The sequence below is a fragment of the Isoptericola variabilis genome, assembly GCF_050311655.1.
GTDB classification, from domain to species: domain Bacteria; phylum Actinomycetota; class Actinomycetes; order Actinomycetales; family Cellulomonadaceae; genus Isoptericola; species Isoptericola variabilis.
The window spans coordinates 1-114,607 of sequence record NZ_JBNOZM010000011.1 but is presented as its reverse complement, the minus strand read 5'-3'; the positions used below and the strand labels follow the sequence as shown (position 1 = coordinate 114,607).

At 74.0% G+C, this 114,607-nt stretch carries 98 protein-coding genes and 1 tRNA gene (1 of these 99 cut by a window edge); 61 read left to right on the top strand and 38 right to left on the bottom strand.

Translation table 11 applies throughout. The features are described from left to right. Positions 1 to 533 carry the 3' portion of an Rv3654c family TadE-like protein gene (locus ACQP60_RS20430; RefSeq protein ID WP_429736396.1) on the top strand. It extends 76 nt beyond the left edge of the window, so 533 of the gene's 609 nt are visible here — the last part of the coding sequence; its start codon lies off the left edge, out of view; its stop codon occupies positions 531 to 533. 26 nt (positions 534 to 559) lie between these two features. Here the strand turns inward: ACQP60_RS20430 and ACQP60_RS20425 are convergent, their stop codons facing one another. Beyond that, on the bottom strand, positions 560 to 1,429 hold the full coding sequence (locus ACQP60_RS20425; RefSeq protein ID WP_429736395.1) for an HpcH/HpaI aldolase/citrate lyase family protein: 870 nt from the start codon (positions 1,427 to 1,429) through the stop codon (positions 560 to 562). After that, entirely contained in the window at positions 1,426 to 4,020 is a 2,595-nt protein-coding gene (locus ACQP60_RS20420; RefSeq protein WP_429736393.1) for a DEAD/DEAH box helicase, read from the bottom strand. Before ACQP60_RS20420 ends, ACQP60_RS20425 begins: the two co-directional genes overlap by 4 nt. 220 nt (positions 4,021 to 4,240) lie before the next feature. On the opposite strand from ACQP60_RS20420, the gene ACQP60_RS20415 reads away from it, so the two are divergent. Beyond that, positions 4,241 to 5,089: an LPXTG cell wall anchor domain-containing protein gene (locus ACQP60_RS20415; RefSeq protein WP_429736391.1), complete on the top strand. Its 849-nt coding sequence runs from the start codon at positions 4,241 to 4,243 to the stop codon at positions 5,087 to 5,089. Positions 5,090 to 5,153: 64 nt separating this feature from the next. Here ACQP60_RS20415 and ACQP60_RS20410 read toward each other — a convergent pair whose 3' ends face one another. The 3 genes from ACQP60_RS20410 to ACQP60_RS20400 are packed head-to-tail and all read right to left on the bottom strand — an operon-like array spanning position 5,154 to position 8,461. Then, complete coding sequence (locus ACQP60_RS20410) at positions 5,154 to 6,458, bottom strand: M18 family aminopeptidase (protein ID WP_429736389.1); 1,305 nt, start codon at positions 6,456 to 6,458, stop codon at positions 5,154 to 5,156. A gap of 27 nt (positions 6,459 to 6,485) precedes the next feature. Continuing rightward, the gene (locus ACQP60_RS20405) at positions 6,486 to 7,886 is read right to left on the bottom strand and encodes a hypothetical protein (protein WP_429736387.1); all 1,401 of its coding nucleotides are present in this window, start codon (positions 7,884 to 7,886) and stop codon (positions 6,486 to 6,488) included. Beyond that, positions 7,883 to 8,461: a sigma-70 family RNA polymerase sigma factor gene (locus ACQP60_RS20400; protein ID WP_429736385.1), complete on the bottom strand. Its 579-nt coding sequence runs from the start codon at positions 8,459 to 8,461 to the stop codon at positions 7,883 to 7,885. Before ACQP60_RS20400 ends, ACQP60_RS20405 begins: the two co-directional genes overlap by 4 nt. A 211-nt stretch (positions 8,462 to 8,672) precedes the next feature. Here ACQP60_RS20400 and ACQP60_RS20395 point away from each other — a divergent pair, with 211 nt between their 5' ends. Then, on the top strand, positions 8,673 to 10,961 hold the full coding sequence (locus ACQP60_RS20395; protein ID WP_429736383.1) for a sodium-translocating pyrophosphatase: 2,289 nt from the start codon (positions 8,673 to 8,675) through the stop codon (positions 10,959 to 10,961). 117 nt (positions 10,962 to 11,078) lie between these two features. Here the strand turns inward: ACQP60_RS20395 and ACQP60_RS20390 are convergent, their stop codons facing one another. From ACQP60_RS20390 to ACQP60_RS20380, 3 genes are read right to left on the bottom strand one after another with little or no spacing between them, the layout of a single operon-like run. Continuing rightward, a complete protein-coding gene (locus ACQP60_RS20390) occupies positions 11,079 to 11,654 on the bottom strand; it encodes a DinB family protein (protein WP_429736381.1) in 576 nt (191 codons plus the stop codon). Next, on the bottom strand, positions 11,651 to 12,553 hold the full coding sequence (locus ACQP60_RS20385) for a hypothetical protein (RefSeq protein ID WP_429736379.1): 903 nt from the start codon (positions 12,551 to 12,553) through the stop codon (positions 11,651 to 11,653). Before ACQP60_RS20385 ends, ACQP60_RS20390 begins: the two co-directional genes overlap by 4 nt. A 42-nt stretch (positions 12,554 to 12,595) precedes the next feature. After that, complete coding sequence (locus ACQP60_RS20380) at positions 12,596 to 13,138, bottom strand: DinB family protein (protein WP_429736377.1); 543 nt, start codon at positions 13,136 to 13,138, stop codon at positions 12,596 to 12,598. Between the two features lie 99 nt (positions 13,139 to 13,237). Here ACQP60_RS20380 and ACQP60_RS20375 point away from each other — a divergent pair, with 99 nt between their 5' ends. The 3 genes from ACQP60_RS20375 to ACQP60_RS20365 are packed head-to-tail and all read left to right on the top strand — an operon-like array spanning position 13,238 to position 16,093. Continuing rightward, positions 13,238 to 13,816, top strand: coding sequence for a hypothetical protein (locus ACQP60_RS20375; protein WP_429736375.1), 579 nt, complete (start codon positions 13,238 to 13,240; stop codon positions 13,814 to 13,816). Positions 13,817 to 13,859: 43 nt separating this feature from the next. Further along, positions 13,860 to 14,453, top strand: a complete 594-nt coding sequence (locus ACQP60_RS20370; protein WP_429736373.1) for a hypothetical protein — start codon at positions 13,860 to 13,862, stop codon at positions 14,451 to 14,453. Then, positions 14,450 to 16,093, top strand: a complete 1,644-nt coding sequence (locus tag ACQP60_RS20365) for a DUF7059 domain-containing protein (RefSeq protein ID WP_429736371.1) — start codon at positions 14,450 to 14,452, stop codon at positions 16,091 to 16,093. The genes ACQP60_RS20370 and ACQP60_RS20365 overlap by 4 nt, the downstream gene beginning before the upstream one ends. On the opposite strand, the gene ACQP60_RS20360 is transcribed toward ACQP60_RS20365, so the two are convergent. Then, positions 16,080 to 16,850: an alpha/beta hydrolase family protein gene (locus ACQP60_RS20360; RefSeq protein WP_429736369.1), complete on the bottom strand. Its 771-nt coding sequence runs from the start codon at positions 16,848 to 16,850 to the stop codon at positions 16,080 to 16,082. The two genes, ACQP60_RS20365 and ACQP60_RS20360, sit on opposite strands and share 14 nt — an antisense overlap. Before the next feature lie 165 nt (positions 16,851 to 17,015). Here ACQP60_RS20360 and ACQP60_RS20355 point away from each other — a divergent pair, with 165 nt between their 5' ends. Next, complete coding sequence (locus ACQP60_RS20355) at positions 17,016 to 17,549, top strand: hypothetical protein (protein WP_429736367.1); 534 nt, start codon at positions 17,016 to 17,018, stop codon at positions 17,547 to 17,549. Between the two features lie 87 nt (positions 17,550 to 17,636). Here ACQP60_RS20355 and ACQP60_RS20350 read toward each other — a convergent pair whose 3' ends face one another. Further along, positions 17,637 to 19,061, bottom strand: coding sequence for a TrkH family potassium uptake protein (locus ACQP60_RS20350; protein ID WP_429736365.1), 1,425 nt, complete (start codon positions 19,059 to 19,061; stop codon positions 17,637 to 17,639). A gap of 117 nt (positions 19,062 to 19,178) precedes the next feature. On the opposite strand from ACQP60_RS20350, the gene ACQP60_RS20345 reads away from it, so the two are divergent. Further along, positions 19,179 to 20,321, top strand: coding sequence for a S1 family peptidase (locus ACQP60_RS20345; protein WP_429736363.1), 1,143 nt, complete (start codon positions 19,179 to 19,181; stop codon positions 20,319 to 20,321). Positions 20,322 to 20,399: 78 nt separating this feature from the next. Here the strand turns inward: ACQP60_RS20345 and ACQP60_RS20340 are convergent, their stop codons facing one another. Further along, the gene (locus ACQP60_RS20340; RefSeq protein ID WP_429736361.1) at positions 20,400 to 21,041 is read right to left on the bottom strand and encodes a TetR/AcrR family transcriptional regulator; all 642 of its coding nucleotides are present in this window, start codon (positions 21,039 to 21,041) and stop codon (positions 20,400 to 20,402) included. A gap of 184 nt (positions 21,042 to 21,225) precedes the next feature. On the opposite strand from ACQP60_RS20340, the gene ACQP60_RS20335 reads away from it, so the two are divergent. From ACQP60_RS20335 to ACQP60_RS20310, 6 genes are all read left to right on the top strand, one after another. Next, entirely contained in the window at positions 21,226 to 23,760 is a 2,535-nt protein-coding gene (locus ACQP60_RS20335; RefSeq protein WP_429736359.1) for a beta-d-glucosidase, read from the top strand. 67 nt (positions 23,761 to 23,827) lie between these two features. Then, entirely contained in the window at positions 23,828 to 25,507 is a 1,680-nt protein-coding gene (locus ACQP60_RS20330) for an ABC transporter substrate-binding protein (RefSeq protein ID WP_429736357.1), read from the top strand. Then, on the top strand, positions 25,507 to 26,667 hold the full coding sequence (locus ACQP60_RS20325) for an ABC transporter ATP-binding protein (RefSeq protein ID WP_429736355.1): 1,161 nt from the start codon (positions 25,507 to 25,509) through the stop codon (positions 26,665 to 26,667). Before ACQP60_RS20330 ends, ACQP60_RS20325 begins: the two co-directional genes overlap by 1 nt. Next, positions 26,664 to 27,644, top strand: coding sequence for an ABC transporter permease (locus ACQP60_RS20320; RefSeq protein ID WP_429736353.1), 981 nt, complete (start codon positions 26,664 to 26,666; stop codon positions 27,642 to 27,644). Before ACQP60_RS20325 ends, ACQP60_RS20320 begins: the two co-directional genes overlap by 4 nt. A gap of 1 nt (position 27,645) precedes the next feature. Further along, positions 27,646 to 28,671, top strand: coding sequence for an ABC transporter permease (locus ACQP60_RS20315; RefSeq protein WP_429736351.1), 1,026 nt, complete (start codon positions 27,646 to 27,648; stop codon positions 28,669 to 28,671). Further along, positions 28,668 to 29,729: an ABC transporter ATP-binding protein gene (locus ACQP60_RS20310; RefSeq protein WP_429736349.1), complete on the top strand. Its 1,062-nt coding sequence runs from the start codon at positions 28,668 to 28,670 to the stop codon at positions 29,727 to 29,729. The genes ACQP60_RS20315 and ACQP60_RS20310 overlap by 4 nt, the downstream gene beginning before the upstream one ends. A gap of 100 nt (positions 29,730 to 29,829) precedes the next feature. Here ACQP60_RS20310 and ACQP60_RS20305 read toward each other — a convergent pair whose 3' ends face one another. Further along, positions 29,830 to 31,266, bottom strand: coding sequence for an MFS transporter (locus ACQP60_RS20305; RefSeq protein ID WP_429736347.1), 1,437 nt, complete (start codon positions 31,264 to 31,266; stop codon positions 29,830 to 29,832). 437 nt (positions 31,267 to 31,703) lie between these two features. Between ACQP60_RS20305 and ACQP60_RS20300 the strand changes: the two genes are divergently transcribed. After that, the gene (locus ACQP60_RS20300; protein ID WP_429736345.1) at positions 31,704 to 32,687 is read left to right on the top strand and encodes a phosphatase PAP2 family protein; all 984 of its coding nucleotides are present in this window, start codon (positions 31,704 to 31,706) and stop codon (positions 32,685 to 32,687) included. Positions 32,688 to 32,821: 134 nt separating this feature from the next. Beyond that, on the top strand, positions 32,822 to 35,575 hold the full coding sequence (gene topA / locus ACQP60_RS20295) for a type I DNA topoisomerase (RefSeq protein ID WP_429736343.1): 2,754 nt from the start codon (positions 32,822 to 32,824) through the stop codon (positions 35,573 to 35,575). Positions 35,576 to 35,659: 84 nt separating this feature from the next. Here topA and ACQP60_RS20290 read toward each other — a convergent pair whose 3' ends face one another. Further along, on the bottom strand, positions 35,660 to 35,866 hold the full coding sequence (locus ACQP60_RS20290; RefSeq protein WP_429736341.1) for a hypothetical protein: 207 nt from the start codon (positions 35,864 to 35,866) through the stop codon (positions 35,660 to 35,662). 73 nt (positions 35,867 to 35,939) lie between these two features. On the opposite strand from ACQP60_RS20290, the gene ACQP60_RS20285 reads away from it, so the two are divergent. From ACQP60_RS20285 to ACQP60_RS20275, 3 genes are all read left to right on the top strand, one after another. Continuing rightward, positions 35,940 to 36,398 carry a MarR family winged helix-turn-helix transcriptional regulator gene (locus tag ACQP60_RS20285; protein WP_429736339.1) on the top strand — a complete coding sequence of 153 codons (459 nt, stop codon included), beginning with the start codon at positions 35,940 to 35,942 and terminating at the stop codon, positions 36,396 to 36,398. Positions 36,399 to 36,504: 106 nt separating this feature from the next. Further along, positions 36,505 to 38,631, top strand: a complete 2,127-nt coding sequence (locus ACQP60_RS20280; protein ID WP_429736337.1) for a hypothetical protein — start codon at positions 36,505 to 36,507, stop codon at positions 38,629 to 38,631. A 49-nt stretch (positions 38,632 to 38,680) separates the two neighbouring features. Then, positions 38,681 to 39,742, top strand: a complete 1,062-nt coding sequence (locus tag ACQP60_RS20275) for a Gfo/Idh/MocA family protein (protein ID WP_429736335.1) — start codon at positions 38,681 to 38,683, stop codon at positions 39,740 to 39,742. 21 nt (positions 39,743 to 39,763) lie between these two features. Here the strand turns inward: ACQP60_RS20275 and ACQP60_RS20270 are convergent, their stop codons facing one another. Beyond that, entirely contained in the window at positions 39,764 to 40,180 is a 417-nt protein-coding gene (locus ACQP60_RS20270) for a pyridoxamine 5'-phosphate oxidase family protein (RefSeq protein WP_429736333.1), read from the bottom strand. Between the two features lie 114 nt (positions 40,181 to 40,294). Here ACQP60_RS20270 and tmk point away from each other — a divergent pair, with 114 nt between their 5' ends. The 5 genes from tmk to ACQP60_RS20245 all read left to right on the top strand — a co-directional run bounded on the left by tmk (position 40,295) and on the right by ACQP60_RS20245 (position 46,198). Beyond that, positions 40,295 to 40,975: a dTMP kinase gene (tmk, locus tag ACQP60_RS20265; protein WP_429736331.1), complete on the top strand. Its 681-nt coding sequence runs from the start codon at positions 40,295 to 40,297 to the stop codon at positions 40,973 to 40,975. After that, on the top strand, positions 40,972 to 42,153 hold the full coding sequence (locus ACQP60_RS20260; RefSeq protein WP_429736329.1) for a DNA polymerase III subunit delta': 1,182 nt from the start codon (positions 40,972 to 40,974) through the stop codon (positions 42,151 to 42,153). Before tmk ends, ACQP60_RS20260 begins: the two co-directional genes overlap by 4 nt. A 108-nt stretch (positions 42,154 to 42,261) precedes the next feature. Next, positions 42,262 to 43,947, top strand: a complete 1,686-nt coding sequence (locus ACQP60_RS20255) for an enoyl-CoA hydratase-related protein (RefSeq protein ID WP_429736327.1) — start codon at positions 42,262 to 42,264, stop codon at positions 43,945 to 43,947. Further along, complete coding sequence (locus tag ACQP60_RS20250; RefSeq protein WP_429736325.1) at positions 43,944 to 44,537, top strand: hypothetical protein; 594 nt, start codon at positions 43,944 to 43,946, stop codon at positions 44,535 to 44,537. Before ACQP60_RS20255 ends, ACQP60_RS20250 begins: the two co-directional genes overlap by 4 nt. 41 nt (positions 44,538 to 44,578) lie before the next feature. Beyond that, the gene (locus tag ACQP60_RS20245; protein WP_429736323.1) at positions 44,579 to 46,198 is read left to right on the top strand and encodes an alpha/beta hydrolase; all 1,620 of its coding nucleotides are present in this window, start codon (positions 44,579 to 44,581) and stop codon (positions 46,196 to 46,198) included. A gap of 9 nt (positions 46,199 to 46,207) precedes the next feature. On the opposite strand, the gene ACQP60_RS20240 is transcribed toward ACQP60_RS20245, so the two are convergent. After that, positions 46,208 to 47,110 (bottom strand): PrsW family glutamic-type intramembrane protease, encoded by a 903-nt coding sequence (locus tag ACQP60_RS20240; protein ID WP_429736321.1) that lies wholly within the window; start codon positions 47,108 to 47,110, stop codon positions 46,208 to 46,210. Positions 47,111 to 47,247: 137 nt separating this feature from the next. Between ACQP60_RS20240 and ACQP60_RS20235 the strand changes: the two genes are divergently transcribed. Continuing rightward, positions 47,248 to 47,320 (top strand) — tRNA-Thr (locus ACQP60_RS20235). A 56-nt stretch (positions 47,321 to 47,376) separates the two neighbouring features. On the opposite strand, the gene ACQP60_RS20230 is transcribed toward ACQP60_RS20235, so the two are convergent. Further along, positions 47,377 to 47,901 (bottom strand): VOC family protein, encoded by a 525-nt coding sequence (locus tag ACQP60_RS20230; RefSeq protein WP_429736319.1) that lies wholly within the window; start codon positions 47,899 to 47,901, stop codon positions 47,377 to 47,379. Positions 47,902 to 47,993: 92 nt separating this feature from the next. On the opposite strand from ACQP60_RS20230, the gene ACQP60_RS20225 reads away from it, so the two are divergent. After that, positions 47,994 to 48,950 (top strand): helix-turn-helix transcriptional regulator, encoded by a 957-nt coding sequence (locus ACQP60_RS20225; protein ID WP_429736317.1) that lies wholly within the window; start codon positions 47,994 to 47,996, stop codon positions 48,948 to 48,950. Between the two features lie 29 nt (positions 48,951 to 48,979). Here the strand turns inward: ACQP60_RS20225 and ACQP60_RS20220 are convergent, their stop codons facing one another. Together ACQP60_RS20220 and ACQP60_RS20215 are read right to left on the bottom strand one after the other, a co-directional pair. Further along, the gene (locus tag ACQP60_RS20220; protein WP_429736315.1) at positions 48,980 to 49,318 is read right to left on the bottom strand and encodes a hypothetical protein; all 339 of its coding nucleotides are present in this window, start codon (positions 49,316 to 49,318) and stop codon (positions 48,980 to 48,982) included. A 160-nt stretch (positions 49,319 to 49,478) separates the two neighbouring features. After that, complete coding sequence (locus tag ACQP60_RS20215) at positions 49,479 to 50,066, bottom strand: helix-turn-helix domain-containing protein (protein ID WP_429736313.1); 588 nt, start codon at positions 50,064 to 50,066, stop codon at positions 49,479 to 49,481. Between the two features lie 59 nt (positions 50,067 to 50,125). Between ACQP60_RS20215 and ACQP60_RS20210 the strand changes: the two genes are divergently transcribed. Beyond that, a complete protein-coding gene (locus tag ACQP60_RS20210) occupies positions 50,126 to 51,355 on the top strand; it encodes a benzoate/H(+) symporter BenE family transporter (protein ID WP_429736311.1) in 1,230 nt (409 codons plus the stop codon). Then, positions 51,337 to 51,639, top strand: coding sequence for a DUF3467 domain-containing protein (locus ACQP60_RS20205; protein ID WP_429736309.1), 303 nt, complete (start codon positions 51,337 to 51,339; stop codon positions 51,637 to 51,639). Before ACQP60_RS20210 ends, ACQP60_RS20205 begins: the two co-directional genes overlap by 19 nt. A 3-nt stretch (positions 51,640 to 51,642) precedes the next feature. On the opposite strand, the gene ACQP60_RS20200 is transcribed toward ACQP60_RS20205, so the two are convergent. The 4 genes from ACQP60_RS20200 to ACQP60_RS20185 form a co-directional block, all read right to left on the bottom strand. Next, complete coding sequence (locus ACQP60_RS20200; protein WP_429736307.1) at positions 51,643 to 53,046, bottom strand: FtsX-like permease family protein; 1,404 nt, start codon at positions 53,044 to 53,046, stop codon at positions 51,643 to 51,645. Next, positions 53,043 to 53,780 (bottom strand): ABC transporter ATP-binding protein, encoded by a 738-nt coding sequence (locus ACQP60_RS20195; protein ID WP_429736305.1) that lies wholly within the window; start codon positions 53,778 to 53,780, stop codon positions 53,043 to 53,045. The genes ACQP60_RS20200 and ACQP60_RS20195 overlap by 4 nt, the downstream gene beginning before the upstream one ends. 119 nt (positions 53,781 to 53,899) lie before the next feature. Continuing rightward, the gene (locus ACQP60_RS20190) at positions 53,900 to 54,565 is read right to left on the bottom strand and encodes a UdgX family uracil-DNA binding protein (protein ID WP_429736303.1); all 666 of its coding nucleotides are present in this window, start codon (positions 54,563 to 54,565) and stop codon (positions 53,900 to 53,902) included. A 100-nt stretch (positions 54,566 to 54,665) separates the two neighbouring features. Then, the gene (locus tag ACQP60_RS20185) at positions 54,666 to 54,992 is read right to left on the bottom strand and encodes a TraR/DksA family transcriptional regulator (RefSeq protein ID WP_429736301.1); all 327 of its coding nucleotides are present in this window, start codon (positions 54,990 to 54,992) and stop codon (positions 54,666 to 54,668) included. Positions 54,993 to 55,073: 81 nt separating this feature from the next. On the opposite strand from ACQP60_RS20185, the gene def reads away from it, so the two are divergent. Beyond that, positions 55,074 to 55,760 (top strand): peptide deformylase, encoded by a 687-nt coding sequence (gene def / locus ACQP60_RS20180; protein WP_429736299.1) that lies wholly within the window; start codon positions 55,074 to 55,076, stop codon positions 55,758 to 55,760. 22 nt (positions 55,761 to 55,782) lie between these two features. On the opposite strand, the gene ACQP60_RS20175 is transcribed toward def, so the two are convergent. Beyond that, complete coding sequence (locus ACQP60_RS20175) at positions 55,783 to 57,075, bottom strand: ABC transporter substrate-binding protein (protein WP_429736297.1); 1,293 nt, start codon at positions 57,073 to 57,075, stop codon at positions 55,783 to 55,785. Between the two features lie 143 nt (positions 57,076 to 57,218). Continuing rightward, positions 57,219 to 57,824 carry an alpha/beta hydrolase family protein gene (locus ACQP60_RS20170; protein ID WP_429736295.1) on the bottom strand — a complete coding sequence of 202 codons (606 nt, stop codon included), beginning with the start codon at positions 57,822 to 57,824 and terminating at the stop codon, positions 57,219 to 57,221. Between the two features lie 38 nt (positions 57,825 to 57,862). On the opposite strand from ACQP60_RS20170, the gene ACQP60_RS20165 reads away from it, so the two are divergent. The 7 genes from ACQP60_RS20165 (at position 57,863) to ACQP60_RS20135 (ending at position 66,423) form a co-directional block, all read left to right on the top strand. Continuing rightward, positions 57,863 to 58,486 (top strand): pentapeptide repeat-containing protein, encoded by a 624-nt coding sequence (locus ACQP60_RS20165; protein ID WP_429736293.1) that lies wholly within the window; start codon positions 57,863 to 57,865, stop codon positions 58,484 to 58,486. Positions 58,487 to 58,677: 191 nt separating this feature from the next. Further along, positions 58,678 to 59,694: a glycoside hydrolase family 43 protein gene (locus ACQP60_RS20160; RefSeq protein WP_429736291.1), complete on the top strand. Its 1,017-nt coding sequence runs from the start codon at positions 58,678 to 58,680 to the stop codon at positions 59,692 to 59,694. Next, positions 59,694 to 61,016, top strand: a complete 1,323-nt coding sequence (locus ACQP60_RS20155) for an oligosaccharide MFS transporter (protein WP_429736289.1) — start codon at positions 59,694 to 59,696, stop codon at positions 61,014 to 61,016. The genes ACQP60_RS20160 and ACQP60_RS20155 overlap by 1 nt, the downstream gene beginning before the upstream one ends. 103 nt (positions 61,017 to 61,119) lie before the next feature. Further along, complete coding sequence (locus ACQP60_RS20150; RefSeq protein ID WP_429736287.1) at positions 61,120 to 61,590, top strand: hypothetical protein; 471 nt, start codon at positions 61,120 to 61,122, stop codon at positions 61,588 to 61,590. A gap of 139 nt (positions 61,591 to 61,729) precedes the next feature. Beyond that, positions 61,730 to 63,763 (top strand): ABC1 kinase family protein, encoded by a 2,034-nt coding sequence (locus ACQP60_RS20145; RefSeq protein ID WP_429736285.1) that lies wholly within the window; start codon positions 61,730 to 61,732, stop codon positions 63,761 to 63,763. Between the two features lie 28 nt (positions 63,764 to 63,791). Continuing rightward, complete coding sequence (locus ACQP60_RS20140; protein ID WP_429736283.1) at positions 63,792 to 65,195, top strand: cystathionine beta-synthase; 1,404 nt, start codon at positions 63,792 to 63,794, stop codon at positions 65,193 to 65,195. 25 nt (positions 65,196 to 65,220) lie between these two features. Beyond that, complete coding sequence (locus ACQP60_RS20135; RefSeq protein ID WP_429736281.1) at positions 65,221 to 66,423, top strand: cystathionine gamma-synthase; 1,203 nt, start codon at positions 65,221 to 65,223, stop codon at positions 66,421 to 66,423. A gap of 21 nt (positions 66,424 to 66,444) precedes the next feature. On the opposite strand, the gene ACQP60_RS20130 is transcribed toward ACQP60_RS20135, so the two are convergent. Further along, a complete protein-coding gene (locus ACQP60_RS20130; RefSeq protein WP_429736279.1) occupies positions 66,445 to 67,317 on the bottom strand; it encodes a universal stress protein in 873 nt (290 codons plus the stop codon). Between the two features lie 117 nt (positions 67,318 to 67,434). After that, entirely contained in the window at positions 67,435 to 68,157 is a 723-nt protein-coding gene (locus ACQP60_RS20125) for a hypothetical protein (protein ID WP_429736277.1), read from the bottom strand. Positions 68,158 to 68,387: 230 nt separating this feature from the next. On the opposite strand from ACQP60_RS20125, the gene ACQP60_RS20120 reads away from it, so the two are divergent. From ACQP60_RS20120 to ACQP60_RS20095, 6 genes are all read left to right on the top strand, one after another. Beyond that, complete coding sequence (locus ACQP60_RS20120; protein ID WP_429736275.1) at positions 68,388 to 70,955, top strand: ATP-dependent Clp protease ATP-binding subunit; 2,568 nt, start codon at positions 68,388 to 68,390, stop codon at positions 70,953 to 70,955. Between the two features lie 513 nt (positions 70,956 to 71,468). Continuing rightward, positions 71,469 to 72,575, top strand: coding sequence for an ABC transporter substrate-binding protein (locus ACQP60_RS20115; RefSeq protein WP_429736273.1), 1,107 nt, complete (start codon positions 71,469 to 71,471; stop codon positions 72,573 to 72,575). Then, on the top strand, positions 72,572 to 73,468 hold the full coding sequence (locus ACQP60_RS20110; protein WP_429736271.1) for an ABC transporter permease: 897 nt from the start codon (positions 72,572 to 72,574) through the stop codon (positions 73,466 to 73,468). Before ACQP60_RS20115 ends, ACQP60_RS20110 begins: the two co-directional genes overlap by 4 nt. After that, entirely contained in the window at positions 73,444 to 74,232 is a 789-nt protein-coding gene (locus ACQP60_RS20105) for an ABC transporter ATP-binding protein (protein ID WP_429736269.1), read from the top strand. Before ACQP60_RS20110 ends, ACQP60_RS20105 begins: the two co-directional genes overlap by 25 nt. After that, positions 74,229 to 75,638 carry an LLM class flavin-dependent oxidoreductase gene (locus ACQP60_RS20100; RefSeq protein WP_429736267.1) on the top strand — a complete coding sequence of 470 codons (1,410 nt, stop codon included), beginning with the start codon at positions 74,229 to 74,231 and terminating at the stop codon, positions 75,636 to 75,638. Before ACQP60_RS20105 ends, ACQP60_RS20100 begins: the two co-directional genes overlap by 4 nt. After that, entirely contained in the window at positions 75,635 to 76,720 is a 1,086-nt protein-coding gene (locus ACQP60_RS20095; protein WP_429736265.1) for an LLM class flavin-dependent oxidoreductase, read from the top strand. Before ACQP60_RS20100 ends, ACQP60_RS20095 begins: the two co-directional genes overlap by 4 nt. 46 nt (positions 76,721 to 76,766) lie before the next feature. Here ACQP60_RS20095 and ACQP60_RS20090 read toward each other — a convergent pair whose 3' ends face one another. From ACQP60_RS20090 to ACQP60_RS20080, 3 genes are read right to left on the bottom strand one after another with little or no spacing between them, the layout of a single operon-like run. Then, positions 76,767 to 77,447 carry an HAD hydrolase-like protein gene (locus ACQP60_RS20090; RefSeq protein WP_429736263.1) on the bottom strand — a complete coding sequence of 227 codons (681 nt, stop codon included), beginning with the start codon at positions 77,445 to 77,447 and terminating at the stop codon, positions 76,767 to 76,769. 50 nt (positions 77,448 to 77,497) lie between these two features. After that, positions 77,498 to 78,502 (bottom strand): NAD-dependent epimerase/dehydratase family protein, encoded by a 1,005-nt coding sequence (locus ACQP60_RS20085; RefSeq protein WP_429736261.1) that lies wholly within the window; start codon positions 78,500 to 78,502, stop codon positions 77,498 to 77,500. Positions 78,503 to 78,514: 12 nt separating this feature from the next. Further along, positions 78,515 to 79,246 (bottom strand): IclR family transcriptional regulator, encoded by a 732-nt coding sequence (locus ACQP60_RS20080; protein WP_429736259.1) that lies wholly within the window; start codon positions 79,244 to 79,246, stop codon positions 78,515 to 78,517. 67 nt (positions 79,247 to 79,313) lie between these two features. Here ACQP60_RS20080 and eda point away from each other — a divergent pair, with 67 nt between their 5' ends. Then, positions 79,314 to 79,967: a bifunctional 4-hydroxy-2-oxoglutarate aldolase/2-dehydro-3-deoxy-phosphogluconate aldolase gene (gene eda, locus ACQP60_RS20075; protein ID WP_429736257.1), complete on the top strand. Its 654-nt coding sequence runs from the start codon at positions 79,314 to 79,316 to the stop codon at positions 79,965 to 79,967. A 34-nt stretch (positions 79,968 to 80,001) separates the two neighbouring features. Continuing rightward, positions 80,002 to 81,108: a sugar kinase gene (locus ACQP60_RS20070; protein WP_429736255.1), complete on the top strand. Its 1,107-nt coding sequence runs from the start codon at positions 80,002 to 80,004 to the stop codon at positions 81,106 to 81,108. 81 nt (positions 81,109 to 81,189) lie between these two features. Here the strand turns inward: ACQP60_RS20070 and ACQP60_RS20065 are convergent, their stop codons facing one another. Beyond that, positions 81,190 to 82,218 carry a LacI family DNA-binding transcriptional regulator gene (locus ACQP60_RS20065; protein ID WP_429736253.1) on the bottom strand — a complete coding sequence of 343 codons (1,029 nt, stop codon included), beginning with the start codon at positions 82,216 to 82,218 and terminating at the stop codon, positions 81,190 to 81,192. A gap of 264 nt (positions 82,219 to 82,482) precedes the next feature. Between ACQP60_RS20065 and ACQP60_RS20060 the strand changes: the two genes are divergently transcribed. From ACQP60_RS20060 to ACQP60_RS20020, 9 genes are all read left to right on the top strand, one after another. Then, positions 82,483 to 83,478: an ABC transporter permease gene (locus tag ACQP60_RS20060; RefSeq protein WP_429736251.1), complete on the top strand. Its 996-nt coding sequence runs from the start codon at positions 82,483 to 82,485 to the stop codon at positions 83,476 to 83,478. After that, entirely contained in the window at positions 83,472 to 84,398 is a 927-nt protein-coding gene (locus tag ACQP60_RS20055; protein ID WP_429736249.1) for a carbohydrate ABC transporter permease, read from the top strand. The genes ACQP60_RS20060 and ACQP60_RS20055 overlap by 7 nt, the downstream gene beginning before the upstream one ends. An 81-nt stretch (positions 84,399 to 84,479) precedes the next feature. Continuing rightward, complete coding sequence (locus ACQP60_RS20050; protein WP_429736247.1) at positions 84,480 to 86,147, top strand: ABC transporter substrate-binding protein; 1,668 nt, start codon at positions 84,480 to 84,482, stop codon at positions 86,145 to 86,147. Positions 86,148 to 86,255: 108 nt separating this feature from the next. Beyond that, the gene (locus tag ACQP60_RS20045) at positions 86,256 to 87,809 is read left to right on the top strand and encodes a GH39 family glycosyl hydrolase (RefSeq protein WP_429736245.1); all 1,554 of its coding nucleotides are present in this window, start codon (positions 86,256 to 86,258) and stop codon (positions 87,807 to 87,809) included. Further along, complete coding sequence (locus ACQP60_RS20040) at positions 87,809 to 88,489, top strand: DUF624 domain-containing protein (protein WP_429736243.1); 681 nt, start codon at positions 87,809 to 87,811, stop codon at positions 88,487 to 88,489. The genes ACQP60_RS20045 and ACQP60_RS20040 overlap by 1 nt, the downstream gene beginning before the upstream one ends. 52 nt (positions 88,490 to 88,541) lie before the next feature. Beyond that, a complete protein-coding gene (locus tag ACQP60_RS20035) occupies positions 88,542 to 90,629 on the top strand; it encodes a beta-galactosidase (protein WP_429736241.1) in 2,088 nt (695 codons plus the stop codon). A gap of 259 nt (positions 90,630 to 90,888) precedes the next feature. Then, positions 90,889 to 92,355 carry a glycoside hydrolase family 10 protein gene (locus tag ACQP60_RS20030; protein WP_429736239.1) on the top strand — a complete coding sequence of 489 codons (1,467 nt, stop codon included), beginning with the start codon at positions 90,889 to 90,891 and terminating at the stop codon, positions 92,353 to 92,355. A 56-nt stretch (positions 92,356 to 92,411) separates the two neighbouring features. Next, positions 92,412 to 93,941, top strand: a complete 1,530-nt coding sequence (locus tag ACQP60_RS20025; protein WP_429736237.1) for a non-reducing end alpha-L-arabinofuranosidase family hydrolase — start codon at positions 92,412 to 92,414, stop codon at positions 93,939 to 93,941. A 74-nt stretch (positions 93,942 to 94,015) separates the two neighbouring features. Next, positions 94,016 to 95,152, top strand: a complete 1,137-nt coding sequence (locus tag ACQP60_RS20020; RefSeq protein ID WP_429736235.1) for a non-reducing end alpha-L-arabinofuranosidase family hydrolase — start codon at positions 94,016 to 94,018, stop codon at positions 95,150 to 95,152. Positions 95,153 to 95,237: 85 nt separating this feature from the next. On the opposite strand, the gene ACQP60_RS20015 is transcribed toward ACQP60_RS20020, so the two are convergent. The 4 genes from ACQP60_RS20015 to ACQP60_RS20000 all read right to left on the bottom strand — a co-directional run bounded on the left by ACQP60_RS20015 (position 95,238) and on the right by ACQP60_RS20000 (position 100,317). Continuing rightward, positions 95,238 to 96,980, bottom strand: a complete 1,743-nt coding sequence (locus tag ACQP60_RS20015; protein ID WP_429736233.1) for a cellulase family glycosylhydrolase — start codon at positions 96,978 to 96,980, stop codon at positions 95,238 to 95,240. 159 nt (positions 96,981 to 97,139) lie between these two features. Beyond that, the gene (locus tag ACQP60_RS20010) at positions 97,140 to 97,973 is read right to left on the bottom strand and encodes an ABC transporter permease (RefSeq protein WP_429736231.1); all 834 of its coding nucleotides are present in this window, start codon (positions 97,971 to 97,973) and stop codon (positions 97,140 to 97,142) included. Beyond that, positions 97,970 to 98,923 (bottom strand): ATP-binding cassette domain-containing protein, encoded by a 954-nt coding sequence (locus ACQP60_RS20005; protein WP_429736229.1) that lies wholly within the window; start codon positions 98,921 to 98,923, stop codon positions 97,970 to 97,972. Before ACQP60_RS20005 ends, ACQP60_RS20010 begins: the two co-directional genes overlap by 4 nt. Continuing rightward, entirely contained in the window at positions 98,920 to 100,317 is a 1,398-nt protein-coding gene (locus ACQP60_RS20000) for an FAD-binding oxidoreductase (RefSeq protein WP_429736227.1), read from the bottom strand. Before ACQP60_RS20000 ends, ACQP60_RS20005 begins: the two co-directional genes overlap by 4 nt. A 205-nt stretch (positions 100,318 to 100,522) precedes the next feature. On the opposite strand from ACQP60_RS20000, the gene ACQP60_RS19995 reads away from it, so the two are divergent. The 4 genes from ACQP60_RS19995 to gap all read left to right on the top strand — a co-directional run bounded on the left by ACQP60_RS19995 (position 100,523) and on the right by gap (position 104,120). After that, the gene (locus tag ACQP60_RS19995) at positions 100,523 to 101,341 is read left to right on the top strand and encodes a sensor histidine kinase (protein ID WP_429736225.1); all 819 of its coding nucleotides are present in this window, start codon (positions 100,523 to 100,525) and stop codon (positions 101,339 to 101,341) included. Then, entirely contained in the window at positions 101,338 to 102,015 is a 678-nt protein-coding gene (locus tag ACQP60_RS19990; protein ID WP_429736223.1) for a response regulator, read from the top strand. Before ACQP60_RS19995 ends, ACQP60_RS19990 begins: the two co-directional genes overlap by 4 nt. A 29-nt stretch (positions 102,016 to 102,044) precedes the next feature. Then, positions 102,045 to 103,016, top strand: a complete 972-nt coding sequence (locus tag ACQP60_RS19985; RefSeq protein ID WP_429736221.1) for a GlxA family transcriptional regulator — start codon at positions 102,045 to 102,047, stop codon at positions 103,014 to 103,016. A gap of 105 nt (positions 103,017 to 103,121) precedes the next feature. Beyond that, positions 103,122 to 104,120 (top strand): type I glyceraldehyde-3-phosphate dehydrogenase, encoded by a 999-nt coding sequence (gap, locus tag ACQP60_RS19980; protein ID WP_429736219.1) that lies wholly within the window; start codon positions 103,122 to 103,124, stop codon positions 104,118 to 104,120. A 50-nt stretch (positions 104,121 to 104,170) separates the two neighbouring features. On the opposite strand, the gene ACQP60_RS19975 is transcribed toward gap, so the two are convergent. The 4 genes from ACQP60_RS19975 to uxaC form a co-directional block, all read right to left on the bottom strand. Further along, positions 104,171 to 104,923, bottom strand: a complete 753-nt coding sequence (locus ACQP60_RS19975; RefSeq protein ID WP_429736217.1) for a MerR family transcriptional regulator — start codon at positions 104,921 to 104,923, stop codon at positions 104,171 to 104,173. A gap of 79 nt (positions 104,924 to 105,002) precedes the next feature. Then, positions 105,003 to 107,099: an alpha-glucuronidase gene (locus ACQP60_RS19970; RefSeq protein WP_429736215.1), complete on the bottom strand. Its 2,097-nt coding sequence runs from the start codon at positions 107,097 to 107,099 to the stop codon at positions 105,003 to 105,005. A gap of 89 nt (positions 107,100 to 107,188) precedes the next feature. Continuing rightward, positions 107,189 to 108,313 (bottom strand): mannonate dehydratase, encoded by a 1,125-nt coding sequence (locus ACQP60_RS19965; RefSeq protein WP_429736441.1) that lies wholly within the window; start codon positions 108,311 to 108,313, stop codon positions 107,189 to 107,191. Between the two features lie 54 nt (positions 108,314 to 108,367). After that, the gene (uxaC, locus tag ACQP60_RS19960) at positions 108,368 to 109,786 is read right to left on the bottom strand and encodes a glucuronate isomerase (RefSeq protein ID WP_429736213.1); all 1,419 of its coding nucleotides are present in this window, start codon (positions 109,784 to 109,786) and stop codon (positions 108,368 to 108,370) included. A gap of 178 nt (positions 109,787 to 109,964) precedes the next feature. On the opposite strand from uxaC, the gene ACQP60_RS19955 reads away from it, so the two are divergent. The 4 genes from ACQP60_RS19955 to ACQP60_RS19940 form a co-directional block, all read left to right on the top strand. Beyond that, positions 109,965 to 110,975: a LacI family DNA-binding transcriptional regulator gene (locus ACQP60_RS19955; protein WP_429736211.1), complete on the top strand. Its 1,011-nt coding sequence runs from the start codon at positions 109,965 to 109,967 to the stop codon at positions 110,973 to 110,975. A gap of 97 nt (positions 110,976 to 111,072) precedes the next feature. Continuing rightward, positions 111,073 to 112,554, top strand: coding sequence for a mannitol dehydrogenase family protein (locus tag ACQP60_RS19950; RefSeq protein WP_429736209.1), 1,482 nt, complete (start codon positions 111,073 to 111,075; stop codon positions 112,552 to 112,554). A 405-nt stretch (positions 112,555 to 112,959) separates the two neighbouring features. Then, complete coding sequence (locus tag ACQP60_RS19945) at positions 112,960 to 114,276, top strand: ABC transporter substrate-binding protein (protein WP_429736207.1); 1,317 nt, start codon at positions 112,960 to 112,962, stop codon at positions 114,274 to 114,276. After that, on the top strand, positions 114,273 to 114,607 hold a 335-nt coding region (locus tag ACQP60_RS19940), incomplete at its 3' end, for a carbohydrate ABC transporter permease (protein ID WP_429736205.1). The genes ACQP60_RS19945 and ACQP60_RS19940, both read left to right, overlap by 4 nt.

Sequence of the window (114,607 nt, the reverse complement as noted above, 5' to 3'; positions counted from 1 at the left end):
GGCGGGCGCGCGGGAGCACGGGAGGCGGTGGGCGGGCGCGCGGGAGCACGGGAGGCGGTGGTCGGGCGCGCGAGAGCACGGGAGGCGGTGGTCGGGCGTGGGGCGCCGGGGCGGATGAGAGCCGGACGTCCGCGAGCCGCGAGCGCGGCGCAGGAACCGTCGTCGTGCTCGCGCTGGCGGCGGTGGTCGTGCTGCTCGCGCTGGCCGTCGGTGCACTGGGCGCCGCGCAGCGGGCACGGGGGTCGGCCCAGGCCGCGGCCGACCTGGGCGCGCTCGCCGCCGCGACGGCCTGGCGGCAGGGCGCGGACCCGTGCGCGACGGCGGCCGAGGCCGTGCGCCGCAACGGCGGGGAGGTGGTGTCGTGCGCCCCGGAGGACGGCGGCGTCGTCGGCGTCCGCGTGTCGCGCGCCGCCATCGCACCGGAGGTGGGGCCGTGGGCGGGGGCGCTCGGCGACGCCGGCGCGCACGCCCGCGCGGGGCCGCGGCTAGCGCCGACAGCCGGGTCGCCGCCCCCGCCCGGGCCGTCGCCGTGAGGCGCGACCGGGCCGGGCGGCGGGGATCAGGAGGGGTTGACGTTGAACAGCGCCGCGCGCTCGCTGATCTTGCGGGCCCGGGCCAGGCGGGGCTTGTCGGAGCCGTCGCGGATCACGGAGCCGGAGGCCTCGAAGTCGGCCAGGAAGTCGATCGCCCAGGCGACGTCGGCGCTCGACGGGCTGAAGGACTCGTTGATGACGGCCGGCGTCTCCAGGTCGAGGCAGAGCTTGCCGGTGAGGCCGAGGGCCACGCCGTCCGCCGACTGCTCGCGCAGCAGCGCGTGGCTCGTGCCGACGGTGGGGCCGTCGATCGGGCCGGGGAGCCCGCCGATGCGGCTCGCCGTGACGAGGCGCGAGCGCGGGTACGCCATCGCGAGGGACTCGTTGGCCGTGCCCGTGTCGCGACGGTAGTCGCCGGACCCGAACGCGAGGCGGAAGGCGCCGGGGGCGCGCGCGATGCTCACGGCGTCCTCGATCCCGAGCGCCGACTCGACCAGCGGGATCACCGGCACGCTGCCGCCGAGGCGCTGGGCGGTGTCGACCACCTGGTCGGGCGACTCGGTCTTGGCGAGCATGACGCCGCGCAGGCCCTTCGAGTCCCACAGGGCGCGGACGTCGTCGGCCCAGGCCTGCGAGCCACGCTCGTTGATGCGCACCCAGGCGCGACCGCCCGCGGAGAACCAGTCGAGCACCTTCTTGCGGGCCTCGTCCTTGCGGCTGTCGTCGACCGCGTCCTCGCAGTCGAGGATCACCTGGTCGGCGCGGGAGAGCTGGGCGGCGTCGAACATGTCGTCGCGCAGGGCCGACAGCAGCAGCCACGAGCGAGAGTTGGCGGGGTCGACGCGCGTGTCCTCGCGGGAACGGCGGCGTTCGGCGAGGTCGGTCTCGGTAGTCACCTCACGATGGTAGGTTCCGCCGGCGCGTGGCTCAGTACGGCATCCAACAAGCGCACGGCCGCGGACTTGTCGAGGGGCGCGTTGTCGCTGCCGCACTTGGGCGACTGGACGCAGGCCGGGCAGCCCTCCGCGCAGGGGCACACGGCGATCGCGTCGCGGGTGGCGCGCAGCCAGCGAGCGCCGAGCTCGTACCCGCGCTCGGCGAAGCCGGCACCGCCCGGGTACGCGTCGTACACGAAGACGGTCGCCTCCCCGGTGTCGGGGTGCACCTCGGTGGACACGCCGCCCAGGTCCCACCGGTCGCACGTCGCCAGCAGCGGTAGCAGGCCGATCGACGCGTGCTCGGCCGCGTGCAGCGCGCCCGGCGTCTCGTCGGGGGAGACACCCGCGGCGCGCAGCACGAAGTCCGGCACCGACCACCAGACGGCGGTCGTGGCGAGCGTGCGCGACGGCAGGTCGAGCGCCTCCGTGCCGAGCACCTGCATGTCCGGCAGGCGGCGGCGCTGGAAGCTCACCACCTGGCTCGTCACCTCCACCGGGCCGAGGCCCCAGCGGACCGGGCCCCAGTCGCGGCCCTCGACCGGCCGGTGCCCCTCCTCGTCGATCGCGATCTCCATGACCTCGTGCGACCAGGTGCCGTGCTCCACGTCCTTGCGCACCACGAGCGCCACGTGCTCCGCCAGGTCCAGGTGGTCCACGACGAACGTCGCGCCCTGGTGCACGTACACCGCGCCGTCGTGCACCTGCCCGTCCGCCGACCCGGCATCCACGGTGCCGAGCAGCCGCCCCGTCGTCGCCTCGACCACGCGCACGGGCCGCCCGCCGGTGCCTCGGAGGTCCGCCATCGCCGACGCGGGCTGGGCGTGCGTCCAGTACCACCCCGACGGCCGGCGCCGCAGCGCGCCGCGCGCGACCAGCACGTCGAGCACCTCGCGCACGGCGCGCGGGTCGCCGAAGGCGGCCAGGTCCTCGGCGCGCAGCGGCACCTCCTGCGCGGCGGCGCACAGCTGCGGCGCGAGCACGTGCGGGTTGGCCGGGTCGAAGACGGTGGCCTCGAGCGCCGCGTCGAACACGGCCTCGGGGTGGGTCACGAGGTACGTGTCGAGCGGGTCCTCGCGCGCGACGAACGCGACCAGGCCCTCGGCGCCCGCGCGCCCGGCGCGCCCCGCCTGCTGCCACAAGGACACGCGCGTGCCCGGCCAGCCGGCGACGAGCACGGCGTCGAGCCCCGAGATGTCGACGCCCAGCTCGAGCGCGTTGGTGGTCGCCAGCCCGCGCAGCTCGCCGGTGCGCAGCGCCTGCTCCAGCTCCCGGCGCTCCTCGGGGAGGTACCCGCCGCGGTAGCTCGCCACCCGCGACTCCAGGCCCGCGGCCACGGGACGCAGGTGGTCGCGCGCCTGCTGCGCCACCGACTCCGCCCCGCGGCGTGACCGGGTGAACGCGAGCGTGCGCGCGCCGGAGGCCGTGAGGTCCGCAAGCAGGTCGGCCGCCTCGGCGGTGGCCGACCGGCGCGGGTGCTCCGCGGCGCCGGCGGTCGTGAGCACGGCCTCGGCCTCGTGCTCGGTGTGCGTCGGGTCGAGGGGGTCGGGCAGCGCCCACGGGTCGTCGTCGTGCGACGGCGTCTCCCCGGTCGCCCGTGACCGGTCGAACCCCGCCACCTCGGGCGGCCGCCACAGCGCGAACGTGCGCCGCCCCGCCGGCGACGCGTCCGCCGTGACGGCGACGACCTCGTCCGGCGCCGCCCCGACCAGTCGTGCCGTGCTCGTCGCCGGCTCCGCCGTCGTCGCGCTGGCCACCACGAACACGGGCGACCTGTGAGACCTGGGTGGCCCCCCGGTGCTCTGTGCGTCTGACAGGTCGACAGCGGAGGGCGGCGTGTCAGACGCACGGAGCACCCCGCTGAACCGCGTGTCCGACGACGGGCGATAGTGCGCCGCCAGCCGCGTGAGCCGCCGCAGCACCAGCGACACGTGCGCGCCGAAGACGCCGCGGTACGCGTGCCCCTCGTCGACGACGACGTACCGCAGCCCGCGCAGCAGCCGTGCCCACCGCCGGTGCCCGGGCAGCATCGAGAAGTGCAGGAAGTCGGGGTTGGTGAGCACCACGTCGGCGTGCTCGGTCACCCAGCGGCGTTCGTCCGTCGGGGTGTCGCCGTCGCAGGTCGCGACGCGGGGACGCGTGCCGGGCATCGCCGCGACCAGCCGCTCCAGGCCGGCGAGCTGGTCGGCCGCCAGCGCCTTGGTGGGGGAGAGGTAGAGCACGGTGGCGGGCTCGGGGCCGCGCACCGCCGTGAGCGCGGGCAGCCAGAACGCGAGCGACTTGCCCGACCCGGTCGACGTCGCGAGCGCGACGTGCCGCCCGGACCGGGCGGCGTCGGCGGCCTCGACCTGGTGCGTCCACGGGCGGTCGACACCCAGGGCGCGGTAGCCGTCGACCACGCCGGGGTCGGCCCAGGCGGGCCAGTCGGACGTCACCCCGGCGCGCGCCGGGAACGTGCGCACGTGCGTCAGCCGGTCCGCGCGCGCCCCGTGCGCGGTGAGCACGTCGAGCAGCGGGTGCTGCTCGGGCACGGGGGCGGGGGTGGCGGGCACGGGCGACAGTCTCGCACCGCGCCGGGGCAGGACGGGCGCGACGACGGGGTCGTGGCCGGGCTGGGGCCGGGCGGGTGAAGTTTGCCGGACCTGACAGGCAAAAGGGCTATAAACCGATATCTTCGCCCTTCCCGGCCCGAGGACACTCCGCCGTGCCGTGCGCCGCCGATCCCGTCTCGGTGCCGGGCCGCGCCCCCGATGCCGACGAAGGACTCCACCCATGCGCCACGCCACCGTGGCGGCGACCGCCGCTGCCCTCCTCCTCGTCTCCGCCGGCCCTGCCGCCGCCGGCGGCTCCGACGACCCGGTGCCGTACACCGTGGGCGCGGACGGCCTGACGCTCCCCGCGGGGGACGCCTTCCGGGACGGCGGCCACGTCAACATCCGCTACACGGCGGCGGAGGCTCCGGAGGGCTCGGCGAACATCCACTTCGAGACCCTCAACAGCCAGCCCTCGGGCGCATACGTCGGGACGTCGTTCGTTCCGTGGTCGGCGCTGCTCGGACACGTCCCGGCGGGGCTGTGCATCACCTGGGTGCAGGTGGAGGGGTACGACGAGCACTTCGGCGAGGGCGGGCAGGCGCCGGTCTGCACGACGGACGCGGTCGTCCCGGCCCCGTCGAGCGCGCCCCCGGCAACCGAGGTGCCGGCGACCCCCGGGACCGCGGCCCCGGACGGCGAGCAGGACGCCGGGACGCCGGACCGGGCACCGGAGGACTCCGAGACGCCGGCGAGCACGGACGATGTGCCCGCGGGCGCGCAGGAGACGCCGACCGCCCCCGCCACGGACGACGAGCGGGTCGCCGAGCAGGCGCAGGAGGGCCCCGCCGCGGGCACGGACGTGAGCACGGACGTGAGCACGGACACGAGCGCCGGCGAGCGGTCCGTCGTCGCCGCGCCAGTCGAGGAGCAGGGCGCCGAGGCGCCCGCGCCGGCCGTCCCCGAGGCGGCGTCGGCCGACGAGCTGCCGCGCACGGGGGCGGCGGTGGCGGGACTGGTGGTCGCCGCCACCGTGCTGCTCGGCGCGGGCGCGGCGCTGCTGCTCGCGCGCCGTCGTCGCCAGGCCTGAGGCGCAGGCCCGAAGCCCCCCGGCGGGCATCCCGGCCTGGGACTTCGGGCCCGCCACGGGGCGGTCAGCCGGCGAGGACCGCCTGCATCGCGCGGGACAGGTACCACGGGTCGACGACGGCGGTGAGCTCGCGCGCGGAGTGCATCGACAGGATGGCGGCGCCGACGTCGACCACGCGGATGCCGAGGCGCGTCGCGGTGATGGGGCCGGTGGTGGAGCCGCAGGGCACGGTGTTGTTGGAGACGAACTCCTGGCTGGGCACCCCGGCCGCGGCGCACGCCGCCTGCCAGCGGGCGGCCCCGTGCGCGTCGGTCGCGTACCGCTGGTTGGCGTTGATCTTGAGGATCGGGCCGCCGCCCGCGTGCGGGTGGTTCGCCGGGTCGTGCCGCTCGGGGTAGTTCGGGTGCACCGCGTGGCCGACGTCGGACGACACGCACAGCGAGGCGGCGAAGGCCCGTGCGCGCTCGTCCTCCGACGCGCCCAGCCCGGCCGACACGCGCCGCAGCACGTCCTCGAGGAACGGGCCGGCCGCGCCCGAGCGGGAGCCGGACCCGATCTCCTCGTGGTCGAACGCCGCGACGACGCCGATCCCGGAGAGGTCCTCGGGGGCGACGGCGAGCAGCGCCGTGATCGCCGCGTGCGTGGAGAGCTGGTTGTCGAGGCGGGGTGACGCCCACAGCGCCTCGCCGATGCCGAACGCGCGCGGAGGCTGCGTCTCGGCGAGCACGACGTCGTACCCGAGCACGTCCGCGGCGTCGACCACGGTGCCGTCCGTGCCGGCTGCGGCGGCGAGCTCCGCCAGCACGTCGGCCTGCGACACGTCGCCCAGCCCCACGACGGGCTGCGTGTGCCGCTGCTTGTCGAGCGTCAGCCCCTCGTTCGCGGAGCGGTCCAGGTGGATCGCGAGCTGCGGGATGCGGGCGATCGGGCCGGTGCGCACCAGGTGCTCCGCCCCGTCCGCGGTGACGAGCCGCCCGGCGAGCTCCACCTCACGGTCCAGCCACGAGTTGAGCAGCGGCCCGCCGTACACCTCGACGCCGGCCTGCACCCAGCCGTCGCGGCCGGTGGTCGGCTTCGGCTTGAGCTTGAAGCCCGTGGAGTCGGTGTGCGTCCCCAGGATCGTGTACGGCGTCGTCGCACCCGCCGAGGACGGCACGGCGAAGGCGATCACCGAGCCGTCGCGCACGACGACGTAGCGCCCGCCCGGCACGACGTCCCACGCGGCCGTCTCGTCCAGACGGACGTAGCCCGCGGCCTCCGCGCGGCGGGCCACCTCCTGCGCGGCGTGGTACGACGACGGCGAGGCGGAGACGAACGCCCCCAGGTCCTCGGTGTGGGTGCGGGCTGCTGCGGGGACGACGTCGGGCATGACCGTCATCCTCCCACGCGGCAGTCGTCAGTCCCCGCGCGGCGGCCCCAGGTAGCCGTCGACGAACTGCATCCAGCTGCCGTCGCCGCGGATCACGACCCGCCAGCCCTCGTAGCCGCCCCGCCCGGCCTCGTGCATCTCCTCCGACTCCCGCGCGGTGATCGCACCCGCGTCGACCGCGTCCTGCCAGTCCTGGGTCGTCGCCTCGCACGCGCCGGAGCTCATGCGCGGCCACTCGTACGCCCGCTCGACGCCGTCGTCGCCCTGCGACTCGAGCACGCACGGCGTCGTCCCCGCCACCAGCCGGGCGAGGATCGCGTACACGTCCTCGTCGCCCTCGGCGCCGGGCAGCTCCAGCAGGTCCCGCGGCGGCTGCCCGCCCCAGTTGAGGTCGTCCCGACCGGCCTCCTCGGCCACCGCGACCAGGAACGTGTCGTCGCACTCGAGGGCGGCGTTCAGCAGGGAGTACGCCGTACCGCGAGCCGGCTCAGGAACGCCGGAGAGGTCCGGCACCCCGGCGTCGATCCCGGCGGCCGAGCAGTCGTCGCTCCCCAGGGGCCCACCGGCCCGGTGGACCACGTGCGCGCCCTCGGCGTCGAGGTCGACGTCGACCCATCCCGTCGCGGCCACCACGGTGGCCTCGGTGAAGTCGTCGCTCCAGGCCACGCCGTACGCCAGCACCTGGTAGCGCCCGTCCGGCAGCCGGTGCGGATAGGCGGTGCGACCCTCCGCCCGGCCGTCCGGGGCGCAGGTCGTGGCCGGGGAGTCGGTGGCGGCGCGTTCCAGCGGGCCGGCCACGAGGTCGACCGGGGTCTCGGTCTGGTCGGTCCCCAGATCGACGACCCGTCCGTCCTGCGCCCAGGCGAGGGTGGGACCCACCAGGACGGCGTCGGCCGGCACCGTCTCGGCCACCTGAGTCATCGTCGTGATCGAGATCGTGCTCGCCGCGTACCCGTCGCCCAGGGCCGCCCCGCCGAGGTCGTCGCCGCTCGGGACGAGGGTCGTGCGGTAGGGGCCGGTCCGGTCCGGAGCGATGCCGTCGGCCGGCATCCCGCAGGTCAGCCCCGTGCCCTCGAGCCAGCTCGGCTGGTGGCCCGGCTGGACCAGGTCGGCGGCGCGCGCACCACCCGTCCCCGACGGCGTGGGCGACGGCGTCGGGCTGTTCGCCGGTCCGGGCAGCGGCTGCGGCGCGTCGGGCAGCAGCGCGGCGCCGCCCAGCAGCAGCCCGGCGGCGACGGCAAGCGTCGTGGCGCCGATGCCGGCCTGCTTGACCGTCCGCCGGCGCCGGACCCGCCGCCGGACGGAGCCCAGCGCGTCGTCGAGGCCCGACGCCGACGCCCCCAGGCCCGCCAGGGTGTCCAGCTCGCGGCGCAGCGCCTCGTCCGTGCGCGCGTCCGCCCAGTCGTCCCGCGCGTGGTCGGTGCTCATCGTCCGGCCCTCCGTCCCGTCGTGGTGGTCGTGGTGGCCCGCGCGTCGTCGGTCACGCGCAGCACGTCGCGGAGCGTGACCGTCGCGTCCGCGAGGTACCGCTTGACCGTGCCCTGCGCCAGGCCGAGGGCGTCGGCCACCTGCGGCACCGTGAGGTCCTCGAGGTAGCGCAGGACGACGCACGCCCGCTCGCGCGGCGCCAGGCGGCCGAGCGCGGCGGCGACGTCCGCCCGCGCCGTCGCGCCCGACGCGGCGCCGCGCACCCGGTCGTCGGTCGCCACGAGGGGGCGCGCCGCTGCCCAGCGCTTCGTGCGCCGATGCTCGTCGAGGAAGAGCGTGAGGATCGCGCGCCGCACGTAGGCCTCGCTCGTCCCGCCGCCGTCGAGCGGGTGCACGCCCGCGCCGCCATGCCCCTCTCCGGAGCCGCGGCGCAGCCGCGCGAACACCTTGACCAGCGCGTCCTGCACCAGGTCCTCCGCGAGCCGTTGGTCCCCGCAGAGCACGTAGGCGTACCCGACCAGGGCGCGGCCCCGCGCCCGTGCGAGCTCGGCGAGCTCGTCCTCCCAGCGACTCATCGTCGACCCACCCGTCCCTCCCGTGCCGTCCTCACCCGTGGAGACGGCCGGGGGACGGGAATCGTTGGGTCAGGATCCCACGGTGGTTCGTGACGGCCGTCACATGTGGGTAGACTCCCCGCATCCCGCCGTCAACGGCGACGGCGGGACCTTACCGACGGACGGTCACCGCCGTCCCCGCCGGGTCGAGGAAGCACGTCAAGGAGGACGGATGCTCACGTTCGGTTCCAGCAGCATCACGATCGTCGCGGTCATCGCCGTCATCGCGCTGGCCGCGCTCGTGTGTGCGGGCACCCTGCGGCGGCAGGTGCTCGCCGCCCCCGAGGGCACGCCAGGCATGCAGGAGATCGGGCGGGGCGTCCAGGAGGGGGCCTCCGCCTACCTCAACCGCCAGTTCCGCACCCTCGCGATCTTCGCCGTCGTGGTGTTCGCCCTGCTGTTCCTGCTGCCGGGCGACGGCGGGGTCCGGGTGGGCCGCTCGATCGCGTTCCTCGTGGGGGCCGGGTTCTCGGCGGCGATCGGCTACCTGGGCATGTGGCTCGCGGTGCGCGCCAACGTGCGGGTGGCGGCGGCGTCGACCCGTCCCGACGGGCGCGCCGAGGGCGCGCGGATCGCGTTCCGCACCGGCGGCGTGGTCGGCATGTCCGTGGTGGGCCTGGGGCTGCTGGGTGCGGCGCTCGTCGTGCTCGTGTACCGCACCGAGGCGCCGGCCGTGCTGGAGGGCTTCGGCTTCGGTGCCGCGCTGCTCGCCATGTTCATGCGCGTCGGCGGCGGCATCTTCACCAAGGCGGCCGACGTCGGCGCGGACCTCGTCGGCAAGGTCGAGCAGGGCATCCCCGAGGACGACCCGCGCAACGCCGCGACCATCGCCGACAACGTGGGCGACAACGTGGGCGACTGCGCCGGCATGGCCGCCGACCTCTTCGAGTCGTACGCGGTCACCCTCGTCGCCGCGCTCATCCTGGGCCGGGCCGTGATGGGCGAAGAGGGTCTCGTGTTCCCGCTGATCGTCACCGCCGTCGGCGCGTTCGTCGCGCTGCTGGGCGTGCTGGTCACCCGGGTGCGCGGCAGCGAGAACGGGCTCAAGGCCATCAACCGCGGCTTCTACCTGTCCGCCGTCGTCGGCGCCCTCCTCGCGGCGGTCGCCGCGTTCGTCTACCTGCCGTCGTCGTTCGCGGAGCTGTCCGGCACGGCCGAGCTGGGCGAGGTCACCGCGGACCCGCGCGTCGTCGCCTCGCTGGCCGTCATCATCGGCGTCGTGCTCGCGGGGATCATCCTGTGGATCACCGGCTACTTCACGGGCACGACGTCGAAGCCGACGCTGCACGTCGCCGCGACGTCGCGCACCGGCGCGGCCACGGTCGTGCTGTCCGGCATCGGGGTCGGCTTCGAGTCCGCCGTGTACACGGCGGGCGTCATCGCCGCCGCCATCTGCGGCGTCTTCCTGCTGGCCGGCGGATCGCTCTGGCTGTCGCTCTTCCTGGTCGCCCTGGCGGGCTGCGGCCTGCTCACGACCGTCGGCGTCATCGTCGCGATGGACACCTTCGGCCCGGTGAGCGACAACGCGCAGGGCATCGCGGAGATGTCCGGCGACGTCGACGACGAGGCCGCGCAGATCCTCACGGACCTCGACGCGGTGGGCAACACGACCAAGGCCATCACCAAGGGCATCGCGATCGCGACGGCCGTGCTCGCCGCGACGGCCCTCTTCGGGTCCTACGCCGACGCCGTGTCGACCGCGCTGGCCGACGTCACGGAGGCGGGGGCGGGCCTGGTCCCGGCCATGCTGAGCTTCGAGATCGTGTCGCCCGTGACGCTCGTGGGCGTGATCCTCGGCGCCGCCACGGTGTTCCTGTTCTCCGGGCTCGCCATCGACGCCGTGACCCGCGCGGCGGGCGCGATCGTGTTCGAGGTGCGCCGCCAGTTCCGCGAGCACCCCGGGATCATGACCTACGAGGAGCGGCCCGAGTACGGCCGTGTCGTGGACATCTGCACGCGCGACTCGCTGCGCGAGCTCGCCACCCCCGGTCTGCTGGCGGCGTTCGCGCCCATCGCGGTCGGCTTCGGCCTCGGCGTCGGGCCGCTCGCCGGCTTCCTCGGCGGCGCGATCGGCGCGGGTGTCCTCATGGCCGTCTTCCTCGCGAACTCGGGCGGCGCCTGGGACAACGCGAAGAAGATCGTCGAGGACGGCGCCTACGGCGGCAAGGGCTCCGAGGCGCACGCCGCCACCGTCATCGGCGACACCGTCGGCGATCCGTTCAAGGACACCGCCGGCCCGGCGATCAACCCGCTCATCAAGGTGATGAACCTGGTGTCGGTGCTCATCGCGCCCGCCGTGGTCATGCTGAGCGTGCCGGCCGACGCGAACCAGGTGGTGCGCATCGTCATCGCCGTCGTGGCAGCGGGGATCGCGTTCGGCGCGGTCATCATGTCCCGCCTCCGCGCCGCCCGCGTGGACCGCGAGCAGGCGGACGAGTCGGCCAGCGTCCCCGCGGCATAGCGCCACCCGCCGCGAGGTAGCTCCAGGATCGCCGAGGGAGCTCGACACCTCGCGAGGTACCACCTCGCGGGGATGTCGAACTCCCTCGGCGACTTCCGTGCTGCCTGTCGGGCAGGGCTACTGGCCGGTGCGGCCGTCGATCGTCTCGCGCAGCAGGTCGGCGTGCCCGGCATGACGGGCGTACTCCTCGACGAGGTGCTCGAGGATGTCGCGCACCGTCGAGGTGGTGCCGTCGAACGGGACGACGCGCGCCATGTCGGCGTCGGTCTGCGTGGCGAGCCAGGCGTCGGCCGCCTCGGTCTCGCGCCGCCAGGTGGCCCAGGCCTCCGCGACGACCTCCGGGTCCGCGACGGCGCCGTCGAAGTCCCAGTCGGGGCCGCCGTCGGCGACGTAGAGCTTCGGGAGGTCCATCCGGCCCTGCAGCACGCGGCGGAACCACGAGTGCTCCACCTTCGCCAGGTGCCGCACCAGCCCCAGCAGGGAGAGGGTCGACGGCGGCACGGAGCGGCGGGCGAGCTGCTCGGCGTCGAGCCCCTCGCACTTCATCTCGATCGTGGCGCGGTAGGACCGCAGGTAGGACCAGTGGGTCTGCAGCTCGCCCACCGGGTCCGCCCACTGCTGGCGGGGGTCGTCCTCGGGGTCCACCCACAGGTCGGGGAACTTGCGCGGGGTGCGCTGCGTCGCGTCGTTCATCCGGACATCCGACCGTCGGAGGGGTCGCGATGCAAGCGCATACTCCGCGCCACGCCGCCGGTGACGGCCGCACCGACGCCCACCGCCGCGGAGACGCCGAACGCCCACCACAGCTGGGTGCGCAGCGGCACCAGCAGGGCGTCGACGGTGTCGTCCAGCACCTGGCGCCCGGACTCGCCGACGTCGAGCCCGGCGAAGCCTGCCTGCACGGCCTCCGGCAGGAGCACGAGCAGCACCAGCATCGCGACGGCGGCCAGCGCCCCCGTCACGGCGACCGTCCGCAGGCGCCGACCGGGCCGGGCGACGAGCGCGGCCAGGACGGCGAGCAGCACCGTCACCGGCAGCGCCCAGGGCGTCCACCGGTCGAGGGCGGCGACCACCGACTGGGCGGTGGCCAGGTCGTCCGACGCGTACAGGACGACGTCCGCCCCGGTCGTCGCGAAGCCCTCCGGGACGGGCAGCCCGCGGTCGCGCAGCGCCTGGCCGATCGACTCCAGGAACGGGTCGAGCGGCAGGGTGACCACGCCGTCGGCCGCGTCCACGACGTCGCTGTCGTCCCGCAGCACCGCCACCGTCGAGGCGTGCCCCTGCCGGGCGGCCTCCGCCCACGCGGGCGGGAAGGCGTCGGAGCGCACGAAGACGTCGGCCACCTCGCCGATCACCGGGCGCAGCGCCCCGGCGAGCACCCCCGAGTCGATCTGCCCCGTGACCGTGTCCGTCAGCGCCTCGGCGACCGCGTCCTGCGTCGTGATCTCCTCCGCCAGCGGCGCCGTCGCCGCGACGTACGCGTCCGTGTCCAGCAGCGTGCCCTCGACGTACCGCGCCGGCACCGTGACCACCGCCGCCAGCACCGCGAGCAGGACCAGGACGCCGCTGAGGAAGCTCCGCACACCCGCCATGGTCGGCACGCTACGCGGCCGCGGGCGGGGCCACAGCGCGGGCTACAGCCCGGTGCGCCCGTCGATGCACTCGCGCAGCAGGTCGACGTGCCCCATGTGCCGGGCGTACTCCTCGAGCACGTGCAGCAGCACGTCGCGCGCCTCGACGGTGCCGCCGTCGTAGGGCACCTCGCGGCCCAGGTCCTCGCCGGCGAAGCAGTCGTCGGCCACCTCGACGGCGCGGTGCCAGGCGTCCCACGCCTCGTCGACGCAGGTCGCGTCCGGGAGGGCGCCGTCGAAGTCGACGTCGGGGTAGCCGGGCAGCTCGAACGGGCCGCGCTCGTCGCGTCCCTCCAGCACCCGGCGGAACCAGTGGTGCTCCACGTTGGCGAGGTGCCGGACGAGCCCGAGCAGCGAGAGGGTCGACGGCGGCACGGCCCGGCGCGCGAGCTGGGAGGCGTCGAGGCCCTCGCACTTCATGACCAGCGTCATGCGGTAGCGGCAGAGGTATTCCCAGAGGGTCTCCTTCTCGCCGACCGGGTCGACGCCCGTCGCACGCGGGTCGTTCTCGGGATGCACCCACAGGCCGGGCGTGGTAGAGGTCACGCGCGTAATCTGGCCGAACGCCCGCCAGGGGTCAAGCGGCGGCCTCCCACCTGCGGCGACGTTCCGGGGGCGCAGCCTCTCCCGGTACCCTTCGGCAGCATGAGGGCCAGGACGAGACGCGTCGCGGGCGCGCCGCGCGGCCTGGTCGGTCGCCTCAGGCGACCGGTGCCGCGGCCCTGGCGACGTCGGTCGTCGCTGGCGGCGGCCGGCGCGGTCGCGCTGCTCCTGGGTCTCGGCGTCGGCGTGGCGTCCGGCTTCGTGTGGCAGGCGGGTGCCCCGGCCGAGGCGCTCCTCGAGGCGGGCCCGCCCGACGAGTGCCCGGTGGTGCAGGCGGCGTGGTCACGGTCGGCCAGCCTGCAGGTCGGGATGACGGCCGACGACCCCGCCACGCTGCGGCGCGGCTTCGTGGGTGCCCGCGACGCGCTCGCCGAGGTGCGGCCGCCCGCCGAGGTGCGGGACGACTGGCTCACCGTCGCGACGTACGTCGGCGCGGTCGCCGACGAGATCGAGGCGGCCGACGAGGACGAGGTCGCGACCGCCGTCGCCGAGGCGCTGGCGGGCCTGGACACCCAGGCGATGACGGCGGCGTCGAACCGCGTCACGACCTTCCTCAAGGACGACTGCGGCGCCACCGACGCCCCGGACGACGAGAACCCCTCGGACGCGCCCGCCGACTGAGCGGAGATTTCCGCGCGCGGGGGAGGTGTCGCACCATAGGGGGATGCGCCGCGCCCGCCTCCTGCCCCGCCACCTCCCGGTCGTCGTCGTGGGGATGCTCGTGACGGGGGCCGCGCTGGCCGGCTGCGGGCAGTCGGACGGCGGGGAGGAGCCGGTGGCGGAGCCGGCCCCGGCGGTCTCCATCCCGGGCGACCTCGCCATGGGCGTCGAGGGCGAGCCGAGCCGGTCCAAGGACTCCGGGTCGGACGCCGCGCCGTCCCCCGACCCGAGCGCCGACGCGGCGGAGGGCGGTCTCGACGCCGAGACCTGCGCCGAGCTCCAGCAGACGTGGTCCACGACCAACCGGGCGCTCGTCGACCTGAGCCCCGAGCACCCGCGCGCGCTGGTGCAGAGCTTCCGCACCGCGGACAAGGCGATGGCGGAGGCAGAGCCGGCCCAGGGCGTGGCGGGGCCGTGGGGCACGATGGCCGGCTACCTGGACCGGGTGGCGACCGCGTTCGAGGACGTCGACGAGGACGACGCGAACCGGGTGAGCTCCGCGATGGCCGGCGCGATCACGGCCGACGACACGGCCGACGCCACGGCAGCCGCCAAGGACATCACGTCGTTCCTCGCGACCGAGTGCGCGGGCCGATGACGACGGACGGCACGACGTCGGCCCCCGCCTCGACACCCGCGTCGACGCCCGTGCCCGGCGCGACCGCAGAGGTCGCGCCCCTGGTCGACGCGCTGCGGTCGGGCCTGACGGCGGCGGGCTACACGGTCGACGGGGTCGGCGAGGCGCTGGGCGACGTCGCGTCGGCGGCGCTGCACCGTGAGCAGACGGTGCCCGCGCGCCGCGCCCTCGCGGACGTGGCCCCCGTGCACGAGCCGCGCGCCGCGCTGGCGAGGCTCTTCCTGCTCGGCGACGAGGTGCCGCGGGCGGGGCTCGACCGCGCGCTGCCCGGCCTCGGCACGGCCGGCGCCGCCCGCCTCGGCCTCGTGGCCGCCGCGGGGGAGGCCGACGACGACGCCGTGCGCGCCGTCGTCGACCTGCGCCCGTACGCCGCCGTCGACGCGGGCGGCGAGGCGTCGTGGTGGCTGGCGAGCGACCTCGCGGAGCTGGCCACGGGCGGCCGCCTCGCGACCGACCACGTGCTGGGCGCCGGTGGCGCGTCCACGACGCTCGCCCAGGTGACCGTCCGCACGCCCGTCGGTCGCGTGCTCGACCTCGGTACGGGCTGCGGCATCCAGGCGCTGCACGCCGCGCGGCACGCGCGCCACGTCGTCGCGACCGACCTGTCGCGGCGGGCGCTCGGCTTCGCTCGGTTCAACCTCGCGCTCAACACCCCGCCGGACGGGGTGGACGTCGCGCTGCGGCACGGGTCGATGCTCGAGCCGGTGGCGGGGGAGCGCTTCGACCTCGTGGTCTCCAACCCGCCGTTCGTCATCACCCCGCACTCCGGTGCCGCGGGCGCGGCCGTGGCGGACGCGCTGGGCGACTACGAGTACCGCGACGGCGGCCGCTCCGGCGACGACCTGGTGCGCGACCTGGTCCGCGACGTCGGCGGCGTGCTCGCGCCGGGCGGCGTCGCGCAGCTGCTGGGCAACTGGGAGCACCGGCGCGGCGAGCCGTGGGACGAGCGCGTCGGCGCGTGGTTGGACGCCGCGGGCCTGGACGGCTGGGTGATCCAGCGCGAGGTGCTCGACCCGGCCGAGTACGCGGAGACGTGGATCCGCGACGGCGGTACCACCGCGGAGCGGGAGCCCGGCGCGTGGGCCGCGGCCTACGGCGCGTGGCTGGACGACTTCGCGTCCCGCGACGTCGAGGCCGTCGGCTTCGGCATCGTGACGCTCCGCCGGCCGTCGGACGGCGCGCGACCCACGCTGCGGCGTCTCGAGGAGCACACGGGGTCGGTGCACCAGCCGCTCGGCGCGCACGTCGCGGCGTCGCTCGCGGCGCACGACTGGCTCGAGGCGCGCGACGACGCGGCACTCGCCGACGCTCACCTCGTCGTGGCGGACGACGTCACCGAGGAGCGGTTCCACACGCCCGGGCAGGCGGACCCGAACGTCGTCGTGGTCCGGCAGGGCGACGGGCTGGGCCGCGGGGTGCACGCCTCCACCGGCCTGGCGGCGTTCGTCGGGGTGTGCGACGGCGAGCTCGCCGTCGGTCAGATCGTCGGCGCGCTCGGCGCGCTGCTCGACGTCCCCGCCGACGATCTCCGGGCCGAGCTGCTCCCGGCCGTCCGCGGCCTCGTGCGCGACGGCTTCCTCCGGCCCGCTACCGCGGCGTAGCGAGGTAGGGGTCGGCCCACGCGCTGACGATCCGTGCGGCGCGCTGCGCCTGACCGGGCGCGGTGAGCAGGTGGTCGCTGCCCTCGAGCGCCACGAAGCTGCGGGGGTGCCGGGCGGCCGCGAAGATCTGGCTGGCGTTCTCGATGCCCACGACGCGGTCGGTGGGCGAGTGCATGATCAGCAGCGGCAGGCCGAGGTCGGCGATGCGGTGGTCGAGATCGGCGTCGCGCACGTCCTCGACCATCCCGCGCTTGAGGTTGAGGCGCTTGCCGCCCACCTGCCAGACGGCGTTCCCCTCGGCGAGCACCTGGTCCACGAGGTCGTCGTACTGGTGCTCGGCGTGGCTGGGGTCGAACGGCGCGCACACGGAGGCGACGGCGCGCGCCCCCGCCTCCTGCGCCGCGGCGATGACGGCGGCCCCGCCCCAAGAGTGCCCCACGAGGAGGGCCGGCGGGTCGCCGTCGGTGACCTGCTCGGCCATGAACCGTGCGGCGAGCACCGTGTCGGCGACCTTCACGGTGAACGAGCCGTCGCCCCAGTCGCCCTCCGAGTCGCCGAGGCCGAGGTTGTCGAACCGGAGCATGCCGATGCCCTCGGCGGCGAGCTGCTTGCAGATCCGCGCCGCCGCCGGGGAGTCCTTGCCGAGCGTGAACCCGTGGGCGAACAGGCCCCAGCCGCGCACCTCTCCCTCGGGCCGGTCGACGATGCCCGCGAGCCGCGGGCCCGTGCTGCTCGGGAACGTCACTCGCTCGGCCATCGGTCCGTCCTCCCTCGTGCGTGGGCCCGACGCCGGCCATGCTCCCGGCGTCGTCGTGCGGCACGAGTGTGTCACCCGTGCACCCGCGGTGACCCTCGACACATGGGGACCTCTCCCCGGTGGGCCAGGGCGCGCGGATGCCCCCGGTCGGCCACGATGGTCACCATGCGCAACCGACTGACGATCACCCGTGCCACGACCCGTGCGACCGCCGTGGCCGCCGCCGCCCTGCTCACCCTCGGCCTCGCCGCCTGCTCCGGCTCGGGCGACTCCGGCTCCGGTTCCGGCGAGGGCACCGCCGCCGCCGAGGAGCAGGCGCCCGAGGAGAGCGCCGCCGAGGAGGCCCCGGCCGAGGAGGCGGCCGGCGGCGACGTCTGCGGCGCCGTCCAGGCCCTCACCGACGCGTCGTCGGCGATGAGCGACGTCGACCCCTCGGACCTGCAGCCCACCGTCGACAAGCTCGAGGAGCTCACCGCCACGCTCGAGGGCGTCAGCGAGCCGCCCGCCGAGATCGCCGACGACTGGGAGACGCTGGCCACGTCGTTCCGCACCGCGACGGACGGCATCGGGGCCGCGGCCGAGAACCCCACGGACGCCGAGTCGATGACGAAGCTGCAGGACGCCATGTCCGCGATGACCGGCTCGGAGTTCCAGGAGGCCGCGCAGGCCGTCGGCACCTACGCCGGCACGAACTGCTGACACCGTGAGGAATCGTGCGTGCTGAATTGATCCTCACACGGCTGGAACGAGGATCGATCCAGCACGCTCGATGCTCGGGGGCGGTCGTCAGCCGATGACGACGGCCGCCTCCGGGCGCCGGTACAGGCGCTGCCGGTCGCGCATCGCGAGGCCCGTGCCGAGCGTGATGGGCCCGAGGCGGCCGAGGAACATCAGGGCCACGAGCACGAGCTGGTGCCACGGCTGCATGTCGGCGGTGATGCCCGTGGACAGGCCGGTGGTGCTGAACGCTGAGATCACCTCGTACAGCACCTGGTCGAGGGTGAACAGGCTGGTGGACAGCGTGATCGCGAGCGTGGGCACCACCACCGCCGCGACGCCGACGAGCGCGACGGTGAGCGCCTGTCGCTGGGTGCCCGGCGTGAGGCGGCGGTCCCACAGGGTGGCGTCGGGGTCGCCCCGCAGCTCCGACCAGATCGCGACGGCGAGGACGGCGAACGTCGTCACCTTGATGCCGCCGGCCGTGCCGCCCGAGCCGGCCCCGATGAACATGAGCATGTCGGTGAAGAACCACGTGCCGTTGTTGGCCTGCGACAGGTCCACGGAGTTGAACCCCGCGGTGCGCGGCATGACGGCCTGCGTGAATGCCGCGAGCACCTTGGCGGGCGGGTCGAGCGGCCCGAACGTGCCGGGGTTGCGCCACTCGGCCGCGAGGAAGAACACGGTGCCCACCGACAGCAGCACCGCCGTCATCAGCAGGGTGAGCCGGGTGTGCACGCTCCACCGTGACAGCCGCTGCAGGTCGGTCGGGCCGTCCTCGGTGCGGCGGGTGCGGTGCAGGCGCCACAGCTCCAGGAGCACGGGGAAGCCGAGCCCGCCGATGATGATCGCCGCGCAGATCGGCAGGCACACCCACGGGTCGGCGACGAACGGCACGAGGTTCTGGCTGTAGATCGAGAAGCCCGCGTTGTTGAACGCGGACACGGCGTGGAAGACGCCGGACCAGACGGCGTGGCCGAGCGGCTCGTCGTAGGCGGCGGCGAACCGCACCGTGAGCAGCGCGGCCACCACCACCTCCGTGACCACCGTGAACCGCAGCACCCCGAGCAGCACGCGCCGCACGTCGCCCATGCCGACCGACCGCGTCGACTCGGTCGCCACCAGGCGGGTGCTCAGCCCCAGCCGGCGGGTCAGCAGCAGGCCGAGCAGGGACGCCAGCGTCATGACCCCGAACCCGCCCACCTGGATGAGCAGCAGGATCACGACCTGCCCGAACGGCGTCCAGAAGTGCTCGGTGTCCACCACGGCGAGGCCGGTGACGCAGGTCGCGGACGTCGCGGTGAACAGGGCCTCGACGAAGCTCGCGGTGCGTCCCGTGGCGCTGATCGGCAGGCTCAACAGGAACGTGCCGGCCGCGATCGTCGCGAGGAACGCGAGCGTGACGACCTGCGCCGGACGACGGCGCAGGCTGGCGGGCGAGGCGGGGGATGTCGCGGGCACCCGGTGCGGGCGCAGCCACGGAATCGGGTGCACGAAGGAACAGTGTGCACCCCGCCGGGTGGCTGGGCGCGCCCTGGCCGTCGGCTGGTCGCCCCCGTAGCGTGTGGTGCGCCGGGCAACCGTCCGGTACCTGACGGAAGGAATTCTCCGATGAGACGCACGACCTTCAGGACGATGGCCGTCACGGTCGCAGGGCTCACGCTCGCGGCGAGCGCGGCGGCGGCCCAGGCCGCCGCCCCGAGCCCCGACGACGACGTTGCGGGCGCGGACCGCTATCCGGCGGGGCTCCTGCAGGCCATGACGGACGACCTCGGCGTGTCGAAGGAGCGCGCCGTGGCACGGCTCGACTTCCAGGACGACGCCGCGGCCGCGCAGGAGCGGCTGCGGGAGGCGTTCGGCGACGACTTCGCCGGCGCGTGGCTCGACCCCGAGCAGGACCGGTGGTACGTCGCCACGACGGGCGACGGCTCCGCCGCCGCCCGTGCCGTGGGCGCGCGGACCGTCGACGCCCGGTACTCGCTGGACCAGCTCGAGGGCTGGGCGCAGTCGATGGACGACGCCGCCGGCGCCGCCCGTGGCGGCGTGACCGGCTGGCACGTGGACCTGCGCGACAACACGCTCGTCGTGGAGGCGCTCGACGGCGCCGCCGACGACGCGCGGGCCGCGCTCGCCGAGGCAGGCGTGCCCGACGGGGCGGCCACCGTCACGACCGCCGCCGAGCGGCCGCGCGTGCTCGACGACGTCGTCGGCGGCAACGCGTACTACATCGACGGGGCGACGCGCTGCTCCGTGGGCTTCGCCGTCACGGACGGCTTCGTCACCGCGGGGCACTGCGGCTCCGCGGGGGCCCCGACGTCGCAGCCCACGGGGACGTTCGCCGGGTCGAGCTTCCCCGGCGACGACTACGCGTACGTGCAGGTGGGCGCCGGCAGCACGCCGGTGGGCGCCGTGAACGACTGGGCCGGCGGCCAGGTCGCCGTGGCGGGGGCCGAGCCGGCGCCGGTCGGGGCGCAGGTGTGCCGCTCCGGCTCCACGACGGGCTGGCACTGCGGCACGGTCGAGGCGCTCGACGTCTCGGTGTCCTACGCCGAGGGCACCGTCGACGGGCTCATCCGCACCGACGTGTGCGCGGAGCCGGGCGACTCCGGCGGCTCGCTGCTGGCCGGCGACCAGGCCCAGGGCGTGACCTCCGGTGGGTCCGGCGACTGCACGTCCGGCGGCACGACGTTCTTCCAGCCGGTGGGCGAGATCCTCGACGCCTACGACCTCACCCTGGTGACCGGCGGCGCGTAGCCGGCGCGCAGGCCCGTGGCGGGCGCGCCTCCGTGGTCGGGGGCGCGCCCGTCGTCGTGCGCGGGGAGGGGCGCGTCGTCAGACGACGGTGCGGGGGGCGTCCGGGCCGGCCAGCGCGGCGGCGAGGATCGCCTCGATGGCGAAGGCGGTGTCCTCGGCGAGGCCGACGGCGTCGGGGTCCAGGAGCCACTGCACCTGCAGGCCGTCCATGACGCCGATGACGGCGCTCGCGGCCCGGCGCGCGTGCGCGTCGTCCAGCTCCGCCCCGCGCTCCCGTGCCACCTGCTGCACGGCCGCGGCGATCTCGCCGCGCAGCACGGTGAAGCGCTCGGTGACCCAGGCTGCCGCCGGGTGGCCGTCGGTGACGGACTCGCCCGTGAGCACCGCGTAGGCCTGCACGATGCCCCGCCGGTCGGCGTTGATCCGCGCGGTCGTCATGAGGTGGCGGAACAGGTCCAGGCCGCCCGGGATGTGCTGCCCCTCGAGGTGCTCGACGTCCACCCGGTCGCGGTACTCGAGCACGGCCCAGAGCAGCTTGTCCTTGCTGCCGAAGTGGTGCAGCACGCCCGCGTGCGTGATCCCCACCTGCTCGGCGACGTCGACGAGCGACCCCGCGTGATAGCCCTTCGAGCCGAACACCCGCGTCGCCGCGGCGAGGATCTCCTCGCGCCGCTCGGCCTTCGAGGGGCGGGTCCGTCGCGGGGCGCTGCCGTCTGCCATGGCGTCACCATACTGTGACCTTGCTCTACTTACTTACCTGTCAGTAACTGTGATCTACTGGGCGCAGTCGACGCCGACCAGGACGAGGGAGTACCGCCGCGTGTCATCGCAGACCGCTGTCACCAGCACCGACGCCAGCAGGGACGCCGGCACGGACACCAGCACGGGTGTCAGCACGGACGCCGTGACCGACAGGGAGATCGACGTGCTCGTCGACCTCCTCGGGCTCGAGGAGAAGGCCGCCCTCGTGGTCGGCGCGTCCATGTGGGCGACGCACGCCGTCGAGCGGATCGGGCTCGAGCCGGTCGTCATGTCCGACGGACCGGTGGGCGTGCGCGACCCGCAGGGCCGCGGTACCTCCGCGATGCTCCCCGCCCCGTCGGCGCTCGCCGCCACGTGGGACGTCGACCTGGCCGGGCGCACGGGTCGGCTCTTCGCGGCGGAGGCCCGCCGGCACGGCGTGGACGTGGTCCTGGCACCCCAGGTCAACCTCCAGCGCACGCCCGTCGGCGGTCGGCACTTCGAGTGCTACTCGGAGGACCCGCACCTCACCGCCGAGGTCGCCGTCGCGCTCGTCACCGCGGCGCAGGAGCGCGGGGTCGGGATGTGCGTGAAGCACTACGTGGCCAACGACTCCGAGACGGACCGCACCCGCTACCTCGCCCGGGTCGACGAGCGGACGCTGCGCGAGGTGTACCTCGCGCCGTTCGAGCGCCTCGTCGCGGCCGGCGCGTGGAGCGTCATGGGCGCCTACAGCGGCGTCGACGACGGCACGGTGGCCGCGCCCGCGCTCGAGCACCGCCCGCTGCTCACCGGTGTGCTCAAGGAGGAGTGGGGCTTCGACGGGCTCGTGGTGAGCGACTGGGTGGCCACGCAGTCCGTGGCCGCCGCCGTGCGCGGCGGCCTCGACGTGCAGATGCCCGGCCCGGACGGGCCGTGGGGCGACGGTCTGCTCGACGCCGTCCGGTCCGGGGAGGTGGCCGTCGCGGACCTCGACGACAAGGTGCGGCGGCTGCTGCGGCTCGCGCACCGCGTCGGGCGGCTCCCGCTGCCGGCCTCGCGGCAGGGCTCGCTCCCGGGCGACGTCCGCGCCGTCCCGGCCGAGGACGCGGTGCCGCTGCTGCGCGAGCTCGTCGCGCGCTCCGTCGTCGTGCTCAAGGACGACGACGGCCTGGTGCCGCTCGCCGACGGGCCCGACGGCGCGCCCCTGCGCGTGGCGCTGCTCGGGGCGCACGCGGTCGAGCCGTTCTTCCAGGGCGGGGGGTCGTCGTTCGTCGTGCCCGACCGCCTCACCTACCCCGCCGACGCGCTGCGCGCGGCGCTGCCGACCGGCTCGGTCGTGGACGTCGTCGCCGGGTCGCGGGTGCTGCGCAACCCGCCGGCCCTCGACCTGGCCCGCTGCACCGACCCCGTCACCGGGGCGCCCGGCGTCCGCCTCGAGTGGCTCGCGGCGGACGGCGCGGTGCGCCGCGCCGAGACCGCGGCGGCCTGGGAGGGCTGGTGCGCCGACGTCGGGCCCGACGACGCCACCCTGCGGCTCGCCGCGCGCGTCCGCACCGACGAGCCCGGCACCCACGAGCTCGGGGTGGGCACGGTGGGCGTGCACCGGGTGACGGTGGACGGCCGCGTGGCCTCCGCCGGCGACGTCGTCGTGGACGAGGACGTCATCCTCGCCTCGGGCCACAACCACCCGATCGCCGCGACCCTCGCCGTCGAGGGCGGGGGCAGCGCGCTGCTCGAGGCCGACCTGCAGGTGGTGCACCCCGTCGGCTACGACAGGTTCGTGCGCGGCGCGCTGGTGCACCGGCTGCCGGGGCCCACGGCCGAGGAGGAGCTCGACGCCGCGGCTGCCGCGGCCCGGGACGCCGACGTCGCCGTCGTCGTCGTGGGCACCACGCACGAGGTCGAGTCCGAGGGCTACGACCGCGCCGACCTCGCGCTGCCGGGCAACCAGGACGCGCTGGTGCGCCGCGTGCTCGCCGCCAACCCGCGCACCGTCGTCGTCGTCAACGCCGGCGCCCCGGTGCTGCTGCCCTGGTACGACGACGCGCCCGCCGTGCTGTGGGGCTGGCTGCCCGGCCAGGAGGCCGGCACTGGCCTCGCGGACGTGCTCACCGGCGTCACCGAGCCGTCCGGACGGCTGCCGTGGACCCTGCCGGCCCGCGCCGACGACGTGCCCGTGCCGCACGCGATCCCCGTCCGCGGCGTCGTCGACTACGCCGAGCGGCTCGACGTCGGCTACCGCGCCTGGGAGCGGCGCCTCGCCGCCGGCACCGGATCCGGTGCCGGGCCCGAGCCCGCCGCCCCGTTCGGGCACGGGCTGGGCTGGACGACGTGGGAGTACGAGGTGGCGGACCTCGCCGCCCCCGGGCTCGCCCCGGGCGACGCGGACGTCGCCGTGCACGTCACCGTGCGCAACACCGGCTCCCGGCCCGGGCGCGAGGTCGTCCAGGTGTACGTGACCCCGCCCGCGGGCACGGCCACCACCGACCCCGCGCGCCCCGTGCGCTGGCTCGGCGGCTTCGCCGTCGTCGACGCCGCACCGGGGGAGCGCGCCACCGCCGACGTGCGCGTGCCCCGCCGCGCCCTCCAGACGTGGGACGCCGCCGCCGGCGGCTGGACCACCCCGCCCGGCACCTACCGGCTCACCGCGAGCCGGTCGGTGCGCGACCCGCGGCGCGACGTCGACCTCGTCGTCGCGCCCGGCACCCAGTCCTGACCATCCAGCACCGATCACCCACCCATCGCCCCGCCACGGCGGCGGGGCTCGTGCAAGGAGGCACACCGTGAGAATCCGCAAGCTCAGCACGGCGGTCGCGAGCGCCGCGGTCGTCGCCATGCTGGCCGCGGCCTGTGGCGGCAGCGCCGGCGGGAACGACCCGTCCGCCTCGTCCGGCGGCGTCGGCACCGAGACCCTGACCGTCGGCATGCCCAACGGCGTGCAGACGGAGAACCAGTCGCCGTTCGCGACCGGCTCGTCCGCGCTCTCGCTCGGCTACGCGTTCGTCATCTACGAGCCGCTCATGATGCGCAACCAGGCCAAGCCGTCGGAGGACCCGGAGCCCTGGCTGGCCGAGAAGGTCGAGTGGAACGAGGACTACACGCAGGCCGTGATCACGCCGCGGTCGGGCGTGACGTGGTCGGACGGCGAGGACTTCACCGCCGACGACATCGCCTTCTCGATCCAGCTCCGCATCGACCACGAGGGCCTCAACGCGGCCGCGCTGCCGTACGACTCCGTCGAGTCGGACGGGAAGACCGCCACGGTGTCGTTCACGGCCCCGCAGTACGTCAACCAGTCCAAGCTGTACGACCTGCTCATGGTGCCCGAGCACCTGTGGAAGGACGTCGAGGACCCGACGACGTTCACCAACACCGACCCCGTCGGCACCGGCCCGTACACGCTCGAGTCGTGGACACCGCAGGCCGCGACCGTCAAGGCCCGCGACGACTACTGGGGAGGCCAGCCCAAGGTCCCGGAGATCCGGTACTCGTCGTACAACGACAACAACGCGCTCACCACGGCCCTCACCACCGGCGAGGCGCAGTGGGGCTGGACGTTCATCGCCGACTACGAGAACGTCTACATCGCGCAGGACCCGGAGCACTTCCACCAGTACGCGGCGGCCGGCCTCGGCATCGACGCGCTGTTCCTCAACAACGAGAAGAAGCCGTTCGACGACGTCGCCTTCCGCCAGGCGCTCAACATGGTCATCGACCGCCAGGAGCTGGTGGACGTCGCCACCTCGGGCGTCAACCCGCCGCTGACCAACGCCACCGGGCTGCCGCTGCCCGCCGGCGAGCCGTACCTCTCCGAGGCGTACGCGGACGCCGACCTCGCCGTCGACGTCGAGGGCGCCAAGGCGGTGCTCAAGGACGCCGGCTACACCTGGGAGGGCGAGAAGCTCGTCGACCCGGACGGCGAGAAAGTGACCTTCGAGCTCACCAACCCCGCCGGCTGGAACGACTACCTCACCGCGCTCGACCTCATCAAGAACGCGGCCGCGACGCTCGGCGTCGACGCCACCGTCAACCCCGTCAACCAGGACGGCTGGTTCGCCGACGTCGTCCCGCCGGGCGACTTCCAGGCCACGCTGCACTGGACCGACGGCGGCGCCACCCCGTGGGACATGTACGCCGACCAGTTCGACGGCGCGCAGTACAAGAAGCTCGGCGAGGCGGCCACGTGGAACTTCGGCCGCTTCCAGGACGACGCCGCCACGAAGGCGTTCGCCGAGTACGCCGCGGCCACCGACGACGCCGCGCGCCAGGCCGCGATGGACACCATCCAGCAGGTGTACGTGGAGCAGGTGCCGGCCATCCCCATCTGGTCGCGCCCGGCCACCGCGCAGTACTCGACCCTGAACTACGTCGGCTGGCCGTCGGAGGACGACCCGTACAACCAGCCGCAGCCCACCGGGGTCCAGGCGGCCCAGATCGTCATGCACCTGGAGCCCGCGTCCTGATGTCCCTCCACACCCCCACCCCCGGGGCGCCCGCCGGCGCCCCGGGGGGTACCCCCCGTACCGACCCCGGCGCGCCCGTGCTCGAGGCCGTCGGGCTCACCAAGCACTACCCCGTCAAGGGCGGCACTGCTGTTCGAGGCGCACGCCGGGGCAGCAGCCGCGGCGCCGTCGTGCACGCCGTCGACGGCGTGGACCTCGCGCTGCACGCGGGCCGCGTCGTGGCCCTCGTCGGCGAGTCCGGCTCCGGGAAGTCGACCGTGGCGCGCCTGCTCGCCCAGCTCCAGCCCGCCACCGCGGGCCGGCTGCTGCTCGGCGGCGCGGACGCCCGGGTGCGCGGGCGCCGGGCGTTCCGCCGCTACGTGAACCGCGTCCAGATGATCTTCCAGGACCCGTTCGCCTCGCTGAACCCCGTGCACCCCGTGCGGTACACGCTCACGCGGGCGCTGCGCATCCACCGCGGCCGGCTGCGCGGGCCGGAGCTGGAGCGTGCGCTCGCCGAGCTGCTCGAGCGCGTGCACCTCACGCCCGCCGAGCGGTACGTCGACAAGTACCCGCACGAGCTGTCCGGCGGGCAACGCCAGCGCATCGCCGTCGCGCGGGCGCTCGCGGCCGACCCGGAGGTGCTGCTGGCCGACGAGCCGATCTCCATGCTCGACGTGTCCATCCGGCTCGGGATCCTCAACCTGCTGGCCGACCTGCGCGACCGGCTGCACCTCGCGATCCTCTACATCACGCACGACATCGCGTCGGCCCGGTACTTCGCCGACACCACGCTGGTGATGTACGCGGGGCGGGTCGTGGAGGCCGGGGACAGCGAGTCCGTCACGCAGGACCCGAAGCACCCGTACACGCGGCTGCTCCTGGCGTCCGCCCCCGACCCCGAGAACCTCGCGGAGCGGCCCGAGGGCGCCCCGCGCGGCGAGCCGCCCAGCCTCGTGACGCCCCCGTCGGGCTGCCGCTTCCACCCCCGCTGCCCGTTCGCCACCGACCTGTGCGCCGCCGAGGCGCCGCCCCTGCTCGACGTCGGGCACGGGCCGGGCGGCGAGCCGCGGCAGGCCGCCTGCTGGGGGTACTCCGACCGCGCGGACGCGCCCGCCGTGCCTCGGACAGTGACGCCGACCGTGGCGCCGACCGTGCCGCCGACGGGAGGGGACGCATGAGGTTCGCGCTGCGGCGCGCGGTGTTCTACGTGTTCACCGCCTGGGCCGCCGTCACCATCAACTTCTTCGTGCCGCGGCTGCTGCCGGGCGACCCGGTCACCGCGCTCATGGGGCGCATGCAGGGCCGGATCGACTCGAACGCGGAGCAGTCGCTGCGCGTGCTCTTCGGTCTCGACCAGGACATGTCGCTGTGGGACCAGTACGTCCACTACTGGCAGATGCTGCTGCACGGCGACCTGGGCCTGAGCTTCACCCACTTCCCGACGCCGGTCGCCGACATCGTGGCGCAGGCCCTGCCGTGGACGGTCGGGCTGGTCGGCGTCGCCACGATCATCGCGTTCCTGCTCGGCACGGCCGTGGGCACCGGCATCGGCTGGCGCCGCGGCACCTGGGCGGACTCGCTGCTGCCGATCACGACGTTCTTCTCGGCGGTGCCGTACTTCTGGCTCGGCCTCATCGCCATCGCGGTCTTCGCCGTCAACCTGGGCTGGTTCCCGTCCAACGGCAGCTACGACCGCGGCATGGTGCCGTCGCTGAGCTGGGAGTTCGTCGGCTCGGTGATCTACTACGGCACCCTGCCGGCGCTGACCATCGTCGTGTCGTCGATCTCCGGCTGGATCCTCGGGATGCGCAACATGATGGTCACCGTCTCCAGCGAGGACTACGTCACCGTGGCGCACGCCAAGGGGCTGCCCGCGCGGGCGGTCGTCGTGGGGTACGCGGCGCGCAACGCGATCCTGCCGCAGGTCTCCAGCTTCGCCCTGGCCCTCGGCTTCGTCGTCGGCGGCACGCTCGTCATGGAGATGGTCTTCAGCTACCAGGGCATCGGCTACACGCTCTACCAGGCCGTCTCCACCCACGACTACCCGCTGATGCAGGGCTGCTTCCTCGTCATCACGCTGTCCGTGCTGGTCGCCAACCTCGTGGCCGACCTGGCGTACGCGGCGCTCGACCCCCGCACCCGGCAGGAGGGCTGACATGGCCACATCGACCACCGCGATCGAGGTCGCGGCACCCACGGGGGCGGACGACGTCGGGGAGGGCGTCGCGCGCCCCGGCCGGCGGCCCCGGCTGCTGTTCCTGCGCAACTCCAAGGCCCTGGTCGGCATCGTGATCCTCGTCTTCTTCGGGATCCTCGCCGTCGTCGGGCCGTGGGTCGCGCCGTACGACCCCAACCAGGTGAGCACCGCGCTGCTGCAACCGCCGTCGGGCGCGCACTGGCTCGGCACCGACCACACGGGGCGCGACATCCTGTCCCAGATCATCGTCGGCACCCGCGGGGTGCTCGTCGTCGGGCTGGTCGCCGGGCTCGGGGCCACCGTGCTCGGCGTGATCGTCGGCGTCACGGCCGGGTTCGTCGGCGGGCTGGGCGACGAGGGGCTCTCGGCGCTGTCCAACGTCTTCCTCGTCATCCCGCAACTGCCGCTGATCATCATCATCGCCGCCCAGCTGCCGAGCGCGGGCGGCATCACGGTGGCGCTCGTCATCGGCGTCACCGGGTGGGCGTGGGGCGCGCGCGTGCTGCGCGCCCAGACGCTGTCGCTGCGCAAGCGCGACTTCGTCGAGGCAGCGCGGGCCACCGGCGAGCGCACCTGGCGGATCGTCCTGGCCGAGGTGCTGCCCAACCTCACGGCGATCATCGCCGCAGGCTTCGTCGGCACCGTGACGTTCGCCGTCCTGAGCCAGGTGACCCTCGCGTTCATCGGCATCACGCCGGTGAGCGAGTGGAACTGGGGCACCATCCTGTTCTGGGCGCAGAACAACCTGGCGCTGCAGCGTGGCGCCTGGTGGTGGTTCGTCCCCGCCGGCCTGTGCATCGCCCTGCTGGGCATGGCGCTCACCCTGATCAACTTCGGCATCGACGAGCTGGTCAACCCGCGCCTGCGCAGCACGGGCATGCACGCGCGCACCCTGCGCCGCCGCGGCATCCGCCCGCGCGTCGGCTTCACCCCGGTGGTCCGGGACCAGTGGCGGGCCGCACGGCCCGGCGAGGAGGAACGATGAGCGAGCCCGTGCTGGAGATCCGCGACCTGCACGTGGACTACGGCTTCGGCGACGACCCGACGCACGTGCTGCGCGGCGTCGACCTCACCCTGCACCGCGGCGAGGTGCTCGGGCTGGCGGGGGAGTCGGGCTGCGGCAAGTCGACCCTCGCGTACGCGGCGACCCGGCTGCTGCCGCCGCCCGGCCTCATCACCGGCGGGGAGGTGTGGCTCACCGACCGCGAGGGCCGGCGCAGCGACGTCCTCGGCCTCACCGACGCGCAGCTGCGCGCCGCCCGCTGGCGGGACGTCGCCATCGTGTTCCAGGGCGCGATGAGCTCACTGAACCCGGTCTTCCGGATCGGGCGTCAGCTCACCGACGGCATCCGCGCCCACCGCCCCGGGCTGTCGGCCGGGGACCTCGAGGCGCGGGCGGCGGAGCTGCTGGAGATGGTCGGCATCTCCGCCGACCGGCTGCGGGCCTACCCGCACCAGCTCTCGGGCGGCATGCGGCAGCGCGTGATGATCGCGATGGCGCTCGCGCTGGAGCCGCAGGTGCTGCTCATGGACGAGCCGACGACGGCGCTCGACGTCGTCATGCAGCGCCAGATCCTCGAGCAGATCATGGAGCTGCGCGACCGGCTGGGGTTCTCCGTCGTGCTCATCACCCACGACGTCTCCCTGCTGGTGGAGGTCGCCGACCGCATCGCGATCATGTACGCCGGGGAGATCGTCGAGGAGGCCACCGCCTCGGAGGTGTACCGCAGGCCCCGGCACCCGTACTCCGCCGGGCTGCTCGGGTCGTTCCCGCCGTTGCACGGCCCGCGGCGCGAGCTGAGCGGCATCCCCGGTGCCCCGCCCGACCTGCAGCGCCTCGGCCCGGGCTGCCCGTTCGCGCCGCGGTGCCCGCACGCCATGGACGTCTGTCGCGACGTGCGGCCCGTGCTCGGCCCGCCTCGCACCGGCGAGGACCGCCGGGTCGCGTGCCACCTGCACGACGCCGACCTCGTCGCCGCGGGCGTCGGGGAGGGTTCGGGCGCGATCTCGGGCGTCGGCCTCCCGCCGGAGCTCGCCCGCTGACCTGCTGCCGGGCCGACCCGCCGTCCAGCAAGCGATCTGCCGCGTCATGGAGCTCCATGACGCGGCAGATCGCTTGCTGGAAGGTCGTGCGGACCGGGTGCTAGCGGGCATCCGCCCCGACCGGCGCGGCCGTGGCGGCGTCGGCCGCGGGCGCCTGCGGGTCCCGGCCGAGCAGGAGGGCGGAGAGCACGGCACCCACGAGCGCGATCGCGGCCGCGCCGACGAAGACGGCGGAGAACCCGTCGGTGAGGGCGACGACGTCGCCGAGGGCGGTCGCGCCCGCCGCGGCGCCGACGGCCGTCATCGCGGCCAGGCCGAGGGCCGAGCCCACCTGGTAGCTGGTGTTGACGATGCCGGAGGCCAGCCCGCCCTCGGCCGGCGCCGCGCTGGAGATGGCGGTGCCGAGCGACGGGATGAAGGCCAGGGACATGCCCAGCGCGGCGACGAGCGTCGCGGGCAGGACGTCGACGACGTAGCTGCCGTCGGGCCGCAACAGTGCCAGCCAGCCCAGCCCGGCGGCCAGCAGCACGAGGCCGGTCACGGTGGTGGCCCTGGTGCCGAACCGGGCGATGACGCGCGGCGCGAGCACCACCATGCCGAGCATGATCAACGCCGTCATGGGCACGAGCGCCGCGCCCGAGGCGAACGCGTCGAACCCGAGCACCTGCTGCAGGTAGAGGTTGAGGAAGAACCACATCGGGATCCACGCGGCGCCGAGCAGCAGCTGGGCGAGGTTCGCGGCGCCGAGCCGGGGCGTGCGGAAGATACGCAGCGGCACCAGGGGCTGGCGCCGCACCGCCTGGCTCACGACGAACAGGACCAGGAGCACCGCGGCCCCGGCCAGCACCAGCCAGGTCTGCGGGGCGGCCCAGCCGACCTCGGGGGCGCGGACGACGCCGTAGACGAGGGCGCCGATCCCGGCGGTGACGGTGAGCGCGCCGACCAGGTCGACGGAGCCGGACGCGCCCGTGCGGGCGGCGGGCAGGAGGCGCGGGGTCAGCGCCAGGACGACGGCGGCGACCGGCACGTTCAGCCAGAACACCCAGGGCCAGCTGAGGTACTGCGTGACGAGCCCGCCGAGGAAGACTCCGGCGGTGCCACCCGCGGGCGCCGCGGCGCCGTACACGGCGAGCGCCTTCGTGAGCTCGCGCGGGCTGGACCCGAAGACGGTCATGAGGAGGGTGAGGGCGGCGGGCGCGATCATCGCCGCGCCGACGCCCTGGACGGCCCGGCCGGCGAGCTCGGCGGGCACCGACCCGGCGGCGCCCGCGAGGACGGATCCGCCGAGCAGCACCACCCAGCCGAGGGTGAAGAGCCGCCGCGCGCCGAACAGGTCGGACAGCCGCCCGCCGAGCAGCAGCAGACCGCCGAACGCGACGACGTACGCGTTGAAGACCCAGGAGAGGTTGCCCTGGGAGAAGCCGAGGTCGTCCTGGATGCGGGGGAGGGCCACCCCGATGATCGAGGTGTCCATGATGACCATGAACTGCGCGGCGGCGATGAGCGCGAGAGCCCCGCCGCGTGCGGTGGTGGACATGAGGTTCCGTTTCCGGCTCGGGCCGTGACGGCCGGGCCTGAGGGGCTGGGCAAGATACCCCACCGGGGTATGGCGGAGAACGTAGCCTACCCCTGGGGGGTATGCAAGGGGTTGGTGAAGACCGCCGGCCTTCCCGAGCGGGGCAAGCTCTGTCTCTGGTCGCGCGAGCCCTACAGCACCCACACCAGGTGGGTCGGCTGCTGGATCGCCTGGTCGTGGAAGGTCGACGACGGGCGGCGGACGATCCGCGTACCCGGGTGATGCTGCAGGGCTCAGGGAGCAAGTCCTCCCTCAAGCTGCAGTACCTCCCCAAGGACCCCAACGTCCGGTCGGTCTTCTCCAACACGATCACCCTGCGGCGCCACGCCCCGTGACGCGAAAGAGGCCCCCACTCCGCGCATACGTTTCCGACACACCGGAGTAGGTAGCGTGGCCCCGTGCTCACGGAGACGCGCCCTCAGACGCCGCCGACCCCCTCGCAGGGGACGGCGGGCGTCGGCGCGCCGATCCTGCCGGTCGGCGCGTGGCGTGGCGCCCGCACCGTCCGTGAGGCGCGGACCGCTCCGCGCGTCGTCGCCGGTGCCGTGGCCGTGCTCGCCGTGCTCGGGGTGTGGCTCACCTATCGGTTCTTCGTCGGGACGACGGCGGGCCAGCGGGTCGACGAGCTCGCGTTCGGCGGCGCCACGTACGGCCAGGGCCGCCTCTGGCGGGTGGCCGAGCCGGTGCTCGACGTCGTGTCCGTGGCGTTCGTCGTCGCGGGCGTCGCGGTGGCGATACTCGTCGCCCTGGTGCGGCGGCGGTGGGTGCTGGCGCTGCAGGTCGCGGTGCTCGTGGGCGGGGCGAACGTCACCACCCAGGTCCTCAAGCACGGCATCCTCGACCGCCCCGAGCTGCTGCCCGGCTGGACCGGGCCCAACACGCTGCCCAGCGGGCACACCACCGTCGCGGCGTCGGTGTCGGTCGCGCTGCTGCTCGTGACGCCGCGAGCCTGGCGGCCGGTGGTCGCGATCCTCGGCGCCACGTACACGGCGGCCACAGGCGTCTCGACGCTCGTGGGCCAGTGGCACCGCCCGTCGGACGTCGTCGCCGCCCTGCTCGTCGTCCTGGCGTGGGGCGCGGCCGTCTGCGCCCTCACGCCCGCGTCGTCGACGGACGAGCTGCGGCGGCCGGGCGGGTCGTACGCGGCGCCCGGGTCGTACGTCGTCGCGGGCCTCCTGCTGCTCGCGTCGTCGGCCGGCGTCCTGGTCTCGGGCGGCACCCTCGTGGGCCTGGTCACGAACGGCGACCCGGTGCCGCTCGCGCCGGACCTCACCGCGTACGCGGCGGGCGCCGTCGGCGTGCTCGCCGTGACCGCGGCGGCGTTCGCCACCCTCCTCGTGCTGCGTCAGCTCACCGCGCAGCCCCGCCTCACGTCTCGGTAGAGTGCCGCCCGGCGGCCGTGTCGGGGAAGTGACGAGCAGATGTCGTACCGTGACATGACCGGTCGGCCGGCCACCATCTCCACCGCACCAGCACGCCGCCCGCACCGCCGCAGCACCAGGGAAAGCAGGAACGGATGCCCCAGCCACGCAAGCTCGTGATCGTCGAGTCGCCCACCAAGGCCCGCAAGATCCAGGGCTACCTCGGTGACGACTTCGAGGTCGAGGCGAGCGTCGGGCACATCCGCGACCTGCCGCAGCCGCGCGACCTGCCGACGGACATGAAGAAGGGCCCGTACGGCAAGTTCGCCGTCGACGTCGACAACGGCTTCGACCCCTACTACGAGGTGCACGCGGACAAGAAGCAGAAGGTCCGCGAGCTGAAGCGGGCTCTCAAGGAGGCCGACGAGCTCTACCTCGCCACCGATGAGGACCGCGAGGGCGAGGCCATCGCCTGGCACCTCATCCAGGAGCTCAAGCCCAAGGTGCCGGTCAAGCGGATGGTGTTCCACGAGATCACCCGCGAGGCGATCCTGCGGGCGCTGGAGAACACGCGCGAGCTCGACGAGGACCTCGTCGACGCGCAGGAGACCCGCCGCATCCTCGACCGCCTGTACGGCTACGAGGTGTCGCCGGTGCTGTGGCGCAAGGTGCGCCAGGGCCTGTCGGCGGGGCGCGTGCAGTCCGTCGCGACGCGGCTCGTCGTGGAGCGGGAGCGCGAGCGCATGGCGTTCGTCCCCGCCGACTACTGGGACGTCACCGGGCAGTTCGCCCCCACGACCGGGGACGACGAGGGACAGGCGTTCCGCGCCCGGCTCACGGGCCTCGGTGCGGACCGCGTCGCCGCGGGTCGGGACTTCGACGACCGCGGCCGCCTCAAGGTGCGGACCGGCGTCGTGCAGCTCGACGAGGCGGCGGCGACCGCCGTCGTCGCGGGGCTCGCCGACGCGGCGTTCTCGGTGCGCTCGCTCGAGACCAAGCCGTACTCCCGCAAGCCGGCCGCGCCGTTCACCACCTCGACGATGCAGCAGGAGGCCGGTCGCAAGCTCCGCATGAGCGCGCGCCAGGCGATGCGCACCGCGCAGGCGCTCTACGAGAACGGCTACATCACCTACATGCGGACGGACTCGCCGTCGCTGTCCGCGGAGGCGACCGACGCCGCCCGGCGGCAGGCGGCCGAGCTGTACGGCCCCGAGTACGTGCCGGGTGCCCCGCGCCTGTACGCGTCCAAGAACAAGGGGGCGCAGGAGGCGCACGAGGCGATCCGCCCCGCGGGCGACTCGTTCCGCACCCCCGCCCAGGTGGCGCGCGAGATCTCCGGCGACCAGTTCAAGCTGTACGAGCTGATCTGGAAGCGCACCGTGGCCTCGCAGATGGCGGACGCCAAGGGGTCGACGGCGTCCGTGCGGCTCGCGGCCACGCTGTCCGGCGCCGCGGGCGAGCTCGCCGGGCGCGACGTCGTGTTCTCGGCGTCCGGCACCGTCATCACCTTCCGCGGCTTCCTCGCCGCGTACGAGGAGGGCACGGACGTCGGCGACGCCGACGGCGCCGCGGCGTCGGGCAAGGACGCGCGCCTGCCGCGCATGGCCGAGGGCGACCCGCTGCGCGGCGACGACCTCGCCGCGGAGGGGCACTCGACCACGCCGCCCGCCCGCTACACGGAGGCGTCGCTGGTCAAGGCGCTGGAGGAGCTCGGCATCGGTCGCCCCTCCACGTACGCGGCGACCATCTCGACGGTGCAGGACCGCGGCTACGTCCGCACCAAGGGCCAGGCGCTGGTGCCCACGTGGCTCGCGTTCGCCGTCGTGAAGCTGCTCGAGGAGCACTTCCGCTGGCTGGTGGACTACGACTTCACGGCCGAGATGGAGGCCGACCTCGACCAGATCGCGTCGGGCAGCCGCGACCGCGTGGCTTGGCTGACGCGGTTCTACTTCGGCGACGGCTCGGGCGACAGCACGGGCTGGGGCCTGCACGAGCTGGTGGAGAACCTCGGCGAGATCGATCCCGTGGCGATCAACTCGGTCGAGATCGGCGAGGGCATCCGGGTGCGCGTCGGGCGCTACGGCCCGTACGTCGAGGACCTGGGCGCCGAGGTCGCGGAGGGGCAGAACCCGCCGCGCGCGTCCATCCCCGACGACGTCGCCCCCGACGAGCTCACCGTGGCGAAGGCGCGCGAGCTGCTGGCCGCGGGCGCCGAGGACGGCAAGGTGCTCGGCACCGACCCGGTGTCCGGGAACGAGATCGTCGCGAAGAACGGCCGCTACGGCCCGTACGTGACCGAGGTGCTCGACCTGCCGGAGATCGACCCGAGCCTGTCGGCGGCGGCGCAGAAGAAGGCGAAGGCCGCGCAGCCCAAGCCGCGCACCGGGTCGCTGCTGAAGTCGATGTCGCTCGAGACGGTGACGCTCGACGACGCCCTGAAGATCCTGTCCCTGCCGCGCGTGGTCGGCACCGACCCGGAGTCGGGCGACGAGATCACCGCGCAGAACGGCCGCTACGGCCCGTACCTCAAGAAGGGCACGGACTCGCGGACCATCGCGTCGGAGGAGCAGCTCTTCACGATCACGCTGGACGAGGCGCTGAAGATCTACGCCGAGCCCAAGCGCGGGCGCGGCGCCCGCGCGGCCACCCCGCCGCTGCGGGAGCTGGGCGACGACCCGACCAGCGGCAAGCCGATCGTCGTCAAGGACGGCCGGTTCGGCGCGTACGTCACCGACGGCGAGACCAACCGGACGCTGCCGCGCGACCTCACGCCCGAGAGCATCACTCCCGAGCGGGCGATCGAGCTGCTGGCGGAGAAGCGCGCCGCCGGTCCGGCCAAGAAGCGCACGACGACGCGCAAGCCCGCCGCGAAGAAGCCGGCGGCGAAGAAGTCCACCGCCAAGAAGTAGCGCCGGGCGGTGCTGTGAGCACGATTTCGGGGACTATCCGCGGTCGGATAGTCCCCGAAATCGTGCTCACACGGCTCGGGGCGGTCAGTCCTTGCGCTCGACGAGGTACACGTGGCCGTCGGGGCGCGTGACGCGCTGCAGCGAGCTGCGGAGCGCGGCGTCCCGGGCCAGGTCCTCGGCGCTGGGCGGGATCGGCGGCGTGCGCCGGATGGACGCGGGCCCGAAGAACCGCAGCAGGCTCTCGGTGACCTTCATGCCCCAGGTCCGGTCGTCGTCCTCGCGGCGTGCCATGAGACTCCCTCAACAAAACTTGGTGGGCCAACCATTGGTGCGCCAACTATATGCCGCCTCGTAGGGTGGGCGCATGGACCTGCCCGCCGACCCGCTGCGCCTCGAGGCGCAGGTGTGCTTCTCGCTGTCGGCGGCCGCCCGCGCGATGGTGTCGATCTACCGCCCGATCCTCGAGCCGCTCGGGCTCACCCACCCGCAGTACCTCGTGATGCTCGGGCTGTGGCAGGACGACCGTGCCGGCGCGACGACGACGGTCACCGGGCTCAGCGCCCGGCTCCTGCTCGACCCGGGCACGCTCTCGCCGCTGCTCAAGCGGCTCGAGCGGCAGGGGCTGCTGGAGCGGCGCCGGGGCGCCGGTGACGCGCGCGTCGTCGAGCTCCACCTCACGCCGGCCGGGCGCGCGCTGCGGGACCGGGCTCAGGAGGTGCCCGCGAAGGTGGTCGCCGCGAGCGGTCTGAGCCTGACGGAGCTGGAGCAGGTGCGCGACGTCGCGAACCGGGTGGTGGCGGCGTCCCTCGGCGCGCCTGCCTGACCGCCCAGGCCTCGGGCAACCATGCCCCGCGCAGGTGCCGGCGGTGGTTTCATGAGCGATGACCCGCACAAGGACGTGCGGAACCTGCCCAGAGGGGAAATCGCCCATGCTCCGTGCACGACGCAGAGCCACCATCCTCCTGAGCGGCGCGGGTGCGCTGCTCCTGACCGCCGCTGCCGCCGTACCCGCCGGCGCGGCCGCCGACCCGGACAACCTTCCGGGCGACGAGACCATCACCCTCCCGATCAACGACAGCGCCGCCGGCGGCACGTACGACCAGGACTTCGACCGCGCGTACTCGGGCGCGACGCCGGACGGCACGCCCGTGTACGTCTACGTGCCCGCGGGCACGCCGCTCGACGGCAGCGCCCCGACCGGGGTGGACAGCCTCGACCCGTCGTTCGACCACGCGCCGGACGACGAGTTCGAGCCGTGCGGTGAGCTCACCGCCGAGGACTTCACCCTCACCCAGGCGCAGATCGACTTCCTCGGCGACGAGCTGTCGAACCAGATCGTCGCCGTGGACGAGGAGCACTACGGCGAGATGGACGCGGCCGACCCGGCCCAGCCCGCGACGGACTCCCTGGTCATGGTCGTCTACAACGTCCAGGACGAGCTCTACTACGACTGCGAGCAGACCTCGTACACGGCCGGGTACTTCGCGCCCGACTTCATCGACTCGGTGGGCATGAACGCCATCGTGATCGACGCCTTCGACTGGCAGAACCGGCTCGGCGGCGCCGACGCGCCGTGGAACGACGACGACCCCGACAACGACCAGCCCGAGCTGTACGAGGGCGTCGTGGCGCACGAGCTGGAGCACCTGCTGCACAACTACTCCGACCCGGGCGAGCTGTCCTGGGTGGACGAGGGCCTCGCCGACTTCGCCGTCTTCCTCAACGGGTACGACGTCGGCGGCTCGCACCTCACCTACCACCAGGTGTTCTACGCCGAGACGTCGCTGACCCGCTGGGCCGGCGGGCTGGAGAACTACGGCGCCGCGTACACGTTCTTCCAGTACCTGTGGGAGCGCGCGGGCGGCAACGGTGACGGCACCTACACGCCCGACCTCACGTACGACGGCGCCGGCGGGGACCTGCTGATCCAGCAGATCTTCGCGAACCAGGCCGACGGCATGGACGGCGTGCAGGCGGCCCTCGACGAGTTCAACGCGGCCACCGGAGCCGACCTGCCGGACGTGGCGACGCTCTACCAGGACTGGGCCGTGGCCGTGTACCTCGACGACGAGGACAGCGACCTGTTCGACATCAAGGCCGTCGACTTCGGGGACCCGGCCTTCACGGACTGGACGATCGACATCGCGGACGACCAGTACTGGGAGGGCCGCGGCGCCAACCAGGGCGCCCAGCCGGACGCCAAGTGGGACCGGCGCGCGAACGGCCAGTCGCCCGTCGCCCTGCCCTACGGCATCCAGGTGGAGAGGTTCCGCAACCCGGGGCCGCGCGTCACCGTGGGGCTGGACGGCGAGGACACCTCCGAGGTGGCGCCGCACACCGGCGACACCCACTGGTACGGCGGGTACGAGAGCCAGTCGGACAACGTGCTCGACGTCGACACCGACGGCGCCGTGTCGAGCCTCGACTTCTGGACCTGGCACTTCATCGAGGAGGGCTGGGACTACGGCTTCGTCGAGGCGCAGGTGGGCGGCGAGTGGGTCACCGTGCCGCTCGTCGACGACGCGGGCACCACGGTCACGTCGGACGACGACCCGCACGGCAACAACACGGAGGGCAACGGCCTGACGGGCACGTCCGGCGGCGCGTACTTCGTGGACGAGCCGCAGTACGTGCACCTCACGGCCCAGCTGCCGGCGGGTGCCACCGACGTCCGGTTCCGCTACTCCACCGACGCGGCGTACCTCGACACCGGCTGGTTCGTGGACGACGTCGTCGTCGACGGCGGCGCCGCGGCGGTCTCGTCGGAGGCCGGGCAGTGGGTCGAGACCACCGGCGTCCAGGACAACAACTGGACCGTGCAGGTGGTCGCGTCGTGCGACCTCACCCCGGGCGTGACGGACTCGTTCGAGATCACGGACGGGGCGGGCAACTTCGTCTACCGGCTCACGGGTGACGAGATCTCCCAGACCGGCTTCGTGACGAAGTGCGCCAACGGCAACCAGCGCGACTTCGCGACGCTGGTGTCCAACCTGCCGACCGGCGACCTGACGTTCCTCGACGCCGGGTACGACCTGTCGGTGCGCAAGACGAAGTAGGCGCGGGCACCCGCGCAGCGGCGCGGACGAGGCGGGTACGGTGTCGGCCATGACCGACGTCACACCCGCCTCGTTCGCGCCCGGCCTCACCACCGACGACCTCGCCGGGACGGTGCCGGACCCCCGGACCGCGCCGGCCGTGCGCTGGGGCGTGCTCGGCGCCGGCAACATCGCCGGGTCGTTCTCCGACGGCGTCCGCGAGCACACCGCGGCGTCCGTCGTCGCCGTCGGCTCGCGCGACCTCGCGAAGGCGGAGGCGTTCGCGGCGGCCCACGCCCCGGGGGCGCGGGCGCACGGCGACTACGACGCCCTGGTGACGGACCCCGACGTGGACGTCGTGTACGTCGCGACGCCGCACAGCCACCACCACGAGCACGCGCTGCTGGCGATCCGGGCGGGCAAGCACGTGCTCGTCGAGAAGGCCTTCACCCAGGACGCGGCGCAGGCGCGCGAGGTGCTCGACGCCGCGCGCGAGGCCGGCGTCTTCGTCATGGAGGCGATGTGGACGCGGTTCCTGCCGCACGTCGCGGCCCTGCGCGGCGTGATCGCGCGCGGCGAGATCGGTCGCGTGGTCGGCGTCATCGCGGACCACGGCCAGCAGTTCCCCTTCGACCCGGCCCACCGCCTCTACGCGCCGACGCTGGCCGGCGGCGCGCTGCTGGACCTCGGCGTCTACCCCGTCTCCTTCGCCCACGACCTGCTCGGCGCGCCCGAGACCGTCACCGCCGTCGGGGCGCTCACCGACACGGGCGTGGACGGCCAGATCGGCATGGTGCTCGGCTACCCGGGCGGCACGCAGGCCACGCTGTCCACCACGCTGTGGGCGCGCACCGCCAACACGGCCGTGATCTCGGGCACCGAGGGGCGCATCGAGGTGGCGCGCACGTTCTACGCGCCGACGTCGTTCACGGTCGAGCGGCACGACGGCGCGACCTGGACGTACGACGGCTTCCGCGGCGAGGGCAAGCAGTACCAGGCCGCCGAGACGGCGCGCCGGATCGCGGCGGGGGACGTCGAGAGCCCGCGCATGTCGTGGGACGGCACGCTCGAGGTCATGCGCACGATGGACGACGTCCGTCGTCAGGTGGGCGTCGTCTACCCGGGGGAGTGACGCCGGGCCCGGCGGGACCGGTCAGCGCACCTCGCCGGGCACGAGCCGACGCCCGGAGACGTCGCTGGGCGTGATGCGGATCCACACGGTCTTGCCGTCATCGACGTAGGTGACGAGCCCCGTCGCGCGGGCCTCGTCCAGGTCGGCGTCGCGCTCCAGGACCTGCGCGCGGCCCTTGACCACGACGCTCCACGCCGCGTCGTCGCCGAGCTCATCGGCCTCGAACGCGACCCGGGGGCTGATCGTCACCTCGGCGAGCTTGGTGCCGGGCTTGGTGCGCAGGAAGATGCGCTGGCCCGAGACCGCGAAGCTGACGGGGAAGATCTCCGGCTCGCCGGCCACCGACGTGGCGAGCCGGCCGAGCTTCTGACCTGCGAGCAGCTCCCAGCTCTCCTCCTCGGTGAGCACGGTCTGGGACGGGAGAGACGGGGTGGACATCGAACCTCCTGCAGGGGTGTCGGTCGCGGGTCTTCGTGCCTCCATCGTCTCTCCGAGCAGCCGAGCCCGCCCCTGCGGACGGGTGTGTGAGTGGTCACGGATAGGGTGTCCGGAGTGAGCAGCGCACCCGGGTACTTCGTCTCGTTCGAGGGCGGCGACGGCGCCGGCAAGTCCACGCACGTGCGCCTGCTGGGCGACTGGCTGCACGAGGTCACCGGGCGTGAGGTGGTCGTGACGCGGGAGCCTGGGGGCACCGAGCTGGGCGTCACGCTGCGCCGGGAGGTGCTGCACGGCGAGGACCTGGACCCGCGCACCGAGGCGCTCCTGTACGCGGCGGACCGCGCCCACCACGTCGCGACGGTGGTGCGGCCGGCGCTCGAGCGCGGGGCCGTCGTCGTGACCGACCGCTACCTCGACTCCTCCGTGGCGTACCAGGCCGGGGGCAGGGAGCTGTCCGAGGAGGAGATCGAGGCGCTGTCCCTCTGGGCCACGGCCGACCTGCTGCCCGACGTCACGGTGCTGCTGGACCTCGACCCGCTGGTCGGGGCCGCCCGGCTGTCGGGCGAGCCGGACCGGCTGGAGCGGGCGGGCGACGAGTTCCACCGCCGCACGCGCGAGACGTTCCTGCGCCGGGCCGCGGCCGACCCCGAGCGCTGGGTCGTCGTGGACGCCTCCGTGAGCCTGGACGACGTGCAGGCGCAGGTGCGCGTCGACGTCGCCGCCCGCCTCGACCTCACCCCCGTGGTCGAGGAAGCCGCGGCGGTGCGGGACACGTCCGGGGAGGGCCTCGAGTGAGCGTGTGGGACGACGTCGTCGGACAGCCGGACGCCGTCGCGACCCTGCGCCGCGCGGCCACCGACCCGGCCGCGATGACGCACGCGTGGCTGCTCACCGGCCCGCCCGGCTCGGGCCGGTCGGTCGCGGCGCGGGCGTTCGCGGCGGCGCTGCAGTGCGACGGTCCGCAGGACGGCACGCCGCCTGTACCACGAGGTTCGAGAAGCGGCGGTGGGTGTGGTGAGTGTCAGGCGTGCACGACGACGCTGGCGGGCACGCACCCCGACCTCACCGTCGTCGCCACGGACAAGGTCGTCATCACCATCGACGAGGTGCGCGACCTCATCATGACCGCGGCGCGCACGCCGTCGTCGGGCCGCTACCGCGTGATCGTCGTGGAGGACGCGGACCGGATGGCGGAGCGCACCACCAACGTGCTGCTCAAGGCCATCGAGGAGCCCCCGCCGCACACCGTCTGGGTGCTGTGCGCGCCGAGCGCGCAGGACGTGCTGCCCACCATCCGGTCCCGCTGCCGGGGCGTCGTGCTGCGCGTGCCGCCGGCCCAGGACGTCGCGGACCTGCTGGTGCGCCGCGACGGCATCGACCCGGCGCTCGCGCTCACGGCGGCACGCGCCGCGCAGTCGCACGTCGGGCTCGCCCGCCGGCTCGCGCGGGACGCCGACGCGCGCGAGCGGCGCGACGCCGTGCTCGAGATCGCGCGGCGCATCCGCGGCGTCGGCGACGCCGTCCTCGCGGCGGGGGAGCTGGTGGACGTCGCGAAGGCCGAGGCCCTGGCGGCCACGGCCGAGCGCGACGCGGTCGAGAAGGCGGAGCTGATGCGCGCCCTCGGCGTGCAGGAGGGCGACACCCTGCCGCCCCGGCTGCGCTCGCAGCTCAAGCAGCTCGAGGACGACCAGAAGCGGCGCGCCACGCGCCGCCAGCGCGACGTGCTGGACCGGTCGATGGTGGACCTGCTGTCGCTGTACCGGGACGTGCTCGTGGTGCAGCTGGGCGCCACGGTCGACCTCGTGAACGCCGAGCACGACGGCGCGGTGCGCGCGCTCGCCGCCGACTCGACCCCCGAGCAGACGATCCGCCGGATGGACGCGATCGGCGTCGCGCGCGAGCGGCTCGAGGGCAACGTGGCGCCGCTCCTGGCGCTCGAGGCGATGGCCGTGGCGCTCCGCCCGCAGGGGTGACCGCCCCGCGCGTGTATCAGCGGTGACAGTTGCCTCATCACCCCTTCATGCGGTGAGGTGTTCCGCGGCGGGGGCCATGGTGGCCCCTCGACCAGACTGGGGGTTGGCATGAGGATCCTGCTGCTCGTCTCGGCGTTCAACGGGCTCACACAGCGCGTGTGGGGGTACCTGGCGGACCGGGGCCACGACGTGGGCGTCGAGCTGGCGCCGGCGTTCGGCTCGCCGGAGGAGCTCACGGCGCGCGTCGAGGAGATCGGCCCGGACCTGATCCTCGCGCCGTTCCTCAAGCACCGGGTGCCCGAGGACGTCTGGCGGCGCTGGACCACCGTCGTCGTGCACCCCGGCCCGGTGGGGGACCGCGGTCCCTCCTCCCTGGACCACGCCATCCTCGACGGCCGCGACCGCTGGGGCGTGACCGCCCTGTCCACCGTGGAGGAGATGGACGCGGGCCCCGTGTGGGCGACGTCGACGTTCGCGCTGCCCGAGACCCCGATCGCCAAGAGCGCCCTGTACAACGGGCTCGTGGCCGACGCCGCGCTGGCGTGCGTCGAGGAGGTGCTGCGCAAGGTCGCGGCGGGCGAGGAGCCGACGCCCGCCGACCGCCTCGAGCGGGAGGTGCCGGGCACCGGCGAGCTGCCGCTGCTGCGCCGGGTCGCGTTCGAGCTCGACCTGACCCGCCCCGCCGCCGAGCTGGCGCGCACGATCGCCGCCGCCGACGGCGCGCCGGGCGCCCCCGTGACCCTGCAGGGTGCGCGGTTCTGCCTCTTCGACGCGGTCGCCGTCCCCGAGCCCGTGAACGCCGACGCCGAGCCCGGCACCCTCGTGGGCCGCGACGAGGACGCCGTGGCGATCGCCACCGGCGACGGCACCCTGTGGGTCGGGTACGCCGCCACGCTGGCCGAGAAGCGCGGCGTCAAGCTGCCCGCGGCGTGGGTGCTCGACGTCGCCGGGGTGCCGTTCCGCCCCGCGCCCGCCGCGCTGGCGGAGTCCGTCTACGAGCGCGACGGGGACGTCGGCTACCTGACGATCCGGTCGTACAGCGGGGCCATGCACACCCAGCAGTGCCGCCGCCTCACGACCGCGGTCGAGAAGGCCCTGACGGAGGACACGCGGGTGCTCGTGGTGCGCGGCACGGAGCACGCGTTCTCCAACGGCATCCACCTGGGCGCGATCGAGGCCGCAGCCGACCCGGCCGCGGAGGCGTGGGACAACATCCGCGCCATCGACGACCTGTGCGAGGCGATCGCCGCGGCCGACCAGCTCACCGTCGCCGCCTTCACGGCGAACGCGGGGGCGGGCGGCGTCATGGCCGGGCTGTGCGCGGACGTCGTCGTCGCGCGCGACGGCGTGGTCCTCAACCCCTACTACGACATGGGCATCTTCGGCTCCGAGCTGCACACGTGGACGGTCGCGTCCCGGCTGGGCGAGGTCGACGCCGACCGGCTGCTCAGCGCCAAGCTGCCGGTGTCGGTCGCGGAGGCGGCGCGCGTGGGCCTCGTGGACGCCGTCGGCCCGCGCGACCCGGAGCGGTTCGCCGGGTGGCTGGCCGACCGTGCTGCCGCGCTCACGACGCCCGAGGGCCGGGCGGAGGCCGTCGCCGCCGCCGAGGTGCGCGCGCCGCGCCGTCCGCTGTCGTACTACCGCACGATCGAGCTCGCGGAGATGGCGCGCGACCTCTTCGACGACCGGCGCGGCTTCGCCGCCAAGCGGCGCGACTTCCTGCGCAAGGCGGCCCCGCTGGAGACGCCGGAGCGGTTGCGTTTCGCGGACGTCCGCGAGACGGTCGCCGGGTGACCGACCGCGCGTTCCGTGCCCTCCGCGGCCCGCTGCTCGCGGGCGCCGCGGCCGCCCTCGCCGTGCTCGTGACGGCCTGCGCGTCCGGCGGTGCGCCCGGCGGCGGGGCGTCGTCGGGGACCTCCTCGTCGGCGCCGCCGTCGCCGTCGTCGAGCCCGTCCGACAGCCCGTCGACGAGCCCCGCACCCACCGGCGACGCCGCGGCCCCGGCGCCGGGGGAGCACGTGCGCGGCCTGCCCGCCGGCGCGGAGGGGACGTTCGACAGCCCCGCCGGGGCCGCGTGGTCGCCGGACGCCGGCGTGCTGCTGGTCGTGACGTACGGGTCGAGCTCGTGCCCCCTGCTGGCCGAGGCGCGGGCGGACTGGGACGACACGGGCGAGACCCTCGACGTCGGCATGGTGGAACCGGACCCCGGCCGCGCGTGCACCATGGACTACGCGCCGACGACGAGCGCCGTCGCCGTCCCGGCCGACGCCGACGCCGGGACCCCCGTGACGGTGCGGCTCGGCGACCTCGGCGAGGTCGAGGTGGCGCCGCGCGCGACGGACGGCGAGGCGGGTCCGGTCGCCTGGGTGCCGGCCGCGGGCTGACCGCGTCGGGGAGGGACCCGCGACGACGGTAGGTTGGGCGGGTGATTTCCGACGAGCGCCGCCCGACCGCCCGCCGCACGACCTCCAGCAGCCCGAGTCTCCGCCGTTCGAGCGTGCGCCGGCCGGGCCTGCGCGGCGCCGTCGTCGCCGTCGTCGCCGCCGGGGCCGTGCTGCTCGCCGGGTGCACGGCGCCGGCCAAGGAGCAGTCGCCGGTGGGCTCGGCGTCCGGGCCGGCCGCGTCGCAGGCCCCGGAGGGCTTCGAGCAGTACTACGGGCAGGCGCTCGAGTGGGAGGACTGCGAGGACGGCCTCCAGTGCGCGACGGCGTCGGCGCCGCTGTCCTGGCAGGACGCGGAGGCGGGCAGCATCGAGCTGTCGCTGGTGCGCAACCCGGCCGACGGCAAGGTCCCGGAGGGCTCGCTGCTGGTGAACCCCGGCGGGCCGGGCGCGTCCGGCGTGGACTTCGTGCGCAGCGACGCCCAGGGCGACGGGTCGGTCTTCGGCAAGAGGCTGCAGGACGCGTTCGACATCGTCGGATTCGACCCGCGGGGCGTGCAGCGCTCGACGCCGGTGACCTGCTTCGACGACGCCCGCAAGGGCGAGTCGCTCGCCAAGGACTTCGACCGCAGCACCGACGCGGGCCTCCAGGCGATGGCGGACGAGTACGAGGCGTGGAACGCGGCGTGCGCCGAGAACTCGGGCGAGGTGCTCGGCCACGTGGACACGCAGAGCGCGGCCCGCGACATGGACATGCTGCGCGCGGTGCTGGGCGACGACGCCCTGCACTACCTCGGCTTCTCGTACGGCACCCAGCTCGGCGCCACCTATGCGGGGCTGTTCCCGGACCGTGCCGGCCGCCTGGTGCTCGACGGCGCCATCGACACCTCGCTCAGCTCGGAGGAGATCTCCCACGGGCAGGCCGTCGGCTTCGAGAACGCGCTGCGCGCCTACGTGAAGGACTGCCAGGCGGGCGCGGGCTGCCCGCTGAGCGGGTCGGTGGACGACGGGATGCGGCAGATCCGGCAGGTGCTGGACCACGCCTACGAGCGGCCCTACCCCACCTCGACCTCCGACCGCACGGTCACGCAGAGCCTCGCGTTCTACGGCATCGCGGTCACGCTCTACAACCAGGGCAGCTGGCCCGCCCTCACGCAGGGCCTGGACGAGGCGATCAACCAGGGCACGGGCGACGTGCTGCTCTACCTGTCCGACCAGTACTTCGACAGGAACGCCGACGGCAGCTACTCCTCGAACTCCGAGGAGGCGATGCGCGCCGTGAGCTGCCTCGACGACCGCGCCACGACCGACGTCGAGCAGATGCGGGCCGACGCCGCCGCCATCGAGGAGGACGCGCCCACGATGGGCTCGTTCTTCGGCTACGGCGGGCTGACGTGCGCCGGTGCGGAGTACCCCCAGGTGGAGCAGGAGTTCGACCTGAACGCGAAGGGCGCGCCGCCGATCCTCGTCGTCGGCACCACCAACGACCCGGCCACCCCGTACGTGTGGGCCGAGGGGCTGGCGGACACGCTGGACTCCGGCGTGCTGCTCACCTACGAGGGCGAGGGGCACACGGCCTACCAGCCGTCCCGGACGTGCGTGGCGGACGCCGTCGAGTCCTACCTCGTGGACGGCGACGTGCCGGCCGACGGCACCACCTGCTGAGGGTCGGGGTCAGGCCGCGACCTCGGCGGGGCGCCTCGCGCGCACCCAGTGCCGCAGCGCGAGCACGCCCAGCACGGAGATGACGACGAGCCCGACGACGTAGAACACGGTGGACCAGGTGGAGGCGTTGTCCGCCGCGACCGGCAGCAGCTGGCCGTAGGCGAGCTCGTAGTGCACCCCGCCCGTGACCTTGAGGGCGAGGTAGGCGGAGATGAAGCCCATCGAGTCCCACAGGGCGTGCAGCGCGACCACCGTGAGGTAGGCGAGCAGGACGCCGCCTGTGAAGCGGTACCTGCCTGCCGCCGACGCCGCGCCGAAGATCGCCGCGCCCAGGATCGCCGTCCACAGCACGTGCCCGACGGGCGTCAGCAGGCCGCGCACCGCCTCCGTCTGCAGCAGGGCGTTGAGGTCGATCTGCCCCAGGCGGGTGAGGCTCGCGTTGAACGCGTACCCCGCCGACTCGAAGGCCGCGAACCCGGCGCCGACCGTCGCGCCGAGCAGGGCGCCCTTGAGCCCCGTCTTCTCGGCCACCCGCGCCCCCACCACGAGGAACACCGCGATCTTCACGGCCTCCTCGATCGCGCCCACGCCCACGTAGATCCACAGCGACGGCGACAGGTGCGACTCGAGGATCGACGCGCCCAGCACGCCGAAGATGCCGCCGAAGAAGAACGCGCCCAGCAGCAGCATGATGTCGATCGAGCCGTGCGCCTTCTCCACGACGAACAGCACCACGCTGAACGGGACGAGGAAGCTGCCCAGCAGGATCACCGTCGGGATGAGGTTCGAGTTCTGCGTGCTGAACGTCACGGCGGCGGTGACGGCCCACAGCAGGATGCCGAGGACGAGCGTCTTCCACCACCACCCTCGGCCCGTGGTGATGACCGTGCTCTGCGACGTGGAGGGGTGCATGAGCACGAGTATGCGGAGGTCAGCGTGGCCTGTCGCGCGGAAGCCGGGCCTCCCGGCGTCCGCGTTTTGGAGCAGGGCCCGCGCGTCAGGTACTGTAGGCGCGCTCGTTGATCCGGTTCCACGCCGGTGCACGGCACGCCGCCTTAGCTCAGTCGGTAGAGCGATTCACTCGTAATGAATAGGTCATCAGTTCGATTCTGATAGGCGGCTCACCTCACGAAGGCCCGGAACCTCGCGGTTCCGGGCCTTCGTCGTTCCCGCGGCGGTCAGCGCACGGGCGCGCTGCTGCGGCCCTGCGCCCGGCCGCTGAGCTCGGCGTCGAGGGTCTCCTGCGCGACGCGCATCTGCTCGGCGTACTCCGGCTGCTGCAGGCGCTGCCAGACGACGTCGTCGGGCACGTCCTCGACGTGGCTCACGACCCACCAGACGTTGCCGAACGGGTCCTTGATGCGGCCGCCGCGCTGACCGAAGGCGCTGTCGGAGAGGTCGGTGACGACGTGCGCGCCCGTCGCGAGGGCCTTCGCGAACGTCGCGTCGGCGTCGGGCACGAAGACGCGCAGCAGGCTGGGCATGGCGGGCCACTCGGGCCGGCGGTCGAACGCGAGCACGACGGTGTCGCCCACGCGGGTCTCGCCGTGGCCGATCGAGCCGTCCTCGGTGGCGACCCGGCCGATCTCCTCGCCGTCGAACACCTCCGTGACGAAGTCGAGGAAGGCGCCGGTGTCGTCGGTGACGACCCACGGGGCGACGCTCGTGTAGCCCTCCGGGGCGGTGCTCTGACGTGCGGTCATGGTGGTCTCCCGTCGCGGTGCGTGTGCTGACACGCTCACGGTAGGGACGAAAGAGGACCGTTCCTGTCCGCGATCGAGGAGAGGATGTCGCCATGACCGGACCCACCTCGCGCGTCCTCGCCCTGCTGTCGCTGCTCCAGACCGCCCGCTCGTGGTCGGGCCGCGAGCTGGCGCAGCGTCTCGAGGTCACCCCGCGCACCGTCCGCCGCGACGTCGACCGGCTGCGCGAGCTGGGCTACCCCGTCGAGGCCGCGCTCGGCGCCCACGGCGGGTACCACCTGGTGTCGGGCACCTCGATGCCGCCCCTGCTCCTGGAGGACGACGAAGCCGTCGCCGTCGCGCTCGGGCTGCGCACGGTCGCCGCGCAGGGCCTCCCGGGCCTCGAGGACGCCGGGGTCCGCGCGCTGGCCAAGCTGAGCCGGTCGCTGCCGTCCCGGCTCCGGCACCGGGTGCGGACGCTCGGCGCGAGCGCCATGACCTGGGAGCGCCCGGCCGGAGGACCCGTGGACCCCGACGTCCTCACCGTGCTGGCCGGGGCCGCGGCGAACCGCGAGCGGGTCCGCCTGACCTACGAGTCCCGCGACGGCCGGCGCGGGCCGCGGCACGTCGAGCCGCAGCAGCTCGTCGCCGTCCGGCGACGCTGGTACCTGGTGGCGTTCGACGTCGACCGGGACGACTGGCGGACGTTCCGCGCCGACCGGGTCAGTGACCCCCGCGCCACCGGGGCGCGGTCGCGCCACGAGCTGCAGCCCGCCGACGTCCCCGCGCACCTGGAGCAGGCGGAGGCCGCGATGGCGCCGACGTGGCGGGCCGACGTGACCCTGCGCCTGCCCCTCGACGTCGCCCGGGAACGCCTGGGCGATCATCTCGGCGACGGCACGCTCGTGCCCGACGGCGACGGCACGCGATGGCGCAGCACCCCCGACACGGTCGAGTGGCTCGCGCTGCGGCTGCTGGCGGCCGGGTGCGGCTTCGTCGTGCACGGGCCGCCCGAGCTGCGCGCGCACCTCGACGCCGTCCACGAGCGGACGCGGCCACCGGGCACTTGAGGCACGGCCGGCACGCTCGCGCCGTGACCTCAGACCTGGCCGCGCGACGACGTCGGCCGGTAGGCGGTGCCCAGGCCGCCGGAGATGGTGGCGAACAGGCCGGCGACGGCGCCGCCCACGGCGGTGACGGTCTGGGCGGACCCGGGGGCCACCGCGGCGGTGATGGTGGACGCGGCGGTGGCGAGCGCGCCGACCACGAGGGCCACCACGTACGCGTACGTGCGCAGGCGCGGCGACACCGTGGCGTGGCCGGTCGGGCCGACGACCACCGGCGGCTCCGTCGCGGCGGGGGCGGGCGTCGGGACCGTCGCGGCGGAGGTCGGGGCAGCCGTCGTCGGGGTGGTGACGGATGCGTCGATCGCGGACATCGATCGTCTCCTCGTGGTGCGTCGGGCCGGGCGTACCGGCCCCTGCTTGGAACGACGTGCGTGGCGGCGGTCTGATACCGCGCGCCGGGGCACCACGTCGTGCTCGCCGACATCGAGGCCGGGAACACCGCGTCCGTCCGGCTGCACGGGTCCCGCGGGTTCACCCGCGCCGGTGCTCCTGCGACACGGTCGGAGGGAATCCGGACGACTCGTGCTGTCCGGTGTGCCGCCACCACATCGTGAGCACCGCCTCGGCCGGCGCCCCGCCCAGGGCGCGGTACCCGTGCCGGGAGCCTGCCGTCCACCGCAGGGCCTCGCCGACGCCGAGCTCGACGGCGGCGTCGAGAGGGCCGACCTCGGCCCGGCCGCGGGTGACCAGCAGGTGCTCGGTCACGTGGGCGCCGTGCGCCTCCGAGCGGTGCATCGGGCCGGGGTCGAGGCGGAGCGCGAAGACCTCCACCGTGACGTCGTCCTCCTGCGTGGCCGCCAGCAGCCGGGTGTGGATGCCGGGGGCGGACACCTCGGCCCCCGCCTGCTCGGCGAGCAGCCACGACATCGGGACGTCGAGGGCGCCGGCGAGGGCGTAGAGGGTGGAGAGGTTCGGGTTGCGGGAGCCGGCCTCGATCTCCGACAGCGAGCCCTTGCCGATCCCTGCGGCCCGGGCGAGAGCCCCCAGGGAGAGGGATCGGACGGCGCGCGCGGAGGTGAGGCGCTCGCCGATGAGCGCCGAGAGCTCGGTGGATCGCATGCCGCCCAGCCTAGTGTTCTGTTTGCGGAACGTTGCGGTGCGGGCCTACCGTTCCGTTCGTGGAACGTTCCCTCGCGCAGCCCGTCGGCGTCGGGATCGTCGCCGCCCTGGTCGGCTTCACCAGCTCGTTCGCCGTGGTGGTCGCGGGCCTGACGGCAGTCGGAGCCACGGCGCAGGAGGCGGCGTCCGGCCTCCTCGTGCTGTGCGTCGTCCAGGGGATCGGGATGATCTGGCTGAGTCGCCGCCATCGCGCGCCCCTGACGCTGGCGTGGTCCACGCCCGGCGCGGCCGTGCTCGCGAGCGCGGGCGCGGTCGCCGGCGGGTGGCCGGCCGCCGTCGGGGCGTTCGTCGTGTGCGGCGCCCTGATCGGGCTCACCGCAGCATGGCCCGCGCTCGGCCGGCTCGTGGCCGCCATCCCCGTGCCCGTGGCCCAGGCCATGCTCGCCGGGGTGCTGCTCTCGCTGTGCCTGCAGCCGCTCGTCGCGGTCACGACGGCCCCGCTGCTCGTCGGCCCGGTGATCGCGCTGTGGCTCCTCCTCGCACGGCTCGCGCCGCGGTGGGCCACGCCGGCCGCCTTCGGGCTCGCCGTCGTCCTGGTCCTGGTGGTCGTCGTCACCGGGGGCGGGACGCTGGGCCTGCGGCCGCCCGCCCTCGTGCTGACGGCGCCCGAGCTGACGCTGCCCGCGGTCGTGGGGCTCGCCCTCCCGCTGTACGTCGTGACGATGGCGTCGCAGAACGTGCCGGGGGTCAGCGTCCTGGCCTCGTTCGGCTACGCGGTTCCCTGGCGGGAGACGCTGCTGGTCACCGGGGCCGGCACGGTGGTGGGGGCGTTCGCCGGCGGCCACGCCGTCAACCTCGCCGCGATCACCGCGGCGCTCCCGGCGTCGGCCGAGGCACACCCCGACCCGCGACGTCGTTGGGTCGCGACGCAGAGCGCCGGATGGGCCTATCTGGTGCTCGCTGGCCTGTCGCCGCTGGTCACGGCGCTCGTCGCCGCGGCGCCGGCGGGGGTGTTCGAGGCGGTCGCGGGCCTCGCGCTGCTCACCACCCTCGGCGCCGCGCTCGCCGCGGCCCTCCGCGACGAGTCCTACCGGGTCGCGGCGACGGCTACGTTCCTCACGGCGGCCAGCCCCGTCGTCGTGCTCGGCGTCGGGTCGGCCTTCTGGGCGCTGGTCGTGGGCCTGGTGGCCTGGGCGCTGCTCACCCCGTGGTCGCCGCGCGGCGAGCGGGATGCTGGCGGCGCGGCCGCCGGAGGACGACAGTGGTGGTCATGGCGAGCAACGAGGTGAAGTTCAAGATCGACGTCCCCACCGAGCTGGAGGGAGGGGTCCCGGCGGACTTCGCGTCGCTGTGGCACACGTCGACGTCGTTCGTCATCGACTTCGTCGCGGCGACGAAGCCGCCGCAGCCGGTGACCGACCCGGACTCGGGGGCGGTCACCGGCCGCGTGGTGCCGGGAAGGGTCGTCTCGCGGGTGCGCATCCCGCCGCAGCAGGTGTTCGAGCTGGCGCGGGCGCTCACCCAGCAGCTCGACGCGTGGGAGCGCGAGACGGGGCAGAAGACGGGGGAGTGATCCTCAGAGCGCGCGCTCGGGCCGGGCGAGGATGCCCGGCACGAGGCGGGCGCTGAGCGCCGCGGCGCCGCGGACGGCGAGGAACCCGAGCGCGAACACGGCCAGCGCGGTGACGATCGCGACCGGGTTGACGAAGACCGCCATCCCGACCAGCGGGAACAGCAGCACCGCCGCGCACAGCGCCGAGCCGCCCGCCACCATCCACAGTGCCGACATCACGGCGCGCCGCGAGGCCTCGCTCATCACGTCCCGCGGCACGCCGAGGCGGTCGAGCGAGACGTGCACCGCCGCGCGGTCGAGGGTCGACGCCGCCTGGTTGATGCCCACCGAGCACGCGACCATGAGGAACGACACCGCTACGGTGACGAGGACGCCGGTCGAGACGTCCTGCATGAGCCACCGCTCGCTCGCATCCATCCCGTCGGTCGAGGTCATGCTGGTCATCGCGAGGCCGACGGCCCCGAAGACGCCGACGAAGCTGGTCATCGCCACGCCGCTCACCTGCCGCCAGGCCGCCTTCGGGTCCTCGAGCACCATGCGCGCGGCCAGCAGTCGCGGCACGGTCTGCGCCCTGCGCGCCTGGCGCCGCGCCCGCACGCGCACGAACCACGGGCCCAGGGCGTCGAGGGCGAGCAGCATCCCCCCGAAGATCGCGGCCAGCGTGGCGATGATCGCGACGATCCCGCCCATCTCCCCGAGCACGCCCAGCACCTGCATGAGGAGGAGGCCGACGACGAGCACGCCGACCGCGATCACGACGCGCACCCAGTGCGCGGTGCCTGCCTTCTGCCGGGTCCGCACGCCCAGCGGCGTCACGACCACGGCGCGCAGCCCGACGACGGCGCTCGCGGCGGCGAGCAGCGCGACGCCGATCACGGCGAGCGGCAGCCACCACCACGGCACCCACATCTGCGCGCCGAGCGCCTCGCCGCGGAAGTGCAGCAGCCCCACGAGGGGAGCCAGCACCGCGTAGAGCACGACGCCGAGGACCGCACCGACCAGCGCGGTCACGGCCGCCTCGAGCACGGTGAGCGCGGTGATCGTGCCCGTCGTCGCGCCGAGCAGGCGCAGCGACGCGAGCCGCTCGTCGCGCCGTCGGGCGGCGAGGCGGGCGGCGGACGCGCCCACCGTGGCGAGGGGCACGAGCAGCAGCACGACGGCGATGACGGCGAGCGACTCGTAGGTCGAGGCCAGCTCGTCGTCCCAGCCGAAGAAGGCCTGGGCGCCGCCCAGCACGACGAGCAGCAGCGCGGTGACGACGGCGAAGCTCGCCACGGGCAGGCCGGTGGCCAGCCGGTCGCCGCCGCCCCGCCGCCGGAACAGCGGGGCGAGGGCGACGGCGGTCGCGAGCGGCCCCGGTCGGGCGCCCGGCACGGCTGCCGGAGCCGGGGCGGGGGCGGCGGTCATCGCGACACCTCGGCGGCGGGCGCGGCCGTGCCGGAGGCGGCGGCCGGAGACGCCGTGTCCGAGACGACGCGGCCGTCGCGCAGGACGACGGTGCGGGCGCAGCGGCGCGCGACGTCGGCGTCGTGCGTGACGACGACGAGCGTGCGGCCCTGCGTGGTGGCCGACAGCAGCAGGTCCAGCACCTCGACGGAGGTGGCGGAGTCCAGGGCGCCGGTGGGCTCGTCCGCGAAGATCAGGCGGGCGCCGGTGACCTGGGCCCGCGCGATCGCGACGCGCTGCGCCTGGCCGCCCGACAGCTCGCCGAGCCGCCGCTGCTCGAGGCCGGCGAGGCCCAGGTACTGCAGCCACTGCGCGGCCTCCGCCTCGGCCTGGCCGCGCGGCACCCCGCCGAGCATCCGCGCCACCGCCACGTTCTCCAGCGCGGTGAGCTCGTCGAGCAGCAGGCCCTGCTGGAACACGAAGCCGAGCTCCTCGCGCCGCAGCCGCGACCGGGCGGCGTCGTCGAGCGACTCGACCCGGACCGGCCCCTGGGCCGACGCGAACGTCACGGCCCCGCCGGTCGGCCGCAGGATGCCGGCCAGGCAGTGGAGCAGCGTCGTCTTGCCGGAGCCGGACGCGCCCATGATCGCCACGGACTCGCCCGCGGCGATGTCGAGGTCCACGCCGTCCAGGGCGGGCGTGACCCCGCCGGGGTACTGCATCGTCAGTCCGCGCGCGCTCAGCAGAGGTGTCATGACACCTACCCTCGCGCGGCCCCGGGGGCGCCGCGTCGGACCACGAGCGGATTCCTCCGGGACGCGGGTCCCCCTGGGGTATGACCCGCGTGCGGCGGGGCTCCGGGGCACCCCGGAGGTCAGGCGGCGCGGGCGGCCCGGGCCGCGGTGGCGAGGTCCACCACCAGCGCGGCGAACGCGTCGTCCCATCCGGAGCGGTCGCGCAGCCGCAGCAGGGCCGACGGGTGCGTGGTCACCACGACGGACGCGCCGGGGAAGGCCCCGCCGTCGGGAGTGTCCAGGACCCGGCCGCGCAGCTCCCCGACGCGAGCCGGGGCGCCCAGGACGGCGCGGGCGGCGGTCGCGCCGAGGGCGACGACCACGCGCGGCCGCACGGCCCCCAGCTCGGCCTCCAGCCACGGCAGGCAGGCGCGCACGTGCGCGACGGCGGGCGTCCTGTGCAGCCGGCGCTTCCCGCGCTCGGGCAGCTCGACGTGCCGGAAGTGCTTGACGGCGTTGGTGAGGTAGACCGCGCCCGCGTCGAGCCCGGCGGCGTCGAGCGCGTCGGCGAGCACCCCTCCCGCGGGCCCGACGAACGGCTCGCCCTCGCGGTCCTCGCGGTCGCCGGGCTGCTCGCCGACGAGGGCGACGTCGGCGTCCGGCGGTCCGGCGGAGAACACCACCTGCGTGGCGTCGCGCCACAGCTCGCAGCCCCGACAGGCGTGCGCGGCCTGTTCGAGCTCCTCGACGCCGGCGTCGTCGGGCACCCAGCGCGCGGCGCCGGGACGCTCGGGGGAGCGGGGCACGAGCACCTCCGGGTGGTGGGCGACGGGGTACGGCCAGGATGCCGGGGCGGCCGGATGCTCGCCGGACGGGCCCGGGGCCGCGTCGCGCCTCGGGCGGTGCTCAGGTGGCGTGCTCGACGCAGCGCGTCGTGGTGGGCCGGGCCTCGAGCCGTGCGGCGGGAATGGGGCGGCCGCAGACCTCGCAGCGGCCGTAGGTGCCCGCGGCCAGCCGGTCGAGGGCGGCCTGCACCGCGGCCCGCTCCTCGGCGACCCGGGAGTCTCGGGCCGCCGCCTGCTGACGGGCCCACGCGAGGTCGGCGCGCCGCGGGTCGCACTCGTCGTCGGACCGCCCGGCCTCGGGCACGTCCGCGATCGTCGTCGCGGTGAGCTCCCGCCCCTCGTCCAGCTCGGCGAGGCGACGGCGAAGCCGGGTCTCGATGCCCTCCATCCCTCGAGCGTCGCGCACCTCGCGCTGCTCGCGCGCCGGGCCGGCGCCCCACGGGACCGCGCCTCGCCTAGGCTTTCTCGCATGGCATGGAGCTTCGGTCGTCGTCGGCCCACCACGTACCTGCTGGGCGAGCCGGTGGACCCGTACCCCGCCCAGGCGCCGGAGGCGGCGCGCGGCCGCGTGCTGCGGATCACCGAGATCGGCGAGCCGGTGCTGCACACGCCCGCCGCGACCGTGGAGGAGTTCTCCACCCCGGAGCTCGCGCGCCTGATCGACGACATGTTCGCCACGATGGAGAACGCCGAGGGCGTGGGGCTGGCGGCGCCGCAGGTCGGCGTCGGGCTCCGGCTGTTCGTCTACGACGTCACCGACGAGCGCGGCGACCGGCACGTGGGGCACGTCGTCAACCCTGTGCTCGAGGTCGACGACGACGCCGACCCGGAGATCGAGGACGAGGGCTGTCTGTCCGTGCCCGGCGCCTACGAGCCGCTGGAGCGGCCCGGCGCCGCCACCGTGCGGGGCGTCGACCAGCACGGCGGCCCCGTGCAGCTCTCCGGCCGCGGGTTCCTCGCGCGGGCCTTCATCCACGAGACGCAGCACCTCGACGGCACCCTGTACTGGGACCACCTCGCGCCCGACCTGCAGGCCGACGCCCTGCGCCAGCGCGACGAGGAGCGGGCCGACATCCTCGCCGGGCGCCGCGAGCTCGCCGTCGAGCTGGGCAAGAAGCCCGCCGAGTACCCCGAGAAGCCGGCGGGCGGCCGCTGAGCGACCGCCCGCCGGCGCCGGTTCAGCCCAGCATCCCCGGGGCGAGGGAGAAGAACTCCTTGACGCCGTCGTCGAGGCTGGTCGTGCCGAAGCCGATGTCCTGCGCGATGCGGGTGAACTCGACCTCCACGGCACCCGCGCCCTCGGGCGGCGGCGGGGGAGTGTCGCCCGCCACCGCGGAGAGCTGCTCCCAGTAGTCGAGGATCTGCCGGTCCAGGCCCTCCGGCTCCAGCGCGTCGATCGCGGGCTGCGAGATCGGGGCGCCGCGGGACAGCCCGAACTCCCTGCTCACCTCGGGGTCGTTGGCGATGAAGTCGATGAACTTCGCCGCCTCCTCGGGGTGCTCCGTGTTCGCCGACATCGACAGCTCCAGCGACGGCTTGAGGTACAGGCCGCGGTCGCCCGTGTCGTCGGCCGGGGGCAGCGTCATCGCGAACTCGCCGCCCGCGCTGCCCTCGGAGAAGCGCACCAGGAAGTTGTAGAAGCTCAGCTCGCTCGCCGTGACGCCCGAGCCCAGCACGTCCGCGCCGTTGAGCTGCTCCTGCCGCTTCGGGTCGATGAACCCGTCGTCGGCGAACAGCGGCGTCGCCCGCCCCCACCAGGCCGTGAGGTCGGCCTCCGTGAAGCCGAGCGCACCGTCCTCGGTGTAGAGGGACTTGCCCTGCTGGGCGAGCCAGATCTCGAACACCGTCCAGATCTGGGTGTACTGCGTGGACCCGCTCACCTGCGGGTCGTGGTCCGCGCCGGCCTTGCCGACCTGGGACAGGACGGCGTCGTACTCGTCCCACGTGAGGTCGCCGTCGGGCACGTCGACGCCCAGGTCCTCGAACAGGCCGGTGTTGAAGAAGTTCGCGATGCCGCCGGTGCTGGTCGGGATGCCGACGAGCCTGCCGTCCACCTTCGCCGCCGGCATGACGCTCTCCGGGAACGTCGAGATGTCGATCGTGCCGTCCTCGACGAACTCGTCGAGCGCGGCGACCTGACCGGTGCCGCCGTACTGCGACAGGTAGGTGACGTCCATCTGGAACACGTCCGGGAGGCTGCCGCTCGCGGCCTCCGTGTTCCGGGACGTCCAGTAGTCCGCGAACGACGCGTACGACGACTGGATCGTGACGTGCGGGTTCTTCTCCTCGTACAGGTCGATCGCCTTCTCGTACCGCTCGGCGCGGGACGCGTCGCCCCACCAGGCGAACGTGAGGGTGACGTCCTCCGCGCCGCCGCCCGACCCGTCGCCGCCGCTGCAGGCGCCGAGCGCGGCGACGGCGCCGACGGCGAGGAACGCGACGCCGGAGCGTCGGAGCTTTCTCGTGGACATGAGGGCCTCCTTGCACACATGTGCCGTCGGTCGACGGTCGTGACGCGACAGATGCTGGCAGGAGGACGCGCGCACCGAGCGGGAGCGGACAAAAGCGCGCATCGGTGGACATGCGCGCGAGGGAGCGCGTCAGGGGGTGCGGGTCAGAGCGCGCGGGCCCAGTCGGCGACGGCGGCCGCGACGTCGTCGTCCTTGCCGCGCACGTCGTGCGCGCCGGGCAGGGTGACGGTCGTGACGGGGCCCGGGATCGCGGCGGCGTGCGCGGCCAGCTCGTCGGGGCTGCCGAACGGGTCGCGGTCGCCGGACACGAAGAGCACCGGCACGGCGATGTCGGGGAAGTGCTCGACCCGCAGCTTCTCGGGCTTGCCCGGCGGGTGCAGCGGGTAGCTGAGCAGCACCAGCCCCGCGGCGGGCAGGCCCGCGGCCACCGCCATCGAGCACATCCGCCCGCCGTACGACCTGCCGCCCAGCAGCAGCGCGTCGGTCGTGACGCCGAGCGTCCCGGCGAACCGCTCGGCCTCGGCGCGCAGGTGCGCGACGGCGACCGGCGGCCGGTCCGGCATCCGCTTGCCCGCCAGCCGGTAGGGGAAGTCCACGCGCTCGGTGGGCAGCGGCGGGTCGAGCGCGGCAAGCCGCTGCTCCACCGCCACGAGCGTGTGGTGGTCGCGGCTCGCGCCCGCGCCGGGCGTGAGGATCAGCCCTCGGGGCGTCGTGGAGTCGGGCACGGCGTCGGGCGGGGTGTCGGGCACCCGACCAGTGTGTCGCAAGCCGCGGGTACGGTCCGGGGATGGACGCGACCGAGCCGAACATCGACGCCGACAGCATCGAGCCGGGGAGCTCCGTGCAGGGCGAGGACTGGTACGGCCGGGACCTCTCCGGCCGCACCTTCGAGCGGGTGGAGCTCGTGGAGGTGGACCTCACGGAGGTGACGGCCACCGGCGCCACGTTCGTGGAGTGCACGTTCCGCGGGGTGCGGTTCAACGCGTCGGCGTGGCGCGACTCCGCGTTCACGGGGTGCACGTTCAGCCGCGCCAACCTGTTCGACGCGTCGTTCGAGGGGTGCAAGCTCGTGGGCTCCCGCTTCGACGACTGCCGCTTCGACCTGCTGCGCGCGGAGCGAGGGGACTGGTCGTTCGTGACGCTGCGCCGGGCGGCGCTGGACGGCGTCCACCTCGAGGGGCTGCGGATGCGCGAGGCGGACCTCGACGGGGCGCGGCTGTCCGGGGCCACGGTGATCGGGGTGGACCTGTCCGGCGCGGAGCTCGGCGACGTCGACCTGCGCGGCGCCGTCCTGCGGGGCACGGACCTGTCGGCGCTGGACCCGCGTGCGGCGCGCCTGACCGGCGCGGTGGTCGACCCCGCCCAGGCGGTCGTCCTCGCCGAGTCGCTGGGGCTCGTCGTCACGCCCTGAGGTCCCCTGGTCCTGGCCGGCGCGTGGGCCTCGTCACACCGCCCACCCCTTCGTCCAGGTCATGGCGCCGTTCTCCGCGCGGACGTCGCGGACGTCACTTCGGTCACTGGTTTACATCGTTTACATTCGTGCTGGAGCAGCGCCCGAGCGCTCTGCCGGACCAGTGCAGGACACCGGAGGATGAGACACCAATGACGGACCAGGTCACGGTCAACCCGATCGTGCTGCAGCGCGCCGACCCGTGCGTGCTCCGGCACGAGGGCACCTACTACTTCACCGGCTCGCACCCCCGGTACGACCGCATCGTGCTCCGGCGCGCCGACCGCCTCGAGGACCTGCAGAAGGCCGAGGAGGTGACGATCTGGGAGCGGCACGCCGCCGGCCCGCAGTCGCACCTCATCTGGGCCCCCGAGATCCACCGCGTGCACGACGCCTGGTACGTCTACTACGCCGCCGCCCCCACCGAACAGGGCACCGTGGACGCGCCGAGCGAGAACGAGACGTTCAACCACCGCATCTTCGTGCTGGAGAACACCGCCGACGACCCCTTCGAGGGCGAGTGGATCGAGCGCGGCCAGGTCGACACCGGCTGGGAGTCATTCGCGCTGGACGCCACGAGCTTCACCCGCGACGGCGCGCAGTACCTCGTCTGGGCGCAGCAGGACCTCACGGTGCGCGGCCACTCCAACCTGTACATCGCCCGCATGGCGAACCCGTGGACGCTCGCCACCCCGGCGGTCGAGCTGACGCGTCCGGAGTTCGACTGGGAGACCAAGGGCTTCTGGGTCAACGAGGGCCCGTCCGTCCTCGTGCGGAACGGCCGCGTCTTCCTCACCTACTCCGGCGCCGCCACCGGCATCGACTACGCCATGGGCCTGCTCACCGCGGACGCCGACGCCGACCTCCTCGACCCGGCGTCGTGGACCAAGAGCACCGAGCCCGTGTTCGTCAGCGACCCGTCCGCGGGCCAGTACGGCCCCGGCCACAACTCGTTCACCGAGACGCCCGACGGCGACGCCGTCCTCGTCTACCACGCCCGGACCTACACGGAGATCTCCGGCGACCCGCTGTGGGACCCGAACCGGCACGCCCGCGCCCAGGTGCTGCCCTTCGACGCCGACGGCAACCCCGTGTGGGGCACGCCGGTGCCCGACACCCGCCCCACCCCCACCTCGACCGAGGTCCTCCCCGCTGACGGAGCCTTCTGATGAGCACCACCACCGCGACGCCCGACGGCGCCACCGCCAAGCCCCGGGCGCGCGACTCCCTGAAGAAGCTCGCGTTCTGGAACTTCGGCGGGCTGTTCTTCTTCTACTTCGCCATCTGGCAGCTCGTGATGACGTTCCTCGCGCCCTGGCTCGAGGAGCAGCTCGGGATGTCGTCGGGCAACATCGGCCTGCTCCAGTCGATGATGGCGCTCACGGCCCTCTGCCTGCAGCCGTTCTACGGCTACATCCAGGACCGGCTCGGGTTCCGCAAGAACCTGTTCGCGTTCGTCGTCGTCATGGGCGCGCTCATGGGCCCCTTCTTCGCGTTCGTCTTCCCGGCGATCGTGGACGCCAACCAGGTGCTGGGCGCGCTCGTCGGCGGCGTCTTCCTGTCGCTGGTGCTCAACTCGGGCGTCGGCGTGGTGGAGGCGTTCAACGAGCGCAACTCCCGGGCCAACGGGTTCGAGTACGGGCACGTGCGCCTCTTCGGCTCGCTGGCCGGCGCGACGGCGTCGCTCGTGGGCGGCTTCATCTGGGCGGCCAACCCCGACAACATCTGGTGGGTCGGCACGTTCTCCGCGATCGTCCTCGGGGCGCTGCTGTTCGCGGCCCGCACACCGAAGCCGGACTCCGCGGCGCAGGCCCAGGCGGCCGCCGAGACCCAGGACCGGCCGAAGGTCAGCAAGGACACGCTCAAGCACCTGCTGCGCGACCGCTCGTTCGTCGGCTTCATGGTGCTGATGTTCGGCACGGCCGCGCTCTACGACGTCTTCGACGGGCAGTACGCGATCTACTTCGGCCACCACGTGACCGGCTCGGGCGACCCGCAGGTGCTGTTCTCCCGCGTCGTGTTCGTGCAGATCCTGCTCGAGGCCGCCGTCATGGTGGCGATGCCGTTCATCATCAACAAGATCGGCGCCAAGCGGGGCCTGCAGATCTTCGCCCTCGTCCTCGTGGTCCGCGTGGTGGGCTCGGCGCTCTTCACGTCGACCGAGATGCTCGTCCTGTGGCGCCTGCTGGCCTCGATCGAGATGCCGCTGATGCTGGTCTCGGTGATGAAGTACATCACCCGGATGTTCGACGTCCGGATCTCCGCCACCGCCTACATGGTCGGCTTCAACACGGCCAAGCAGGTCGGCGTCTTCATCTTCTCCTGGGTCTTCGGGCTGTCGTACGACGCGATCGGGTTCTCCTCGTCCTACCTCGTCATGGGGGCCGTGGCCCTGGCCGTCCTCGTCGTGGCGAGCTTCCTGATGCGCAACGACAAGGGGCGCCCCGACCCCGTGGGCCCCGCCGCCGAGCCGGCGGCCCTGCCCGCCTGACCAGGCCCGAGCGCCGCACGGACGGTTGCGCACGTTCTGACCGCTCAGGACGTGCGCGACCGCATGTTCGGCGGGTCTCGTGCGGCGGTGCCAGGGTGGGCGCATGAACGCACCGCTCGTCGTCCGCTCGCTGGCGCTGGGCCTCGCGGCGGGGTCGCGCGCCACGCTCGGCGTCGCCGGCCCGCTGCTCGGCCCGGTGCCCGGGCACCGGCTGCCCACGCACCGCCTCCGTCGCCCGGCCACGCTGCCGCGCCTGCTCGCGGGCCTCGCCGTCGCGGGGGAGCTCGTGGGCGACAAGCTGCCCACCACCCCCAGCCGCCTCGACCCGCCCGGACCGGACGTCCGGGCGGCGAGCGGCGCCGCCGGCGGGCTGCTGCTGGCGCTGCGGCACCACGCGCCGGCGCCGTCGGTCGTGGCGGCGGTGGTCGCCGGGGCCGCGGGCGGCGTCGTCGGGACCGGCGTGGGTGCGGCGTGGCGCGCCGCCGTCGCCCGCCGCCGCTGGCCGGACCTGCCCGCCGCGCTCGCCGAGGACGCCGTCGCCCTCGGCCTCGCCGCTTGGGCGACGCGCGCCTGACCCACCGTCCCCTGGTGCCGACCATGCGGTTGCGCACGTTCTCGCGCCCGAGAACGTGCGCAACCGCATGTTCGGCACGACGGCCGGGGGCTTCATCCGGGAGAGTGGGCGCCATGCAGCCGGCGACGACGGGACAGTCATGGACGCGGTAGGCGGCGTGGTCGGCGCGATCTTCGCGTTCGTGTCGACGGTGGCGATGCTGGCGCTGCTCGCGTGGACGGCGCGGCGGGTGATGGGCGCGCCGGTCGGCTGGGTCCGTGCCGGGCTCGTCTCGCTGGTGGCGATCTCGGCCGCGTCGGCGGCGCTCACCAGCGGGCTGCGCGCGGCGGGCTGGTGGAGCGGCGACGGCACCCTCGAGGTCGAGCCGTGGGTCGCGCTGGTGGGGATCGTCCTCGTCTTCTGCTGGGCGTTCGTGCTGGGCCTGTGCGTGCTGCTCGTGCTGGAGCTGCTCGTGCCCACGGGCACGCTGCCCACCCCGTGGCGCGCCGTCCGGCGGCTGCGGCAGGGGCGCCGCGAGACGCGCCGGTACGCGCAGGTCGTGGCGATCGCCGTCCGGCACGGCCTCGGCGGCGCGTTCGGTCGCAACCGGCGCGACGGCGCCACGACGTCGCGCTCGGACGTCCGCCGTCTCGCCGTCGGGCTGCGCGACACCCTCTCCGACGCGGGCGTGACGTTCGTGAAGTTCGGCCAGATGCTCTCCACCCGGCGCGACCTGCTGCCCGACGCCGTCACTGAGACCCTCGCGACCCTGCAGAGCGACGTGCCGCCGGCGCCGTGGGACCAGGTGGAGGCCGTCGTCGAGCGGTCGCTCGGCCGACCTGTGGCGGAGGTCTTCACGTCCTTCGACCCGCGGCCGCTCGCCTCGGCGTCGGTGGGGCAGGTGCACGCCGCGCGCCTGCTCGACGGGCGCGACGTGGTCGTCAAGGTGCAGCGTCCCGGCGCGCGCGAGCAGGTCGCCGTCGACCTCGCGATCCTCGCCCGGCTCGCCCGCCGTCTCGAGCGCGACACGGCGTGGGGGCGCGGCCTCGGTGTCGTCGCGCTGGCCGACGGCTTCGCCGCGTCGCTGCGCGAGGAGCTCGACTACGCCGTCGAGGCGGAGAACACGCGCGCCCTGCGCACGGCGCTGGACGTCGTGACGTACGACGGCGCGTCGTCCGGGCCGCTCGTCGTGGTGCCGCAGGTGGTCGACGGGCCGTCGAGCGACACGCTGCTGGTGCTGGAGCGGCTCGACGGCACGCCCGTGGGTCAGGCGCAGGAGGAGCTGGAGCGGCTCGACGCAGGCGCCCGCGCCGCGCTCGCCGACCGGCTGCTGCGCGCGGCGCTCGACCAGCTGCTCGTGGCGGGCACGTTCCACGCCGACCTGCACCCGGGCAACGTGCTCGTGCTGGGGGACGGCGGCCTGGGCCTGCTGGACATGGGGTCGGTCGGGCGGCTCGGCGAGCCGGAGCGCATCGCCCTCGGGGCGCTGCTGCTGGCGATCGAGGGCGACGACGCGATCGCGGCCACCGACGCCCTGCTGGAGCTGCTCGACGCGCCGTCCGGCCTGGACGCCCGCCGGCTCGAGCGCGAGGTGGGGCAGCTCGTGCTGCGGTTCCGCGCGGGGGCCGGGGCGGGCGCGGCGTTCGCCGGGCTCGCGCGGCTCGTGACGGCGGCGGGCATGGCCGTGCCGCCGCAGGTGGCCGCCGCGTTCCGCACCTTCGCGTCGCTGGAGGCCACGCTCGACCTGCTGAGCCCCGGCTACGACCTGGTGGCCGGCGCCCGAGAGCACGGCCGTCCGCTGCTGCACCGGCTCGTCACCCCCGAGGCGGTGCGCCGCAAGGCCACGCAGCAGCTGCTCGGCTTCGCGCCCGAGCTGGAGCGGCTGCCCCGCCGCGTGACCCGCCTCGTGCGCGACCTCGAGGAGGGCCGCTTCACCGTCACCGTGCGCGCGTTCTCCGACCCTGCGGACCGTGCCTTCCTGTCCGGCCTGGTCCAGCAGGTCATCATGACGCTCGTGGCCGTGGGTGCCGTCGTCGGCGCGGTGGTGCTGTTCGTCGCCGACGGCGGCCCGATGCTCGCGCCGCAGCTGCCCTGGTTCACGGTGCTCGGCGCCGCGCTGGGCTTCGTCGGCACCGTGCTCGCGGTGCGGGTGCTCGTGACGGCGTTCCGCGGCACCTCGCGGGACCGGTGGTGAAACCTGCGCACAGGAGCATGATCGGCACATGAGATACGCGGAGCACATCTCGGAGCTCGTCGGGCACACCCCGCTCGTCCGGCTCGCCCGTGTCACGGACGGCCTGAGCGCGACGATCCTCGCCAAGGTCGAGTACGTGAACCCCGGCGGGTCGGTCAAGGACCGCATCGCGCTGAAGATGGTCGAGGCGGCGGAGGCGTCGGGCGAGCTGCGGCCCGGCGGCACGATCGTCGAGCCGACGTCCGGCAACACCGGCGTGGGCCTCGCGCTCGTCGCGCAGCGCAAGGGCTACGACTGCGTCTTCGTCTGCCCGGACAAGGTGAGCGAGGACAAGCGGGACGTGCTGCGGGCGTACGGGGCGCGCGTCGTCGTGACGCCGACCGCCGTCCCGCCCGACCACCCCGACTCCTACTACTCGGTCTCGGACCGCCTGGTCACCGAGATCCCCGGCGCCTGGAAGCCGAACCAGTACGCCAACCCGAACGGCCCGCTGTCGCACTACGAGTCCACCGGGCCCGAGGTATGGGCGGACACCGACGGCCGCGTGACGCACTTCGTCGCGGGCGTCGGCACGGGCGGCACCATCACGGGCACCGGCCGCTACCTCAAGGAAGTCTCGGCGGACCGGGCGGACGCCGGCCCCGTGCGCGTCGTCGGCGCCGACCCGGCGGGCTCGGTCTACTCCGGCGGCGACGGCCGGCCGTACCTGGTGGAAGGCGTCGGCGAGGACTTCTGGCCGGGCGCCTACGACCCGACGGTCCCCGACGAGGTCATCGCCGTCACGGACGCCGACTCGTTCGCGATGACGCGCCGGCTCGCGCGCGAGGAGGGCCTGCTCGTGGGCGGCTCGTGCGGGATGGCGGTCGAGGCGGCGCTGCGGCTCGCGCGCCGGCTCGAGGAGGAGGACGCCGCGGCCGCGGCGGACGCCGTGATCGTCGTCCTGCTGCCCGACGGCGGTCGCGGCTACCTGTCGAAGATCTTCTCCGACACGTGGATGCGGTCGTACGGGTTCCTGCCCGACGAGGAGGGCGTCACCGCGGGCGACATCCTGCGGGCGAAGGACGGGCGGCTGCCCGACCTGGTGCACACCCACCCGAGCGAGACGGTGCGCGACGCCATCGAGATCCTGCGCGAGTACGGCGTCTCGCAGATGCCCGTCGTCGGCGCCGAGCCGCCCGTGAAGATCGGCGAGGTCGCCGGGGCCGTGACCGAGCGGGCGCTGCTCGACGCCGTCTTCTCCGGCCGCGCCTCCCTCGCCGACCGCGTCGACGCGCACATGCAGCCCCGGCTGCCGCTCATCGGTGCCGGGGAGGGCGTGGAGGCCGTGCGCGCCGCGCTCACCGACGCCGACGCGCTGCTCGTCGTCGAGGACGGCGACCCCGTCGGCGTCCTCACCCGCCACGACCTGCTCGGGTTCGTCGCGGGCCGGTGACGGCGCTCGTGCGTACCCTGGCGAGGTGAGCACCGAGCACCCGGACTGGACCCGCACCGGCTTCTCGACCCGCGCCATCCACGCGGGCCAGGACCCGGACCCGACGACCGGCGCCGTCGTGCCGCCGATCCACCAGGTCTCCACGTACAAGCAGGACGGCGTGGGCGGCCTGCGCGGCGGGTACGAGTACTCCCGCTCGGCCAACCCGACGCGCACCGCGCTCGAGGAGGCGCTGGCCGCGGCGGAGCAGGGGGAGCGCGGCTTCGCGTTCTCCTCCGGCCTGGCGGCGGAGGACACCCTGCTGCGCGCGGTGCTGCGCCCGGGCGACCACGTGATCGTGCCCGACGACGCGTACGGCGGCACGTACCGCCTGATCGCGCGGGTCTTCGGGCCGTGGGGGATCGCCCACACGCCCGTCGACCTGTCGGACGTCGAGGCGGTCCGCGCGGCCGTCCGTCCCGAGACCAGGGTGGTCTGGGTCGAGACGCCCACCAACCCGCTGCTCGGCATCAGCGACGTCGCGGCGCTCGCGGCGGTGGCGCACGACGCCGGCGCCCTGCTCGTCGTGGACAACACCTTCGCCACCCCGTACCTCCAGCAGCCGCTCGCGCTCGGCGCCGACGTCGTCGTGCACTCGACGACCAAGTACGTCGGCGGGCACAGCGACGTCGTCGGGGGAGCCCTCGTCGTCGCGGCGGGCGCGGTGCTGCCGGGCGGGCTCGAGTCGCCCGCGGGCGGCACGGACGTGGCGGGCGCCGTCGGCTTCCACCAGAACTCGTCGGGCGCCGTCGCGGGACCGTTCGACGCCTGGCTCACGCTGCGCGGCCTCAAGACGCTCGCCGTGCGCATGGACCGCCACCAGGACAACGCGGCGGCCGTGGCGGAGTTCCTCGCCGGGCACCCGGCCGTGACCGAGGTGCTCTACCCGGGCCTCGCGTCGCACCTGGGCCACGACGTCGCCGCCCGCCAGATGCGCGGGTTCGGCGGCATGGTGTCGTTCCGGGCGGGCAGCGAGGCCAAGGCCCTCGACGTGTGCGCGCGCACGCAGGTGTTCACGCTGGCCGAGTCGCTGGGCGGGGTGGAGTCGCTGGTCGAGCACCCGGGGCGCATGACGCACGGCTCGGTGGCGGGCACGACGCTCGAGGTGCCCGACGACCTCGTGCGGCTGTCCGTCGGGATCGAGGACGTCGAGGACCTCGTCGCCGACCTGGAGCAGGCGCTCGCCTGAGCCGCCCGGCTCCCGGGAGGCTCAGCCGCGCACGACGGTGACGGGGCAGGGCGCGAAGTCGAGCACCTGCCGGCTGACCGACCCCAGCAGCAGCCGGTCGAAACCGCCCAGGCCGCGCGCCCCGACGACGAGCCGCTCGGCGCCCTGCGCCGCGGCCACGAGCTGCTTGGCGGCCTGGCCGTGCACCACCCGGCGCTTCAGTCGCTCGGGCGGCAGCGTCACGCCGGCCGCCCGCACCGCCTCGGCGAGCGAGTCGGCCGCGAACTTCTCGTAGTCGTCGACGGGCGGCGCCCAGCCCCACGACCCCGGTAGCGGGGCCAGCGTCGTGATCTGCCACGCGAAGACGGCGTCGATCGACGCCCCCGTGCGGCCCGCGACCTCGCACGCGTGCCGCAGCGCGGCGACGCTCGGGGCCGACGTGTCGACGCCGACGACGATGCGCGGCGTCGGCTCGACGGGCACGTCGTCCGCGCCGTCGGGGTTCCCGTGCCGCACCACCGTGACCGGCACGACGGCGTGCTCCACGACCGTCGTCGACACCGAGCCCAGGACGGCCCGGCCGAGGCGACCCCGCCGGCGTCGGCCGAGGACCAGCATGTCGGCGTCCGCGCCGAGCTCGAGCAGCCGGTCGGCCGCCGGGCCCGGCAGCGCCGTGACCGTCCCCTCGACGTCGACGCCCGTGCGGGCGCGGGCCGCGTCGAGCAGCCCCTGGGCCTCCTCGCGGACCGGGGCGAGCGCGGCCTCGTGCGCGGCCGCGTCGGCGCCCTTCCCGGCGCCCGCGGCGACCATGACCAGCGTGAGGGGCACGGCGGCCGCGGCGGCCTCCCGCAGCGCCCAGTCCAGCGCCTCGTCCGACTCGACCGAACCGTTGACCCCGACCACGATGCCGCGCATCGGCCACCCCGACTCTCTCGTCGTGCGTCCGCCGCCCGCCACGACCTGGGGGACGGCCCTGGTGTGCAGCATAGGTCGGGCGTCGTCGCCCGTCAGGGCGAGGTCACGCGACGTCGATCACGCGCCGCCGTCAGCACGACGCCGGCCCGACAGGAGGGCGTCGACGGGCCGGGTCACGACCTCCACCCGGTCGACGAGGTCCGCGGGGCCGGTGACCACGAGGGCGCGGTCGGCCGCCGCCACGTACACGGCGGTGGTCTCGCGGGCCGTGACGCGCACGCAGTCCGCGTCGTCGCCGTCCACGGCGAACGTGCCCGTCGTCAGCGGGGCCTCGTCGACCTCGGCGACCAGGGCGCGCATGGCGCTGCGGTAGTCCTGGAACGAGTCGGCGAAGTCCGACCCGTCCCGCTCGCTCTCCCCGCCGGCCGCCTGGTCGTGGGGCGCGTCGGGCTCGTCGATCGGCGCCGGCTCGACCGGCGCGGCGATGTCGGCGTGCAGGGGTGCGGCGAGCGCGCCGCTGCACGCGGCGCGGACCACGTCCTCGACGTCGTCGTCGGGCACCCGGGTGCGCAGGGTCTCGACCTCCAGCGCCTCGCCCGTGAACGACCGGTAGGCGCGCACGAACCGCTCGCACGTGGGGTCGTCGGAGTCGGCGTGCCCGGTGAGGGACTGGTCCTCCAGGTCGAGGCCCCAGGTCAACGGGTCGTGCACCTCTCCGAGGACGCCGGAGAACCGCGCCAGTCTCGCGTCGTCCCCGTTCCAGGCGCGATCTCCCGCGTGGTGGCCCGCGTCGTGACCCGCCCCGCCCGTGGCTCCCGGCTGCTGCTCGATCTCGTCCATCGGTACCCCCTGGGTGGAACCTCTGCGGCGACCTCCGCGGCGGCGACCGCCTTTCCCCGAGCCTGGACCGCCCCGCCCGCGGCTGGCAATCCGGCGCGCCGTCACGCCCCTGGCGAACATGGGCTTACCGAGGGGTGTCGGCGAGTTGGGAGCGCATAGAGTCGTAGCGGTCAGGCTGTAGCCGTCAATCCGACGGGGTGCAGGTAACGCCGCTCGTGAGGGAGCAGCACATGTTCGAGAGATTCACCGACCGAGCCCGTCGGGTGGTCGTCCTTGCTCAGGAAGAGGCAAGGATGCTCAACCACAACTACATCGGCACCGAGCACATCCTGCTCGGACTCATCCACGAGGGTGAGGGCGTCGCCGCGAAGGCCCTGGAGTCGCTGGGGATCTCGCTCGACGGCGTCCGCACCCAGGTCACCGAGATCATCGGCGAGGGCCAGCAGGCCCCGAGCGGGCACATCCCGTTCACGCCGCGCGCCAAGAAGGTGCTGGAGCTGTCGCTCCGCGAGGCGCTGCAGCTCGGGCACAACTACATCGGCACCGAGCACATCCTGCTCGGCCTCATCCGCGAGGGTGAGGGCGTCGCCGCCCAGGTGCTCACCAAGATGGGCGCCGACCTGAACAAGGTGCGCCAGCAGGTCATCCAGCTGCTGAGCGGCTACCAGGGCAAGGAGCCCGTGGCCGCCGGTGGCCCGCAGGAGGGGCAGCCGTCCGGCTCCGCCGTCCTCGACCAGTTCGGCCGCAACCTCACCCAGGCCGCGCGCGAGGGCAAGCTCGACCCGGTCATCGGCCGTTCGACGGAGATCGAGCGCGTCATGCAGGTGCTGAGCCGCCGCACCAAGAACAACCCGGTGCTGATCGGCGAGCCGGGCGTCGGCAAGACGGCCGTCGTCGAGGGCCTCGCCCAGGACATCGTGCGCGGCGACGTGCCGGAGACGCTGAAGGACAAGCAGCTCTACACGCTGGACCTCGGCGCCCTGGTCGCCGGTTCCCGCTACCGCGGTGACTTCGAGGAGCGCCTCAAGAAGGTGCTCAAGGAGATCCGCACCCGCGGCGACATCATCCTGTTCATCGACGAGATCCACACCCTCGTCGGGGCGGGTGCCGCCGAGGGCGCGATCGACGCGGCGAGCATCCTCAAGCCGATGCTGGCCCGCGGCGAGCTGCAGACCATCGGCGCGACCACGCTCGACGAGTACCGCAAGTACGTCGAGAAGGACCCGGCCCTGGAGCGCCGCTTCCAGCCGATCCAGGTCAACGAGCCGTCGCTCGAGCACGCCATCGAGATCCTCAAGGGCCTGCGCGACCGCTACGAGGCGCACCACCGCGTGTCCATCACGGACTCCGCGCTGGTCTCCGCCGCGCAGCTCGCCGACCGGTACATCAACGACCGGTACCTGCCGGACAAGGCGATCGACCTGATCGACGAGGCGGGCGCGCGCCTGCGCATCCGTCGCATGACGGCGCCGCCGGAGCTCAAGGCCCTGGACGAGGAGATCGCCGAGGCCCGCCGCGACAAGGAGTCGGCGATCGACGAGCAGGACTTCGAGAAGGCCGCCGGGCTGCGGGACAAGGAGAAGCAGCTCACCGCCCAGCGCGCCGACAAGGAGAAGGCCTGGAAGTCGGGCGACCTCGACTCCGTCGCGGAGGTCGACGACGAGCTCATCGCCGAGGTGCTGGCGATGTCGACCGGCATCCCGGTCGTCAAGCTCACCGAGGAGGAGTCCAGCAAGCTCCTGCACATGGAGGACGAGCTGCACAAGCGGGTCGTCGGCCAGGACACGGCCATCAAGGCGCTGTCCCAGGCGATCCGTCGCACGCGTGCGGGGCTCAAGGACCCGAAGCGCCCCGGTGGCTCGTTCATCTTCGCCGGCCCCACGGGCGTCGGGAAGACGGAGCTGGCCAAGGCGCTCGCCGAGTTCCTCTTCGGCGACGAGGACGCGCTGATCCAGCTCGACATGTCCGAGTTCTCGGAGAAGCACACCGTGTCGCGGCTGTTCGGCTCGCCGCCCGGGTACGTCGGCTACGACGAGGGCGGTCAGCTCACGGAGAAGGTGCGGCGCAAGCCGTTCTCGGTGGTCCTGTTCGACGAGGTCGAGAAGGCCCACGCGGACATCTTCAACTCGCTGCTGCAGGTGCTCGAGGACGGTCGCCTGACCGACTCGCAGGGCCGGGTGGTCGATTTCAAGAACACCGTGATCATCATGACCACCAACCTCGGCACGCGGGACATCGCCAAGGGCGTCCAGACCGGCTTCAACGCCGGCGGCGACCTGGTGACCTCCTACGAGCGCATGAAGGCGAAGGTCAACGAGGAGCTCAAGCAGCACTTCCGGCCGGAGTTCCTCAACCGCGTCGACGACGTGGTGGTCTTCCCGCAGCTCTCGCAGGACGAGATCATCGAGATCGTCGACCTGGAGATCGCCAAGCTGGACAAGCGTCTGCGCGACCGGGACATGGCCATCGAGCTCACGCCCGCCGCGAAGAACCTGCTGGCGGAGAAGGGCTACGACCCGGTGCTCGGCGCCCGTCCGCTGAAGCGAGCCATCCAGCGGGAGATCGAGGACACGCTGTCCGAGAAGATCCTGTTCGGCGAGCTCAAGGCCGGCGACCTCGTGCTGGTCGACGGCGAGGGCGAGGGCATCCTCGGGGAGTTCACCTTCCGCGGGGTCCCCAAGAGCGAGCACGAGCGCGGGCCGGTCACGGTCGGCGCGGCGGCGGCGCTCGACGCCCCCACCGGCGTCTCGGTGCACGACCTGCCCCCGACCGGGCAGATGCAGGCCGGCGCGGAGTGACGCGCTGAGCCCACCGACCTGACGGTCGACGACGAAGGCCTCGGACCCCCTCACAGGGTCCGGGGCCTTTGTCGTGCCTCCGCGACTTGTCAGAGTCACGTGGGGGTATAGCGCCGCGTGGCTCTGACACGTCGTCGGCCTTCGGAGCTGTCAGAGCCAGGTCGGGGTATAGCCCGGGCTGACTCTGACAAGAGGGGTGCGGGATGAGGCAGCGCGGTCCCGCATCGTGAGACTTTCCGGCGAACTCTCGCGCGGGGCTTGCGCGGCGCCTACCTTCCCCGCCATGCACGCCGACACGAACGGACTCCGGTCCCCGGGCACCCGCGCCGCGGGGGCCGCCGTGCCGTGCGCCCGCCGGGGCTGTCCGCCCTGTCGCCGCTGTCGCCGCTGACCCGACGCACGCCGTCGCGCCGGCCTCCCCGGCAGCAGAACCCGCTCGAGACCACCGCCCCGTCCGCCGTCGCGCGGCCGGGTGACGTGGCGTACCCCCGCACGCCCCGAGAGGACCCCGTCATGCCCCGAACCATCGCCCTCCACCGCGCCCGCGGCGCCCGACGGGCGGCCGTCGTCGCCGTCGGCGTCGTCGGACTGCTCGGCACCGCCGGCTGCGTCGCCGACGCGGCCGCCGACAGCGCCGGCGGCACGCTCGCCGCCTCCGACCCGCTGCCCTCCGCCGTCCCCGAGGGCACGACGCTCGTCGTCGGCGACCCGACCACCGAGGTGGCGCTCGAGCTGGCCGGCGACGAGATCGAGCACGACCTCGACTTCGACCTGGAGTGGGCCAACCTGTCCGGCGGGCCGCAGACCATCGAGGCGTTCCGGGCGGAGTCCCTCGACGTCGGAGCGGTGGCCGAGATCCCGCCCATCCACGCGACGTGGACGGGCGTGCCGGTGTCGATCGTCGCGACGCAGTACCGGGAGAACTGGCAGGAGGCGCCGATCTACGAGCTCGCCGGACGGCCCGGCGTCACGCTCGGTTCGCTCGACGACCTCGCGGGCAAGCGCATCGCGTTCAGCCCGGGACAGGCGCAGGGCGCGCTGGTGCTCAAGGCGCTGGCCGCGGCCGGCCTCACGCAGGACGACGTCGAGCTGGTCGAGCTGCCCAGCACCGGCGACGTGTACTCGACCGCGCTGGCGGCCGGCGAGGTCGACGTCGCGCCGCTGGGCGGCACCCAGTTGTTCCGGTACCTCACGAAGTACGAGGCCGACGGCGCGCAGTCGGTCAAGCACGGCCTGCGCGACGACGCCGGCCACCTCTATGCACCGAAGGCCGTGCTCGAGGACCCCGCCAAGGCCGCCGCGATCGACGAGTACGTCGAGGTGTGGGCGAAGGCGAAGGTGTGGATCGCGGAGCACCCCGAGGAGTGGAAGCAGGGCTACTACGTCGAGCATGAGGGACTGACGGAGGAGGACGCCCAGTACCTCACCGACCACGCGGCCGTCCTCGACATCCCGGCCGATCTCACCGAGGGCATCGCCCGCACGCAGGACACGATCGACCTGCTCGCGAAGGAGCTGGACGAGGAGCCGCTCGACGCCGGCGACCTCTTCGACGAGCGGTTCGTCGCCGCGCAGACCGCCGGCGTCGAGGCGCAGCGCGCAGCGGAGGACGACCGATGACCGCCCTCGGCACCGTCACCCGGGCGGGCACCGCGCCCCGCGGCCGCACCGTGACGAGACCGGCCGGCGGGCCGCCCGACGGCCGGCCGGGAGCGCGGCCGGACGTCCGCCCCGCGGGTCGGCGGCTCGGCCTCGGCCGGCCGATCCCCGCGGCCGGGCTGCTCGGCGTCGTCGTCCTCGTCGGCGTGTGGGTGGCCGGGTCGGCCACCGGCCTCGTCGACCAGCGGGTGCTCAGCGCCCCGTGGACCGTCGTCACGACGGCCGGCGAGCTGATCGCGAAGGGCGACCTCCAGGAGAACCTGGGCGTCTCGCTGACACGCGCGGCCCTCGGCCTGGCGTGGGGCGTCGCGGCCGGCGTCGTGCTGGCGCTCGCCTCCGGCCTCAGCCGGGTGGGCGACGCGCTGCTCGACGGCCCGATCCAGGTCAAGCGCGCCATCCCGAACCTCGCGCTGCTGCCGCTGCTCATCCTGTGGTTCGGCATCGGCGAGCCGATGAAGGTCATCACCATCGCGCTCGGGGTGTTCATCCCGATCTACGTGCACACCCACAACGGGCTGCGCTCCATCGACTCCAGGTACGTCGAGCTGGCCGAGACGGTGCGCCTGAGCCGGTCGCAGTTCGTGCGCCGCGTGGTGCTGCCGGGCGCGCTGCCCGGCTTCCTGCTCGGGCTGCGGTTCGCCGTCACCGGGTCCCTGCTGTCGCTCGTCGTCGTCGAGCAGGTCAACGCCACCGCGGGCGTCGGCTACATGATGGAGCTCGCCCGCACCTACGGCCAGACCGAGGTCATCATCGTCGGCCTCGTCGTGTACGGCGTGCTCGGCTTCAGCGCCGACGCCGCCGTCCGGCTGCTGCAGAGGAGGGCGCTCGCATGGCGACGCACGCTGGAGGACTGACCGCCGCGCCCACCGCGACCGGCACGGACGTCGTCGCCGAGGCGCCTGCTGTCGCCGTGCACGGCCTGGTGCGCGCGTACGGCGAGGACCGGGTGCTCGACGACCTCGACCTGGAGCTCGCGACGGGGGAGTTCGTCGCGATCCTGGGCCGCAGCGGCTCGGGCAAGTCGACGCTGCTGCGGGCGCTCGCGGGACTGGACCACGGCGTCGCAGGGGCGGGCGAGGTGCGCGTGCCCGACCAGGTGTCCGTCGTGTTCCAGGACTCCCGGCTGCTGCCGTGGGCGCGGGTGCTGGACAACGTGGTGCTGGGCCTGGACGGCGTCGGCCGACGCGACGCCCGCGACGCCGGGCGGGCCGCGCTCGCCGAGGTCGGCCTCGCCGGCCGGGAGCGGGCGTGGCCGAACGAGCTGTCCGGCGGCGAGCAGCAGCGCGTGTCGCTGGCCCGCTCGCTCGTCCGCTCGCCCCAGCTGCTCCTGGCCGACGAGCCGTTCGGCGCCCTCGACGCCCTCACCCGCATCCGCATGCACGAGCTCCTGCGCGACCTGTACGACCGGCACCGGCCCGCGGTGCTGCTCGTGACGCACGACGTCGACGAGGCGATCGTGCTCGCCGACCGCGTCGTCGTCCTCGACCACGGCCGCATCGCCGTCGAACGACGCATCGACCTCGGGGAGCGGCGCGACGCCGCCGACCCGCGGTTCGCCGCCATCCGCACCGAGCTGCTCGACGCCCTCGGCGTCGAGCGGAAGGACGTGACCGCATGACCCGCACCGCCGGCCGCGACGGCCACCGCCCAGGACCCTTCCACCTCAACGCGTTCCTCATGAGCACCGGCCACCACGAGGCGTCGTGGCGGCTGCCGGAGAGCTCCCCGGACCACACGTCGACGAACATCGCCTACCTGCAGCGGCTGGCGCGCACCGCAGAGGAGGGGCTGCTCGACTCCGTCTTCTTCGCCGACGGCCCCGGCCTGCGCAGCGACGTCGGGCGCCGCCCCGCCGGGTCCCTGGACCCGCTGATCGTGCTCACCGCGCTCGCCGCCGCCACCGAGCGCATCGGGCTCATCGCCACCGCGTCGACCACCTACAACTCGCCGTACAACCTGGCGCGCCGGTTCGCGTCGATCGACATCGTCTCGGGCGGACGCGCCGGGTGGAACGTCGTGACGACGGCGGGACCGGACATCGCGCGCAACTTCGGCCTCGACGACCAGCCCGCGCACGCCGTCCGCTACGAGCGCGCCGCGGAGTTCCTCGACGTCGCCTCCAAGCTCTGGGACTCGTGGGACGACGATGCCGTGCTCGGCGACAAGGAGCGCGGCGTCTGGGCGGACGCGACGAAGATCCACGCGGCCGGGCACGTCGGCCAGCACTTCTCCGTCGCGGGCGCGCTCACCACCCCGCGGACGCCGCAGGCGCGGCCGCTCATCGTGCAGGCCGGGTCGTCCGAGGACGGCAAGGGGCTGGCGGCGCGGTACGCCGAGGCGGTCTTCACCGCGCACCAGACGCTCGACGACGCCCGGGCCTTCTACGCCGACCTCAAGGCCCGGACCGTCGCGGCCGGGCGAGACGCCGACGGGATCAAGATCCTGCCGGGCCTCGTGCCGGTCCTCGGCTCGACGGAGGCGGAGGCCCTGGCGGCCGAGCGCGAGCTCGACGAGCTCATCGTGCCCGAGTACGCGCGCCGGCAGCTCGCCGCGACCCTGCGCGTCGACCCGGAGGACCTGCCGCTGGACCGGCAGCTCCCCGCCGACCTGCCCGACGAGGACGAGATCGAGGGCGCCAAGAGCCGGTACACGCTGATCGTCGAGCTGGCGCGACGCGAGCGGTTGACGGTCCGCGAGCTCATCGGCCGGCTGGGCGGCGGTCGTGGGCACCGCACGCTGGCCGGCACGCCCGAGCAGGTCGCCGACGCCCTCCAGGACTGGTACGACGCGGAGGCCGCGGACGGCTTCAACATCATGCCCGCCGTGCTGCCGCGCGGGCTGGAGGAGTTCACCGCGCACGTCGTGCCGATCCTGCAGGGGCGCGGCCTGTTCCGCACCGCGTACGAGGGCACCACGCTGCGCGAGCACTACGGGCTGGAGCGGCCGGCGAGCCGGTACTCGTCGTCATCGTCGGCGACGTCGCTCGCCGCCGCAGAGCTCGCGACCGCGGGGGTGGGGGCATGAGCGCCGACGTCCTGTGGTACATCCCCAACCAGGTGCGCGCCGGCCACCGCGGCGACGTCGTCACGGCGGACCACAACAGCCTGGACACGCTCACCGAGCAGGCCCGCGCGCTGGAGCAGCACGGCTGGGACGGCGCGCTGCTCGGCACCGGCTGGGGCCGCCCGGACACGTTCACCGTGGCGGTCGCGCTCGCCGCGCGCACCACGACGTTCAACCCGCTGGTCGCGATCCGGCCCGGCTACTGGCAGCCGGCGCACCTGGCGTCGGCGGCCGCGACGCTCGACCATCTCACCGGCGGGCGCGTGCGGATCAACATCGTGTCCGGGCAGGACGGCGTCGAGCAGTACGGCGACGACGTCACCGACCGGGCGGCGCGCTACGAGCGCACCCGCGAGTTCCTGCAGCTCGTGCGCCGGCTGTGGACCCAGGACGACGTGACGTACGACGGCGACCACTACCGGGCCGCCGGAGCCACGCTGCCCCTCAGGCCCGTCGCGCGGCAGGGGCGCGCGCACCCGACGCTCTACTTCGGCGGCGCGTCGCCGGAGGCGGAGGAGGTGGCGGCGGCCGAGGCCGACGTCCAGCTCTTCTGGGGCGAGCCGCTGGACGGCGTGGCGGAGCGGATCGACCGGCTGCGCGCGCTGAGCGAGCGGGTCGGCCGGGAGCACGCGCCGCTGCAGTTCGGGCTGCGCGTCACCACCTTCGTCCGCGACACCACCGACGAGGCCTGGCGCGACGCCGAGGCCAAGGTGGCGCAGCTCGCGGAGGCCGCGGGCCGCCAGGGATGGCACCGCGACGCCGACCATCGTTCCGCGGACCGGCCCGTCGCCGTCGGGCAGCAGCGGCTGCTGGACCTCACCGCCCGCGGCGACGTGCTCGACGAGAACCTCTACACCGCGCCGGCCCGGGCCGGCGGAGGCGGCGCCGGGACCACCTGGCTGGTGGGCTCGCCGTCCGACGTCGCGAAGTCCCTGCGGCGCTACCAGGACCTCGGCGTCACCCACTTCGTGCTGTCCGACACCCCGTACCTGGACGAGATCCGCCGCCAGGGCGAGCAGCTGCTGCCCCTGCTGCGCGACTGACCCGCGCGAGTTGTCAGAGTCAGCACCGACCTGGCTCTGACAACTCTCAGGAGAGGTGGGACAGGGCCGCGTCGGTGAGGTCGGCGACGTCGTCCACCAGCGCGACGGCGCCGGCGTCCTCCAGCTCGCCGGGCGCGGCGTAGCCCCAGGTGACGCCGACGCAGCGGATGCCGTGCTCGGCGGCACCGTGCACGTCGTGCTCGCGGTCGCCGACCATGAGCGCGGGGCCATCGGCGGGGTCGACGGGGGAGGTGCGGCCGAGGGCGGCGAGGGCCGTGGCGATCACGGTGGCCTTGGTCGAGGTGCCCTCGTCGAGCGGCGCGCCGAAGACGCCGTCCACCAGCTCCGTGAGCCCGTACCGGTCGCAGATGGGCTTCGCGTACACCTCGGGCTTCGACGTCGCGACGGCGAGGGTGCAGCCGGCGGCCCGCAGGGCGCGCAGCACCTCGGGGACGCCGTCGAACACCCGGTTGTCGTACATGCCGCCGGCGGCGTACACCTCGCGGTACGCGCGCACCGCCTCGTCCACGCGGTCGGCCGGGACGCCGTGCTCCGGGAACGTGTCGGTGATGGGCGGGCCGACGAACGAGCGCAGCGTGGCCTCGTCCGGCACGGGCAGGCCGAGCGCGCCGTAGGCGTGCCGGATGCCCGCGACGATGCCGGGGGCGGAGTCGGTGAGCGTGCCGTCGAGGTCGAGCAGGACGAGCGGGGAGGGAGAGCGGGTCACCCCGGCAGGGTACGTGGGCGTGCCCGCGCGCCCGCCGGGGCGACCGCTGGTCAGACGGCCCGCGCGTGCGCCACCAGGCGGTCGAACGCGGCGTCGAGGACCGGGTCGACGCGTCGCGCCTCGGGGTGCGCGTCGTGCCAGGCGATCTGCTCGACGGCGGCCTGGTCGTAGGTGATCGCGGTGCCGAACTCGGGCACGAGGGCACGCAGCTTGGCGCAGTCGAAGACCATCGAGTGGGCCTTGTCGCCCAGCAGCCCGGGCCCGACGTCGGGCAGCGCGCGGGCGATCGTCTCGGACGCGACGTGCACGAGCTCGGGTTCGTCGACGCCCGCCGCGGCCGCGAGCCAGCGGTAGACCTGGTCCCACGTCGGGGCGTGCGTGCCCATGATCTGGAACGTGTCGCCCACGGCGGCGGGGTGGCCGAGCAGGCCCACGAACCCGACCGCGAAGTCCTCCGTGTGGGTCAGGGTCCACAGGGAGGTGCCGTCGCCGTGCACGACGACGGGCTTCCCGGCCCGCATCCGCGCGACGTCGGTCCAGCCGCCCGTGGTGGGCAGCAGCGTGCGGTCGTAGGTGTGCGACGGGCGCACGATCGTCGCGGGGAAGCCGTGGTCGCGCCAGGCGCGCACGAGGACGTCCTCGCCCGCGATCTTGTCGCGCGAGTACTGCCAGAACGGGTTGCGCAGCGGCGTCGACTCCGTGACGGGCAGGCGCTCCGGCGGCGTCTGGTACGCCGACGCGGAGGAGATGAACACGTACTGCCCGACCCGCCCGGTGAAGCGCTCGACGTCGTGCGCCACGTGGTCCGGTCGGAACGCGCGGAACTGCGCGACGACGTCGAACTCCCGGCCCGCCAGCGCGACGTCGACGGCGTCGTCGTCGGTCACGTCGGCGACGAGCGTCTCGACCTCCGGGGGCAGCGGGCGGGTCGTCGACGTGCCGCGGTTGAGCACCGTGACCCGGTGCCCGAGGGCGACGGCGCGGGCGACGCTCGCGGCGCTGATCACGCCGGAGCCGCCGATGAACAGGACGTCCTGAGGGGTGCGGATGCTCATGGGCCCATCGTGCTACGCCGACGGCGCCGGGACGCTCAGCCCGGTCGGCAGGACGGTGGGCAGCAGCTCGCGCAGCGCGGCCACACGGGCGGCGTGGGCCGGGCCGGTCATGCGCTCGACGGGCGCGGTGATGCTCACGGCGGCGACGGGCCGGCCGCCGCGGAGCAGCGCGACGGCCACGCACGCGATGCCCGGCTCGTTCTCCTCGAGCTCCGACGCGTACCCGCGCTCGCGCGCGTCGGACACGGCGGCGCGGAGCGTGCCGTCCGCGTCCTGCGGGAGGTCGCCCGGCGCGGCGGCGAGCAGGGCGCGGCCGAGCGCCGTCGTCGCCACCGGGATGCGGCGCCCGACGGCGGACCACACGCGCAGCGGACGCTGCGGCTCGACCTTGTCCAGGTAGACGACCTCCTGCCCGGCGAGGGTGCCGAGGTGCACGAGCTCGTCGACCTCGTCGCGCAGCGCCTCGAGCGCGGGGCGCAGCAGGCCGGGCAGGTTGTCCTCCGCCAGGTATGCGGCGCCGAGGGAGAGCACGGCCGCCCCGAGCGTGTAGGCGCCGTCGGGCCGCTGGTCGGCGTAGCCCCGGTGGCGCAACGCCGCGAGCGTGCGGTGCAGCGTCGACTTGTTGGCGCCCACCTCGGCGGCGAGGTCGGCGAGCGGCAGGCCGCCGGCGCCCGCCCGCGCGAGCGCGTCGAGGGTCAGCAGGGCCTTGTCCACGCTGCCGAGCGGGCTGGGGGGTTGGGTCATCGGGGATGGTCCTCTAGGGTGTTCCGTAGTGAACAACGTGCGTTCACCATAGCGAAACGGAGCCAGGATGTCTTCCCCCTCGACCCCGGCCGGCGACGTCGTCGCCGCGCTCGGCGCCCACCGCCTCGTGCCCGTCGTCGTGGTCGACGGCGCCGACGAGGGCGCGCGCCTCGCCGACGCTCTCGTCACCGGCGGCCTCCCCGTCGCCGAGATCACCCTGCGCACCGCCGGCGGCATCGACGCGATCCGCGCCGTCGCGCAGACCCAGCCCGACGTCGTCGTGGGCGCGGGCACCGTGACCACCGTCGACCAGGTGGACGCCGTCGTCGACGCCGGGGCACGCTACATCGTGTCGCCGGGACTCTCGGCCGCCGTCGTGCGCCGGGCCCAGGAGCACGGCGTGCCGATCCTCCCGGGCGTCGCCACGCCCAGCGAGATCATGGCCGCGCTCGACCTCGGCATCGACGTCGTCAAGCTCTTCCCCGCCTCCGTGGTCGGCGGCCCGGCCGCGATCAAGGCGTTCTCCGCGCCCTTCCCGGGCCTGCGGTTCGTGCCGACCGGCGGCGTGAGCGCCGCCAACCTCGGCGACTACCTCGGCCTCGCCCCCGTGCTCGCCGTCGGCGGGTCGTGGATGGTCGAGAAGTCCCTCGTGACGGCCGGCGACTGGGCCGAGATCACCCGCCGCACCGCCGAGGCCGTCGCCCTCGCCGCCGCCGTCTGAGCCCGCCGCCGAGCCTGCAAGGAGCACCGACACCATGACGAACCCCTCGATCACCACCCGCCCCGCCGCCGAGTGCCGCTACGACGTCGTCGCGCTCGGCGAGGTCATGCTGCGCCTCGACCCGGGCGACCGCCGCGTGCGCACCACGCGCTCGTTCGACGTCTGGGAGGGCGGCGGCGAGTACAACGTGGCCCGCGGCCTGCGCCGCGCGTTCGGCCTGCGCGGCGCGATCGTCACCGCGCTCGCGGACAACGAGGTCGGTCGCCTCGTCGAGGACTTCATGCTCACCGGCGGCCTCGACACCTCGTGGGTGCAGTGGCGCGAGTACGACGGCATCGGCCGCAGCGTGCGCAACGGCCTCAACTTCACGGAGCGCGGCTTCGGCGTGCGCGGCGCGGTCGGCGTCAGCGACCGCGGCAACACGGCGATCGCGCAGATGCAGCCCGACGACGTCGACTGGGACGCCCTGTTCGGCTCCGGCGTGCGCTGGCTGCACACCGGCGGCATCTTCGCCGCCCTGTCCGAGTCGGCCGCCGACGTCGCCGAGGCCGCCATGACCGCGGCCAAGAAGCACGGCACGATCGTGTCCTACGACCTCAACTACCGCCCCTCCCTGTGGAAGGGCATCGGCGGGGTCGAGCGGGCGCGCGAGGTCAACCGCCGCCTGGCGCACCACGTCGACGTGATGATCGGCAACGAGGAGGACTTCACCGCCTCCCTCGGCTTCGAGGTGGAGGGCGTGGACGAGAACCTCACCGACCTCGACACCGGCGCCTTCCGCGCCATGATCGGCACCGCCGCCGAGACGTACCCGAACTTCCAGGTCATCGCGACGACGCTCCGCGGCGTGAAGTCCGCGTCCGTCAACGACTGGGGCGCCATCGCCTGGTCGCGCGCCGAGGGCTTCGTCGAGGCCACGCACCGCGCGGACCTGGAGATCTTCGACCGCGTGGGTGGCGGCGACTCGTTCGCCTCCGGCCTCGCCTACGGGCTCATGGAGCTCGACTCGCTCCAGCAGGCCGTCGAGTACGGCGCCGCGCACGGCGCGCTCGCCATGACCACGCCCGGCGACACGACGACGGCGACGCTCGCCGAGGTCGCCAAGCTGGCCGGCGGCGGCAGCGCGCGCGTCCAGCGCTGATCCTCCCCGCGCATCGAGCGTGCCGACCTGCTCCTCGCACAGCCGGTGTGAGGAGCGGGTCGGCACGCTCGACGTCGTTCGTCAGGGCGCCGGGGGAGCGGTGGACTCGCGGACGACGAGCGCGGTCGCGAGGTTGACCCGGCGGGCCATCGGCGTCTCGCCGCGGGCCAGGTCGAGCAGCAGCCGGGTGGCCGTGGTCGCCATCTCGACCAGGGGCTGGCGCACGGTGGTCAGCGCCGGCGTGGTCCAGTTCGCGAGGGGCAGGTCGTCGTATCCGACGACGGACAGGTCGCGCGGCACGGTCAGGCCGCGCTGCTGCGCGGCACGCAGCAGCCCGATCCCCTGCATGTCCGACCCGGCGAACACGGCGGTGGGGCGCTCGGGAAGATCGAGCAGCTCGCTGCCGCAGCGGTAGCCGGACTCGACCTCGAAGTTGCCCGACCGCACCAGCGCGGGGTCGAAGGCGATCCCCGCCTCCTCGAGCGCGGTGCGGTAGCCGTCCAGGCGGGCGCGGGCGCACAGCATGTTGCCGGGCCCCGAGATGGCGGCGATGCGCCGGTGCCCCAGCTCGATCAGGTGCCGCGTCGCGGCCAGGCCGCCGCTCCAGTTGTCCGACCCGACCGTCGGCACGTCGGGCGGCGGCTCGCCGTCCGTGTCGATGACGACGTACGGGATGCCGCGCGTCGTGAGGCGGGGCCGCTGGGACGCGCTCAGGCTGGCGGCGACGAGCAGCACGCCCAGCGGCGGGCGGGAGAGCGTCGTCTCGAGCCAGGTGGACGGCGGCCGGTGCTGCCCGCCCAGCTCGGACAGGATGACGCTCACCCCGGCGGCCGCGGCGGCGTCCTCCACGCCCCGGATGATCTCCGTGGACCAGGCCGAGCCGACCCGGTGGAAGACGAGGTCCACGAGCCCGGCGCCGACCGGAGGCGTCGCGGCCCGCCGCCGCCGGTAGCGGTGCCGCTCCAGCGCGGCCTCCACGCGGTCGCGGGTCGCGGGCGCGACGTCCGTCCGCCCGTTCAGCACCTTCGACACCGTGGGCGCGGACACGCCCAGCTCACGCGCGATCTCGGCGATCGTCGGCGTCGGGCCCTGCGGGGTGGGGGTGCTCATCGTCCGTCCTGTCGTGGTGCGGCGTCGTGCTCGTGCCGCACGAACTCCCGCAAGTTTCGGCTCGACCGTACACGACGCGGAGGGTGCTTCCGGCGCCGACGGGCGCCGTGATCAGACCGTGATCGGGCGGGTGCTTGACCGTCACCGAATCTGCCCCCTACTCTCGGCGGCAGTTGGAGAACGTTTTCAATGACGAAAGTTTCGGATCGTCGGCGCGAGGTTGCGACCGGCGGACCGCACGACGACGTGACGGCTGGGGGATCCATGGCGCAAGCCGCAGGGACGGTGGTGACCGTCCCACCGATCGACGACGCACCGTCGTCACCACCACCGCGGGACGAGCCGCGGCGGCGGGCGCGCACCACGTGGCGCCAGGCGCTGCGCAAGGACTGGCGGCTCTACACCTTCGTGGCCGTGCCGCTGGTGTGGTTCCTGCTCTTCAAGTACGTGCCGATGGTCGGCAACGTCATCGCCTTCCGCCGGTTCCGTCCCGGCGGCAACCCGCTCGGGGACGAGTGGGTGGGCTTCTACTACTTCGACATGTTCATCCACAACCAGCAGTTCTGGCAGGTGTTCTGGAACACCGTGATCCTCGGCGGCCTCACGCTGCTGGTCACGTTCCCCCTGCCGATCGTGCTGGCGCTCATGCTCAACGAGCTGCGGTCGCGCAAGTTCAAGAAGGCCGTGCAGACGATCTCGTACCTGCCGCACTTCATGTCGATCGTGATCGTGGCGGGCCTGGTGCTGCAGCTCACGTCGGTCAACGGCACCGTGAACCAGATCGTCACGGCCTTCGGTCACGACCCGATCGCGTTCATGCAGGAGCCCGGCTGGTTCCGGACGATCTACGTGAGCTCCGAGGTCTGGCAGACCGTCGGGTGGGGCACGATCCTCTACCTCGCCGCCCTCACGACCGTCGACGACCAGCTCTACGAGGCCGCGCGGATCGACGGCGCCAACCGGTGGCAGCAGACCTGGCACATCACCCTGCCGGGCATCCGTCCCACGATGATGGTGCTGCTCATCCTCAACATCGGCTCCTTCATGGCGGTCGGGTTCGAGAAGGTCCTGCTGCTGCAGAACCCGCTGATCTACACCACGGCCGACGTCATCTCGACCTACCTCTACCGCGTCGGCATCCAGTCCGCGCAGTTCTCCTACGCGACGGCCATCGGTCTCTTCGAGGCGATCATCGGCCTCGCCCTCGTCCTCTCCGCGAACTATGCGTCGCGCCGTCTGGTGGGAGCCTCGCTGTGGTGACCGACACGACCGTCCCCGACATCTCGGCCGTCCGCACGGAGCCGACCACGGTCAAGGACACGGTGGCGTACCGGACGTTCTCGGTGGCGAACGTCGTGGCGCTCCTGATCGTGTGCGCCGTCACGCTGTACCCGTTCGTCAACCTCGTGGCGAAGGCGTTCTCGTCGGAGGGGTTCATCGCCGCGGGCGAGGTCAACCTGCTGCCGCGCGGGTTCAACCTCGAGACGTTCAAGGTCGTCATGGACGACGCGATGTTCTGGATCAACTACAAGAACACCGTCGTCTACACCGTGGTCGGCACGGTCGTCGCGATGGCGCTCACCACGCCGTACGCCTACGCGCTGAGCCGACAGCACCTCAAGGGGCGCAGCTTCTTCATCGGCGTCGCCGTGTTCACGATGTTCTTCAGCGGCGGCCTGATCCCGAACTACATCCTCGTCTCGGACGTGCTGAACATGCGCAACAGCATGTGGGCGATCGTCCTGCCGGGGGCGATCTCCGTGTTCAACCTGCTGGTGATGAAGTCCTTCTTCGAGAACTTCCCCACCGAGCTCGAGGAGGCCGCCGCGATCGACGGTCTGACGACCTACGGGATCTTCGGCCGGATCGTGCTGCCCCTGTCCAAGGCGGTGCTCGCCACCATGACCCTGTTCTACGCCGTGAGTCTGTGGAACTCGTGGTTCAGCGCCTTCCTGTACCTGGACCAGAAGGAGCTCTTCCCGGTCACCGTCTACCTGCGCAACCTCATCGCGTCGGCGTCGAACCCGGCGGCCGGGATGGCGGGCGCGGACACGGTGCAGATCGGCGCCAACATCCAGTCGGTGACGATGCTGCTCACGGTGCTGCCGATCGTCTGCTTCTACCCCTTCATCCAGAGGTACTTCGTGTCCGGCGTGATGCTCGGCTCCGTCAAGGGCTGACGCCACCGGTCCCGCCGGCGACCCCTCGTCCCCACTCACTCATCCCGTAGAGCGACGACGCTCGTCACCCGAGGAGAATCCATGAAGAGCACCCGCACGCGCGCGGCCCTGGCGGCCGTGACGCTGACCTCCCTGACGCTGGGCCTGGCCGCCTGCGGCTCCGGCGGAGGCGACGACTCCGGCGACGGCGAGGCCGGCGGTGCCGTGACCATCGACGCCGAGCACTCCGTCGGCGCGATGGACGACTTCGCCGTCGGCACCGACTTCAAGGCGACCGAGCCGGTGAAGTTCTCGCTCATGTACCGCGACATGCCGGACTACCCGGTGAAGGACGACTGGTCGGTCTTCAAGCACCTCGAGTCCGACCGCGGGGTCACCTTCGACCGCACCGACATCCCCCTGGCCGACTGGGACCAGAAGAAGTCGCTGCTCATCGGTTCCGGTGAGGCCGCCGACCTCATGCCGGTGTCGTACGCCGGGTCCGAGACGCAGTTCGTCTCGGGCGGCGCGATCCTGCCGGTGTCCGACTACCTGGACTACATGCCGAACTTCGCGGACAAGATCGAGAAGTGGGGGCTGCAGGAGGACCTCGACAACCTGCGCCAGGACGACGGCAAGTTCTACCTGCTGCCCGGCCTGCGGGAGAAGCCCGACGTGCAGTACTCGGTCATGATCAACGACGACATGTGGAAGAAGGCGGGGATCACCGAGGACCCGGCGACCTGGGAGGAGTTCGGCGAGGACCTCGAGAAGGTCAAGGCGGCGAACCCGGAGCTCAAGTACGCGTTCTCCGACCGCTGGAACGAGAACCCGAACCCCCTGGGCTCCCTGCTGAACGTCATGGCGCCCAACTTCGACACCGCGGCTGGCTGGGGCTACAACAACGCGCACTACGACGAGGGCACCGGGAAGTTCGAGCTGACCGGCACCACGGACGCGTACAAGCAGCTCCTGGAGACGGTGAACGGCTGGGTCGAGGACGGCACGATGGACCCGGAGATCACGCAGAACGACGACCAGGCCAAGCAGAAGTTCGTCACCGGCAAGTCCGCCGCCGTCTCCGCCAACACGCAGGAGCTCACCGTGTACCGCACGGCGATCGAGGACGCCGGCAAGGACTTCGCCACCCGGATGCTCACGATCCCCGGCGGCCCCGCCGGCAGCAACCTGCCCTCCGGCCGGTTCACCTCCGGCGTCATGATCTCCGCCGACGCGGCCGAGAAGCCGTACTTCAAGGCGCTGCTGCAGTACGTCGACTGGCAGTACTTCTCCGACCAGGGCATCGAGTTCGGCACGTTCGGCGTCGAGGGCGAGACGTACTCCAAGGGCTCCGACGGCACCCCGGTGCTGAACGACGACATCACCTGGGGCCCGATGAACCCGGGCGCGAAGAAGTTCCTGAACAAGGACTTCGGCTACAGCAACGGCGTGTTCGTGCTGGCCAACGGCTCCTCGCAGCAGCTCATCCAGGCCATGATGCCGGACGAGATCAAGGACTGGACCAACGCGGTGCTCGACTCCAAGACGATGCTCCCGGTCGCCCCCGCGGCCCGGCTGAACGAGATGGAGCTGGAGCAGAACACGCTGCTGGACACCCAGATCAAGGACGCCGTCGCCGCGGCGACCGCCGAGTTCATCACCGGCAAGCGGTCGTTCGACGACTGGGACGCGTACGTGGCCCAGATCGACGGGCTGGGGTCGCAGCAGTTCATCGACACCATGAACACCGCCCTGGAGCGTCAGGGCTGACCGACCGACGTCGCCGCCGGGCCCGCGCCGCACGGGCCCGGCGGCGACGTCTTCCACCCCTGCCGCCGCGGCGGCAGCACGACCAAACCGCGACCGGGAGCCTGATCTGTGACCACCGTCGTCGTCCCCACCGAGCCCACCGGAAGGCTCTCCGACGCCTGGCGTCGCTGCGTCGGCACCGGCCGGCTCAACCTGGCGCTGCGCCAGGACTACCAGGAGTCCCTGGCGCTCGTGCAGTCCGAGATCGGGTTCCGCCACGTGCGCGGCCACGGCCTGCTGTCCGACGACGTCGGCATCCACCGCCCCTACGACGCGGCGGGCCACCGCGGCACCCGCTACGCCTTCACCTACGCGGACCAGGTCGTCGACGCGTGGCTCGCGCAGGGCATCCGGCCGTTCCTCGAGCTCGGGTTCATGCCGTCGGCGCTCGCGTCCGGGGACCAGACGGTGTTCTGGTGGCAGGGCAACGTGACCCCGCCGCGCGACCACCGCGAGTGGGCGGCCCTGGTCCAGGCGGTGGTGCGGCACGAGATCGACCGCTACGGCCTCGACGAGGTGCGGCAGTGGCCGATCGAGGTGTGGAACGAGCCGAACCTCGACATCTTCTGGTCGGGCGCGTCGCAGGAGGCGTACTTCCGGCTGTACGAGGTCACCGCGGCGGCGGTGAAGGAGGTGGACGCCGACCTTCAGGTGGGCGGTCCCGCGATCTCGCCCGGCGCGGACGACTGGTGGGCGCCGTTCGCGGAGTTCGTCGAGCGCCGGGACGTGCCCGCCGACTTCGTGTCCTTCCACGCCTACACCACCGGCCCCGCGCAGGACGTGCCGTTCGGCACCTACCAGACGCTGCGCCACCCGCGGAACCTGCTGGACCAGTTCGCCACGCCGGCCAAGCTCCTCGCGGGCACCCGCCTGGAGGGGCTGCCCGCCCACGTCACCGAGTTCTCCACGAGCTACCGCCCGGACAACCCCGTGCACGACACGGCGTACCAGGCGGCGTCGCTGGCCCCGGTGCTCTCCGAGGGCGGCGACCTCGTCGACTCGTTCTCCTACTGGACCTTCTGCGACGTCTTCGAGGAGATCGGCATCCCGACGTCGGTGTTCCACGGGGGCTTCGGGATGCTCGGCCACCGGCAGCTGCGCAAGCCGGTGTTCCACCTCTACGCGTTCATGGCCCGGATGGGCACCCAGGTGCTGCACCGCGGCGCGGACCACCTCGTGACGCGCGACGACGACGGTCGCGTGACCGTGCTGGCCTGGCAGCCGGCGGGCGGCACGGCCGACGCCGAGGAGCCGGACCGGCACGAGCTGCGGCTGAGCCTGCCCGTCGGCGACGCGACGACGCGCCGGGCGTCCGTGCACCGCTCGCGCGTCAACGACGACGAGGGCAACGCGTTCAGCGCGTGGCGCCACCTCGGCCGCCCGGCGTCGCCGACGCCGCGGCAGCTCGACCTGCTGCACGAGGCCTCGGTCCCTGGCCGCACGCACACGTCGCTCGAGGTGGCGGGCGGCCGTGCCGACCTGGCCCTCACGCTCGCCCGGCACGAGGTGACGCTCGTGGAGATCGACCCGGTGCGCGACGAGACGCCGCCCTGGCTCGACGACGCGCGCATCCTGGGCCGAGGGCACGGTCGCGGGCTCGACGGCGACGGGCAGGCGTCCTGATGGCGGCCGCGGCGCCCCGCGAGTTCGGGGACGGCGTGCTGGCCCGGATCACGGCGCGCATCTACTGGTACGTCGTCGTGGGCGCCCTGGTCGCGCTGGGCTGCGTGCCCAGCCTGGTGCTGGTCGCGCTGCTCGACCGGTCCACGGGCAACGCCCTGCTGGTGCCCCTGTGCCTGGTCCCGGCGGCGCCGTTCCTGTCCGCGGGCCTCTTCGCCCTGCACGCGCGGGCGGGCGCCGACGAGCCCGTGCCGGGCCGTACGTTCCTGCGCGGTCTGCGGCTGAACTGGCTCGACGTGCTGCGTCTGTGGGTGCCCGCGACGGTGGTGCTCGGCGTCGTCCTCACGTCGGTCGTGCACCGCCAGGTCGCCGGGATCGGCGTGGCCTACGCCGTCGTGCTGGGCGTGGTGGGCCTCGTCGTGCTGCTCTGGGCCGTGCACGCTCTGCTGCTCGCGTCGCTGTTCTCCTTCCGGGCCCGCGACGTGGCCCGGCTGTCCGTGTACTACCTCGGCCGGCGGCCCGGCGTGACCGTCGGCCTGCTCGCGCTCGTCGTGGTGGCCGTCGGCGTCGTGTGGCTGGCGGGCGAGCTCGTGCTCGCCCTCGTCGCCGTCGCGTGGCTCGTCTTCCTGCTGCGCGTCGCGCAGCCCGTGCTCGACGACGTCCGCGCGCGCTTCGTCGCCTGACCTCCCGCACCGTCCGTACCACCCGATCACCGTCCGTCTCGGAGGACCGTCCGTGCCTGCCGCACAGCCCGCCCACCTGCCCGCCGGCCGCAAGATCCGCTACGGCGGCGACTACAACCCCGAGCAGTGGCCGCGGGAGGTGTGGGAGGCCGACCACGCGGCGTTCGACCTGGCGTCGATCGACACGGTGACGCTCAACGTCTTCTCCTGGGCGACGCTGCAGCCCGACGAGGACACGTACGACTTCGCGCTGCTGGACGCGATCGTCGAGCGCACCGTGGCCGCGGGCCGCGACGTCGTGCTGGCCACGTCGACCGGCGCGCTGCCGCCGTGGCTCGCGCACCGCCACCCCGAGGTGGAGCGCACCGACTTCCAGGGCCGGCGCCACGTGTACGGGCAGCGGCACAACGCCTGCCCCAGCTCGCCGGTGTACCGGCGGCTGTCCGCGGAGCTCGCGGGGCGCCTCGCCGAGCGGTACGCGGGCACGCCCGGCCTGGTCGCGTGGCACGTCGGCAACGAGTACGGCGGGTTCGACGGCGGCTGCTGGTGCGACCTGTGCGCGGCCGGCTTCCGCGCGTGGCTGCGGCAGCGGTACGGCACCCTCGACCGGCTCAACGAGGCGTGGAACGCGGCGTTCTGGTCGCACACGTTCACCGACTGGGAGCAGGTCGTGCCGCCCAACATGCTCAGCGAGCACTGGCGCGGCCCGGACCACACGGCCTTCCAGGGCATCACGCTCGACTACCGGCGGTTCATGTCCGACGCGATGCTCGCGAACTTCCGTGACGAGAAGGCGCGCATCCGCGAGCACGACGCGACGACGCCGGTCACGACCAACTTCATGGGCATGTTCCGCCCGATCGACTACCACCGCTGGGCCGACGACCTGGACTTCGCCTCCTGGGACAACTACCCGCCCGGGCAGCGCGAGCACGCGCGCATGGCGCTGGCCCACGACGTCATGCGTGGGCTCAAGGGCGGTGCGCCGTTCTGGGTCATGGAGCAGACGCCGACCATCACCGCGTCGCGCGACGTCAACCCGGTGAAGCGGCCGGGCGTGCTGCGGCTGTGGTCGTGGCAGGCCGTGGCGCACGGTGCGGACGCCGTCCTGTACTTCCAGATGCGGCAGTCGAAGGGGGCGTGCGAGAAGTACCACGGGGCCGTGCTCGACCACGCCGGCCGCACCGACACCCGCGCGTTCCGGGAGGTCGCGGCGCTCGGGGCGGAGCTCGACGCGCTGGGCGACGCCGTCCTCGGCGCCCGCACGCCCGCCCGCGTGGCCCTGCTCTTCGACTGGGACTCCTGGTGGGCCGCGGAGATGACGGACGGCTTCAACCGGCACGCCCGGTACGTCGACACCGTGCTCGCGTACTACCGCGCGCTGTGGCAGGCGGGGGCGCAGGTCGACGTCGTGCCGGTCACCGCCGACCTCGCGCGGTACGACGTCGTGCTCGCGCCCATGCTGCACGTGCTCAAGGGCGACGTCGCCGAGCGGCTGGAGGGCGTCGTCGCGCGCGGCGGCTCGGTGCTCGCGTCGTACTGGTCCGGCCGCGCGGACGAGGACGCGAACGCCTACCTCATGGACGCCCCCGGCCCGCTCGGCCGGCTGTTCGGCGTCCGTGTCGAGGAGACCGACTCCGCCGAGCCGGGCGTCACCAACCCGGTCACCCTGGACGACGGCGCGGGCGACGGAGTCGTCTCCGACGCAACGCTCGTGTTCGAGGTGCTCGTGCCGCAGGGCGCGGACGTCGTCGGCACCTACGGCGCCGAGTTCTACGCCGGGACGCCCGCGGTGACGCGCCACCGCCACGCCGGCCGCGGTGCGCACGACGACGGGGAGGGCGGCGGCGCGGCCTGGTACGTCGCGACGGCGCTCGACGACGCAGGCGTCGCGTGGGTCGTGCGCCGGGTGCTGGACGGGCACGGGCTGGTCGGCCCGTACGCCGACGCGCCCGACGTCGAGCTGGCGGTCCGCGAGCACGACGGTGGGCGGTTCGCCTTCGTGCTGAACCACGCGACCGAGGCCGTCGACGTCGCGGCCCACGCCGCGGGCACGGACCTGCTCACCGGGCGCCGGATCGGGGCGGGGGAGCTGCTCCACCTGGAGCCCACCGACGTCGTGCTCCTGCGCGAGGACTGAACCGCGTCGCCCGCCCGATCGGCCGGGTCTGGCGTCGGCCACGGTATATCGATAAAACGAATAGAAAACGTTGTCAGAACTCCTTGCCCGGGCCGACGGCGGCCTGGCAAGGTCGAGAGCGCTCGGTGCGGGATCGACGACGTCCCGCTCGGGCGCCATCCACACCTTCATGTTCCACCTCTGATGTCGGCGCGTGATGTTAGCGCTCACATCGATCGGCACGACGACGTACCGTCCACACGAGGAGTTGAACAGCACCATGGCAGCGACCATCACACGCAGGCGACGGGGCCGCGCAGCGGCGGCCCTCACCGCCCTGACCCTCGCCGTCACCACCGGGATCGCGCTGGGCGCGACGGCGGCCCAGGCCGCCTCGACGCTCGGGGCGGCGGCCGAGGCGCAGGGCCGATACTTCGGGGCGGCCGTGGCCGCGTCGAGGCTGAGCGACCCCGTCTACACCGGGATCCTCGACCGCGAGTTCTCGTCGGTCACGGCGGAGAACGAGATGAAGTGGGACGCGACGGAGCCGTCCCAGGGCCAGTTCAGCTACACCCGCGGCGACCAGATCCTCGACCACGCCGTGGCGAACGGCATGGACGTGCGCGGGCACGCGCTGCTGTGGCACTCGCAGGAGCCGGCCTGGGCGCAGACGATGGAAGGGCCCGCGCTGCGACAGGCGATGCTCAACCACGTCACGCAGGTCGCCACGCACTACAGGGGCAAGGTCTACGCCTGGGACGTGGTCAACGAGGCGTTCTCCGACTGGCCCGAGGGCGTGCGTCGCGACTCCAACCTGCAGCGCACCGGCAACGACTGGATCGAGGCGGCCTTCCGCGCCGCCCGCGCCGCCGACCCGGGCGCGAAGCTCTGCTACAACGACTACGGCACGGACGGGATCGGCGCCAAGTCGAACGCCGTCTACGCCATGGTCAAGGACTTCAAGTCCCGCGGCGTCCCCATCGACTGCGTCGGCTTCCAGAGCCACCTCACCACCCTGCCGAGCGACTACCAGGCCAACCTCCAGCGGTTCGCGGACCTGGGCGTGGACGTGCAGATCACCGAGCTCGACGTCGCGGCCGGCCCGCAGCAGGCGGCCATCTTCGGGTCCGTGACGAAGGCGTGCCTCGCCGTCGCGCGCTGCACCGGCATCACGGTGTGGGGCATCCGCGACAGCGACTCGTGGCGCACGGGCGAGGACCCGCTGCTCTTCGACGACGCCGGGCAGCCCAAGGCCGCCTACACCGCCGTGCTCGACGCCCTCAACGGCGGCAGCACGCCCCCGCCCACCATCCCGGGCGTCGACCCGTCGGCCTGGTACGTGCTCCTGAACCGGCAGAGCGGCAAGGCGCTCGACGTGTACAACCGGTCCACGGCCGACAAGGCCGACGTCGTCCAGTGGACGCGCAACGACGGCACGCAGCAGCAGTGGCGCTTCGAGCCCTCCGGCGGCGGCTACCAGCTCAAGTCGCGCCTGTCGGGGAAGGTGCTCGACGTGCTCGACTGGTCGACCGCCAACGGCGGCGACGTGGTCCAGTTCGAGGATCGCGACGGCGAGAACCAGCAGTGGACGGTCACCGCGAACGGCGGCTACCTCACCCTCGTCAACCGCTACAGCGGCAAGGCGCTCGAGGTGCAGGGCGGGTCCACCGCCGACGGCGCCGACGTCGTCCAGTACGACAGCTGGGGCGGCGCGAACCAGCAGTGGCAGCTCGTGAAGGTGGGCTGACGATGTCGACACGGAAGCCGACACGGAAGCCGACACGGAAGACGACGCGGAAGACGATGCGAGACACGGCGCGGACGACGGCCCGGCGCACGGTGCGCCGGGGGATCGCGGCGCTCGTGGCCGGGGCGACGGTGCTGGTCGGCGGGCTGGTCGCGGTGGCGACGGCACCCGCCGCGGCCGCCGCCCCGGCGGCGGACACCTGGTACGTGCTGGTGAACCGGAACAGCGGCAAGGCGCTGGACGTGTACAACCTGTCCCTGGCGGACAAGGCGGACATCGTCCAGTGGCCCCGCAACGACGGGGCGCAGCAGCAGTGGCGGTTCCTCGACTCGGGCGGCGGGTACTACCGGCTCCAGTCGCGGCTGTCCGGCAAGGTGCTCGACGTCCTGGACTTCTCGACCGCGAACGGCGGCGAGGTGGTCCAGTTCGAGGACCGCAACGGCACCAACCAGCAGTGGCGGGTCACGGAGTCGGGCGGCTACGCCACCCTGGTCAACCGGAACAGCAGCAAGGCGCTCGAGGTGCAGGGCGCGTCCACCGCCGACGCCGCGAACGTGGTCCAGTACGACAGCTGGGGCGGGGCCAACCAGCAGTGGCAGCTCGTCCCCGTGGACGACGTCGCGCCGAGCGCGCTCCCGTCGTCGTTCTCCTGGAGCTCCAGCGGCGTGCTCGCCGGCCCGAAGCCGGACGCCACCCACCCGAGCGTGGCCATCAAGGACTTCTCGGTGATCCGGTACGGCGGCCAGTGGCAGGTGTACGCGACCACCGCGAGCCGGAACGGCTGGGGCCTGGTGCACTTCGCGTTCACGGACTGGGCGGACGCGAAGAACGCGACGTACACCTACCTCGACACCTCGGGGATCGGGCCCGGCTACCGGGCCGCGCCCCAGGTGTTCCAGAACTCCCGCGACGGCCTGTGGTACATGGTCTACCAGACCGGCCCGCCGACGTACTCCACGACGACGGACCCCAGCAACCCTCGGTCCTGGTCGGCCCCGAAGCCGCTCATCGCGAACGAGCCGGCGATCGTCACCCAGAACAAGGGCGACGGGCAGTGGATCGACTTCTGGAACGTCTGCGACGACGCGACCTGCTACCTGTACTTCAGCGACGACAACGGCCACATGTACCGGGCCAGGACGTCCGTCGAGGAGTTCCCGAACGGGTTCGGCGACACCGAGCTGTTCATGAGCGACACCAAGAACAACCTGTTCGAGGCGTCCAACGTGTACCGGGTCGACGGGAGCGACGAGTACCTCATGATCGTGGAGGCGATCGGGTCCACCGGGCGGCGCTACTTCCGGTCGTGGACCGCGACGGACCTCGGCGGGGCCTGGACGCCGCTCGCCAGCACGGAGTCGTCGCCCTTCGCCGGCCGCGCGAACGTGTCCTTCCCGGGCGGCACGGCGTGGACGCAGGACTTCAGCCACGGCGAGCTGGTGCGGTCGGCCAACGACGAGACCCTGCCGATCAGCCCGTGCCGGCTCCAGTACGTCTACCAGGGGATCGATCCGTCGGCCGGTGGGGACTACCTCCTGCTGCCCTGGCGGATGGGGCTGCTCACGCAGACGAACTCGACGTGCTGAGGCGCGCCGCACGGCAACAGCCACGGATGCAGACACGGACACCGGCGCAGACACAGAATCAGACAGGAGAGCAGATGATGCACGCAGCACGCGTTCAGCGACGAACGCGATGGGCGGCCGCGCTCGCGGCCGGGACGATCGCGGTGACGGCGCTCGCCGCCGGCGGGACGGCGTCGGCGGCCAGCATGTCGGCGAGCACGGCGGACGACGACGCGACGTCGTTCCGGTGGACCACCGGCGACCCGGTGATCTCGCCGCAGCCCGACGCGACGCACGACTCCGTCGCGGTCAAGGACCCGACCGTCGTCAAGGTCGGCAAGCGGTACCACGTGTTCTTCACGACGACGCCCGGCGAGGGGAAGGGCTGGCACATCGCGCACAAGAGCTTCGAGAGGTGGTCGGACGCGGACGCCGCCCCGATCACGTACCTGGACACGACGGCGATCGGCCCGGGCTACCGGGCGGCTCCCCAGGTGTTCTACTTCGCGCCGCAGAAGACGTGGTACCTGATCTACCAGGACGGCAACGCCGCCTACTCCACCACGCAGGACATCGACGACCCGACGTCCTGGAGCGCGCCGAAGCACTTCTACGACGGGATGCCGCAGATCGTCCAGGACAACATCGGCAACGGGTTCTGGCTCGACTTCTGGAACATCTGCGACGACGAGACGTGCTACCTGTTCTCCACCGACGACAACGGGCACCACTACCGGTCCGAGACGTCGGTCCAGGACTTCCCGCACGGGTACACGAACACCGTGATCGCGAAGGAGGACCCGAACCGCTTCTCGATGTTCGAGGGCGACGCCGTGTACAAGCTCGAGGGCACGGACCGGTACCTCATGATGATCGAGGCGTTCGGCCCCGACGGCGCCCGCATGTACAAGGCGTGGACGGCGGACGGCCTGGACGCCGTCGGGGACGAGTGGGAGCCGCTCGCCGTGACCGGTGACGACCCGTTCGCCCGGACCGCGTTCACCACGTTCACCACGCAGCGCTGGACGGACGACTTCTCCCACGGCGAGCTGCTGCGCAGCGGCAGGTCCCAGGAGCTGACCGTCGACCCGTGCCAGCCGCTGCAGTTCCTCTTCCAGGGCTACGACCCGGCCGCGCCGTCGGGCCCGGGCTACGGCGACAAGCCGTACCAGCTCGGGCTCGCGACCGCCGACGGGCCCAACCCGATCAGCGCGATGTGCGCCGACGGCTGAGCGCGCGGTGGCGCCGAGGCCCCACCTGGTCCCGACCGGGTGGGGCCTCGGCGTCTCGGCGCCGGGTCACGAGGACCCGACCGGCTCAGTCCGCGACGACGCCGGTGACCGTGCCGCCGCTGCGGGTGACGGTGTAGTCCACCGTGTCGCCGCTCCAGAAGTGGAACGTCAGCGAGACGGGCTCGCCGTCGCGCAGGGTGTCGAGGTAGGCCGGGCGCAGCAGGATCGCGCCGGCCTCCTCGTCGGGGGCGAACGACGCGTCGAACTCCTGGAACGGCGTCCAGCTCTGCGGGCCGGCGCCGGTGCCGTCCGCGTAGACCGACGCCATGGTGGCGAGGCGGTCGCCGCGGAACTGCGTGGGGATCGAGACGCCGTCGGCGACGGTGCCGGCGGCGTCCGCGAGCACGGGGGTGTCGGCCGCGATGACGTGGATCCGCCACGGCACGCCCGCGGTGAAGCGCGCCTCGAGCGTGGCGTGCGCGCCGTACGCGCCGTCGCCGACCAGCCGCGTCAGGTAGTCGGCCGAGAGCGTCACCTCGTCGCCGGCGACGGCGGCGTCCGCGGCGGCGACCGGCGCGCCGTCGAGGAACAGCCCCTCGAGCTGCGTGTCGTGGGGCTCGAGCGTGACCGTCTGCGCGGTCACGTCGCCCGGGCGGACGAACACCTGGTCCGTGGACGCGGTGCCGGACCGGGTGGTCCAGCTCGACGAGACCTGCGCCCACAGCTCGGGGTCGCTCCACGTGAAGCCGGTGCGGTCGAGGTGCTGGCCGTTGTCCCAGAGCATGGTCGTGACGCCGGCCTCGCGGGCCTGGTGGCCGAGCTCCTCGAAGAACTTCAGCTTCTCGCCCTGCTCGATGGTGCCGGTGTGGCGGTCGAAGCCGAGCAGCCCGTACTCGCCGAGGATCACCGGGATCCCCTGGTCGACGAACGTGGCCCGCACGCGGTCGAACGTGCCGGTCAGGTCGGCCCGGGCGGTGTCGTCGAAGCGGGTGCCGCCCGCGACGTTCACGCTGAACGGCCAGTAGCCGTAGTAGTGCACGGTGGCGGCGAGCTGCGGGTCGTCGAGCTCGGCGATGGTGTCGGCGAGGGCGTCGAGCCGCTCCTGCCCGGCGTTGGTGTGCAGCGTGGGCAGCACGAGCACGCGGTCGGCGTTGCGGCCCCCGGACGCACGCACCACCTCGTGGAACACCGTGTTGAGGTCGTCGAGCAGCACGTCGCCCCGGGCGTCGTCCACGCCGGCGAACTGCGGCTCGTTGAGGCTCTCGAACAACAGCTCGGACGGGTGGTCGCGGAACCGCTCGGCGAGCTGCTCCCACGTGGCGCGGAAGCGGTCGCGCACGCCGTCCGGGTCGGTGGACATCGCGTTCGCCCAGAGCCACGAGTCGTGGTGGACGTCGAGCAGCACGTAGAGGTCCTCGGCGAGGGCCTGGTCCACGACCTCCTCGACGCGGTCGAGGTACGCCGCGTCGAGGGTGTGGTCGGGGGCGCCGCCCTGGTGGTCGTCCCAGGTGACCGGGATGCGCACGCTGCGGAAGCCCTCGTCCTTCACCGCGGCGAGGAGCTCCGGCGTGACGCGCGGGTTGCCCCAGGCGGTCTCGTCGGCGCCGACGGCGTCGAGCGAGTTGCCGAGGTTCCAGCCGGGCTGCATCGCGGCCACCGTCTCGGCCGCGTCGTCCGCGCGGTGGGGGTGCGCCGGGTGCGCCGGGTGCGTGGGATGTGCGGGGTGCTGCGGATGCGCCGGTGCGGCGCCGGCCGGGGCGGCGAGCCCGGCGGCCAGCGCCAGGCCCGCCGCGAGGGCGGTGAGCGTCGTCCTGAGCGGTCGTTTCACGGTGGTGCCCTTCGTCGCGCACGGGTGATGGTCGTGGCTCCGACCGGCCGGACCGACGGCGTCGCCGGTCCGGCAGTCGAAGCGCTTCGAAACCCTGGCGAGCGGGACGCCGTCCTGTCAACCTCCTGAAACGTTACGGATCCGGCGTCCGACCGCCCGTCACACCACCCGGCGGTAGGCCACCACGGCGGCGGTGCCGAACACGGCGAGGAACGCCGCGCTCCACAGCAGGGTCGCGACCGCCGGCCCGGCGACCGGGCCGCCCAGCAGCAGCCCCTGGCTCGCCTCGACCGCGCGGCTCACCGGGTTCACCTCGGCCCAGGCCTGCAGCCAGCCCGGCATCGTCTCGACCGGCGCGGCCATGCCCGTGCCGAACACCAGCGGGAACGGCAGCAGGAAGCCGACCGTCGAGACCATGATCTCGTCGCGCAGCAGCACCGCCACGAGCACGGTCAGCCAGCACAGGGAGAAGCCGAGGACGATCGCCAGCCCGCACGCGGCAAGGGTGTGCAGCAGCCCCGTCTCGACCCGGAAGCCGAGCGCGTACCCGACGCCGAACAGCACGGCGAGGGCGATGACGTACCGGACGGCGTCGGCGAGCACCGAGCCCAGCAGCATCGCGGCGCGGGGCACGGGCATGCTGCGGAACCGGTCGAACACGCCCTTCCTCATGTCCTGCACGATGCTGAGGCCGGTGGCGACCTGCCCGGTGAGCACCGTGGTGAGCACGAGGATCCCGGGGAACAGGTACTGCAGGTACTCCTGCGTGGACCCGGCGACCGCGCCGCCGAACAGGTAGACGAACAGGACGAGGAACACGACGGGCAGGATGACGGCGTCGGCCAGCTCGCCCGGGTTGCGCCGGGTCTTCGTGAGACTGCGGCGCGCCAGGGCCAGGCTGTGGCGGGCGAGCGGCCAGCGGCGTGAGGGCGACGGCGCCCTCCGGCGGTGCGGTGCGGCGTCGACGGGGACGGTGGCCGCGGCGGTGGTCATGGTTCCTCCCTCGGGGTGGTGCGGTGGCCGTCGGTCAGGGCGAAGAAGACCTCGTCGAGACCCGGCAGGCGCAGGGCCAGCTCGGTGACCGCGACGTCCGCGTCCTCGAGCCCGCGCACGACGGCGGAGAACGCGCGCTCGTCGTCCACGGACGCCGTGACCACGCCGCCGCGCGGCGGGGCGACGTCCTGCCCGGTGACGTGTGCGACCACGCCCGCCGCGGCCCCGGCCCGGCCCGGGTCGCGCGGCCGCACGACCACCGTCTGCCCGCCGACCTGCTGCTTCAGGCCCGCCGGGGTGTCGTGGGCGATGACGCGGCCATGGTCGATCACGGTGATCTCGTCGGCCAGGGCGTCGGCCTCCTCCAGGTACTGCGTGGTGAGCAGCACGGTGGTGCCGTCGTCCGCGAGCGACCGGATGGTCTGCCACAGCTCCTCGCGCTTGCCCGGGTCGAGCCCGGTGGTCGGCTCGTCGAGGAACAGGACGCTCGGCGAGCCGACGAGGCTGGCGGCGAGGTCGAGGCGGCGGCGCATCCCGCCGGAGTAGGTGGACGCGCGCCGCCGGCCGGCGTCGGCGAGCCCGAACCGCTCCAGCAGACGCGCGGCCCGGGCGCGGGCCTCGGGCGTGGGCAGGTCGAGCAGGCGACCGAACAGCTCGAGGTTCTCGGCGCCCGTGAGGTCCTCGTCCACCGTCGCGTACTGGCCGGTGAGGCCGATGCGCCGGCGCACCTCGACCGGGTCGCGCCCGACGTCCACGCCGTCGACCAGCGCGCGCCCCGCGTCCGGCCGCAGCAGCGTGGCCAGCACCCGGATGGCGGTCGTCTTCCCGGCCCCGTTCGGGCCCAGGACGCCGAGCACCGTGCCGCGCTCGGCGCGCAGGTCGACGCCGTCGAGCGCCGTCGTCGCCCCGAACGCCTTGACGAGGCCCTCGGCCTCGAGCGCGGCGGTCACGACGACGCCCCGGGCGCGCTGTCGGGCGTGATGTCCGGCGTGACGTCGAGGCGGCGCCCGAAGAGGCCGCCCGGGTCGTAGGAGCGCTCGACCGCCCGCAGCCGCGCGAGCGTCGCGGGCGGGTAGGCCGCGTGCAGGTCGGCGTCCGTGGCGGTGCCCTGGAAGTTCACGTACGCGCCGGTGCCGTGGGCGGCCACGCCGCGCCAGCCGGCGAGCGCGGCCTCGACGTCGGCGGAGGACGCCTCCTGCGGGACGACGGCGCCGCCCACCACCAGGGTCTCCGCGTCGCGGTGGGCGAACGCCGTCGCGTCGGGCAGGACCCGCGAGAACGCGCCGCCGAGGGCGCGCAGCGCCAGCGCGAGCGGCCGGTCGCCCGCGGACGCTGCGGCCACCGCCGCGACGGCGTCGTCGTCGAGCCGCGGCACCAGCACGTTCCGGCCGACCAGGCGCACGCCCGGCGGGTGGTGGCCGCCCTCCGCGAGGACGTCGGCGTACGGCACCGTCGCGACCGTGTCGTCCAGCATCGTGCCGAGGTGCTGCAGCGGCTCGATCGACCGCTCGGCGGCCGCCGGGTCGTCGTGGGACGCGCAGACCAGGACCGACGCCGACGCCGGGCGGTCGCCCGTGGGCGGGGAGAGCACGAGCGTGCTGCTCAGCTCCTCGTCGGCGCCGCGCAGGACGTCGCGCCAGCCCGCGACGAGGGCGGCCGGGTCGTCGGGGGCGAGGGAGAGCGCGCCGAAGCGGACGTCGCCCACGCGGGCCGCGACGAGGTCGAGGCTCGTCGCGACGCCGACGTGGCCGCCCCCGCCCCGCAGCGCCCAGAACAGGCCCGCGTGGGAGTCCTCGCTCGCGACCACGGTCCGGCCGTCGGCGAGCACCACCCGGGCCCCGACCAGGGCGTCGACCGCCAGGCCGTGCTTCCGCACCATCCACCCGACGCCGCCGCCGAGCGTCAGCCCGCCCACGCCGACGCTCGCCGTGTCGCCGGAGGAGATCCCCAGGCCGTGCGGCGCGAGCGCCGCCGCGACCCGGCCCCACGTGGCGCCGGCGCCCACGCGCACGAGGCGTCGGTGCGGGTCCAGCGCCTCGACCGCGTCCAGGTGGCGCAGGTCGACGACGACCCCGCCGTCGTTGGTGGCGCGGCCGGTGAGGCCGTGCCCGCCGGAGCGGACCGACAGGGGCAGCCCCTCGCGCGCCGCGTACGTCACGGCCGCCGCCACCTCCGCCTCGTCGCGGGGGCGCGCCACCAGGGCGGGGGAGCCGGTGGCGAACACGGTGCGTCGCGCGTCGTCGTAGCCGTCGTCTCCGGGGACGACGACGTCGCCCAGCCCGGCAGGGATGCGGCGGGGTGCCTGGACGCGGGGTGCCCGGATGCCCGGTGCCTGGATGCTCATGGTGGTGCTCCTTCGTCCGTCGCTCTCGGTCGTTCGTGGTCCCGATCCTTCGCGGCGGGGGCGGGTCGGCGCGTCCGCCCGACGGCGACACCTGCGGCTACCGGCCGGGGCGTCGGGCCGGCGCCGTCGTACCGCGGGGGGAGTAGGCGCAGGGTGCTCCCCGCGCCGGATGCGGTGGCTCCGGGGGCGCACCTACGCTGCCGGGATGGGAACGGGACGGGCACGGGAGCGGATCCTCGCGGCGGGCTGGCTGGTCTCCCTCGGCGTCGCGGGCGTCGCGGTGCTGCAGTGGCGCGCGTACGTGCGCGAGGTGGAGCAGCGGGCCGAGGACGCCGAGCGCACGCGGGACGAGGTAGCCCGGCGTCGCGCCGTCGAGGAGCGGCTGCGCATCGCGCGCGAGCTGCACGACTCCCTGACGCACAGCATCTCCGTGATCAAGATGCAGGCGGGGGTGGCCGCCCACCTCGCGCGCAAGCGGGGCGAGGAGCCGCCGCCCGCGCTGCTGGCGATCCAGGAGGCCAGCACCGACGCCGCGCGCGAGCTGCGCTCCACCCTCGACGTGCTGCGGCGCGACGGCGAGCCCAACGGCAACGGTCTGGACCGGCTCGCCACGCTCGTCGAGCGCGCCGAGGCCGCCGGCGTGCCCACCACCGTGCGGGTCGTCGGCGACCGGCGCACGCTGCCCGCCGAGACCGACCAGGCCGCCTACCGGGTGGTGCAGGAGGCGCTCACCAACGTCGCCCGGCACGGCGGCCCCGCCGCGGCCGCGACCGTGAGGGTGGCGTTCGGGGCCACGGAGCTGACCCTCGAGGTCGACGACGACGGCCGGGGCGCGGCCGGCCCGCCCGAGCCCGGCCACGGGCTGACCGGGATGCGCGAGCGCGTCACCGCCCTCGGCGGCACCCTCGACGCCGGGCCGGGGAACGACGGCGGGTTCGCGGTGCGCGTCACGCTTCCGCTGCCCGCACCGTCGCGGCGGCCCGTGGCGGCACCCGTGTCGGGCGAGCCGGCGGCCCGCGCGTGATCCGCGTCGGCCTCGTCGACGACCAGGCCCTCATCCGCTCCGGCATCCGGGCGCTGCTCGATGCGGAGGACGACGTCGAGGTGGTCGCGGAGGGCGCCGACGGGCACGACGGCGTGCGCCTCGCGCGCGAGCTGCGGCCCGACGTCGTGCTCATGGACGTGCAGATGCCCGGCATGGACGGCATCGCCGCGACCCGCGAGATCGCGGCCGACGACGCGCTGGCCGGCGTGCACGTCGTCGTGCTGACGAACTACGGCATCGACGAGTACGTGTTCGAGGCGCTGCGCGCGGGCGCGAGCGGGTTCGTCGTCAAGGACACCGAGCCCGCCGACCTCGTCGAGGCGGTGCGCGCCGCCGTGCGGGGCGACGCGCTGCTCTCCCCGGCCATCACGCGCCGGCTCATCAGCGAGTTCGTCGCCCGGCCGCCGGACGCGATCGCCGCCGACGGCCTCGACCTGCTCACGCCGCGCGAGCGCGAGGTGGTGGCGCTCGTCGCGCACGGGCTGTCCAACGACGAGATCGCCGAGCGGATGGTGCTCAGCCCGCTCACCGCGAAGACGCACGTCAGCCGGGCCATGACCAAGCTGGGCGCGCGCGACCGCGCCCAGCTCGTGGTCTTCGCCTACGAGTCGGGGATCGTCTCCCCGCGCTCGCGGCCCGCCGACCGCGCGTAGCGGCGACCGCGCTGCCTAGGCTGCGTCCTGTGCCGGAACCGCCCGCTCCGCCGGAACGCCGCCGCCGCGTCGCCGTCCTCGTGCTGGAGGGCGCCAAGCCCCTCGACGTCGGCATCCCGGCGCAGGTCTTCACGACGCGCCCGAGCATGCCCTACGAGGTGCGGGCGTGCGCCGCGGCGCCGGGGCTGGTCGCGGGCGGGGACGGGCTCTCCTACCACCTGGACCACGGCCTCGAGGCGCTGGCGTGGGCCGACGTCGTCTTCCTCCCGGGCTACCGGCACCCGGACCGCGACGACCCGCCGCCCGCCGTCGTCGACGCTCTCGTGGCCGCGCACGACCGCGGCGCGCGCCTGGCCGCCATCTCGACCGGGGCGTTCGCGCTCGCGGCGACAGGCCTGCTCGACGGCCGCCGCGCCACGACGCACTGGCACTACACGCGAGCGCTGGCGGCCAAGCACCCGCAGGTGCTGGTGGACGAGAACGTGCTGTTCGTCGACGAGGGCAGCGTGCTCACGTCGGCGGGTGCGGCGTCGGGCATCGACCTGTGCCTGCACCTGCTGCGCGGCGACCTCGGCGTCGCGGCGTCGAACCACGCCGCCCGGCGGCTGGTCGCCGCCCCGTACCGCAGCGGCGGCCAGGCGCAGTACGTGCCGCGCAGCGTGCCGGAGCCGCTGGGGGAGCGCTTCGCGGCCACGCGGGAGTGGGTGCTGCACCGCCTGGGCGACGACCTCACCCTGGAGGCGCTCGCCCGGCACGCGCGGGTCTCGCCGCGGACCTTCTCGCGCCGGTTCGCCGACGACACCGGGTACACGCCGATGGCCTGGGTGATGCGGGTGCGGGTGGACCTGGCGCGCGAGCTGCTGGAGCGGTCGGAGCGCAGCGTCGAGCAGATCGCCGCCGACGTCGGGCTGGGGACGGGCGCGAACCTGCGCGGCCACTTCCGGCGGATCCTCGGCACCACGCCGAGCGAGTACCGGCGCACCTTCGCCCGGGGGGAGTGATCCCCGGCGCGGGCGTGGCGAGATCCTTGCGGACCGTGGCGCGCGCGCCGGTGTTCGGCCCGCGCGGCGGCGGCGAGCCTGGTGGCGACACGAAAGGAGGGTCCCATGACCCGCATCGCCATCAACGGGTTCGGCCGCATCGGGCGCAACGTGGTGCGCGCGCTGCTGGAGCGCGGCAGCGACCTGGAGCTCGTCGCCGTCAACGACCTCACCGAGCCCGCCGCGCTCGCCCGGCTGCTCGCCTTCGACTCCACGGCCGGCCGGCTCGGCCGCCCGGTCACCGCCGAGGACGACGCGATCGTCGTCGACGGTCACCGCGTCGCCGTGCTGGGGGAGCGCGAGCCCGGCACCCTGCCGTGGCGCGCGCTCGGCGTCGACGTCGTGCTCGAGTCCACCGGCCGCTTCACCTCCGCCGACGCGGCGCGCGGCCACCTCGACGCCGGGGCACGCAAGGTGCTGGTGAGCGCGCCGTCCGCCGGTGCGGACGTCACGCTCGCCCCCGGCGTCAACACCGACGCCTACGACCCGGCGGCGCACACGATCGTCTCCAACGCGTCGTGCACCACCAACGCGCTCGCGCCGCTCGCGTCCGTGCTCGACGACCTCGCCGGCATCGAGCACGGGTTCATGACCACCGTGCACGCCTACACCCAGGAGCAGAACCTCCAGGACGCCCCGCACCGCGACGCCCGCCGCGCCCGCGCGGCGGCCGTGAACATCGTGCCCACCACGACCGGTGCCGCCAAGGCGATCGGGCTGGTGCTGCCGCGCCTCGACGGGAAGCTCTCGGGCGACTCGATCCGGGTGCCCGTGCCGGTGGGCTCGATCGTCGAGCTCAACGCCGCCGTCGCGCGCGACGCGACGCGCGACGAGGTCCTCGCCGCCTACCGCGAGGCCGCGGACGGCCGCCTGGCGGGGGTGCTGGAGTACTCCGAGGACCCGCTCGTCTCCTCGGACATCACCGGCAACCCGGCGTCGTCGATCTTCGACTCCCTCCTGACGCGCGTCGACGGCCGGCACGTCAAGGTCGTGGCCTGGTACGACAACGAGTGGGGGTTCTCCCACCGGGTGGTCGACACCCTGGAGCTGCTCGCCGCGGGCTGACCGCCCCCGGCGCCGCGGGGAGCCGGACGGGCTCCCCGCGGCGGCGCGGCCTACGCGCGGGCGCGGAACTCCTCGGCCGCGTGCAGCAGGTAGTAGGCGAGGCCGGTCTGCTGCTGCTCCAGCATCCCGCGGTGGAAGTCGTCGGCGACGAAGAACCGCGCCTGGCCGGCGAACGCCTCGGCGTCCGTCGGGCGGTCGGCGTCGAGCACCGCCAGGTGGCGGCGGATCTCCGCGGTGACGGACTCGTCGTCCGCCCGGAGGCCGGCGCGCAGCGCGTCGGCCATGAAGGTCATGAACGCCGTCGCCTCGGCGGCGGCCGCGTTCATCCGGTCCGCGTCGACGTCGGCGGTGCCGAGCTCGACGCCGTACGTGTCGCGCAGGTGCGCGTCCTGCTCCGCGAGGGCGTCCTGCCACCCGGCGCGATCGAGCCCGGTGAACATGTCGTCGGTGGGCATGGGGTCTCCCTGTGTCTCGTGTGCGATGGCCCGCTCGAGCGTCGCCCGCACCTGGGCGAGCCGCGCTCCGCGCGCGCGGAGCATGGCCCGCTGGTCCAGCAGGCACTCGAGCCGGGACGTGCAACCCGACAGGGCCTCCCCGATCGCGCCCAGCGGCACGTCGAGCTCCCGGAAGAACAGGATCTGCTGCAGACGCGCCAGGTCGGCCTCCGAGTACGTCCGGTAGTCGTTCCGCTCGTCCCGGGCGGGGACGAGCAAGCCGATCCGGTCGTAGTGGTAGAGCGTCTTGAGCGTGGTGCCCGACAGTCGGGCCACCTCGGTGATCGTGAAGGACGTCGTGGGTCTCACCTCCCGCGAAGCACCCTCGACCCTCCCCTGAGGGTAGGGTCAAGCGCCTGTCCGCACCGCTCCCGTGCCACCCCTGGGCTCAATAGATCGTGCGGCCGTGGACGTCGGGCACCCCGGACTTGCGGAAGAAGTACGTGTTGAGCTGGTCGCGCCATTCGGTGGCCGACCGCAGCTGCTCGGCGAGGCGCTCGCGGACGCGGGTGTCGACGTCGGCCGCGATCCTCCCATCGAGGGCCTCCCAGGCGGCGATGGTCGCGCGGACCTGCTCCACGCCGGCGAAGTGGGTGTCGTAGATGTGCTGGATCACCGTGGTGCCGCCGCGCAGCACGTGCGAGTACGGCACGTGGTAGAAGAACAGCAGCAGCTCGTCGGGGCAGGTCTCGAGCGACTCGTACACGTCGCGCCACGGCGCCGGGTACTGCCCGGTGAACCCGGTACCGGTCGCGCGGGTGCGGTCCACGCCCACGCCGTCGCGGTCGGCGAAGTGGTAGGTGCCCCACTTCGAGTACTCGTAGCCGTCCACGTCGGGGCCGTAGTGCGCCCGCAGGGGGCTGACCATGAAGCCCACTCCGAGCGGCGCGGTGTACGACTCGTAGGTGCGCCACGAGTCGTCCATGACGGCGTGCAGGGTCTGTCGCACCTGCGGGTCGACGGCGCCGTCGGGGCCTGCGAACGTCAGGGAGATCCACTCGTCGAGGATCTCCGCCGGGTCGAGCCTCGGGTCCCACGTGAGGCGGCCGTACGCGTACAGGTTCGCCTGCGCGAGCGGGTGTCCCGTCCAGAACCGGTCGTCGCCGACGTTCGACACGGCGGCGATGCCTCCGCCGCCCGCCGCGGCGACGGCGGGCGCGGCGTCCGGGCCGCGGCCGGCGACGACGTCGGCCACGGTGACGCCGTCCCCGCCCGAGCCCGCCCCCCAGGGCTGGAAGCCGAGGTTCTCCCGCCACCAGGGCGCGAGGTAGCACACGTGCTGCTGCTGGCCGGTGTACTCCTGGGTCACCTGCAGCTCGAGCGCGACCCGCGTGCGCGGCATCGCGGCCAGCACGGGGGAGACGGCCTCGCGGGTCTGGAAGTCGAGCGGCCCGTGCTTGACCTGGACGATCACGTTCTCGGCGAAGCGGCCGTCGAGCGGGGCGAAGTGGTCGTACGCCGCGCGGGCGCGGTCGGTGGTGCGGTCGCGCCAGTCCTGGGTGTGGTTGTAGACGAACGCCCGCCAGTGCACGACGCCGCCGTGCGGTGCGACGGCCTCGGCCAGCAGGTTCGCGCCGTCGGCGTGGTCGCGCCCGTAGGCGAACGGGCCGGGCTGGCCCTCGGAGTCGGCCTTGACGAGGAACCCTCCGAAGTCGGGGATCGCTGCCCAGACGCGGTCGGCAGCGTCGCTCCACCAGGCCCGCACGGCGTCGTCGAGCGGGTCGGCGGTGGACAGGCCGCCCAGGGTCATCGGCGACGCGAAGCTCACGGCGAGGTGGGTGCGCACACCGTACGGGCGCAGCGCCGCCGCGACGCGCGCCGTCTCGGCCAGGTCGTCGGTGAGCAGCCGCGCCTCGCGGGCGTGCACGTTGACGTTGTTGATCGCCACCCGGTCGATCCCGATCGACGCGAGCAGCCGCGCGTACTCCGTGACGCGGGACAGGTCCGCCCGGACGACGCCGGCGTCGTAGAAGATCGACCCACCCGCGTAGCCGCGCTCCACCTGGCCCATGTACGGGTGCACGTCCACGTTGTCCCACTGGTTCAGCATCCGCAGAGCCGTCGCCGGGGCGTGGCGCTCGTCGGCATCGGGCCCCGTGAACGCCGCCTCGCCTCGCCGCACCACGTGGAACCAGCCGTGCAGCAGCGCCGTCGCCGTGGCCGCCGTGACGGTGACCCGGCCGCCGTCGCGCACGCACCGGAACCCGTCCGCCGACAGCTCGGGGGACAGGGCGAGGAGGAGATCGGGAGAGGCATCCGGAGCGACGACGTCGCCGCCGTGCGCCGTCGTCGCGTGCTCGACCTCCGCGCGCAGCGTCGCAAGAACCTCCGGCGAGTTGTCAGGGCCACGCGAAGGGATACCTGCTGCTGGTCCTGACAACTCGGGAGTGCGGAGCGCGACGCGGCGGCGGCCGACGGCGGCCAGGGCGCCGTCGGGCAGCCAGGCCGGGTGGGGTGCGGCGTCGACAACGTTTTCGGAACTCACCGGAGGGTCCCCCTCGGTCGGGTCTGGTGGACGGTGGTGCAGGGTGCCGCGGGCCCGGGACGACGACGTCCCGGACCCGTGGCGGGGGCTCAGCGGGCGGTGTAGCGGAACGCGTCCCACGCGCCGAGCAGGTACTGGACGCCCAGCGCGCGGTCGTAGAGGCCGTAGCCGGGGCGCGGCTTGTTCGTGGTGTTCTCGTCCCACAGGTGGCGGCCGTGGTCGGGCCGCACGTAGCCGGTGTACCCGGCCTCGGCGTAGGCCTTCATGATCCCGGTGGTGTCGACGTCGCCCTCGCACGCGCGGTGCCCCACCTCGGTGAAGTCGCCGTTCGGGAAGTGCTTGATGTTCCGCACGTGCGTGAAGTGGATGCGGTCCATGAAGCGGCGCACCGTGTCCGGGGCCAGCGGCGCCTGGGCCGGGTTGGCGGAGAAGCTGCCGAGGCAGAGCGTGAGGCCGTGGTGCGGGCTCGGGTGCAGGTCGAGCACGCGCTGCAGGTCGTCCGGCGTCGAGACGACGCGCGGCCAGCCGAAGACGTCGAACGGCGGGTCGTCCGGGTGCACTCCCAGCTTGATCCCGGCCTCCTCCGCCGCCGGGACCACCGCGTCGAGGAAGTACCGGTAGTTCGTGTACATGTCCTCGTGCGTGACGCCCTCGTACGCGGCGTTGAGCTCGGTGAAGCCCGCGAGCCGCTCGGGCTCCCAGCCGGGCAGGGTGAGACCGTGCGACCCGGCCTCCATGTCGGCGATGAGACCCTCGGGCGTCATCTCGTCCACGACCGCCTTCTCGAAGAACAGCGCGGTCGACCCGTCGGGCAACGGGTGCCACAGGTCGGTGCGCAGCCAGTCGAAGACGGGCATGAAGTTGTAGCAGACCACCTTGACGCCGGCCCGGCCCAGCCGCCGGAGCGTCGTCACGTAGTTCTCGATCGCCTCGTCACGGCTCAGCCCGAGGACGGTGCGCCCCAGCTTGATCGACTCGTGCACGTTGACCGACTCGACCACCTCGGCGTCGAGCGTGCGCGTCACGCCGCGGGCCCGGGCCTCGTCGGTCAGGCCGGTGATGCGCGCGACCTCGGCGTCGATCTCCTCCTGCTCCCACACCTCGCCGGCCTGCTTGTGGTGCAGGCTCCACACGATCGTCTCCACGCCGGGGATCTGCCGGACGTGGTCCAGCGTGACCGTGTCGTTGCCCTCGCCGTACCAGCGGAAACCCATCTTCACTGCGTGACTCCAAGTGCTCGTCGTCGTGCCCTGCCACCCAGAGCGTCGTCAGGGGCGGGAGTAGGCCGCCTGGGGCAGGCGGTAGGTCAGGTCGGCGGCCACGTCGACCGCCTCGTCCAGGTCGAGGCGGTGCTCGGCCACCAGGCGGGCCAGGTAGCCGGCGTCGACGCGGCGGGCCAGGTCGTGCCGCGCGGGGATGGAGCAGAACGCGCGGGTGTCGTCGACGAAGCCGCTCATGTTGCTGAACCCGGCCGTCTCGGTGGCCGCCTCGCGGAACCGCCGCATCGCGTCCGGGGCGTCCAGGAACCACCACGGCGCGCCCAGGCGCAGCGCGGGGTAGACGCCGGCCAGCGGCGCGAGCTCGCGCGAGTACACGTCCTCGTCCACCGTGAACGCGATCAGGCGGAAGCCCGGGTGGTGGCCGAAGGCGTCCAGCACGGGGCGCAGCGAGCGCGTGAACTCGGTGACCACGGGGATGTCGTAGCCCTTGTCCGGGCCGAACGCGGCGAACGGGGCGCTGGCGTGGTCGCGCAGCACGCCTGGGTGCAGCTGCATCACGAGGCCGTCCTCGGCCGACATGGCCGCCATCTGGAACAGCATGTGCCCGCTGAACGCCTGCGCCTCGGCGGCCGTGACCGTGCCGGCCAGGGCCTCGTCGAGGATGCGCGCCGCCTCGGCGTCGTCCAGCGGCGTCGTGTCGGCGAACAGGTGGCCGTGGTCGGTCGCCCGCGCGCCCGCGGCGACGAAGCGCTCGCGCTGCACCCGCAGGGCCTCGAGGTAGCGGTCGTACGACGTGACGTCGACGCCGGCCGCCTCGCCGAGCCGCGCGACGTCGTCGCGCCAGGTCGCGCGGTCGACGTGCAGCAGCGGGTCGGGCCGGAAGGTCGGCAGCACGCGGTCGCCGTAGCCGTCGGCGGCGAGCTTCGCGTGCGCGTCGAGCGTGGCCCAGGCTGGGTCGGTCGTGGCGATGACCTCGATGTTGAAGGCGTCGAGGAGCGCGCGGGGTCGGAACTCCTGCTCGGCGAGGCGCGCCGCCACCTCGTCGTACAGGGCGTCGGCCGTCTCGGCGGAGGGGCGCTCCGTCACGCCGAAGATCTCGACGAGCACGTGCTCCAGCCAGTAGCGGGTGGGCGTGCCGCGGAAGTGCTTCCACCCGGCGCAGAAGCGCCGCCAGATCTCCCGCGGGTCGGTCTCGACGGCCTCGTCGTCCGTGGCGCCGACGCCGAGGCGGGGCAGCGTCTCGCCCTGGGAGACCAGCATCCGGGTGAGGTAGTGGTCGGGCACGACGACGAGCTGGGCCGGGTCGCCGAAGGGGGCGTCGTCGGCGAACCACTCGACGGGCACGTGGCCGTGCATCGAGACGATCGGCAGGTCCCGCACCCCCGCGTAGATCTCGCGGGCCAGGTCCCGGGTACCGGGGTCGGCGGGCAGTGCCCGGTCGGGGTGCAGGGTCCAGCGCTCGCTCACAGGAGCTCCTCAACGTCGAGACGGGGTGCGAACGTTTGCATCGTAGCCTGCCGACCGCTGGGCGTGGAATCCCCGCGACATCGAGGGGAGGGGGAGACACGACGAGGCGAGATGTGGGACGATCTGGCAAACGTTCGCATCGCCCGGATGCGTGCGGTGGCACGAGGAGACGGTGGTCGTGGTCACGGTGCACGATGTCGCGCGGGCGGCGGGCGTGTCGATCTCGACGGTGTCCCGCGCCCTGACCGACCCGCAACGGGTCGCCACGCCGACGCGCGACCGGGTGACGGCCGCCGCGCGCGAGCTGGGCTACCGGCCCAACCGGGCGGCCAGCGTGCTCCGCGCGGGACGTTCCGGAGCGCTCGGGCTGGTGGTCCCCGACCTCGCCAACCCGTACTTCGCGGCGATCGCCAAGGGGGCCCAGGCCCAGGCGCGGGAACGCGGCGTCGGGTTGTTCGTCGTCGACTCCGACGAGGACCCCGAGCTCGAGACCGAGGCCGTCTCGGGCCTCGCCCCGCAGACCGACGGCATCATCCTGTGCTCGCCGCGCGCGGTCGAGCGCACCGTCGAGGCGCTCGCGGGCCGCCCGGTGGTGCTGGTCAACCACCACGTCGACGGGCTGCCGTCGGTGGTCGCCGACCACGAGGCGGGGATGCTGCGGGCCCTCGAGCACCTGCGGGCCCTGGGGCACGAGAAGGTCGCCTACGTGGGAGGGCCCGCCCGGTCGTGGTCGGACGGCCGCCGTCGCGCCGGGCTCCGCGCGGCCGCCGCCCGGCTCGGCGACGTCGAGCTCGTGGAGCTCGGACCGCACCGGCCGCAGGTCGCCGGCGGGCACGCGGCGGCCGACCTCGTCGTCGCCTCCCGCGCGACGGCGGTCGTGACGTTCAACGACCTCGTCGCCGTCGGCCTGGTCGAGCGGCTGCGGGTCCGCGGCCTCGACGTGCCCGGCGACCTGTCCGTCGTCGGCTGCGACGACGCGTACGTGGCGGAGCTGCTGGCCCCGCCCCTCACGACGCTGCGGACCGACCTCCGGGACTCCGGTCGGGTGGCCGTCGACCGCCTCGTCGCGCGTCCGGGCAAGGACGGCGAGGGCCCGCGGGACGACGTGACGCTGCCCGTCGAGCTCGTCGTCCGCGGGTCGACCGCACCCCCGCGCGCCGCGGAGCCGCGGCCCGCCGACCGACCGTGAGCGATCCCGACCGCCCCCGACCCACCCCGACAGCCCGACCGATCCCCGACCGACACGGAAGCATCCCCGGCGCCGTCGCCGGGACGACGGAGGAACCATGACCGACCGCCTGCACCGTTCCGACCTGCCCGCCCGGCTCGAGGCGCCGGTGACGCCCGACCGGGTGGGCATCGTGCACCTCGGGATCGGGGCGTTCCACCGGGCGCACCAGGCGGTGTTCACCGAGCTGGCCGCCCGCGCGACGGGGGACCGTCGCTGGGGCATCCTCGGCGTCACCCAGCGGTCGGCGTCCGTGCGCGACCAGCTGCGCCCGCAGGGCGGCGTCTACTCCGTGCTCACGGCGGGCACGCACGAGACGCGCCTGGACCTGGTGGGCGCGGTGCTCGACGTCGCGTGGCCGGCGGAGGAGACGGTGCGGGTGCTGGAGACGGTCGCGGCGCCGACGACGCACGTCGTGACGCTCACCGTCACCGAGAAGGGGTACGCCCGCGGGGCCGACGGCGGGCTCGACGTCGGGCGGGTGCGCCCGGACCTCGACGCCCTCGCCGCCGACGACGCGACGGTGCCCGGCGCGACGGCGGTCGGGCTGCTCGTGCGCGGGCTCGCGGCCCGGTGGCGTGCCGCGCAGGCCACGGGGGAGCGCCGCCCGATCACGGTGCTGACCTGCGACAACATGGTGGACAACGGGCACGTCCTGGAGCGTCTCGTGGGCGAGGCGGTGGACGCGGCGCTCCCGGGGGAGCAGGCCGCCGAGCTGCGGTCGTGGCTCGCGACCGACGTCGCGTTCCCGTGCTCGATGGTGGACCGGATCGTCCCGGCCACGACGCCGGAGCAGCGGGACGCCGTCGAGCGCGAGCTCGGTGCGCGGGACGAGGGTCTCGTCGTCGGGGAGCCGTTCCGGCAGTGGGTGATCGAGGACAGGTTCGCCGGGCCCCGCCCCGCCTGGGAGGAGGCCGGCGCGACGTTCACCGCCGACGTCGCGCCCTGGGAGCAGGCCAAGTTGCGGCTGCTCAACGGCACGCACTCGCTGCTCGCGTACGCGGGCCGGCTGGCGGGGCACGCCACCCTCGCGGAGGCGGTGACCGACCCGGCGCTGCACGAGCGCGCCCGCGCGTTCATGCTCGACGACGCGCTGCCGACGCTCACCCCGCCCGACGGCGCCGACCTGCGCGCGTACGCGGAGTCGTTGCTGGAACGGTTCGCCAACCCGGCGACGGGTCACACGACGGTGCAGGTGTCGATGGACGGCACGCAGAAGGTCCCGTTCCGGTGGGGCGGCGTCGTCGCCGACCGGCTCGCGGCGGGTGCGGTGCCGGAGGGTGCGGCGTTCGCGCTGGCGGCGTGGAGCGAGGTGGTGCGCCGGGAGGCGGCCGCCGGCCGGCTGGTGGACGACCCGCGGGCGCAGGAGCTCGCCGACGTCGTGGCCGGTGCCGGGAACGGCGACCCGGCGGCCGCGTCTCCGGCCGACGTCGCGCGGGCGCTGCTGGCGCTGCCGGGCCTGCTGCCGGAGGGCGTCGGCTCCGACCCGCGCCTCGTGGACGCCGTGCTGGCCCAGGTGCCCGTGCTCGCCGCGGCCTGAGCCCCGCCCTCCGCGGGCTGGTGAGCCACGCTCTCCCGAGCTGTCAGAGCCAGGTCGGGCTATGGCCCCCCCTGGCTCTGACGGCTCGCGGGACGGCGCGTGCGCCCGGGTGCCGGCTCTCTCCTGCGGGTTCGTCGGACGGGGGCGCCTCGACGTAGGCTTCCGGCCGGATGTGAGCGATCACACGTTCTCGCCGGGTGCCCGACACCCCGCGGGCGCGGCGGGGTGTCGCCGGGGGAAACCGTCGGGGCTCGTTGCGGGATCGTGATGTGACTCGGGGCACCTCGGGGCTGGACAACGCTTACCGAATCCTGTTTTATCGATTCAGTCGGCAGCCGTGCGAGGGGTCAACGGGGCGCTCTCGTCGCCGACGATCGTGGACGATCGACGAGCGAGGAGGCTCACATGAGGATCACGCGGAAGGCCGCCGGCGCGGCCGCGGCGGCGGTCGCCGTCGCCCTCACCCTCACCGCCTGCGGAGGCGGCACCGACCCCGCGGAGCCCGGCTCCGCGGAGAAGGTGAGCACCGACGAGGACATCACCATCTCGCTCGCCTGGTGGGGCGAGCCGGCACGCGCCGAGATGTACGAGAAGGCGGTGGACCTCTTCGAGGAGGAGCACCCCAACATCACCGTGCAGACGCAGTTCCAGGACTGGGACGGCTACTGGACCGCGCGCGCCACCGAGGCCGCGGGCGGCGCGCTGCCCGACGTGATCCAGATGGACCTGTCGTACCTGCGCCAGTACGGCGGCACGGGCCAGCTCCTGGACCTGGGCGGCCAGGTGGGCGTCAACCTGAACACCGACGGCGTGGAGGACTCGCTGCTGACCTCCGGGCAGATCGACGGCGCGCAGTACGGCGTCCCGACCAGCACCAACACCCTCGCCACCTTCTACAACGCGGACCTGCTCAAGAAGGTCGGCGTGGAGCCGCTCGCCGAGGGCTACACCTGGGACGACTACAGCGCGTGGATCCAGAAGGTCACCGAGGCGGGCGCCGGCGAGGACCCGGCCCTGTACGGCGGCGGCGACTTCACCGCGACGTTCTGGTTCTTCCTGCAGTGGCTCGTCCAGCAGGGCGTCGAGCCGTTCAACGAGGACGGCACGCTGAACTTCGACGAGGCGCAGATGACCGAGTGGCTGAACCTGGGCCAGGAGCTGCGGGACTCGAAGGCGATCTACCCGATCCAGAAGAACAAGCAGCTCGAGCCGCTCGGCGGGTTCCACGTCAACGAGGTCGCCTCCGAGTCCACCTGGGACAACTTCCTGGCGGGCTACGTGGCCGAGTCGGGCGAGGACATCCAGATGCTCCCGATCCCGTCCGGCGAGAACGGCCCGGCCCAGTTCTGGAAGCCGTCGATGCTGCTGTCGGCGTCCGCCAAGACCGAGCAGCCCGAGGCCGCCGCGGCGCTCATCGACTTCCTCATCAACGAGCCCGAGGTCGGCGCGATCTTCGGCACCTCGAAGGGCGTGCCCGCCGTCCAGGCCCAGCGCGACGCCATGAAGGTCGAGCCGGGCTCCGTGGACGAGCAGGTCGTGCAGTACGAGGAGCAGGTGGCCGACGTCGTCACCGAGCCTGCTCCGGTGCCGGTCGAGGGCTTCGGCGAGATCGAGGCGGAGTTCAAGCGCCTCGGTGAGGAGCTCGGCTACGGCAACATCACCGTCGACGAGTTCGTCACGCAGTGGTTCTCCTTCGCGGACGGCGCGGTGAAGCAGTCGTGACTGCGGTGACCTCGGGCACCACGCTCGACGCCGCTCGGGGGACGCAGCCCGCGTCCCCCGAGCGGGGGCGGGCCAAGCGCCGGCGTGAGGCGGGTGCGGGGTTCGCGTTCTTGTCGCCGTGGTTGGTGGGTTTCGTGGTGTTGACGGCGTTCCCGATGGTGGCGTCGTTGTATCTGGCGTTCACGGACTACGACTTGTTCCGTCCGCCGTCGTGGGTGGGGTGGGAGAACTTCACGAAGCTGTTCGACGACCCGCGTTTTTGGACGTCGGCGAAGGTGACGGCGATCTATGTGCTGGTCGGCACGCCGATCAAGCTCGCGGCGGCGTTGTT

Coding starts and splice junctions, on each gene's coding strand:
- ACQP60_RS20215 (WP_429736313.1), bottom strand. CDS start 50,066: ATGCGATCCACCGAGCTCTCGGCGCTCATCGGCGAGCGCCTCACCTCC.
- ACQP60_RS19945 (WP_429736207.1), top strand. CDS start 112,960: ATGAGGATCACGCGGAAGGCCGCCGGCGCGGCCGCGGCGGCGGTCGCC.
- ACQP60_RS20355 (WP_429736367.1), top strand. CDS start 17,016: ATGCGCAACCGACTGACGATCACCCGTGCCACGACCCGTGCGACCGCC.
- ACQP60_RS20305 (WP_429736347.1), bottom strand. CDS start 31,266: ATGTCCACCACCGCACGCGGCGGGGCTCTCGCGCTCATCGCCGCCGCG.
- ACQP60_RS20155 (WP_429736289.1), top strand. CDS start 59,694: ATGAGCACCACCACCGCGACGCCCGACGGCGCCACCGCCAAGCCCCGG.
- ACQP60_RS20100 (WP_429736267.1), top strand. CDS start 74,229: ATGACCCGCACCGCCGGCCGCGACGGCCACCGCCCAGGACCCTTCCAC.
- ACQP60_RS20220 (WP_429736315.1), bottom strand. CDS start 49,318: ATGTCCGCGATCGACGCATCCGTCACCACCCCGACGACGGCTGCCCCG.
- ACQP60_RS20405 (WP_429736387.1), bottom strand. CDS start 7,886: ATGAGCACCGACCACGCGCGGGACGACTGGGCGGACGCGCGCACGGAC.
- ACQP60_RS20070 (WP_429736255.1), top strand. CDS start 80,002: ATGACGAACCCCTCGATCACCACCCGCCCCGCCGCCGAGTGCCGCTAC.
- ACQP60_RS20140 (WP_429736283.1), top strand. CDS start 63,792: ATGAGATACGCGGAGCACATCTCGGAGCTCGTCGGGCACACCCCGCTC.
- ACQP60_RS20365 (WP_429736371.1), top strand. CDS start 14,450: ATGACGACGGACGGCACGACGTCGGCCCCCGCCTCGACACCCGCGTCG.
- ACQP60_RS20375 (WP_429736375.1), top strand. CDS start 13,238: ATGAGGGCCAGGACGAGACGCGTCGCGGGCGCGCCGCGCGGCCTGGTC.
- def (WP_429736299.1), top strand. CDS start 55,074: ATGGCATGGAGCTTCGGTCGTCGTCGGCCCACCACGTACCTGCTGGGC.
- ACQP60_RS20280 (WP_429736337.1), top strand. CDS start 36,505: ATGCTCCGTGCACGACGCAGAGCCACCATCCTCCTGAGCGGCGCGGGT.
- ACQP60_RS20040 (WP_429736243.1), top strand. CDS start 87,809: ATGGCGGCCGCGGCGCCCCGCGAGTTCGGGGACGGCGTGCTGGCCCGG.
- ACQP60_RS20230 (WP_429736319.1), bottom strand. CDS start 47,901: ATGACCGCACGTCAGAGCACCGCCCCGGAGGGCTACACGAGCGTCGCC.
- ACQP60_RS20240 (WP_429736321.1), bottom strand. CDS start 47,110: ATGCACCCCTCCACGTCGCAGAGCACGGTCATCACCACGGGCCGAGGG.
- topA (WP_429736343.1), top strand. CDS start 32,822: ATGCCCCAGCCACGCAAGCTCGTGATCGTCGAGTCGCCCACCAAGGCC.
- ACQP60_RS20195 (WP_429736305.1), bottom strand. CDS start 53,780: ATGACACCTCTGCTGAGCGCGCGCGGACTGACGATGCAGTACCCCGGC.
- eda (WP_429736257.1), top strand. CDS start 79,314: ATGTCTTCCCCCTCGACCCCGGCCGGCGACGTCGTCGCCGCGCTCGGC.
- ACQP60_RS20110 (WP_429736271.1), top strand. CDS start 72,572: ATGACCGCCCTCGGCACCGTCACCCGGGCGGGCACCGCGCCCCGCGGC.
- ACQP60_RS20150 (WP_429736287.1), top strand. CDS start 61,120: ATGAACGCACCGCTCGTCGTCCGCTCGCTGGCGCTGGGCCTCGCGGCG.
- ACQP60_RS20185 (WP_429736301.1), bottom strand. CDS start 54,992: ATGGAGGGCATCGAGACCCGGCTTCGCCGTCGCCTCGCCGAGCTGGAC.
- ACQP60_RS20115 (WP_429736273.1), top strand. CDS start 71,469: ATGCCCCGAACCATCGCCCTCCACCGCGCCCGCGGCGCCCGACGGGCG.
- ACQP60_RS20065 (WP_429736253.1), bottom strand. CDS start 82,218: ATGAGCACCCCCACCCCGCAGGGCCCGACGCCGACGATCGCCGAGATC.
- ACQP60_RS20345 (WP_429736363.1), top strand. CDS start 19,179: ATGAGACGCACGACCTTCAGGACGATGGCCGTCACGGTCGCAGGGCTC.
- ACQP60_RS19995 (WP_429736225.1), top strand. CDS start 100,523: ATGGGAACGGGACGGGCACGGGAGCGGATCCTCGCGGCGGGCTGGCTG.
- ACQP60_RS20030 (WP_429736239.1), top strand. CDS start 90,889: ATGGCAGCGACCATCACACGCAGGCGACGGGGCCGCGCAGCGGCGGCC.
- ACQP60_RS20275 (WP_429736335.1), top strand. CDS start 38,681: ATGACCGACGTCACACCCGCCTCGTTCGCGCCCGGCCTCACCACCGAC.
- ACQP60_RS20025 (WP_429736237.1), top strand. CDS start 92,412: ATGCGAGACACGGCGCGGACGACGGCCCGGCGCACGGTGCGCCGGGGG.
- ACQP60_RS20105 (WP_429736269.1), top strand. CDS start 73,444: ATGGCGACGCACGCTGGAGGACTGACCGCCGCGCCCACCGCGACCGGC.
- ACQP60_RS20120 (WP_429736275.1), top strand. CDS start 68,388: ATGTTCGAGAGATTCACCGACCGAGCCCGTCGGGTGGTCGTCCTTGCT.
- ACQP60_RS20290 (WP_429736341.1), bottom strand. CDS start 35,866: ATGGCACGCCGCGAGGACGACGACCGGACCTGGGGCATGAAGGTCACC.
- ACQP60_RS20415 (WP_429736391.1), top strand. CDS start 4,241: ATGCGCCACGCCACCGTGGCGGCGACCGCCGCTGCCCTCCTCCTCGTC.
- ACQP60_RS20410 (WP_429736389.1), bottom strand. CDS start 6,458: ATGCCCGACGTCGTCCCCGCAGCAGCCCGCACCCACACCGAGGACCTG.
- ACQP60_RS20160 (WP_429736291.1), top strand. CDS start 58,678: ATGACGGACCAGGTCACGGTCAACCCGATCGTGCTGCAGCGCGCCGAC.
- ACQP60_RS20085 (WP_429736261.1), bottom strand. CDS start 78,502: ATGAGCATCCGCACCCCTCAGGACGTCCTGTTCATCGGCGGCTCCGGC.
- ACQP60_RS20400 (WP_429736385.1), bottom strand. CDS start 8,461: ATGAGTCGCTGGGAGGACGAGCTCGCCGAGCTCGCACGGGCGCGGGGC.
- ACQP60_RS20325 (WP_429736355.1), top strand. CDS start 25,507: ATGTCCCTCCACACCCCCACCCCCGGGGCGCCCGCCGGCGCCCCGGGG.
- ACQP60_RS20165 (WP_429736293.1), top strand. CDS start 57,863: ATGGACGCGACCGAGCCGAACATCGACGCCGACAGCATCGAGCCGGGG.
- ACQP60_RS20010 (WP_429736231.1), bottom strand. CDS start 97,973: ATGACCACCGCCGCGGCCACCGTCCCCGTCGACGCCGCACCGCACCGC.
- ACQP60_RS20205 (WP_429736309.1), top strand. CDS start 51,337: ATGGCGAGCAACGAGGTGAAGTTCAAGATCGACGTCCCCACCGAGCTG.
- ACQP60_RS20385 (WP_429736379.1), bottom strand. CDS start 12,553: ATGGCGGGTGTGCGGAGCTTCCTCAGCGGCGTCCTGGTCCTGCTCGCG.
- ACQP60_RS20175 (WP_429736297.1), bottom strand. CDS start 57,075: ATGTCCACGAGAAAGCTCCGACGCTCCGGCGTCGCGTTCCTCGCCGTC.
- ACQP60_RS20310 (WP_429736349.1), top strand. CDS start 28,668: ATGAGCGAGCCCGTGCTGGAGATCCGCGACCTGCACGTGGACTACGGC.
- ACQP60_RS20095 (WP_429736265.1), top strand. CDS start 75,635: ATGAGCGCCGACGTCCTGTGGTACATCCCCAACCAGGTGCGCGCCGGC.
- ACQP60_RS20000 (WP_429736227.1), bottom strand. CDS start 100,317: ATGAGCATCCAGGCACCGGGCATCCGGGCACCCCGCGTCCAGGCACCC.
- ACQP60_RS20050 (WP_429736247.1), top strand. CDS start 84,480: ATGAAGAGCACCCGCACGCGCGCGGCCCTGGCGGCCGTGACGCTGACC.
- ACQP60_RS20370 (WP_429736373.1), top strand. CDS start 13,860: ATGCGCCGCGCCCGCCTCCTGCCCCGCCACCTCCCGGTCGTCGTCGTG.
- ACQP60_RS20200 (WP_429736307.1), bottom strand. CDS start 53,046: ATGACCGCCGCCCCCGCCCCGGCTCCGGCAGCCGTGCCGGGCGCCCGA.
- ACQP60_RS20145 (WP_429736285.1), top strand. CDS start 61,730: ATGGACGCGGTAGGCGGCGTGGTCGGCGCGATCTTCGCGTTCGTGTCG.
- ACQP60_RS20225 (WP_429736317.1), top strand. CDS start 47,994: ATGACCGGACCCACCTCGCGCGTCCTCGCCCTGCTGTCGCTGCTCCAG.
- ACQP60_RS19950 (WP_429736209.1), top strand. CDS start 111,073: ATGACCGACCGCCTGCACCGTTCCGACCTGCCCGCCCGGCTCGAGGCG.
- ACQP60_RS20130 (WP_429736279.1), bottom strand. CDS start 67,317: ATGCGCGGCATCGTGGTCGGGGTCAACGGTTCGGTCGAGTCGGACGAG.
- ACQP60_RS20340 (WP_429736361.1), bottom strand. CDS start 21,041: ATGGCAGACGGCAGCGCCCCGCGACGGACCCGCCCCTCGAAGGCCGAG.
- ACQP60_RS20020 (WP_429736235.1), top strand. CDS start 94,016: ATGATGCACGCAGCACGCGTTCAGCGACGAACGCGATGGGCGGCCGCG.
- ACQP60_RS20255 (WP_429736327.1), top strand. CDS start 42,262: ATGAGGATCCTGCTGCTCGTCTCGGCGTTCAACGGGCTCACACAGCGC.
- gap (WP_429736219.1), top strand. CDS start 103,122: ATGACCCGCATCGCCATCAACGGGTTCGGCCGCATCGGGCGCAACGTG.
- ACQP60_RS20285 (WP_429736339.1), top strand. CDS start 35,940: ATGGACCTGCCCGCCGACCCGCTGCGCCTCGAGGCGCAGGTGTGCTTC.
- ACQP60_RS19965 (WP_429736441.1), bottom strand. CDS start 108,313: ATGGGTTTCCGCTGGTACGGCGAGGGCAACGACACGGTCACGCTGGAC.
- ACQP60_RS20270 (WP_429736333.1), bottom strand. CDS start 40,180: ATGTCCACCCCGTCTCTCCCGTCCCAGACCGTGCTCACCGAGGAGGAG.
- ACQP60_RS20125 (WP_429736277.1), bottom strand. CDS start 68,157: ATGGACGAGATCGAGCAGCAGCCGGGAGCCACGGGCGGGGCGGGTCAC.
- ACQP60_RS20320 (WP_429736353.1), top strand. CDS start 26,664: ATGAGGTTCGCGCTGCGGCGCGCGGTGTTCTACGTGTTCACCGCCTGG.
- ACQP60_RS20060 (WP_429736251.1), top strand. CDS start 82,483: ATGGCGCAAGCCGCAGGGACGGTGGTGACCGTCCCACCGATCGACGAC.
- ACQP60_RS20315 (WP_429736351.1), top strand. CDS start 27,646: ATGGCCACATCGACCACCGCGATCGAGGTCGCGGCACCCACGGGGGCG.
- ACQP60_RS20080 (WP_429736259.1), bottom strand. CDS start 79,246: ATGACCCAACCCCCCAGCCCGCTCGGCAGCGTGGACAAGGCCCTGCTG.
- ACQP60_RS20360 (WP_429736369.1), bottom strand. CDS start 16,850: ATGGCCGAGCGAGTGACGTTCCCGAGCAGCACGGGCCCGCGGCTCGCG.
- ACQP60_RS20395 (WP_429736383.1), top strand. CDS start 8,673: ATGCTCACGTTCGGTTCCAGCAGCATCACGATCGTCGCGGTCATCGCC.
- ACQP60_RS20390 (WP_429736381.1), bottom strand. CDS start 11,654: ATGAACGACGCGACGCAGCGCACCCCGCGCAAGTTCCCCGACCTGTGG.